General features: G+C 67.1%; 102 protein-coding genes and 1 tRNA gene. 48 read left to right on the top strand and 55 right to left on the bottom strand.

All coding sequences use genetic code 11. The features are described from left to right. Positions 1-35: 35 nt before the first annotated feature. Positions 36-2,180, bottom strand: a complete 2,145-nt coding sequence (locus tag OXS31_RS05045; protein ID WP_044341444.1) for a polysaccharide biosynthesis tyrosine autokinase — start codon at positions 2,178-2,180, stop codon at positions 36-38. A 580-nt stretch (positions 2,181-2,760) separates the two neighbouring features. Between OXS31_RS05045 and OXS31_RS05040 the strand changes: the two genes are divergently transcribed. Beyond that, a complete protein-coding gene (locus tag OXS31_RS05040; protein ID WP_267398203.1) occupies positions 2,761-4,338 on the top strand; it encodes a hypothetical protein in 1,578 nt (525 codons plus the stop codon). A gap of 37 nt (positions 4,339-4,375) precedes the next feature. Then, positions 4,376-5,647 (top strand): hypothetical protein, encoded by a 1,272-nt coding sequence (locus tag OXS31_RS05035; RefSeq protein WP_027597144.1) that lies wholly within the window; start codon positions 4,376-4,378, stop codon positions 5,645-5,647. Here OXS31_RS05035 and OXS31_RS05030 read toward each other — a convergent pair. Then, the gene (locus tag OXS31_RS05030) at positions 5,644-6,777 is read right to left on the bottom strand and encodes a YeeE/YedE family protein (protein ID WP_267398229.1); all 1,134 of its coding nucleotides are present in this window, start codon (positions 6,775-6,777) and stop codon (positions 5,644-5,646) included. The genes OXS31_RS05035 and OXS31_RS05030 overlap by 4 nt on opposite strands. A 308-nt stretch (positions 6,778-7,085) precedes the next feature. Here OXS31_RS05030 and OXS31_RS05025 point away from each other — a divergent pair, with 308 nt between their 5' ends. Beyond that, entirely contained in the window at positions 7,086-8,180 is a 1,095-nt protein-coding gene (locus OXS31_RS05025) for a DUF1615 domain-containing protein (protein ID WP_145249771.1), read from the top strand. A 140-nt stretch (positions 8,181-8,320) separates the two neighbouring features. After that, positions 8,321-8,674 (top strand): hypothetical protein, encoded by a 354-nt coding sequence (locus tag OXS31_RS05020; RefSeq protein ID WP_007159597.1) that lies wholly within the window; start codon positions 8,321-8,323, stop codon positions 8,672-8,674. Positions 8,675-8,677: 3 nt separating this feature from the next. On the opposite strand, the gene OXS31_RS05015 is transcribed toward OXS31_RS05020, so the two are convergent. The 4 genes from OXS31_RS05015 to OXS31_RS05000 all read right to left on the bottom strand — a co-directional run bounded on the left by OXS31_RS05015 (position 8,678) and on the right by OXS31_RS05000 (position 14,338). Next, positions 8,678-9,757 carry an SMP-30/gluconolactonase/LRE family protein gene (locus tag OXS31_RS05015; RefSeq protein WP_267398200.1) on the bottom strand — a complete coding sequence of 360 codons (1,080 nt, stop codon included), beginning with the start codon at positions 9,755-9,757 and terminating at the stop codon, positions 8,678-8,680. A 117-nt stretch (positions 9,758-9,874) separates the two neighbouring features. Further along, positions 9,875-11,122 (bottom strand): diguanylate cyclase, encoded by a 1,248-nt coding sequence (locus OXS31_RS05010; protein ID WP_027602525.1) that lies wholly within the window; start codon positions 11,120-11,122, stop codon positions 9,875-9,877. 121 nt (positions 11,123-11,243) lie between these two features. Then, the gene (locus tag OXS31_RS05005; RefSeq protein ID WP_027602526.1) at positions 11,244-12,497 is read right to left on the bottom strand and encodes an EAL domain-containing protein; all 1,254 of its coding nucleotides are present in this window, start codon (positions 12,495-12,497) and stop codon (positions 11,244-11,246) included. An 83-nt stretch (positions 12,498-12,580) separates the two neighbouring features. Next, the gene (locus tag OXS31_RS05000) at positions 12,581-14,338 is read right to left on the bottom strand and encodes an EAL domain-containing protein (RefSeq protein WP_267398198.1); all 1,758 of its coding nucleotides are present in this window, start codon (positions 14,336-14,338) and stop codon (positions 12,581-12,583) included. A gap of 234 nt (positions 14,339-14,572) precedes the next feature. On the opposite strand from OXS31_RS05000, the gene OXS31_RS04995 reads away from it, so the two are divergent. Continuing rightward, positions 14,573-15,250 carry a haloacid dehalogenase type II gene (locus tag OXS31_RS04995; RefSeq protein ID WP_267398197.1) on the top strand — a complete coding sequence of 226 codons (678 nt, stop codon included), beginning with the start codon at positions 14,573-14,575 and terminating at the stop codon, positions 15,248-15,250. A gap of 74 nt (positions 15,251-15,324) precedes the next feature. After that, entirely contained in the window at positions 15,325-16,629 is a 1,305-nt protein-coding gene (locus OXS31_RS04990; RefSeq protein WP_074583820.1) for a leucine-rich repeat-containing protein kinase family protein, read from the top strand. Here the strand turns inward: OXS31_RS04990 and OXS31_RS04985 are convergent. The 3 genes from OXS31_RS04985 to OXS31_RS04975 form a co-directional block, all read right to left on the bottom strand. After that, entirely contained in the window at positions 16,626-17,330 is a 705-nt protein-coding gene (locus OXS31_RS04985; RefSeq protein ID WP_267398195.1) for an aspartate/glutamate racemase family protein, read from the bottom strand. The two genes, OXS31_RS04990 and OXS31_RS04985, sit on opposite strands and share 4 nt — an antisense overlap. Before the next feature lie 233 nt (positions 17,331-17,563). Beyond that, the gene (locus tag OXS31_RS04980) at positions 17,564-17,836 is read right to left on the bottom strand and encodes a BrnA antitoxin family protein (protein WP_027597134.1); all 273 of its coding nucleotides are present in this window, start codon (positions 17,834-17,836) and stop codon (positions 17,564-17,566) included. After that, positions 17,814-18,089, bottom strand: coding sequence for a BrnT family toxin (locus OXS31_RS04975; RefSeq protein WP_267398194.1), 276 nt, complete (start codon positions 18,087-18,089; stop codon positions 17,814-17,816). Before OXS31_RS04975 ends, OXS31_RS04980 begins: the two co-directional genes overlap by 23 nt. Before the next feature lie 252 nt (positions 18,090-18,341). Between OXS31_RS04975 and OXS31_RS04970 the strand changes: the two genes are divergently transcribed. Further along, positions 18,342-18,533: a hypothetical protein gene (locus tag OXS31_RS04970; RefSeq protein ID WP_007159587.1), complete on the top strand. Its 192-nt coding sequence runs from the start codon at positions 18,342-18,344 to the stop codon at positions 18,531-18,533. Between the two features lie 56 nt (positions 18,534-18,589). Here OXS31_RS04970 and OXS31_RS04965 read toward each other — a convergent pair whose 3' ends face one another. Next, positions 18,590-19,399, bottom strand: coding sequence for an SDR family NAD(P)-dependent oxidoreductase (locus tag OXS31_RS04965; protein WP_007159586.1), 810 nt, complete (start codon positions 19,397-19,399; stop codon positions 18,590-18,592). A gap of 122 nt (positions 19,400-19,521) precedes the next feature. Here OXS31_RS04965 and OXS31_RS04960 point away from each other — a divergent pair, with 122 nt between their 5' ends. Continuing rightward, positions 19,522-19,734: a DUF3820 family protein gene (locus OXS31_RS04960; protein ID WP_042136137.1), complete on the top strand. Its 213-nt coding sequence runs from the start codon at positions 19,522-19,524 to the stop codon at positions 19,732-19,734. Here OXS31_RS04960 and OXS31_RS04955 read toward each other — a convergent pair. Both OXS31_RS04955 and OXS31_RS04950 read right to left on the bottom strand, forming a co-directional pair. Then, the gene (locus OXS31_RS04955; protein WP_267398189.1) at positions 19,731-20,183 is read right to left on the bottom strand and encodes a GNAT family N-acetyltransferase; all 453 of its coding nucleotides are present in this window, start codon (positions 20,181-20,183) and stop codon (positions 19,731-19,733) included. The two genes, OXS31_RS04960 and OXS31_RS04955, sit on opposite strands and share 4 nt — an antisense overlap. A gap of 2 nt (positions 20,184-20,185) precedes the next feature. Next, a complete protein-coding gene (locus OXS31_RS04950; protein WP_007159583.1) occupies positions 20,186-20,410 on the bottom strand; it encodes a hypothetical protein in 225 nt (74 codons plus the stop codon). A gap of 125 nt (positions 20,411-20,535) precedes the next feature. Between OXS31_RS04950 and OXS31_RS04945 the strand changes: the two genes are divergently transcribed. Beyond that, complete coding sequence (locus OXS31_RS04945) at positions 20,536-20,949, top strand: VOC family protein (RefSeq protein WP_027597131.1); 414 nt, start codon at positions 20,536-20,538, stop codon at positions 20,947-20,949. A 22-nt stretch (positions 20,950-20,971) separates the two neighbouring features. Here the strand turns inward: OXS31_RS04945 and OXS31_RS04940 are convergent, their stop codons facing one another. Next, complete coding sequence (locus OXS31_RS04940) at positions 20,972-21,322, bottom strand: 4a-hydroxytetrahydrobiopterin dehydratase (RefSeq protein WP_007159581.1); 351 nt, start codon at positions 21,320-21,322, stop codon at positions 20,972-20,974. 162 nt (positions 21,323-21,484) lie between these two features. Here OXS31_RS04940 and acs point away from each other — a divergent pair, with 162 nt between their 5' ends. Beyond that, positions 21,485-23,443: an acetate--CoA ligase gene (gene acs, locus OXS31_RS04935; RefSeq protein ID WP_027602536.1), complete on the top strand. Its 1,959-nt coding sequence runs from the start codon at positions 21,485-21,487 to the stop codon at positions 23,441-23,443. A 283-nt stretch (positions 23,444-23,726) separates the two neighbouring features. Then, positions 23,727-24,689, top strand: coding sequence for a GlxA family transcriptional regulator (locus OXS31_RS04930; RefSeq protein ID WP_007159579.1), 963 nt, complete (start codon positions 23,727-23,729; stop codon positions 24,687-24,689). A gap of 17 nt (positions 24,690-24,706) precedes the next feature. Here the strand turns inward: OXS31_RS04930 and OXS31_RS04925 are convergent, their stop codons facing one another. The 3 genes from OXS31_RS04925 to OXS31_RS04915 all read right to left on the bottom strand — a co-directional run bounded on the left by OXS31_RS04925 (position 24,707) and on the right by OXS31_RS04915 (position 28,787). Next, complete coding sequence (locus OXS31_RS04925) at positions 24,707-27,187, bottom strand: EAL domain-containing protein (RefSeq protein ID WP_081347933.1); 2,481 nt, start codon at positions 27,185-27,187, stop codon at positions 24,707-24,709. A 260-nt stretch (positions 27,188-27,447) separates the two neighbouring features. After that, complete coding sequence (locus tag OXS31_RS04920) at positions 27,448-28,128, bottom strand: lipoprotein (RefSeq protein WP_007159577.1); 681 nt, start codon at positions 28,126-28,128, stop codon at positions 27,448-27,450. Between the two features lie 59 nt (positions 28,129-28,187). After that, positions 28,188-28,787 carry a short chain dehydrogenase gene (locus OXS31_RS04915; RefSeq protein ID WP_267398183.1) on the bottom strand — a complete coding sequence of 200 codons (600 nt, stop codon included), beginning with the start codon at positions 28,785-28,787 and terminating at the stop codon, positions 28,188-28,190. Between the two features lie 99 nt (positions 28,788-28,886). On the opposite strand from OXS31_RS04915, the gene OXS31_RS04910 reads away from it, so the two are divergent. After that, positions 28,887-29,798 (top strand): LysR family transcriptional regulator, encoded by a 912-nt coding sequence (locus OXS31_RS04910; RefSeq protein WP_267398182.1) that lies wholly within the window; start codon positions 28,887-28,889, stop codon positions 29,796-29,798. Positions 29,799-30,556: 758 nt separating this feature from the next. Here the strand turns inward: OXS31_RS04910 and OXS31_RS04905 are convergent. The 5 genes from OXS31_RS04905 to OXS31_RS04885 all read right to left on the bottom strand — a co-directional run bounded on the left by OXS31_RS04905 (position 30,557) and on the right by OXS31_RS04885 (position 35,446). Then, entirely contained in the window at positions 30,557-31,258 is a 702-nt protein-coding gene (locus OXS31_RS04905; RefSeq protein WP_007159574.1) for an ATP-binding cassette domain-containing protein, read from the bottom strand. An 11-nt stretch (positions 31,259-31,269) separates the two neighbouring features. Beyond that, positions 31,270-32,037 carry a high-affinity branched-chain amino acid ABC transporter ATP-binding protein LivG gene (livG, locus tag OXS31_RS04900; protein WP_007159573.1) on the bottom strand — a complete coding sequence of 256 codons (768 nt, stop codon included), beginning with the start codon at positions 32,035-32,037 and terminating at the stop codon, positions 31,270-31,272. After that, complete coding sequence (locus OXS31_RS04895; protein ID WP_007159572.1) at positions 32,034-33,290, bottom strand: high-affinity branched-chain amino acid ABC transporter permease LivM; 1,257 nt, start codon at positions 33,288-33,290, stop codon at positions 32,034-32,036. The genes livG and OXS31_RS04895 overlap by 4 nt, the downstream gene beginning before the upstream one ends. Next, complete coding sequence (gene livH / locus OXS31_RS04890; protein WP_007159571.1) at positions 33,287-34,210, bottom strand: high-affinity branched-chain amino acid ABC transporter permease LivH; 924 nt, start codon at positions 34,208-34,210, stop codon at positions 33,287-33,289. The genes OXS31_RS04895 and livH overlap by 4 nt, the downstream gene beginning before the upstream one ends. Positions 34,211-34,324: 114 nt before the next feature. Continuing rightward, a complete protein-coding gene (locus OXS31_RS04885; protein ID WP_007159570.1) occupies positions 34,325-35,446 on the bottom strand; it encodes a branched-chain amino acid ABC transporter substrate-binding protein in 1,122 nt (373 codons plus the stop codon). Positions 35,447-35,660: 214 nt separating this feature from the next. Between OXS31_RS04885 and OXS31_RS04880 the strand changes: the two genes are divergently transcribed. Further along, positions 35,661-35,969: a DUF2288 domain-containing protein gene (locus tag OXS31_RS04880; protein ID WP_044341462.1), complete on the top strand. Its 309-nt coding sequence runs from the start codon at positions 35,661-35,663 to the stop codon at positions 35,967-35,969. Positions 35,970-36,014: 45 nt separating this feature from the next. Here the strand turns inward: OXS31_RS04880 and OXS31_RS04875 are convergent, their stop codons facing one another. Beyond that, entirely contained in the window at positions 36,015-37,001 is a 987-nt protein-coding gene (locus OXS31_RS04875; protein WP_077171844.1) for an aldo/keto reductase, read from the bottom strand. 110 nt (positions 37,002-37,111) lie between these two features. Between OXS31_RS04875 and OXS31_RS04870 the strand changes: the two genes are divergently transcribed. The 3 genes from OXS31_RS04870 (at position 37,112) to OXS31_RS04860 (ending at position 40,107) form a co-directional block, all read left to right on the top strand. After that, positions 37,112-37,999: a LysR family transcriptional regulator gene (locus OXS31_RS04870; RefSeq protein ID WP_267398175.1), complete on the top strand. Its 888-nt coding sequence runs from the start codon at positions 37,112-37,114 to the stop codon at positions 37,997-37,999. Positions 38,000-38,088: 89 nt separating this feature from the next. Further along, the gene (gene selB, locus OXS31_RS04865) at positions 38,089-40,002 is read left to right on the top strand and encodes a selenocysteine-specific translation elongation factor (RefSeq protein ID WP_267398172.1); all 1,914 of its coding nucleotides are present in this window, start codon (positions 38,089-38,091) and stop codon (positions 40,000-40,002) included. A 9-nt stretch (positions 40,003-40,011) separates the two neighbouring features. After that, a tRNA-Sec gene (locus OXS31_RS04860) sits at positions 40,012-40,107 on the top strand. Positions 40,108-40,117: 10 nt separating this feature from the next. Here the strand turns inward: OXS31_RS04860 and OXS31_RS04855 are convergent. Further along, positions 40,118-41,128, bottom strand: a complete 1,011-nt coding sequence (locus tag OXS31_RS04855; protein WP_267398171.1) for a hypothetical protein — start codon at positions 41,126-41,128, stop codon at positions 40,118-40,120. Between the two features lie 145 nt (positions 41,129-41,273). On the opposite strand from OXS31_RS04855, the gene OXS31_RS04850 reads away from it, so the two are divergent. Further along, the gene (locus OXS31_RS04850) at positions 41,274-41,882 is read left to right on the top strand and encodes a TetR/AcrR family transcriptional regulator (protein WP_267398170.1); all 609 of its coding nucleotides are present in this window, start codon (positions 41,274-41,276) and stop codon (positions 41,880-41,882) included. 9 nt (positions 41,883-41,891) lie between these two features. Here the strand turns inward: OXS31_RS04850 and OXS31_RS04845 are convergent, their stop codons facing one another. Further along, positions 41,892-45,923 carry a bifunctional nitrate reductase/sulfite reductase flavoprotein subunit alpha gene (locus OXS31_RS04845; protein WP_267398169.1) on the bottom strand — a complete coding sequence of 1,344 codons (4,032 nt, stop codon included), beginning with the start codon at positions 45,921-45,923 and terminating at the stop codon, positions 41,892-41,894. A 581-nt stretch (positions 45,924-46,504) separates the two neighbouring features. On the opposite strand from OXS31_RS04845, the gene nirB reads away from it, so the two are divergent. From nirB to OXS31_RS04830, 3 genes are all read left to right on the top strand, one after another. Beyond that, positions 46,505-49,054 (top strand): nitrite reductase large subunit NirB, encoded by a 2,550-nt coding sequence (gene nirB / locus OXS31_RS04840; protein ID WP_267398168.1) that lies wholly within the window; start codon positions 46,505-46,507, stop codon positions 49,052-49,054. A 2-nt stretch (positions 49,055-49,056) separates the two neighbouring features. Then, the gene (nirD, locus tag OXS31_RS04835) at positions 49,057-49,413 is read left to right on the top strand and encodes a nitrite reductase small subunit NirD (protein ID WP_027602546.1); all 357 of its coding nucleotides are present in this window, start codon (positions 49,057-49,059) and stop codon (positions 49,411-49,413) included. Between the two features lie 619 nt (positions 49,414-50,032). Then, positions 50,033-50,242: a hypothetical protein gene (locus OXS31_RS04830; RefSeq protein WP_007159560.1), complete on the top strand. Its 210-nt coding sequence runs from the start codon at positions 50,033-50,035 to the stop codon at positions 50,240-50,242. A 4-nt stretch (positions 50,243-50,246) separates the two neighbouring features. Here OXS31_RS04830 and OXS31_RS04825 read toward each other — a convergent pair whose 3' ends face one another. From OXS31_RS04825 to OXS31_RS04805, 5 genes are all read right to left on the bottom strand, one after another. Then, a complete protein-coding gene (locus OXS31_RS04825) occupies positions 50,247-52,787 on the bottom strand; it encodes an EAL domain-containing protein (protein ID WP_267398162.1) in 2,541 nt (846 codons plus the stop codon). Positions 52,788-52,947: 160 nt separating this feature from the next. Further along, positions 52,948-53,532 (bottom strand): DUF4136 domain-containing protein, encoded by a 585-nt coding sequence (locus OXS31_RS04820; protein WP_007159558.1) that lies wholly within the window; start codon positions 53,530-53,532, stop codon positions 52,948-52,950. Positions 53,533-53,593: 61 nt separating this feature from the next. Continuing rightward, positions 53,594-54,205 (bottom strand): DUF4136 domain-containing protein, encoded by a 612-nt coding sequence (locus OXS31_RS04815; protein ID WP_267398160.1) that lies wholly within the window; start codon positions 54,203-54,205, stop codon positions 53,594-53,596. A 47-nt stretch (positions 54,206-54,252) separates the two neighbouring features. After that, positions 54,253-55,008, bottom strand: a complete 756-nt coding sequence (locus OXS31_RS04810; protein ID WP_108581268.1) for a methyltransferase domain-containing protein — start codon at positions 55,006-55,008, stop codon at positions 54,253-54,255. Then, positions 55,005-55,310, bottom strand: a complete 306-nt coding sequence (locus tag OXS31_RS04805; RefSeq protein ID WP_007159555.1) for a nucleotide pyrophosphohydrolase — start codon at positions 55,308-55,310, stop codon at positions 55,005-55,007. The genes OXS31_RS04810 and OXS31_RS04805 overlap by 4 nt, the downstream gene beginning before the upstream one ends. Positions 55,311-55,452: 142 nt before the next feature. Here OXS31_RS04805 and OXS31_RS04800 point away from each other — a divergent pair, with 142 nt between their 5' ends. After that, complete coding sequence (locus OXS31_RS04800; RefSeq protein ID WP_042136104.1) at positions 55,453-56,571, top strand: hypothetical protein; 1,119 nt, start codon at positions 55,453-55,455, stop codon at positions 56,569-56,571. 187 nt (positions 56,572-56,758) lie between these two features. Here the strand turns inward: OXS31_RS04800 and OXS31_RS04795 are convergent, their stop codons facing one another. The 11 genes from OXS31_RS04795 to OXS31_RS04745 all read right to left on the bottom strand — a co-directional run bounded on the left by OXS31_RS04795 (position 56,759) and on the right by OXS31_RS04745 (position 69,973). Then, positions 56,759-57,229: a helix-turn-helix domain-containing protein gene (locus OXS31_RS04795; RefSeq protein WP_027597112.1), complete on the bottom strand. Its 471-nt coding sequence runs from the start codon at positions 57,227-57,229 to the stop codon at positions 56,759-56,761. 345 nt (positions 57,230-57,574) lie between these two features. Further along, positions 57,575-57,994, bottom strand: a complete 420-nt coding sequence (locus tag OXS31_RS04790; protein ID WP_267398149.1) for a GNAT family acetyltransferase — start codon at positions 57,992-57,994, stop codon at positions 57,575-57,577. Positions 57,995-58,208: 214 nt separating this feature from the next. Beyond that, positions 58,209-59,234, bottom strand: a complete 1,026-nt coding sequence (locus OXS31_RS04785; RefSeq protein WP_037007201.1) for a peptide ABC transporter ATP-binding protein — start codon at positions 59,232-59,234, stop codon at positions 58,209-58,211. Next, on the bottom strand, positions 59,221-60,252 hold the full coding sequence (locus tag OXS31_RS04780; protein WP_007159551.1) for an ABC transporter ATP-binding protein: 1,032 nt from the start codon (positions 60,250-60,252) through the stop codon (positions 59,221-59,223). The genes OXS31_RS04785 and OXS31_RS04780 overlap by 14 nt, the downstream gene beginning before the upstream one ends. After that, positions 60,249-61,160, bottom strand: coding sequence for an ABC transporter permease subunit (locus OXS31_RS04775; protein ID WP_027602553.1), 912 nt, complete (start codon positions 61,158-61,160; stop codon positions 60,249-60,251). Before OXS31_RS04775 ends, OXS31_RS04780 begins: the two co-directional genes overlap by 4 nt. A 22-nt stretch (positions 61,161-61,182) precedes the next feature. Then, positions 61,183-62,193 carry an ABC transporter permease subunit gene (locus tag OXS31_RS04770; protein ID WP_007159549.1) on the bottom strand — a complete coding sequence of 337 codons (1,011 nt, stop codon included), beginning with the start codon at positions 62,191-62,193 and terminating at the stop codon, positions 61,183-61,185. A 360-nt stretch (positions 62,194-62,553) separates the two neighbouring features. Further along, complete coding sequence (locus tag OXS31_RS04765; protein ID WP_267398139.1) at positions 62,554-63,972, bottom strand: OprD family outer membrane porin; 1,419 nt, start codon at positions 63,970-63,972, stop codon at positions 62,554-62,556. Positions 63,973-64,116: 144 nt separating this feature from the next. Then, on the bottom strand, positions 64,117-65,709 hold the full coding sequence (locus OXS31_RS04760; protein WP_267398138.1) for an ABC transporter substrate-binding protein: 1,593 nt from the start codon (positions 65,707-65,709) through the stop codon (positions 64,117-64,119). A 42-nt stretch (positions 65,710-65,751) separates the two neighbouring features. Beyond that, positions 65,752-67,350, bottom strand: coding sequence for an ABC transporter substrate-binding protein (locus OXS31_RS04755; protein WP_267398137.1), 1,599 nt, complete (start codon positions 67,348-67,350; stop codon positions 65,752-65,754). A gap of 70 nt (positions 67,351-67,420) precedes the next feature. Further along, complete coding sequence (locus OXS31_RS04750) at positions 67,421-69,019, bottom strand: ABC transporter substrate-binding protein (protein WP_007159545.1); 1,599 nt, start codon at positions 69,017-69,019, stop codon at positions 67,421-67,423. Positions 69,020-69,265: 246 nt separating this feature from the next. Then, positions 69,266-69,973: an SIMPL domain-containing protein gene (locus OXS31_RS04745; RefSeq protein ID WP_007159544.1), complete on the bottom strand. Its 708-nt coding sequence runs from the start codon at positions 69,971-69,973 to the stop codon at positions 69,266-69,268. Positions 69,974-70,149: 176 nt separating this feature from the next. Between OXS31_RS04745 and OXS31_RS04740 the strand changes: the two genes are divergently transcribed. The 6 genes from OXS31_RS04740 (at position 70,150) to OXS31_RS04715 (ending at position 76,968) form a co-directional block, all read left to right on the top strand. Then, the gene (locus tag OXS31_RS04740; protein WP_027602557.1) at positions 70,150-71,409 is read left to right on the top strand and encodes an ATP-binding protein; all 1,260 of its coding nucleotides are present in this window, start codon (positions 70,150-70,152) and stop codon (positions 71,407-71,409) included. Positions 71,410-71,425: 16 nt separating this feature from the next. Beyond that, the gene (locus tag OXS31_RS04735; RefSeq protein WP_007159542.1) at positions 71,426-71,986 is read left to right on the top strand and encodes a response regulator transcription factor; all 561 of its coding nucleotides are present in this window, start codon (positions 71,426-71,428) and stop codon (positions 71,984-71,986) included. 124 nt (positions 71,987-72,110) lie between these two features. Next, positions 72,111-73,844, top strand: a complete 1,734-nt coding sequence (locus OXS31_RS04730; RefSeq protein ID WP_267398129.1) for an ABC transporter ATP-binding protein/permease — start codon at positions 72,111-72,113, stop codon at positions 73,842-73,844. 83 nt (positions 73,845-73,927) lie between these two features. Further along, on the top strand, positions 73,928-74,680 hold the full coding sequence (locus OXS31_RS04725) for a FadR/GntR family transcriptional regulator (RefSeq protein ID WP_027597104.1): 753 nt from the start codon (positions 73,928-73,930) through the stop codon (positions 74,678-74,680). Between the two features lie 133 nt (positions 74,681-74,813). Continuing rightward, positions 74,814-75,725: a 5-dehydro-4-deoxyglucarate dehydratase gene (gene kdgD / locus OXS31_RS04720; protein ID WP_267398128.1), complete on the top strand. Its 912-nt coding sequence runs from the start codon at positions 74,814-74,816 to the stop codon at positions 75,723-75,725. A gap of 223 nt (positions 75,726-75,948) precedes the next feature. Then, a complete protein-coding gene (locus OXS31_RS04715) occupies positions 75,949-76,968 on the top strand; it encodes an alginate lyase family protein (protein WP_267398127.1) in 1,020 nt (339 codons plus the stop codon). Between the two features lie 8 nt (positions 76,969-76,976). On the opposite strand, the gene OXS31_RS04710 is transcribed toward OXS31_RS04715, so the two are convergent. The 4 genes from OXS31_RS04710 to gatC form a co-directional block, all read right to left on the bottom strand. Continuing rightward, on the bottom strand, positions 76,977-77,375 hold the full coding sequence (locus OXS31_RS04710; protein ID WP_115945906.1) for a septal ring lytic transglycosylase RlpA family protein: 399 nt from the start codon (positions 77,373-77,375) through the stop codon (positions 76,977-76,979). An 89-nt stretch (positions 77,376-77,464) separates the two neighbouring features. Continuing rightward, positions 77,465-78,913, bottom strand: a complete 1,449-nt coding sequence (gene gatB, locus OXS31_RS04705) for an Asp-tRNA(Asn)/Glu-tRNA(Gln) amidotransferase subunit GatB (protein ID WP_042136092.1) — start codon at positions 78,911-78,913, stop codon at positions 77,465-77,467. 14 nt (positions 78,914-78,927) lie between these two features. Continuing rightward, positions 78,928-80,379, bottom strand: coding sequence for an Asp-tRNA(Asn)/Glu-tRNA(Gln) amidotransferase subunit GatA (gene gatA, locus OXS31_RS04700; RefSeq protein WP_267398125.1), 1,452 nt, complete (start codon positions 80,377-80,379; stop codon positions 78,928-78,930). Between the two features lie 8 nt (positions 80,380-80,387). Then, positions 80,388-80,675, bottom strand: coding sequence for an Asp-tRNA(Asn)/Glu-tRNA(Gln) amidotransferase subunit GatC (gene gatC / locus OXS31_RS04695; protein WP_027597101.1), 288 nt, complete (start codon positions 80,673-80,675; stop codon positions 80,388-80,390). Between the two features lie 232 nt (positions 80,676-80,907). Here gatC and mreB point away from each other — a divergent pair, with 232 nt between their 5' ends. The 8 genes from mreB to tldD all read left to right on the top strand — a co-directional run bounded on the left by mreB (position 80,908) and on the right by tldD (position 92,214). After that, the gene (mreB, locus tag OXS31_RS04690) at positions 80,908-81,945 is read left to right on the top strand and encodes a rod shape-determining protein MreB (protein WP_007159533.1); all 1,038 of its coding nucleotides are present in this window, start codon (positions 80,908-80,910) and stop codon (positions 81,943-81,945) included. Between the two features lie 87 nt (positions 81,946-82,032). Next, positions 82,033-83,241 carry a rod shape-determining protein MreC gene (gene mreC / locus OXS31_RS04685; RefSeq protein ID WP_155951352.1) on the top strand — a complete coding sequence of 403 codons (1,209 nt, stop codon included), beginning with the start codon at positions 82,033-82,035 and terminating at the stop codon, positions 83,239-83,241. Beyond that, complete coding sequence (gene mreD / locus OXS31_RS04680; protein ID WP_007159531.1) at positions 83,241-83,729, top strand: rod shape-determining protein MreD; 489 nt, start codon at positions 83,241-83,243, stop codon at positions 83,727-83,729. The genes mreC and mreD overlap by 1 nt, the downstream gene beginning before the upstream one ends. Before the next feature lie 62 nt (positions 83,730-83,791). Next, positions 83,792-84,400 (top strand): nucleoside triphosphate pyrophosphatase, encoded by a 609-nt coding sequence (locus tag OXS31_RS04675; RefSeq protein ID WP_267398123.1) that lies wholly within the window; start codon positions 83,792-83,794, stop codon positions 84,398-84,400. Positions 84,401-84,455: 55 nt separating this feature from the next. Beyond that, a complete protein-coding gene (gene rng, locus OXS31_RS04670) occupies positions 84,456-85,910 on the top strand; it encodes a ribonuclease G (protein ID WP_007159529.1) in 1,455 nt (484 codons plus the stop codon). 12 nt (positions 85,911-85,922) lie between these two features. Continuing rightward, positions 85,923-89,759 (top strand): YhdP family protein, encoded by a 3,837-nt coding sequence (locus OXS31_RS04665; RefSeq protein ID WP_267398122.1) that lies wholly within the window; start codon positions 85,923-85,925, stop codon positions 89,757-89,759. 58 nt (positions 89,760-89,817) lie between these two features. Beyond that, positions 89,818-90,657 (top strand): carbon-nitrogen hydrolase family protein, encoded by an 840-nt coding sequence (locus OXS31_RS04660; protein ID WP_267398121.1) that lies wholly within the window; start codon positions 89,818-89,820, stop codon positions 90,655-90,657. A 111-nt stretch (positions 90,658-90,768) separates the two neighbouring features. Continuing rightward, positions 90,769-92,214, top strand: a complete 1,446-nt coding sequence (gene tldD / locus OXS31_RS04655; RefSeq protein WP_007159526.1) for a metalloprotease TldD — start codon at positions 90,769-90,771, stop codon at positions 92,212-92,214. Between the two features lie 35 nt (positions 92,215-92,249). Here the strand turns inward: tldD and yjgA are convergent, their stop codons facing one another. Further along, a complete protein-coding gene (yjgA, locus tag OXS31_RS04650; protein WP_007159525.1) occupies positions 92,250-92,774 on the bottom strand; it encodes a ribosome biogenesis factor YjgA in 525 nt (174 codons plus the stop codon). A 92-nt stretch (positions 92,775-92,866) separates the two neighbouring features. Here yjgA and pmbA point away from each other — a divergent pair, with 92 nt between their 5' ends. Continuing rightward, on the top strand, positions 92,867-94,216 hold the full coding sequence (pmbA, locus tag OXS31_RS04645; RefSeq protein WP_027597095.1) for a metalloprotease PmbA: 1,350 nt from the start codon (positions 92,867-92,869) through the stop codon (positions 94,214-94,216). A 222-nt stretch (positions 94,217-94,438) separates the two neighbouring features. Next, on the top strand, positions 94,439-95,053 hold the full coding sequence (locus OXS31_RS04640; protein WP_007159523.1) for a superoxide dismutase: 615 nt from the start codon (positions 94,439-94,441) through the stop codon (positions 95,051-95,053). A gap of 72 nt (positions 95,054-95,125) precedes the next feature. On the opposite strand, the gene OXS31_RS04635 is transcribed toward OXS31_RS04640, so the two are convergent. From OXS31_RS04635 to OXS31_RS04595, 9 genes are all read right to left on the bottom strand, one after another. Continuing rightward, on the bottom strand, positions 95,126-95,398 hold the full coding sequence (locus OXS31_RS04635) for an HPr family phosphocarrier protein (protein WP_007159522.1): 273 nt from the start codon (positions 95,396-95,398) through the stop codon (positions 95,126-95,128). A 31-nt stretch (positions 95,399-95,429) separates the two neighbouring features. Next, a complete protein-coding gene (rapZ, locus tag OXS31_RS04630) occupies positions 95,430-96,284 on the bottom strand; it encodes an RNase adapter RapZ (RefSeq protein ID WP_007159521.1) in 855 nt (284 codons plus the stop codon). Position 96,285: 1 nt separating this feature from the next. Further along, the gene (ptsN, locus tag OXS31_RS04625) at positions 96,286-96,750 is read right to left on the bottom strand and encodes a PTS IIA-like nitrogen regulatory protein PtsN (protein ID WP_007159520.1); all 465 of its coding nucleotides are present in this window, start codon (positions 96,748-96,750) and stop codon (positions 96,286-96,288) included. Between the two features lie 18 nt (positions 96,751-96,768). Continuing rightward, positions 96,769-97,077 carry a ribosome-associated translation inhibitor RaiA gene (raiA, locus tag OXS31_RS04620; RefSeq protein WP_007159519.1) on the bottom strand — a complete coding sequence of 103 codons (309 nt, stop codon included), beginning with the start codon at positions 97,075-97,077 and terminating at the stop codon, positions 96,769-96,771. 89 nt (positions 97,078-97,166) lie between these two features. Beyond that, complete coding sequence (locus OXS31_RS04615; RefSeq protein ID WP_027602565.1) at positions 97,167-98,666, bottom strand: RNA polymerase factor sigma-54; 1,500 nt, start codon at positions 98,664-98,666, stop codon at positions 97,167-97,169. Positions 98,667-98,768: 102 nt separating this feature from the next. Continuing rightward, on the bottom strand, positions 98,769-99,497 hold the full coding sequence (gene lptB / locus OXS31_RS04610; protein ID WP_027597094.1) for an LPS export ABC transporter ATP-binding protein: 729 nt from the start codon (positions 99,495-99,497) through the stop codon (positions 98,769-98,771). Then, positions 99,494-100,036, bottom strand: coding sequence for a lipopolysaccharide transport periplasmic protein LptA (gene lptA / locus OXS31_RS04605; RefSeq protein WP_007159516.1), 543 nt, complete (start codon positions 100,034-100,036; stop codon positions 99,494-99,496). Before lptA ends, lptB begins: the two co-directional genes overlap by 4 nt. Next, on the bottom strand, positions 100,023-100,595 hold the full coding sequence (gene lptC / locus OXS31_RS04600; protein ID WP_007159515.1) for an LPS export ABC transporter periplasmic protein LptC: 573 nt from the start codon (positions 100,593-100,595) through the stop codon (positions 100,023-100,025). Before lptC ends, lptA begins: the two co-directional genes overlap by 14 nt. A gap of 84 nt (positions 100,596-100,679) precedes the next feature. Further along, complete coding sequence (locus OXS31_RS04595) at positions 100,680-101,654, bottom strand: KpsF/GutQ family sugar-phosphate isomerase (protein WP_007159514.1); 975 nt, start codon at positions 101,652-101,654, stop codon at positions 100,680-100,682. Between the two features lie 204 nt (positions 101,655-101,858). Between OXS31_RS04595 and OXS31_RS04590 the strand changes: the two genes are divergently transcribed. From OXS31_RS04590 to hisC, 10 genes are all read left to right on the top strand, one after another. Further along, entirely contained in the window at positions 101,859-102,668 is an 810-nt protein-coding gene (locus tag OXS31_RS04590) for an ATP-binding cassette domain-containing protein (protein WP_027597091.1), read from the top strand. Continuing rightward, positions 102,668-103,462: a lipid asymmetry maintenance ABC transporter permease subunit MlaE gene (gene mlaE, locus OXS31_RS04585; protein WP_007159512.1), complete on the top strand. Its 795-nt coding sequence runs from the start codon at positions 102,668-102,670 to the stop codon at positions 103,460-103,462. Before OXS31_RS04590 ends, mlaE begins: the two co-directional genes overlap by 1 nt. After that, entirely contained in the window at positions 103,462-103,938 is a 477-nt protein-coding gene (gene mlaD, locus OXS31_RS04580; protein ID WP_007159511.1) for an outer membrane lipid asymmetry maintenance protein MlaD, read from the top strand. Before mlaE ends, mlaD begins: the two co-directional genes overlap by 1 nt. A gap of 14 nt (positions 103,939-103,952) precedes the next feature. Beyond that, positions 103,953-104,603, top strand: coding sequence for an ABC transporter substrate-binding protein (locus OXS31_RS04575; protein ID WP_007159510.1), 651 nt, complete (start codon positions 103,953-103,955; stop codon positions 104,601-104,603). Beyond that, positions 104,600-104,914, top strand: a complete 315-nt coding sequence (locus tag OXS31_RS04570) for an STAS domain-containing protein (protein WP_027597089.1) — start codon at positions 104,600-104,602, stop codon at positions 104,912-104,914. The genes OXS31_RS04575 and OXS31_RS04570 overlap by 4 nt, the downstream gene beginning before the upstream one ends. 73 nt (positions 104,915-104,987) lie before the next feature. Beyond that, a complete protein-coding gene (locus OXS31_RS04565) occupies positions 104,988-105,227 on the top strand; it encodes a BolA family protein (RefSeq protein WP_007159508.1) in 240 nt (79 codons plus the stop codon). Positions 105,228-105,249: 22 nt separating this feature from the next. Beyond that, positions 105,250-106,515, top strand: coding sequence for a UDP-N-acetylglucosamine 1-carboxyvinyltransferase (gene murA, locus OXS31_RS04560; RefSeq protein ID WP_007159507.1), 1,266 nt, complete (start codon positions 105,250-105,252; stop codon positions 106,513-106,515). 9 nt (positions 106,516-106,524) lie between these two features. Next, positions 106,525-107,157, top strand: a complete 633-nt coding sequence (hisG, locus tag OXS31_RS04555) for an ATP phosphoribosyltransferase (protein WP_007159506.1) — start codon at positions 106,525-106,527, stop codon at positions 107,155-107,157. A gap of 147 nt (positions 107,158-107,304) precedes the next feature. Next, positions 107,305-108,624 (top strand): histidinol dehydrogenase, encoded by a 1,320-nt coding sequence (gene hisD / locus OXS31_RS04550; protein ID WP_007159505.1) that lies wholly within the window; start codon positions 107,305-107,307, stop codon positions 108,622-108,624. Beyond that, positions 108,621-109,676, top strand: coding sequence for a histidinol-phosphate transaminase (gene hisC, locus OXS31_RS04545; RefSeq protein WP_077171861.1), 1,056 nt, complete (start codon positions 108,621-108,623; stop codon positions 109,674-109,676). Before hisD ends, hisC begins: the two co-directional genes overlap by 4 nt. 2 nt (positions 109,677-109,678) lie before the next feature. Here the strand turns inward: hisC and OXS31_RS04540 are convergent, their stop codons facing one another. Next, positions 109,679-110,800: a trypsin-like peptidase domain-containing protein gene (locus OXS31_RS04540; RefSeq protein WP_042136073.1), complete on the bottom strand. Its 1,122-nt coding sequence runs from the start codon at positions 110,798-110,800 to the stop codon at positions 109,679-109,681. 115 nt (positions 110,801-110,915) lie between these two features. Between OXS31_RS04540 and OXS31_RS04535 the strand changes: the two genes are divergently transcribed. Next, complete coding sequence (locus OXS31_RS04535; protein ID WP_027597085.1) at positions 110,916-111,671, top strand: Nif3-like dinuclear metal center hexameric protein; 756 nt, start codon at positions 110,916-110,918, stop codon at positions 111,669-111,671. The last annotated feature ends 34 nt before the right edge of the window (positions 111,672-111,705 follow it).

Here is a 111,705-nt window from a genome sequence, read left to right as displayed (position 1 = left end):
GCGCCAGCATAGTGCCGGGCCTGGCCAGGTGGGCGTCAGCCGGTCAGGACCCCCAGGGCGGCGCGGGTGAACGGCGGGGGCGGCACGGCGTTGAGCACCGCACCCTGGAGCACCAGACCGCTGTGGGCGAACTGGCGCTGGGTGGCCTCGATTTCCTTGGCGGTGTTGCAGCCATGGCGCGACACCAGCAGGCAGGTGCCGGCCTGGGCGGCGAGCAGCACGGCATCGGTTACCGCCAGCACCGGCGGGGTGTCGAGGATGACCAGTTCGTAGTCCTGCTGCAGGCCGCGCAGCAGCTCGGTACAGCGCGCACTCATCAGCAATTCGGCCGGATTGGGCGGGCGGACGCCGCCCACCAGGCAATCCAGGCCGGGGATCGCCGAGGGCTGGATCGCCTGCTCGGGCGTCGCCAGCCCCGCCAGCACCTCGGCCAGACCCGGGCGGCGGGCCAGTTGCAGGCGCCGGTGCAGGCGTCCGCGCCGCAGGTCGGCATCCACCAGCAGCACCCGCGTCCCGCCTTCGGCCAGCACCCGCGCCAGTTGCATGGCAACCGAGGACTTGCCGGCGCCGGGGCTGGCGCTGGTGATCAGCAGCAGGTCGTTGCGCGCCTCGGTGCGGGCGAAGGCCAGGCTGGTGCGCAGGATCCGCAGGGCCTCCTGGTAGCCGCTGTCGAGTGAGGTCTGCAGCGGGCCGCCGAGTTGGCGGCTCGGCGCCAGCGGCAATTGCGCCAGCACCGGCAGGCCCAGATTTTCCAGGCCCTCGGCGTCTTCGATGCCGCGCTCCAGGCTGGCGCGCAGATAGACCCAGGCCATCCCGGCCAGGCAGCCGAAGAGCAGAGCGCTAAGGATCAGCAGGGGCTTCTTGGGATAGACCGGGGCGATCTGGGTATAGGCGCTGTCGATGATGCGCACATCGCTCACCGTGCCGGCACGCACCACCGACAATTCCTGGATGCGCTTGCTCATCAGCGCATAGAGCTTGTCCGCCGCCTCGACGTCGCGCTGCAGGCGCAGGACCTCCTGCTGGGTCTGGGGCAGCTTGGCCAGGCGCTGCTGCACGGCCTGGCGCTCGCCGTTGAGCACCTGGCGGCGCGCCAGCAGGGTCTGGTACAGCGGGTGGGTGGTGGTGAAGCGCAGGGCCAGTCCGAGACGCTCCATCTCCAGGGCCGACAGCTGGCCATCGAGGTCCACCGCCTGGCGCAGCAGGCTGCGTCCCTCTTCGCCGATGGCGATGGAGCCCTGGCGGCGCTGATAGCGGTCCAGCGCCTGGCGGCCGTCGGCCAGGCGCTGATTCACCCGCGGCAACTCCTGGCGCAGGAAGGCCAGTTGCTGGGTGGATTCGTCGGCGTTGCGGGTCACGTCCTGGCGTACATAGGCCTCGGTGATGCCGCGCAGGATGCGTTGCGCCCGCTGCGGGTCGGTGTCCTGCAGCTGGATCGAGAGGATGCCCGAGCGCTTGCCGCGCTCGCTGACCATCAGCCGCTCCTGCAGCGCCTGGATGGCCACGCCGCGGCGTTGCTTGACGAGGATGAATTCGGTGCCCGGATAGGCGTGCAGCTGGGCGATGTCCAGCTGCAGCTCGCCGGCGCTGGCCGGCTGGCCCAGCCGACCTTCCAGCAGGCGCTTGCCCTGGGCATCGCTCAGCAGGAAGCGATCCGGGGCCTCGGCGGTGAGGGTCAGCGGCTGGCCATAGAGGGCGTCGGGCACGCTCAGCCTGGCGATGGTCAGCTGTTCGCCGCCCCAGGCGAAGCGCGCGAGGCCGAACAGCGGCGGGGCCACCCCGGTGCCCGCGCGTTCGTGGCGGCGCGCCAGCCAGTCGCCCAGCAGCGGCAGGCGCCGCGGGGTGACGCTCAGGTCCAGGCCCTCGGCGTCCACCACCTCGCCGACCACCCGCCGCGAGGTGAGCAGCTGCATCTCGGTGATGGCTTCCGGCGGCGGCAGCGGTCGGCCGTTGTCGGCTTCGTCCAGCCGCACGATGCCGCGCTGGTACTCGATCTGCACCGTCGCCACCGCCTGATAGCGCGGCGCGGCCAGTTGCGCATAGGCCACGCCCAACAGGGTGCAGAGGACGATGCAGACGAGCAGGCTGCGGCGATGGCGCCAGAGCGCGGCGCAGTAACGGGCGAAACCTATGTCCGCGGCCTGGGTGGCGGCGGGGAGCGTCTGATGCGACTTGTCCATGCAGGAGCGGGCCTTGGGGCAGGTACGAGAAAGGACAGCCGTCGCAGCCGCACGCTGGCGAGAGGGCAGCGCGCGGCGAACCGGGGGTCGAAATCGTCACACCAGGCAGGGCACAGCTGGGAACGCCAGGCGCTGGATCGGGGATCCGCGCCTTGTCGGCTGGAGTGCTGCGTCGACTCTAAGCGAAAGCAAAAGCCAAAAATGTGACACTCCGTGCAGAACGCGACGGATGCCCGCTTGGCAGCTTCAAGGTGCTAAGGCAGTCTTCTTCGCGACCTGTCGTGTCTCCGGACGACAAGCCATGGCCAGCGCCTGGTGTTCCGGAGTCGCTCGTGCCCGTGCCCTTGCTGGCGAAGGCACCCCAGGTAGCAAATGCAAACGCCGCGGCCCCCTGGCAACGGCGTGTTCCTGACGGCTTCTTGAATGTAGTCAGCGGTTGAAGCCCGGTTACCCGCCCACGCGCCTCTTGGCCTGCGTGGGCGGTCTTGCACCGGTTGTACCAGGCCTGCGGAGGAGGGCGCCTGGTTCTTCACTGCCCTGGACGGCGTTCTCGACTGCATGGCTGTCAGGAGACAGGACAATGAGCGTGGTATCTGACGTTACCCATCCCGGGGTCCGGGTGGGACGGTGGCCGTTCTGGCTGGGCGGTCTGGTGGTCGGTCTGCTGTTGCTGCTGGCGCTGCTCTGGCGCCTGCCGGATTTTCGCGACGGCACCGGGGCGCAGAATCTCGAAGCCAGCTATCACGTCCTGCTCAGTCTCAATGCCCTGGACGAATCCGGCGTGACCCGCCACTGGTGGCTGCCCACGGTGACCCTGGGCGGCAGTCACGACAAGCAGGTGTCCTGGGGCGCGACCATCCCCACCCACAGTGGCGACTACGTCTACACCAGCTTCAGCAGCTACGGCTTCCTTGCGCCCTATCTCGGCCTCAAGGCCGCGGGGCTGACGCCTTCGCTGCACAGCCTCGCGCTGTTCAACGCCGCCCTCGGCGCCCTCACGGCGTTGCTGCTGTTCCGCCTGCTCTACCTGGTGCTGCGCAGTCACGGCGCCAGCCGCGGCCTGGCCGCCACGAGCGCGGTGCTGGGCTGCCTGATCGCAGTGTTCAGCCGCGAGGCGCTGCTGTCCCAGGGCCTGCTCTACTGGGTGCAGAGTTTCTACCAGGTGCTGCTGCTGGCCAGTCTGCTGACGCTCTTCCACTACCTGCAGGCGCCTGCCGGCCAGCGCCAGCGGCTGGGCTGGCTGCTGGCCGGCCTGATCTGCTTCGGCGCCCTGACCGAATGGACCGGCTACGTCTTCGGCGGCGGGCTGGTCGCGCTGTTCTGGCTGCAGCGCCGGCAATTGCCGGAAGGCCAGCGGATGGCCTGGCGCCTGGCCTTCGCCACGGCTTTGGCCGGATTGCTGGTGCTGCTGCACTACAGCCTGGCGGCGGGCCTGTTGCCGACGCTCAAGGCCTTTGCCCGGCGCTTTCTCGCCCGCAGTCCGAACAATGCCCACCTGACCGACTTCTTCGCTGGCTACGGACTGTCCTTCGGCCTGTTCCTGGCCGCGGTGGCCATCGCCCTGGGGGTACTGGTCTGGAAGCGCAAGAGCCTGAACTGGCCGCGCAGCACCACGCTGCTGCTGGTCGCCGCCAGCGTGCCGCTGCTGGAAAATCTGCTGCTGCTGCAGCATGCCACCCAGTTTTCCTTCGATCGCCTCAAATTCATCTTTCCCGCCGCGCTGCTGCTCGGCCTGGCCTTTCTGGCCCTGAAGACCCCGGGGCGCGCCGTGCTCGCCGTGGTGCTGGTGGCCGCGGCCCTGCAGAACGGCCAGACCTATCGCCAGGACCTCGCCGGCTATGCCGGCTGGGGCGCCATCGACCGGCAGAACCAGGCCCTGGTCGGGCTGGTGAAAGGCCAGGTCGCCCTGGACTGCACCCTCATCTCCACCGACATGACGGTGCGCGGCTACGCCAACCTGCTGTTCCACCGCAGCATCCACGAATTGCAGCGCCAGCCGCTGGACTACCACGGCGAGCCGGGGGCCTGTGGCGGACTCTATCTGGAAGGCCGGGATTTCCGCGTCGACCTGCCCGAATACACCCGCGCCCGCCTGAGTCTGGCGGACGGTCGCCAACTGACCTACGCCAAGGTCGAGGGTGACTGGCGCCTGCAATGAACGCCCCATCCATGAACGTGCTGCGAGGAAACCGGGTATGCCGGGTACGCTGATCAATCGACTGAGTTTTCTGGCCCTGGGTGGCCTGATGGTCCTGCAGTTCGGCGTCTTCGAACAGAGCCCGACCAATCCGGTGGGCATCCGCTACGTGGGCGAGCTGTACCTGGCGATCTGCCTGGGTTTCTTCGCGCTCTTCACCCTGAGCACCTGGCATCGGCCGCAGCGCGACTATCGGCTGCTGATGGGCTTCTGCCTGTTTTCCACGGCGGTGTTCGTCGGCCTGCCGGCGGTGTTCGCCCAGCTGTTCTGGGGCCAGCCGCTGGTCTACGGCCTCATCGAGGAGCGGCGGGTGCTTTACTGCTTCAGCGCCTTCCTGGTGCTCTACCTGGCCAAGCGGCTGAATGCCGTGCAGTTCGAGAATCTGATCATCCTGGTCGGGCTGCTCTCGGCGCTGCTGTGCTGGCTGTCCTACTTCAAGATGCTGCCGGACCTGCGCGAGGAGGTGAAGGACCTCAGCCGTCCCGGACGGGCCTCCACGGGGGCGGGCGCCATCTTCTTCGGCTACTTCATCTGCATCTACTTCGCCGGTCGCGGGCGTTCCTTCATCGACGGCCAGTTGCGGCCCAAGCTGAGGCACGGTCTGCTGGCGCTGTTCTTTCTGGCGACCATCGTGGTGGTGTTGCAGACCCGCCAGCTGATCGTGGTCTGCCTGGTGTTCACCATCCTCGCCCTGCGCGCGCGCCTGGTCGGCCCGGCGCTGTTCGGCGCCATCATCATCGCACCGCTGATCCTCTATCCGCACCTCCTGGAAACCCTCGGCTTCAACCTGGATTTCTATGCGCGCTCGGTGCAGGAAGGCCCTACCGACAACGTCCGGGAAAACACCATTTCCCAGATCATCAACCACCTGCAGCTGTACAACGGCCTGCCCAGCGGCAGCCTCAGCCTGATGTGGAACGACGGCTTCAAGCCGATCTTCGGCGACTACTTCTTCCTTTCCGACGTCGGCATCTTCGGCACCGTGTTCCGCTTCGGCTTCCTGTCGATCCTGGTGATTCCCATCGGCCTGGCGGTCCACTATCTGGTGGCGCGCAAGCTGAGCCGCGACCTGGAATTCACCCTGGCGGTATTCCTCGCCTTCATGACCATCTGGCCGCTGCAGGGACTGTTCGAATACCAGGGCACCGCGGCCCTGCTCTTCGTCATGCAGGCGCTGAAGACCTACCACGGCGCGCCTCAGTACGGGGTGATCAGCCTGCCGGAGCGACCGGGAGCGCTGCCGCCCGGTCGCCAGGTCCTGCCGGTCTAGCAGCCGGTCAGGCGTTCGACGCGGCGTTCGCCGGGAAAGAAGAAGGGGCGCAGGCGCACGCCCAGGCTGTTGCCGAAGAAGGCGGCCACCAGCCACAGCCAGCCGTGCAGGCTGCCCGAGGCGATGCCGCTGAAGTAGGCGCCGATGTTGCAGCCATAGGCCAGCCGCGCGCCGTAGCCCAGCAGCAGGCCGCCAAGCACCGCCGCCACCAGCGACCGCGCGGGAATGCGCAGGCTGGGGGCGAAGCGTCCGGCGAGCCCCGCGGCGGCCAGGGCGCCCAGCATGATGCCGAGATTCATCACGCTGGTGACGTCGAACCAGAAGGGCTCGGCCAGCGCCCGGGCATTGGCCGGTTGCTGCCAGAAGGCCCAGCCGGAGACGTCCAGCCCGAGCAGACCGGCACCCTTGGCGCCCCAGAGGGCGAAGGCCGAGGTGACGCCCCAGGGGCGACCGGCCAGGGCCAGGGTGACGAAGTTCAGTATGGCCAGGGCGATGGCGCCCCAGACCAGCGGCCAGCTGCCGCGCAGCAGGCGCGCCGCGCCCTGGTGTTCACCGGGCACCGTGACTTCCAGCGAGCCGTGGCGACGGCGCTCCAGCACCACCGAGACCCCGGCGATCAGGGCGAAGGCCGCCAGGCTGACCAGGATGCCGGGCAGCACGCCCAGGCTGGTCACCAGGGAGGTGGGCGGCAGACCGGGCAGGGCGAACCACCAGCCCAGGTGCTGGGTGGCGATCAGCGAACCGATGACGAAGAACAGCAGGGTCACCAGCATCCGCGCATTGCCGCCGCCGGCGGTGAACAGGGTGCCGGAGGCGCAGCCACCGCCCAGTTGCATGCCGATGCCGAACAGGAAGGCGCCGACCACCACCGAGGTGGACAGCGGCGAGACGTTGCCGCGCACCGCCTCGCCGAACAGGCTGCCGGCGCCCAGGGCGGGAAAGAACAGCAGCACCGCCAGGGCCAGCATCACCATCTGGGCGCGCAGGCCGGCGCCGCGGCGGTCGAGGATGAACACCCGCCAGGCCGAGGTGAAGCCGAAGGCGGCGTGGTAGAGGGTCAGGCCGAGGGCGCCGCCGAGCAGCAGCAGGAGCGCCTGACGGCCGCCCACGGCCTGGCCGAGAAAGAGCATGCCCAGGGCGAGCAGGCAGGTCGCCCACAGGGCCGCCCAGGGCAGGCGAGGAGAGGAAAGGGTAGAGGTCTGCTGCATCATGGTTCCGGTAGCTTCGAACTAAAGTCCGACCATTTTAGTAGGACTTGCCCGGGAATCCCAGCCACCCGGCAGCTCTGGTTCAATGAAAGGGTTACATCGATATAGCCAGAAGTTATCTAGCATTCAGGGCAGCCGTTTGGCCGAGGGCGTGGTCAAAGCGGCCAAAGGAATCCCCTGGAGTCGCCGTGTCCGCTGCTGCCGTGCCGTCTGTTCCCGCCTTGCCCACCCTGTCGCGATTGCGCGGCTGGACCGCCCTGGCCGCTGCCCTGGTGCTGGCCGGTTGCAGCCTGACGCCCAGCTCCCAGGGTCCGACCCGTTCGCCGGCCGAGGTGCGCGCCGAGCTCCTGCGGCTGCTGCCGGCCAGCGTGGCGGATCGGCAGGGCTGGGCCAGCGATATCCAGACCGCCTTCAGCGCCCAGGGCCTCGAGCCCTCCACGGACAACCTCTGCGCCGTGCTGGCGGTGGCGGAGCAGGAATCCACCTACCAGGTCGATCCGCCGGTGCCGGGACTGGGGCGGATCGCCCGGGAAGAGATCGACAGGCGTGCGGCGCGGGCCTATGTGCCTCAACTGCTGGTGCGCACCGCGCTCAACCTCAGGTCGCCCACCGGCAAGACCTACGCCCAGCGCCTGGACAGTGCCCGAACCGAGCGCGAGCTGAGTCTGATCTTCGAGGACTTCATCGCCATGGTGCCCCTGGGAGGCCAGCTGTTCGGGCGCTTCAATCCGGTGCGCACCGGCGGCCCCATGCAGGTCAGCATCGACTTCGCCGAGGCTCATGCCCGCGGCTATCCCTATGAGCGCGAGGGTTCCATCCGCCATGAGGTGTTCAGCCGGCGGGGCGGTCTCTATTTCGGCACCGCGCACCTGCTGGGCTATCCCGCGGACTATGCCACGCCGCTGTATCGCTTCGCCGATTTCAACGCCGGCTGGTACGCCAGTCGCAATGCCGCCTTCCAGAGTGCGGTAAGCCGGGCCACGGGGATGAAGCTGGCGCTGGACGGCGATCTGGTGGTGCCCGGTTCGCGGACCCAGGGCGAGACCGAGCGGGTGGTCAATCGCCTGGCGCCGGCCCTGGGCATGAGCGACATCGCCATCCGCCACGACCTGGAGGCGGGGGAGTCCGAGGACTTCGCCAAGACCGATCTCTATGCCAAGGTCTATGCCCTGGCCGAGCGCAAGGCCGGTCGCAGCCTGCCGCGCGCCATCCTGCCGGGCATCACCCTGGAGAGTCCCAAGATCACCCGCACCCTCACCACCGCCTGGTTCGCCCAGCGGGTGGAGGAACGCTGGCAGCGCTGCCGGGGCCGCGCCGCGCGCTGAGGGGCGCAGGGGGCCGAACGGCGTTTTCCAGGTGACGAGGGTCGGGCCCGGGGATGGCAATTGGCCAGACTATTCGCCTAACATGAGGCGATGAAGCGGCCTCGCGCCGTACGGTTCTGGTGTAGTCCCTAGAGGTCCAGATGACCGATACCCCCGGCTCCCGGTTGACGCTGATCGTCGACCAGCCCACCCCCACGGCCCGCCATCGGCTGCCACCCCGCGAACAGGCCAAGGCCCTGCGACTGCTGCGCACCCTGGGCCTCGAAGCCGATACCCCGCCGGAACTGGTGCTGGCCTGGCTGGAACGCCGCGATGGCGGTTGTTCGCTGCCGGAAGCGGCGCGCCAGATCGGCCTGGGCAACTGGCTGGGGATCACCACCAGCCTGGCCGACCTCACCCAGAATCTGGCGCGCTTCGAAGCGGCCTATGCCCTGGACAGCGTGCTCGACTCCCTGACCGTCCTGGCCGAGCAGTCGCCGCCCGAGTCCCGCTAGCCGCTAGAGGCCGGCACCGCGGATGTTGACGTAGAGGCTGTACAGCGAGTGGGAACCGGCCATGAACAGGCGGTTGCCTTCCGGGCCGCCAAAGCAGAGGTTGGGGCAGCGTTCCGGCAGGTGGATGTGCCCCAGCGCTTTGCCGCTGGGATCGAAGACCCGCACGCCATCGAGCGCCTCGGGCTTGGCCGCCGGCGCGCCACTGCTACCCCAGCCGCACCAGAGATTGCCCGCCACGTCGCACTTGATGCCGTCCAGGGCGCCGTATTCCAGCGCCTCGATGTGCTTGCGGCGCTCGCCCAGGCTGCCGTCGTCCCTGACCGTATAGGCCCACACCAGGCGATTGGGCTTGGCGCGGCCCTCGACCACGTAGAGCAGCTTTTCGTCCGGCGAGAAGGCCAGGCCGTTGGGGCCGTTGAGATCACCGATCACCCGGGTCACCGCCAGGCTCTCGCCGTCGATGCGATAGACCCCATCGGGTTGCTCGGTCTTGACCCTATGACCCTCGTAGTCGCTGTTGGCCTGGAACGGCGGGTCGCTGAACCAGATGGAGCCGTCACGCTTGACCACCACGTCATTGGGCGAATTGAACGGCTTGCCGTCGAAGCTATCGGCCAGCACCGTGATACGCCCATCGTGCTCGGTGCGGGTGACCCGCCGCCCGAGGCCGTGAGTGGTGGAGCCTTCACAGGCGATCAGCCGACCCTGGCGATCACGGGTCAGGCCGTTGGCGAAATTCGACTGGGCGCGGTAGGTGTCCAGCCGGCCGCTGACCTCATCCCAGCGCACGATGCGGTTGTTTGGGATGTCGCTCATCAGCAGGTAGTTGCCATCGCCGATCCACACCGGGCCTTCGGCCCAGCGCAGGCCGGTGGCCAGGCGTTCGACACTGGCGTTGAACAGCCGCAACTCGAGGAAGCGGTCGTCGAGGATCTCGATCAGCGGATCGGGATAGCGTTGGCTCAGGGGTTCCCCGGCGCGGGCGAGACCGGGCAGGGCGAGGGCGGCGCCGCAGACCAGGCCGCTCTGGAGCAACTGGCGACGTGACAATAGCCGGGCGAGGCCCGGGAGGGAGTCATGCATGGTGCAGGTCCTTGATTGTTATTGTTCAGACGAGGCAATGCGGATCAACCTGCATCGGCAGGTTAATCGTATGACATCATATGTCTTGTGGCGAATGGCGCCAACCGGGGCACGGGCCTAGTCGGCCTCGAGCACCAGGCAGGTCCGACCGCGGCCCTGGCGTTTGGCCTGATAGAGGCGCCGGTCGGCTTCGTGGAGAAAGCCTTCGAGGTCGTCGGCGAGGCCGCTGAAGACGCCGGCGCTGAACGACAGCGGCGGGGCGCCGGGGGCATAGCTCTGGGCGTGGCAGTAGCGGCGCAGCAGGTCCAGCGCCTGCAGCAGCTGCTCCGGTGGCATCCGGCTGACCAAGGCGAATTCCTCGCCACCCAGGCGACCGGTGAGATCCTGGGGCAGGGTCCGCGCCAAGGCCTGGGCGAAGACCACCAGGGCACTGTCACCGCTGGCATGGCCGTGTTCGTCGTTGATGCGCTTGAAGTGATCCAGGTCGAGCATGGCCACGCTCAGGGCGTGGCCCTCGCGTTCGGCCTGGCGGAACAGCTCCTGGGCCTGATCCTGAAAGGCGCGCCTGTTGCGCAGCCCGGTGAGGGAATCGTACTGGGCGGCGTGGGTGAGGGCGCGCATGAGATCCCGCCGTTCCAGGGTCGAGACCACTCGGCAATTGAGCTCCTCGGGGCAGAAGGGCTTGCGCAGGAAGTCGTCGGCCCCCTGCTTGATGAACTTGGCGCTGAGCGAACCCTTTTCGTCGGCCGACAGGCCGATGATGCTGAGGTCGTGGCGGCGCAGCTTCTGCCGCAACATCTGCACCAGTTCGAAGCCGCTGAGGCCGGGCATGCTGTGGTCCACCACCAGCAGGTCGATGTCCGGCTGCTCCTGCAGCAGGCGCAGGGCCTCGTTGCCGTCGCAGGCGTCCAGCAGCTGGTAGCGGTGGGGCGTCAGCACATGGCGGATGTAGTTGCGGGTGGCGTCGGAGTCCTCGGCGATGAGGATCTTGACCGCGGTATTGCTGTCTAGCCGGCGCAGCAGCCGGAAGGCGAATTCGTAGGAGTACTGGCTTTCCTTGAGCACATAGTCGACCACGCCCTTGGTGAGCAGGTCGTCGCGCCGGCGCTCGTCGTAGGAACCGCTGAGGACGATGCAGGGCAGACGATAGCGCAGCACCAGATCGACGCTTTCGCCATTGGGCGCATCGGGCAGGTTGAGGTCCACCAGGGCGGCGAAGAACAGATTGGCCGAGGTTTCCAGCATCAGCTCGGCTTCGGCCAGGGTGGCGCAGAATACCGGCTCGAAGTCACGCTGCTGACGAAAGAGGTGCGCCAGAATCTTGAGGACCATGGGGCTGTCTTCGATGACCAGGATGGAGCGCACCGGTAACTCCTGCAGGGCAAAGATCGGCCGAGAATAGTTCTGGCGTCAGAGGAAGGGATCATTCGCCTCTGCGTATCGGCCAAAGGATCGACGACTTGAATGGCCGCCGATCCTTCCCGGTTCAGCGGTCCGCCTGGCCTTCCAGCTGGCGCTGCCGGGGCAGGCGCAGGGCGTCGTCGCGCGGCAGCGGGCGACTCAGCAGGTTGCCCTGCACCTTGTCCACCTGCAGCGCCTTGAGCGCTTCCAGCTCGGCGAGGGTTTCCACCCCCTCGGCGATCACCTCCTTGTGGGTCTCGCGGGCGAAGGCGATGATCGCCGAGGCCAGCGCCCGGCGTTCGGCGTCGCGATCGATGTCGCGCACCAGGCTCATGTCCAGCTTGATCATGTCCGGCCGCAGTCGAAGGATGTGCCTCAGACTCGAATAGCCGGCGCCGGCATCGTCGATGGCCAGGCGCACGCCCTGGGCCCGCAGCGGTTGCAGCTGGGCATGCAGGGCGTCGTAGTCGTCGACCTCGGCATGTTCGGTGATCTCCAGCACCAGGCGTCCGGGAGGATTGCCGGCCAGCAGCGCTGGCAGGCGCCCGCCCAGGATGGTCTGCGGCGAACAGTTCATGGTCAGGTAGCTGTCGTCGGGCAGACTCTGCAGTCCCTGTAGGGCGAAGCGCATGGCGCTTTCTTCCAGTTCGTCGCCGAGACCGACGGCGCTGGCTTCGGAAAACCACAGGTCCGGGCTGCGCTGCGGCGGGCAGTGGAAGCGCGACAGGGATTCCCAGCCGGCGATGCGCAGATCCGTCAGGTGATAGATCGGCTGGTAGACGATGCTCGGCTGGTGGGCGGCCACCGCGCCCTGGATGCGCTCGCGCATCTCCACCTGGCCGCGGCGACTGGAGACGTCCAGGCTGAGGCGATCGGCCACCAGTTCGGCAAAGGTCCGCACCAACTCCAGGTCACGAGGACTCAGGGTCGGATCGGGCTGGTACTTGAAGCAGCAGAAGGTGCCATAGAGTTCGCCATCGCTGAGCCGCACCGGCACGCTGACGTGAGCGCCGATGGGCACGCTGCGGGTTTCCGGGATCAGCCGGGTAGCGCCGACGGCGCGGGTGTCGGGGATGAGTTCGGGCAGGTGGCCGGTCACCACCTGCTGACAATAGCCCTGGCTGAGCGGCAGGGCATCGCCGGCTTTGAGCGGCGCATCGGGCGCCGCATCGACGTTGCGAAAGACCCGATCCTGCTGGCGAAATTCGGCAAGAAAGGCCACGTCCATGTCCAGGTGGATGCGCAGCGCGTGCAGCACCTTGTCGATGCAGCCCTGGCTGCTCAGGTTGCCGGTATCCAGGCCAACCACCTCCAACAACTCGGTACCTGATTCCCTCATGTCCTCACTCCCGGGAAACTACGACCTGAACCAGTGTAGAGCCTGGAATGAATTTGTCAGTCAAATGACCTCATCCATTCGGCTTAACCCCGTTCGGCGTACCAGGCCTCGAAAGCGGGCAGGGCCATGGGCCGGGCCAGCAGATAGCCCTGGACCTCGTCGCAGCCGGCTTCCAGCAGGAAGGCCAGCACCTCGGGCGTCTCTATGCCTTCGGCGACGCTGCGATAGCCGAGCTTGCCGATCAACGCCAGCAGCGCCCTGACCACCTCCTGTTTGCGTGGATCCTCGGGCAGGTCATGGATCAGCGAGCGGTCGAGCTTGACGCTGGTGACCGGCAATTCGTAGAGATAGGCGAAGTTGCTGTAGCCACTGCCGAAGTCGTCGATGGCAATCTCCAGACCCAGCTCGCGCAGGGCATGCAGCTGGGCGATGGCCTCGGGATTGCGTCTGAGCCATTCGCCTTCGGTGATCTCCACTTCCAGCCGCCGCGGATCGACACCCTGGCGCTGGCAGGTCTCGCGCAGCAACTCGACCAGATCGCCTTCGTCGAAATCCCGTGGCGACAGGTTGAGCGACAGTCGCCCCTGATAGCTAGTGTCCCAGTGCGCCAGCTGGCCGATGGCGGTACGGATCACCCAGCGGGTGACGCTGTGGATCAGCGCGGTCTTCTCGATCGCCGGAATGAAATCGCCCGGAGCGATGGGGCCGAGTTGCGGATGGGTCCAGCGCAACAGGGCTTCGGCGCTGCACAGTCGGCGCTCGGGCAGGGCCAGGCGCGGCTGGAAGGCCAGGCTGAAGTCGCCGCGTTCGAGGCCTTCGGGAATCTGCCGGACCAGCTGGAAGATCCGCTGGAAGGCCTCGTCCCGGGGGCGTTCGTAGACGACCCAGTGACGACTGCTCAGCGCCGCCTGATCGACCGCCACCATGGCCTTGCGCAGCAGGTCGCGGACTTCGCCCGCGTCGAGCAGGAAGGGCACCACACCGGCCTTGACCGGCGGATCGATGGGAATGCGGTCGGCCTGGACCGGCATCCGCAACTGGGCGATGAGCGCGTCGAGCAGCGGCGGATAATCGCAGTCCTCCGGCAGCAGGAAGGCGAATCTCTTGGTGTCCACGTGATAGACCTTGGCCCGCTCGCTCAGGGCGTCGCACAGGCGCAAGGCGAGGCTGCGCAGGAAGGTCTCGAAGGGCCACATGCCCTGGGCCAGAATCAGTTGCTCCTTCCAGTGGGTTTCCAGGGGATCCACCAGCACCAGCAGGCGCCCCTCATCGGGCTGGAGTTCGGCCAGCTGGGCGACATCGGCGTGGAACTGCTGGCGATTGGGCAGGCCGCTGACCGGATCACGGCGGCGCAGGTGCTGGCGCAGGCCTATGAGGCTCATCACCTGGGCGGCGAAATCGTCCAGGCGCTTGCGCTCCTCCGCCGTCAGTTCGCGCGGCTGGCTGTCGAGGATGCACAGACTGCCGATGGCATAGCCGCCCTCGGTGACCAGGGTCGAGCCGGCATAGAAGCGCACATGGGGGGCGCGTACCACCAGGGGGTTATGGCTGAAGCGGGTATCGCAGCAGGCATCGTTGATCTCCATCCGGCCATCCTCGGCCTGGATGGTGTGGGCGCAGAAGGCGTCCTCGATGGGCATCTGCGCCAGGTCGAAGCCGACGCGGGCCTTGAACCACTGGCGATCGCGATCCACCAGGCTGATCAGCGCGGTCGGCACATTGAAGCTGCTGGCGACCAGTTCGCAGAGGCGATCGAATTCCTCCGCCGGCGCCGAATCCAGCAACTCCAGGGCGTGCAGGGCGTTGAGGCGGTCATCTTCGTACTTCAGTGAATCGGCCATCAGGCTATCTCGGGAATATCGATGAGCCTTGCTTGAGCAACAAGCCCATCCTGGAAGAACTGCCGCGACCCGAGCCAGGCGAGTGCAGCAAACGAGAGGCAGGTCTGCGGAAGTATCGGCGAGAAATCATAAGACTTTAGCCGTTTCGTCTCGCCTGCCAGTCTGGAACCTTAGCGCGGCTGCACGTCAATCGCGAGCCCTGGTCGAAGGGATATCCCCTGCCGAGTAGCGACCATGACCCTGACCTGCCTGTTCGACATCAACGAGACCGTGCTGGACCTGTCCGCGCTGGATAGCCTGTTCACCGACCTGTTCGGTGACCCCCAGAGCCGCACGCTATGGTTCGCCCAGACCTTGCAGAACGCCATGAGCGCCGAGCTCTGTGGCCGGCACGCCCCCTTCGAGGCCCAGGGTCAGGCGGCGCTGGAGATGATCGGCGCACGGTTCGGGCGAACGCTCACCGCCGCCGACAAGCAGCGCGTCGCGGACGCCCTCAAGCGGCTGCCCGCCCATGCCGATGTCCGCGCGGGCCTCGATTTCGCCCGGGCACAGGGCGTGAGCTGCATGGCCTTTTCCAACAATGCACGCGCCGCGACCCGGGCGCAGCTGGAATACGCCGGCCTGAGCGACGCCTTCGCCGATATCCTCTCGGCCGAGGACGCCGGCGCCAGCAAGCCGGTTACGGCCACCTATCGCCAGGCCGCCAGCAGCCTGGGTCAACCCGCCGAAGACCTGTGGCTGATCGCCGTCCATGCCTGGGACATCGCCGGCGCCCAGGCCGCCGGGTTCAAGGGTGCCCTGCTGCAGCGGCGTCCCGACCAGGTGGCCAATCCCCTGGCGCCGCCCCAGGTGACCGCCGGCACGCTGCAAGAGGCAGTGGCGCGCATTCTGGCGCACGAGGGCCGCGGCTAGTTGCCCCGGCGTGCTAACGTCCGCGCCATCACCGGCGGGTGCCGGTTTTTCCAGACAGTGAGAGTCGCTTTCCCATGACGGATACCCTTGCCCGGCTGCGTGCCGGCGAACTGGCCGGGGCCACGCGCCTGACCCTGCGCGCCGACCTGACCGAATTCCCCGAAGAGATCTTTAGCCTGGCCGACAGCCTGGAAATCCTCGACCTGTCGGGCAATCGGCTGACCCGCTTGCCCGCCGACCTGGGTCGGCTGCACCAGCTGCGCATTCTCTTCTGCTCGGGCAATCCCTTCACCGAGCTGCCCGAGGTGCTGGGCACGCTGCCCAGGCTGGAGATGATCGGCTTCAAGGCCTGCCAGCTGGAGCGGGTAGGCGCCGCGGCCCTGCCGCCACGCCTGCGCTGGCTGATCCTTACCGACAACCGCATCGCCGAGGTGCCCGCCGCCCTGGGCGAGCGACCCGCCCTGCAAAAGCTGATGCTGGCCGGTAACCGCTTGCAGCATCTGCCGGCGTCCATGGCCGACCTGCACCAGCTGGAACTGCTGCGGCTGTCGGCGAATCGCTTCGCCGCGCTGCCGCCGGCCATCCTGGAGTTGCCACGGCTGACCTGGCTGGCCTATGGCGACAATCCCCTGGGCGCCGAGCGCGAGCGCGCGGTGCGAGCTCAGGCCGCCCGCCAGCAGCGCATCGCCTGGGGTGATCTGCAGCTTGGCGAGCGGCTGGGGGAGGGCGCCTCCGGCATCATCCATCAGGCGCGCTGGCAATCCCCCACCGGGTCGCGCGAGGTCGCCGTCAAGCTGTTCAAGGGCAGCATGACCAGCGATGGCACCCCGGAAAGCGAAAGCGCCGCCAGCCTCAGCGCCGGCACCCATCCCTGGCTGATCGGTGCTCTCGGTGACCTGGCCGAGCATCCCGAGCAGCGCAGCGGCCTGGTGCTGGAGCTGGTGGAGCCGGCCTTCGGCAACCTGGCCGGACCGCCCAGTTTCACCACCTGCAGCCGCGACGTCTATCCCGAGGACACCCGCTTCACCGCCAGCGCCGTGCGCCGCATGGCTGGCGGCATGGCCAGTGCCCTGGCGCACCTGCACGGGCACGGCCTGGTCCACGGTGATTTCTATGCCCATAACATCCTCTGGGACGGTGGCGCCCGCTGCCTGCTGGGGGACTTCGGCGGTGCCTCGCTGCTGCCCGAGGACGAGATTCAGGCGGCGCGCCTGCAACGCTTCGAGAGTCGCGCCTTCGGCATCCTGCTGGAGGAGTGGCTGGCGCGGTGCAGCGAGCCGGTCGATCCGGCACTGGCGGCCCTGGCCGCGGAGTGCCAGCAGCCCGCGCTCGATGCCCGTCCGCTGCTGGCCGAGGTGGCGCAGCGACTGCAGGATTAGTCCCGGGGCTCGTCCAGGGCCCAGTCCACGGCGGCCAGGGCGTGCAGTCGCGTGGTGTCGAACAGCGGCACTGCACTGTCGCTCTGGTCCACCAGCAGCATGATCTCGGTGCAGCCGAGCACGATGCCCTCGGCGCCTCGGGCGACCAGTTCGGCGATGATGGCGCGATAGGCGGCCCGCGATTCGGCGCGCACCTCGCCGCGCACCAGCTCTTCATAGATGATGCGGTGCACGGTCTGGCGCGCGGTCGCTTCAGGCACCAGCACCTCCAGGCCGAAGCGCGCCGTCAGCCGCTCGCGATAGAAGGCCTGCTCCATGGTGAAGGCGGTGCCCAGCAGGCCGACGGTCCGCAGGCCCTTCGCCTGGATCGCCGCACCGGTGGGATCGGCGATCTGCAACAGCGGCAGGGCCGTGGCCGCCTCGATCTCCGCCGCCAGGCAATGCATGGTGTTGGTACAGAGCACCAGCGCCTCGGCACCGCCGGCCGCCAGTTGTCGCGCATGCGCCTGCAGACGTAGACCCAGCGTCGCCCAGTCGCCGGCATGCTGCAGGGCAGCGATCTCGGCGAAGTCCACCGACAGCAGCAGGCAGGCCGCCGAATGACTGCCACCCAGTCGCCGCCGGATCTCTTCGTTGAGGATGCGATAGTAGTGAGCCGAACTCTCCCAGCTCATGCCGCCCAGCAGGCCCAGGGTGCGCATGGTCGTTCCCATGGTGATTGGCGAATGGGCATCTTGGCGCCTGTTCCCGCGGTGCGCGAGGATCAGTGAGGCAGAGATCGGGCGGTACAGTGAGCAGCCTGGTCGGCCGCAAGAACGTCGAGGGGAATCGGCGGATGCTGCCCTAGGCCTCTAGCGGCAGGTCTGGATAGCGCGACTCCTGATTTATCCAGCTTGGAGATGGACGCCCAGTGTCAGGGCAAGGCGGAGCACGATCAGGACGGCGAATGCGTTTTCAGCCAGTCCTTGAGCGCGGCATCCATGCGGGTTTGCCAGCCTGAACCCGTCGCGCGGAAGGCGTCGACAACGTCCGGGGAAAGCCGAATGGTGATGCGCTCCTTGGTGACGCTCGCTTGGGGTCGGCCGCGACGCAGCTTGGCTTGCAAGGTCACCGGCAACGCACCGATACGCACCGATTGCTCGACCTTCTCGTCGGTCCACTCAGGGTTTTCCGCGTCGATCAATTCAGGGTTGAGTGGCTTGCTCATAGCGTTTTACCTCGCGATTGTTTGCCTTGCGGAAGCTGATGACCCCAATGCCGGTAGCGGTTTCGGTGAACACCACGGCATGCACTCGGCCCGCAACCAGGCCCAGGGCCGAATACCGTACTTCCGGATAGATCCTGCGGTCGTCGACCCAGATCAGCGCCGTTTCGAAATCGAAGTTGGCAACCCCTTCGAAGCTCAATCCGCGAGCAGCGATGTTGAGGGCGTTCTTGGCCGGGTCGAAGGTGATGTCCATGGATTTATCGTATGTACATTAATTGGGGGCGGCAAGACTTTCTCGTCCATACGAGCCTGCGGAAGATGAGGCAGCCTGCGGATGACGTCAACGAGCGTTGGGGAGCGGCCTCGACACACATCGAGCAAGCCTCACGGTCTTCCCTCCAGTGCCTGGATACGAGCTTTTGTGTCGCTAGCTAGCGCCCGTGGCAGCGCCCTGGCATGCAAGCTACGCTTCGAGAGGCCACTCCCGGCCCTGGAGGTGATCGTCATGCTCAAAGCACTGTTCGCCGCGCTAGCCCTGACCCTTTTCGCATCCGCCAGCGTCCAGGCGGCGCCCTGCCGGGATGCCCACGGCAAGTTCGTCAAATGCGACACGACCAAGACCAAGGCGGTGCAATGCAAGGATGCCAAGGGCAAGTTCGCCAAGTGCGGCACGCCCGGGGCCACGCCGGTCAACTAGAGGCTGTCGGGCGGACGTCAGGCAGGGGCCTGACACCTCGCCTGGCGTAAGCGCAGCTAGTCCTTTTTTTCCGCCGATCCCGGCTCCGACCAGGCGCGGTGCCGTTCGGCCTTCTGAGCCTCGCTTTCCACCCGATTGAGCACCTCGCCCTCGTGCTGGACCTCGGGACCGCCGCCATAGACATGGTCGAGGCCCTGCATCAGGGCGGCATAACCCTGGGCGGCCACCTGCACCGGATCGTGCTTGGGCCCGGCGCCGACGCTGGTGTCGTCTTCGCCGGCGCGGTGGAAGAAGTTGGTGTCGGTCTGGCCGGGCATGAGCACCGTCAGGGTCACGCCGCTGTCCTTCAGCTCGTTGCGCAGGGCGAAGGCGAAGGAATTGATGAAGGCCTTGGAGGCGCCGTAGACGGCCTCGAAGGGAATCGGCGCGGTGGCCGAGATGGAGGAGGTGAAGAGCACCCGGCCGCGGCCGGCGGCGACCATCTCCGGCAACACCAGCTTGGCCAGGTGCACGGTGGCCATCACATTGAGCTGGATCAATGCCATCTCGTCTTCCAGGCGCGTCTGGCCGACGAAGGCGCCGCCCAGGCCGACGCCGGCGTTGAGCACCACGACGTCCAGCGGGCGGCCCTGGCGACGCAGGAATCTAAAGGTCTCTTCCACTCCCACGGCGGTGCGCAGGTCGGCCGCATGGCTCCAGACCTTGACCCCCAGGGCACGCAATTCGCGCTCGGCGGCGTCCAGCCCATCGCCGCGGGAGACCAGCAGCAGATCATGGCCGTGGCGGGCCAGCTGCTTGGCCAGTTCGAAGCCGATGCCGCTGGAGGCACCGGTGACGGCGGCCAGCGGCCGGGAAACGTTGCTCATGCTGAAATCCTCTGCAGACCTGGTGTAGCTGGGATCGTCGCGGACGGCTGGCGCTCCCCGCGGCCGACGGTTGGCCCCTGAGGGCATGGCATAATCGCCAGGCCGTGTAGAGGAGACAAGAGATGCAACCCGCGGATCTGGAAGCCCTGGTGACCTGGACCATGCCCTATGGCAAGTACGCCGGCCGCCTGCTGGCCGACCTGCCGGGCCACTACCTCAACTGGTTCGCCCGCAGCGGCTTTCCGCCTGGCGAGCTGGGCCGCTTGCTGGCGCTGATGCAGGAGATCGACCACAACGGCCTCAAGCCGCTGCTCGATCCGCTGCGCCGCCGTTAGTCGGCCAGGCGACGCATGTCGATATGGGCAATGCCGTCTTCGTCATAGACCGCTGAGCAGGGTGTGAAGCCATAGCGGCCATAGTAGGCCTGCAAATGGGCCTGGGCGGAGAGGAACAGCGGGCGCCCGGACCAGCGCTCGGCGCAGACGCGCAGGGCTTCCGCCAGCAGCAGATGCCCCAGGCCGCTGCCGCGGCCCTCGGGGGCGACGATCACCCGGCCGATCACCACTTCCTCGCGTACCGCGCCGAGCAGGCGCAGGTAGGCGTGCAACTGGTCGTCGCGCCAGCCGAACAGGTGCCAGACGTCTTCCGCCAGGTCCAGGCCATCGGCGTCGGGATAGATGCACTGCTGCTCCACCACGAAGACCCGGGCGCGCAGCACCAGGGCGGCATAAAGCTCGGCGGTGGTCAGCGCCGGTGCGGCGCGGCAGCTCCACTGGAGGGTCATGGTCAGTCCTTGCGCCGGCCGGACAGCATGCGGAAGCGATTGCGGTTGAGCAGCACGTAGCCGGTCAGCTGCAAGCCTGCCGCGAACAGCAGGCTGCGCATGGCGCCGGGTTCGGAGGGACGCGGACCCTGGTAGAGGCCATAGAGGGCGAAGGCCACGCCCAGCAGGCCGAGGATGAAGAAGACCAGACCGATCTTGGTCAGGCGGGGGAGGGTGCGCAGATTCATGGCTATGTCGTCACAGGCAAAGGCCGCCACGCTAACCGCCCGGACCGGGCTTGTCGAGCCGATAGGCAGCCGCAGCAGACTGGTCTAACGTGGCCTGATGGCCCCTGGCAAGCGGGAGAGAGCCCATGTTCAGCCATGTACAGGTAGGCGCGCGTGATCTGGAGCGCCTGATCGATTTTTACGACGGCGTGTTGCACGAGCTCGGCCTGGTGCGGATGCCGGCCGAAGACGATGGTGGCCCGCCCGGGTGTGGCTGGCAGCGCCCGGGGCGAGCGTGGCCGCAATTCTATGTACAGCTGCCCTTCAATGGCCTGCCGGCCTCCTGGGGCAATGGCGTCCAGGTGAGCTTCGCCGCGCCTTCGCCGGCGGCCGTCGAGGCGGCCTGGCACCGCGCCCTGCAACTGGGCGGCAATGACGAGGGCGCTCCCGGCATCCGGCCGGACTATGGCGCGGACTTCTACGCCGCCTACTGCCGGGATCCGGAAGGCAACAAGCTGTGCTTCGTGCATGCCGAGGGACTCGCCGCCGCCTGCGACTAGCGTGCGGCCGGCGGTCCGGCGCTCAGACGTTGGCCGCCAGGGCGACCGCATCGGTACGGGCGGCCATGATGAAGTCGTTGCGGTGCAGGCCGCCGATGTTGTGGGTCCACCAGCTCACCGTCACCGCGCCCCATTCGGTGAGCAGGGCCGGGTGGTGATCCTCATCCTGCGCCTCGCGGCCGACGCGGTTGGTGAAGTCCAGCGCTTCCAGAAAGTTGCCGAAGGCATAGCGGCGTTCCAGCCGTGGAATTCCTTCGCGCTCGACCAGCGTCCACCCCGGGACGGCCTTGAGTAATTCGTTGCTGGCGGCCTCGCTCAGGGCAGGCTCGCTGGAGCGGCAGGGGACGCAATGGGAGTGGGCGAGATCGGCCATGGGGCGCTCCTTGGGGAAAGAAAGTCACGAAAGGGCAGGGTAACAGACCCGCCGGTCAGCTCCCGGCGTCCCGTCCGACCATGGTCGAATGGTCCGAAACCGGTGCGCGCCGTACAACGGAACACAACAAGAACAACAGTTTCCCGCCGAGGAGATCGTCCCATGAGTGCCGCTTTCTACCCGGTCCGCGCGGAAGTCGCTTCCCAGACCCTGACCGATGAAGTCACCTATCGCCGGCTGTACCAGCAGTCCATCCTCAACCCCGATGGCTTCTGGCGCGAGCAGGCCCAGCGCCTGGACTGGATCAAGCCCTTCAGCCGGGTCAAGCAGACCTCTTTCGACGATCATCGCGTCGACATCCAGTGGTTCGCCGATGGCACCCTGAACGCCTCCTACAACTGCCTGGATCGCCACCTGGAAACCCGCGGCGACCAGACCGCCATCATCTGGGAAGGCGACGATCCGGCCGACAGCCGCCACATCACCTACCGCGAGCTGCATCGCGAGGTCTGCCAGCTGGCCAACGCCCTGCGCGGCCAGGACATCCACCGCGGCGACGTGGTGACCATCTACATGCCGATGATCCCCGAGGCCGTGGTGGCCATGCTGGCCTGCGCCCGTATCGGCGCGGTGCACTCGGTGGTGTTCGGCGGCTTCTCTCCCGAATCCCTGGCCGGCCGCATCAGCGACTGCCAGTCCAAGCTGGTGATCACCGCCGACGAAGGCGTGCGCGGCGGGCGCAAGATCCCGCTCAAGGCCAACGTCGACGAGGCCCTGACCAACCCGGCCACCTATTCGGTGCGCAAGGTGATCGTCTGCAAGCGCACCGGCGCCGACATCGCCTGGCACCGCCACCGCGACGTCTGGTACGAGGACATCACCTCGGTGGCTCCGGAACACTGCGAGCCCAAGGAGATGTCCGCCGAGGCGCCGCTGTTCATCCTCTATACCTCCGGTTCCACCGGCAAGCCCAAGGGCATCCTGCACACCACCGGTGGCTACCTGACCTATGCCGCCCTGACCCACGAGCGGGTCTTCGACTATCGCCCGGGCGAGGTCTACTGGTGCACCGCCGACGTCGGCTGGATCACCGGCCACAGCTACATCGTCTATGGCCCCCTGGCCAATGGCGCCACCACCCTGCTGTTCGAGGGCGTGCCCAACTACCCGGACGTCACCCGCATGGGCCAGGTGGTGGACAAGCACCAGGTCAACGTCCTCTACACCGCGCCCACCGCCATCCGCGCCATGATGGCCCAGGGCGACGCGGCCATGCGCGGCGTCGACGGCAGCAGCCTGCGCCTGCTCGGTTCGGTGGGCGAGCCGATCAACCCCGAGGCCTGGCACTGGTACTACAAGACCGTGGGCCAGGAGCGCTGCCCCATCGTCGACACCTGGTGGCAGACCGAGACCGGCGGCATCCTCATCAGCCCGCTGCCCGGCGCCATCGGCCAGAAACCCGGTTCGGCGACCCGTCCGTTCTTTGGCATCCAGCCGGCGCTGGTGGACAACGAAGGCAACCTGCTCGACGGCGCCGTGGAAGGCAACCTGGTGATCCTCGATTCCTGGCCGGGCCAGTCGCGCTCCATCTATGGCGACCACGACCGCTTCGTCGACACCTACTTCAAGACCTTCAAGGGCATGTACTTCACCGGTGACGGCGCCCGCCGCGACGAAGACGGCTACTACTGGATCACCGGGCGAGTCGACGACGTGCTCAACGTCTCCGGCCACCGCATGGGCACCGCCGAGATCGAGAGCGCCCTGGTGGCCCATCCCAAGGTGGCCGAGGCCGCGGTGGTGGGCATGCCCCATGACCTCAAGGGCCAGGGCATCTATGTCTACGTGACCCTCAACCAGGGCGAGGAGGGCAACGAAGCCCTGCGCCAGGAGCTCAAGCAGTGGGTGCGCAAGGAGATCGGCCCGATCGCCACGCCCGATGTCATCCAGTGGGCGCCGGGGCTGCCCAAGACCCGCTCCGGCAAGATCATGCGGCGGATCCTGCGCAAGATCGCCGTGGGTGAGTACGACGCCCTTGGCGACATCTCCACCCTGGCCGATCCGGGGGTGGTGCAGCATCTGGTCGGCACCCACCAGCAGATGAGCCAGGCCGTCGCCTGATTCGACGGCTTCGCCAACCGCCCGCTATCGTCCCGGTAGCGGGCGGTTTGTTTTTGGCGGTCCTGTAAGGAGTTGTCGCCAGGGTAAAAGCCCTGGCCGTTGCGCTGGCGCTAGAATCGCGCCAACCGGCGGACCGGAGGGCACACCGGTCCGCTACCCCGGGCAAAGGCCGGGACAGGGGCAGCGCTCCGGCGTACCATGCGTGCCACCCCACAAGGGTTTCATGGCGCGCGGGCCCCGGATCGGTCGCCCCCGCCGCTCTCGACAGGAAGCCAGACGTTAGATGACCATCCGCATCGCCTTTCTGCTGTGGCCCGACGTTCGTCCGCTGACCGTGGGCCTGGTCGAGGAAGCGCTGGAACTCGCCGCTCGCCATTCAAGCGATACGCCCTACGAGGTGCGCTTTCTGCAGGCCGGCAGCGAGTTGCAGCCGCGCCTGCCGGGTGGCCACTGGGAAGGGCAGCTGGAACGCCTGGATCGCCTCTTCGTGCTGGCCGACGAACCCTCGCCCGCGCTGCCGCCGCCCCTGGCCGCGGCCCTGCGCCAGACCGCCCGGGCCGGGGTGGTGATGGGAGGCTTTTCCGCCGGGGTGCACATCCTCGCCCAGCTCGGTCTGCTCGACGGGCATCGCGCCGCCGTGCACTGGCGCTGGCTGGAGGAATTCAGCGAGCAGTTTCCCAAGGTCATCGCCACCCACCACCTCTACGAGTGGGACCGCGATCGCCTGACCGCCTGTGGCGGCCTGGCCATCCTCGATCTGCTGCTGGCCATGATCGGCCGTGACCGCGACGCCGAACAGGCGGGCACCATCGCCGAGGAACTGATCGTCGAGCGGCTGCGCGAAGGCAGCGAGCGGCAGCGCATTCCGCTGAAGAATCGCCTGGGGTCGAGTCATCCCAAGCTGACCCAGGCGGTGATGCTGATGGAGGCCAATATCGAAGAGCCCCTCACCACCGACGAGATCGCCCAGCACGTCTGCGTCTCCCGCCGGCAACTGGAGCGGATCTTCAAGCAGTACCTGGCGCGGGTGCCCAGCCAGTACTACCTGGAGCTACGGCTGAATCGGGCGCGCAAGATGCTGACCCAGACCAGCAAGTCGATCATCCAGATCGGCCTGTCCTGCGGCTTCTCGTCGGGGCCGCACTTCTCCAGCGCCTATCGCAACTTCTTTGGCGTCACTCCTCGCGACGACCGCAACCAGCGACGCGGTGCGGCGGGCGAGGGCAGCATGGTGGCCGAGCGCTAGGCGCCCGGCGCACCCCTTCAGCTCAACGGCTCCGCCACCCCTTCGTCCAGCCAGGCGCCCAGCCGATCGGCCGGTAGCGGCGCGCCGCAGTGGAAGCCCTGGATCTCGTCCGCCGGCAGGTGCTGCAGCTGGCGCAGGTGCTCGGCGTCTTCCACGCCCTTGAGGGTCACCCTCAGCCCCAGCGAGCGGCCGAGATCGATCATGGCCCGCACCAGGGCGCTGTCTTCCGGCGCTTGCCGGTGCCGCGCGATCAAGCTGCGGTCGAGGCGGATGCCGTCCAGCGGATAGCGGCGCAGGTAGGCCAGGGAGCACAGGCCGGACCCGAAGTCGTCCAGGCACAGGCGCACGCCCAGGCCCTTGAGCGCGCCCAGGGTGTTGGCCACATCGGCGGCGGGATCCAGCAGGGTGCGCTCGGTGAGTTCCAGCTCCAGGCGCGAGGCCGCCAGGCCGCTCTGGTAGAGCGCCTCGGCCACGGTCTGCACCGGATCTTCGTTGGCGTGGAATTGCTGCGGCGACAGATTGACCGACACCGAGAGACGTTCCGGCCAGCCCTGAGCGTCGTGGCAGGCGGTCTCCAGCACCCAGCGCCCCAGGCGCTGCCCGAGGCCGGCGTCTTCGGCCAGGGCCAGGAAATCCAGCGGCTCCAGCAGGCCCTGGGTCGGGTGCTCCCAGCGCACCAGCGCCTCGAAGCCGCGCAGGCTGCCATCGGCCAGGCAACGGCGCGGCTGGTAGTAGAGACTGAGGCGATCATCGCGCAGGGCCTGGCGCAGATCCTGTTCCAGCTGCCGGCGCAGGAGCACCTGCTCGTTCATGGCCGGTTCGTGGAAGCGCCAGGTGCCGCGGCCAGCGGCCTTGGCCTGGTACAGGGCGATGTCGGCCAGACGCAGCAATTCCGCCGGGATGCCGGTATCCCGCGGCGCCAGGGCCACGCCCAGGCTGCTGCCGATGAAGACCCGCTGCTCGCCGAGGCGGAAGGGTTGGCGCAACTGCTCCACCAGGCGCCGACAGAGGTCGGCGATGGCAGCGGGGTCGCGATCGCCGCTGAGCACCACGCAGAATTCGTCGCCGCCCAGGCGCGCCACCAGGTCGGTGGCGGTCACGTTCTGCCGCAGGCGCTGCGCCGCTTCCTGCAGGACCTGATCGCCGGCCGCATGGCCGAGGGCGTCGTTGACCGTCTTGAATCTATCCAGGTCCAGGCTGATCAGCGCCAGGGGGCGGGGCTCCGGGCCTTCCAGATGGGTGGCGAGAAACTGGTGCAGGCGATGGCGGTTGGGCAGGCCGGTCAGGGGATCGTGCCAGGACAGGTGCTGGACCTGGGCCAGGGCCTCGATCTCGTCGGTGAGATCGGTGACGGTGCCGCGATAGCCGCCTTCGGGAATGGCCCGGGCGGCCACCCGGCAGGTGCGTTCGCGCCCGTTGCCGTCCAGGTAGTGGCAGACCAGCGGCTGTCGTGGCTTGCGGTCGTGGGCCTGGCCGGCGAGCCAGTGCGCCAGGGTGTCGGCATGGGGGGTGAGCAATTCGGCGAGCGGCCGGCCGAGCCAGCGCTCGGTGGCTTCCCCGGTGACCTCGGCGAAGCGATCCGAGACATAGACCAGGCGCAGCGTGGCGTCGACCTCCCACAGCCAGTCCGAGGTGGCCTCGGCGATGTCGCGGAAGCGCCGCTCGCCGATGGCCAGTTCGCTGCGGCTGGCCAGCAGGTCATCGTACTGGGCATCCAGCTGGCGCATCGAGATCAGCGCCTGGCGAAACAGCCAGATCAGCCCCAGCAGCAGGATCAGCACCCCGCCGCCGAACAGCGGCAGGGTCTGTTGCATCAGCCACAGCCCCGGACGCGGTGGGCGCCAGGTCAGCTGATAGCTGGAACCCGGCAGTTGCCAGCTGGCGCGGCTGCCGGCGCCGTTGGCGCTGATGCTCAGCGGCGGCAGGTTGTTGGCTTCGCTCAGGGCCGCCAGCCGCGCCGGACTGAGCACATTGACGAAGACCAGTACCGAGGCCGGCGCGTCCTGGGGGCGAACGCCGGCCTGGTCGCCCGGGGTGATGGCGGCGGCGGCCACCAGCGCCGGCATCCCGGCCACGGTCAGCACGCCGGACACGCTGCCGGCGCGGGCGTCGGCGCTGCGCGCCGCGGCCAGCAGGCCGGCGATGTCGCCCTGCAGCCAAGGGGCAGCGGGATCGGCGAGCTGGCCGTCGAGCAGGCGATAGCGGGGCCGATCCTGACCGTCGAACACCAGCACTCCCTCATAGCCATAGACCTGGAACAGGGATTCGCCCAGATTGCCCTGTTCGAAGGCCCAGTCGCTGTCCAGTGTCTGGTGCAGGCGGCGATAGGCTTCGTCCCATTTGCTGTAGTCGATCAGGTTGCGGGCGACCTCTTCGTCGAGGCGCGTGAAGGTGCGGCCAACGGCGCGCTCGGTATGCTGGGCGACGGTGGCATCCTGGCGCACGGCATTGTCGACCAGCAGATAGCAACCCAGGCCGATGAGACCCAGGAGCAGCACGCAGAGCGCGGGGAACAGCCGCAGGAGAACGGTATGGCCCCGTCGGCGCGGAGGCGCGCTACGAGACGCTGGGAATGTTGGCATGCCTGGACCCTGGCTGGATGAGCGTTCCTGTGCCTTCGCCTGGTGGAACCCGGAAGTGACCAAGCGAAGCGGATGAAACCTTGCCGTCGCTAGACTAGCCCCTTGGGGCGCGCGACGCTAAACGTAAAGCGGGAGATGCCAAGGGGATCGCGCTAAGCATCGCGCGAACGCCCGAGTTAGGTGGGATTGCCGGCTCCGCCATAGAAGGCGCAGCCCTGCCAGGTCTGGCCATTGATGCGCAGTTCGGCCTGCAGTGACTGCACGGTGCCGGTGCGACCGTCCACGCAGCGGCGCGGATTGATCCACAGCTCGACCTTCTCGCCATTGGCTTCGGTGGACAGGGCGCGCATGCCGCCCGGCAATTCTTCCTGCACGAAGGGCAGGGCGCGGCGCTGCTGGCCGGCGGTGCTGACCAGCATGCCCTGGTTGCTGACCTGGACGCTCCAGTCCGGTCCATGGCCACCGGCGTTCATGGCGGTGCGCTTGAAGTTGGGATCGCTGCAACCCGGTCCGCTGTATTGCACGCGGTAGACATCGGTGACGGCGAACACGCCCTGGGCACCATCGCGGCCGCCGGACTTGAGCTTGCCGCGCAGGTCGGCGAACAGCGAAGCGGCGCCGCTGTCGGCGGCCAGTTCGTGGGCATCGCGCAGGATGGCGGTGTTGTTGGCGTCGGTGACGTCGAAGAAACGCTGTTCCTGGCAGGGGCGGAACAGCAGCTGGTCACCGCTCCAGCGCAGATCGCCCTGCAGGCGCTCGCCGCCCGGTGCACGCGGGGTGTCGTCGCTCTGGAACAGGCTGCAGCCCCCGAGGAGGCCGAGCAGGGCTAGGGGAAAGATGGCACGCGGCGCTGGCATCGCAGGACTCCGACTGAGGTGGGCACACGTTACTCAGACAGCGCCGCGAGCTCAAGGACTTACCAGACGCGATACGTCTTGCCGGTTTCTCGTCCTTCCACACTGCGTTCGTAGGCCAGCGCGGCCTCGGCGCCGCTGACCGCCTTGAAACCGCGGAAGAAATCACCGTAGTGGCCCAGGGACTCCTGCAGCACCGTCGGGCTGACCGCGTTGAGGCGCTGACCGTGGGGCAACTCGATGGCCGCACCGCGCACGAAGCCTTCCAGCGCCGCGTTGACCATGGCCGCCGAGCTGCCCTGGGCGATGGGCTGTTCGCTGAGGATGCCGGTGGTCAGGGTAAAGGAGGCGCCCTCGGCGGCCTGCTGCTGGCCGAGCAGCACCAGATTGACCTGGCCCATGAGCTTGTCCTGCAGGCCTTTCTGGTACGCCTCGGGCGTCATCTCGGTGAAGGGGGCGAAGGTCACCGAACCCACCGCGCTGACCAGGGCGTCGAAACGACCCACCTGGGTGAAGAGGGCACGGATGGACTCGGGTTGGGTAATGTCGACCTGCAGGTCGCCGGATCGGCGGCCGACGCGGATCAGGTCATGGCGGCTGCCCAGGCGTTCGGCGATGGCGCTGCCCAGGGTCCCGCTGGCACCGACGAGGATGATTTTCATGGGGGTGGCTCCGTGAAGGGAAGGGAGTCCTCAGCCTAGAATGGCCCATTGCCCCGATAAATCACCTGAATGGCAATCCAGTGTTTCCAGGGGGAAACGATGCAGGACGACTTTGCCGATCTCGCCGCCTTCGCCATCCTCTGTGACAGCGGCAGCTTCACCCGTGCGGCCGAGCGCCTGGGATGCAGCAAGGGCCAGCTGTCCAAGCGCATCCGGTCGCTGGAGATGCGCCTGGAGACCCAGCTGCTGCACCGCACCACCCGACGCCTCGATCCCACCCCCGCTGGTCGTGCCCTGCTGCCGGAGGCCCAGGCCCTGGTGCGCCAGCGCGAGCGGGCCCTGCAGAGCGTGGCCCGGCTGCAGGAGCAAGCCGTCGGCCCGGTGCGCCTGACCGTGCCGGTGTCCCTGGGCTACACCTTTTTCGAGGTGCTACTGGCCTGTCGCGCCGCCCATCCCGCCATCCAGCTGGACCTGGTGCTGGACAACGGCTACCGCGACCTGGTGGCCGAGGGCTTCGACCTGGCGATCCGCGCCCGGCTGGAGCCGGACGAACGCCTGGTCGCCCGGCCGCTGTTCGCCATGCAGGAGGTGACCTGCGCGGCACCGGCCTATCTGGCCGGGGTCGAGGTTCCCCGGGTGCCCGAGGATCTGCTCGGCCATCGCTGCCTGGTGAACAGTCACTATGCCGAGGGCGACGTCTGGCTCTATCACCGTGAGCATCAGCTCAGCCGCGTCCAGGTGGAGCCCAGTCTTTCCTGCAACCACTACAGCCTGCTCAAGCAGGCTGCCCTGGCCGGGCAGGGCATCGCCCGGCTGCCGTCATTCATGGTGCACGAAGAGTTGGCCAGCGGCGCCCTGGTCTGGCTGCTCCGGGAATGGCGCACCCCCAGCCAGCCGCTGTTTCTGGTCCATCCCTACCAAGGTGGGTTGCCGAAGCGCACCAGAGTGGTGGCGGAAGCCCTGAGCGACTGGTTCGAGCGCAGTCGGCAGCGGTTGGAGGCGTTGGGGTAGCGAGGTTGATGGAGCTCAACGCCTGCGCGGAAAGCCCCCTCTCCCTGCGGGAGAGGGCTGGGGTGGGGGCGCGCTTCGCTGTGAAGCCCCAGTGGAAAAGGCTGCGCCGTTTTCCACGCTACGGTGCTATTGGGCTTCGACGATGGAGCCGTCTCAACCCAACCTACGCATTGAAAGCCCCCTCTCCCTGCGGGAGAGGACTGGGGTGAGGGCGCGCTTCGCTGTGAAGCCCCCAGTGGAAAAGGCTGCGTCGTTTTCCACGCTACGGCACCGTTGGGCTTCGACGGTGGAGCCGTCTCAACCCAACCTACGCGTTGAAAGCCCCCTCTCCCTGCGGGAGAGGACTGGGGTGAGGGCGCGCTTCGCCGCGAAACCCCAGTGGAAAAGGCTGCGCCGTTTTCCACGCTACGGTGCTGTTGGGCTTCGACGGTGGAGGCGTCTCAACCCAACCTACGCGCTGCTTGGATCGCCCCCTCTCCCTGCGGGAGAGGGCTGGGGTGAGAGCGCGCTTCGCCGCGAAACCCCAGTGGAAAAGGCTGCGCCGTTTTCCACGCTACGGTGCTATTGGGCTTCGACGATGGAGCCGTCTCAACCCAACCTACGCACTGAAAGCCCTCTCCCCCTGCGGGAGAGGGCTGGGGTGAGAGCACCCTTCACCGCGAAACCCCCGTTGGAAAAGGCTACGCCGTTTTCCACGCTACGGCATCGTTGGGCTTCGCCGCGCCGAGGTTGAAGCGTGTCGGGCAGCGACGGCATGCTCAACCGCCCAGATAGGCCTTGCGCACGTCCGGGTTGGCCAGCAATTCGGCGCCGCTGTCCTGCATGACGATGCGGCCGTTCTCCAGCACATAGCCGCGGTCGGCCAGCTTGAGCGCCTGGTTGGCGTTCTGCTCGACCAGGAACACCGTCACCCCATCCTGGCGCAGTTGCTCGATGATCTCGAAGATCTGCTGGATGATGATGGGCGCCAGGCCCAGGGAGGGCTCGTCGAGCAGCAGCAGGCGCGGCTCGCTCATCATCGCCCGGCCGATGGCGAGCATCTGCTGCTCGCCGCCGGACATGGTGCCGGCGCGCTGGGCATAGCGCTCCTTGAGGCGCGGGAAGAGGCCGAGGACCTTCTCCAGCTGGCGGTCATAGGCGTGCTTGTCGGTAAAGAAGCCGCCCATGGCCAGGTTCTCTTCCACGGTCAGGCGGGCGAACACCCGGCGGCCTTCCGGTACCACGGCGATGCCCTTGCGCATGATCTGCGCGGTTTCCTGGCCGACCAGTTCCTCGCCTTCGTAGCGGATGCTGCCGCCATGGGCGCGCGGGGTGCCGCAGAGGGTCATCAGCAGGGTGGACTTGCCGGCGCCATTGGCGCCGATCAGGGTGACGATCTCGCCCCGGTTCACCTGCACGCTGACGCCATGCAGCGCCTGGATCTTGCCGTAGAAGGTGGAGACGTTGTCGAACTGCAGCATGGAGGTCTCCATCAGGATTCGCCCAGGTAGGCCTTGATCACGTCGGGATTGTTGCGGATCTGCTCCGGCGTCCCGTCGGCCAGGGGGGTACCCTGGTTGATCACCACGATGTGGTCGGAAATGCTCATTACCAGGTGCATGTCGTGCTCGATCAAGAGCACGGTGACGCCGTGCTCGGCGCGCAGCAGGGCGATGAGCGCCTTGAGGTCCTCGGTCTCGCGCGGGTTGAGACCGGCGGCCGGCTCGTCGAGCATGAGGATCTGCGGGCGGGTCATCATGCAGCGGGCGATTTCCAGGCGGCGCTGCTGGCCGTAGGCGAGGTTGCCGGCGTTACGGTTGGCGAACTCGGTGAGGTTGACCTGCTCCAGCCAGAAGCGCGCGTAATCCATGGCCTCGGCTTCGCTCTTGCGAAAGGCCGGGGTCTTGAACAGCCCGGCCAGGAAGCCGGTGTTGAGGTGGCGATGCTGGGCCACCAGCAGGTTCTCCACCGCGGTCATTTCCTTGAACAGGCGGACGTTCTGGAAGGTACGCACCACGCCCTTGCGGGCGATCTTGTGCCCGGGCAGGCCCTGGATGGCCTCGCCGCGCAGGAGGATCTCGCCGCCACTGGGCCGGTAGAAGCCGGTCAGGCAGTTGAACACCGTGGTCTTGCCGGCGCCGTTGGGACCGATCAGCGAGACCACCTGGCCCTGTTCCACACGGATGTTGACGCCGTTGACGGCCAGCAGGCCGCCGAACCTCATGGACAGGCCGGAGACATCGAGAAGGGCTTGGCTCATTTGCGCAACTCCAGGTGCGGGCGTTGCATCGGGAGCAGGCCTTGCGGACGCCAGATCATCATCACGACCATCAGCAGGCCGAACATCAACATGCGGTATTCGCTGAATTCGCGCATCAGCTCCGGCAAGAGGATCATCACGATGGCCGCGAGGATCACGCCGAGCTGGGACCCCATGCCGCCCAGCACCACGATGGCCAGGATGATGGCCGATTCGATGAAGGTGAAGGATTCCGGCGACACCAGGCCCTGGCGGGCGGCGAAGAAGCTGCCGGCGAAACCGGCGAAGCAGGCGCCCAGGGTAAAGGCCGAGAGCTTGATCAGCGTGGGATTCAGCCCCAGGGCGCGGCAGGCGATCTCGTCTTCGCGCAGGGCTTCCCAGGCGCGACCGATGGGCATGCGCAGGAGGCGATTGATCACGAACAGGGTCAGCAGCACCAGCAGCAGGGCGATCAGGTAGAGGAAGATCACCTTGTATTCGGAGTTGTAAGGGATGCCGAAGTACTCGTGGAAGGGCGTCATGCCCTCGGGTGCGCGGCGTTCGAAGGTCAGGCCGAACAGGGTCGGCTTGTCGATGCCGCTGATGCCGTTGGGGCCGCCGGTCCATTCGGTGAGGTTGCGCAAGAGGATGCGGATGATCTCGCCGAAGCCCAGGGTGACGATGGCCAGGTAGTCGCCGCGCAGGCGCAGCACCGGGAAGCCGAGCAGGAAGCCGAACAGCGCCGCCATCAGCCCCGCCAGCGGCAGGCACACCCAGAAGCCCAGGCCATAGTAGTGGGAGAGCATGGCGTAGGTGTAGGCGCCGACGGCATAGAAGCCGACGTAGCCCAGGTCGAGCAGACCGGCCAGGCCCACCACGATGTTCAGGCCGAGGCCGAGCATCACGTAGATCAGGATCAGGGTGGCGATGTCCACCGCGCCGCGCGAGCCATAGAAGGGCCACACCAGGGCTACCAGCACCAGGCCGAGGATCACCCAGCGCTGGGTCTTGGGTTCGGTCAGCTTGGTGCCCAGGCCGGTGGCCGGCAACGGCAGGCCGCCGCTGCGGCGCCAGCCGGCGGTGACCTGGTCGCGCACCAGTTGCCAGACGAACATCAGCACCGCGGCCAGGGCCACGATCCAGAGGGTGCGCGGCGTGGCGCCGTGCACTTCGAGGTTGACGCCCACCGTCTCCAGCTTGAGGCCGAGGATGGGATAGGCGACGGCCAGCACCAGCAGGGCGCTGAAGAAGGCGGTTCGCAGACGGGCACTCATACCTTTTCCACCTCCGGACGACCGAGGATGCCGGTGGGGCGGAACAGCAGCACCAGCACCAGCAGGCTGAAGGCCACCACGTCCTTGTACTGGTCACCGAAGACGTCGGCGCCAAAGGCCTCGGCCACGCCCAGCACCAGGCCGCCGAGCATGGCGCCGGGGATGCTGCCGATGCCGCCGAGCACGGCGGCGGTAAAGGCCTTGATGCCGGCCAGGAAACCCAGGCTCGGGTTGATCACGCCGTACTGGATGCCCAGCAGCACCGCGGCCACGGCGGCCAGGGTGGCGCCGATGACGAAGGTCAGGGCGATGATGCCGTTGGTGTTGATGCCCAGCAGGTTGGCCATCTTGATGTCCTCGGCGCAGGCGCGGCAGGCGCGGCCCAGGCGGGAGCGGGAGATGAACCAGGTCAGGCCGAACATGGTGAGCAGGGTGACGATGAAGATCAGCACCTGCACATAGGAGATCACCACGCCGTTCATGGCGTCGGTGCCGATGATGAAGTTGCCCGGCAGCAGGTTGGGGATCGACTTGTCCTTGGAGTCCTGGGCCAGCAGCACCCAGTTCTGCAGGAAGATCGACATGCCGATCGCCGAGATCAGCGGGATCAGCCGGTTACCGCCGCGCAGGGGGCGATAGGCGATGCGTTCGATGCTGTAGCCGTAGGCACTGGCGATGATGATGCTGGCGCCGAAGGCGGCGAGCATGACGATGGGCAGGCTGTGGATGCCTAGCATGGCGAGGCCGGCGATGGCGATGAAAGCCACGTAGGAGCCGATCATGTACACCTCGCCATGGGCGAAGTTGATCATGCCGATGATGCCGTAGACCATGGTGTAGCCGATGGCGATCAGGGCATAGGTGCTGCCGACCGTGAGGCCGTTCACCAGCTGTTGCAGGTAGTGGTAGAACTCGGGCATGGGTGTCTCCAGGGGACCCAAGTGCACTTCTGGTGCAGGTCCCAGGCCTCGGATGGAGGCGGATAAACGAAGCCCACCGCCGTGGGCGGTGGGCTCCGGTGTTACAGGCAGGGCTTACTTGGCTTCAGTCTTGGTGCCGTCGGCGTGCCATTCGTAGACCACGAACTCGAAGTTCTTCAGGTCGCCTTTCTCGTCGAACGCCAGCTCGCCGGTGGGGGTGTTGAAGGTGTTGCTGCGCAGCGCCTTGGCCACATCCTCGGGCTTCTCGTCGCCCGCCTTGGCGATGCCTTCGGCGATGACCTGCACGGCGGCGTAGGAGGGGAACACGAAGGGACCGCTCGGATCCTGCTTCTTGTCCTTGAACGCCTGCACCAGGGCCTGGTTCTTGGGATCCTGGTCGAAGGAGCGCGGCAGGGTGACCAGCAGGCCTTCGGACGCCTTGCCGGCAATGGCGGAGATGGAGCTGTTGCCCACGCCTTCCGGACCCATGAACTTGGCGGTCAGGCCCTTCTCGGCCGCCTGACGCAGGATCAGGCCCAGCTCGGGGTGGTAGCCGCCGTAGTAGACGAAGTCGACGTTGGCCTGCTTGAGCTTGGCGATCAGCGAGGAGAAGTCCTTGTCGCCGGAGTTGATGCCCTCGAACACGGCGACCTTGACGCCGGCCTTGTCCAGGGTCTGCTTGACCGCGGTGGCGATGCCTTCGCCGTACTGCTGCTTGTCGTGGATGACCGCGACGATCTTCGGCTTGACGTGCTCGACGATGAACTTGCCGGCGGTCGGGCCCTGCATGTTGTCCAGGCCGATGGTGCGGAAGATCAGCTTGTAGCCACGGTTGGTGATGTCGGGGCTGGTGGCCGCCGGGGTCACCATCAGGATGCCTTCGTCCTCATAGATGTCGGAGGCCGGCTGGGTGGAGCTGGAGCAGAGGTGGCCGACGACGAACTTGACGCCATCGTTGACGATCTTGTTGGCAACCGCCACGGCCTGCTTGGGATCGCAGGCGTCGTCGTAGATCACGCCTTCGAGCTGCTTGCCCTTGACGCCGCCGGCCTTGTTGATCTGCTCGATGGCCATCTGGGCACCAATGAACTCCATGTCACCGTACTGGGCGACCGGACCGGTCTTGGGGCCGGCCAGACCGATCTTCAGGGTGTCGGCTGCCAGGGTGTGGCTGGCCATGCCGGCCAGGGCCAGGGCCGCGACCAAGCGGGAGAAACGCAGAGTTGCCTTTTTCATGAGTGCTCCACTCGGAATGCTTTTATTAATGAGGCAGTTGGAAGCGAAAATGTGCCGATTTTGTTCTTTATGACGCGCCGCGCAGTTTAATCACCGTCTGTTCGTCTTGGAAAGCTGGCGACGACAACTTGTCGGACTTGTCGACCGTGCGTCCGGGCGCTCGGCAAGCGGGGAGGGCAACGGTAGAATCCGCCCTTTTCGCGAGGCCCGCACCATGACCGATCACGCAACGCGCTACGCCACCCTGCTCGGGCAGACCGCCGCCATCGGCTGGGAAGAATTGCAACCGCATTTTGCGCGGGGCGTGCTGCTGGAAGTGGCCCCCGAGCTGGACCTGATCGAAGCGGCCATCGCCGTGACCCAGGACGATGCCGCCCGGGTGGGTCTGTGGCTGCAGCAGGGTCAGCTGGCCAAGGTCGACGAAGCGCGCGCGCGACGCCGGCTGGAGGCGCCCGAGGTGGCGCTGTGGGCGGTGGTGGTGGCGCCCTGGGTGCTGATGCAGGAGCGTCCGGCCGAGCGCTGAAACGCAAAGGCCCGCGCAAGGCGGGCCGTTGTTGCCGGGGGTGGTTCAGCGTTCGCTGTCGAGATCGCGCAGCTGGTGTTCGCCGTAGCGATCGCCGGCCACCGCGCCTGGCGGCAGCAGGCGTTCCAGTTCGGCGCGATCCGCATCGCTCAGCGTCACCTCCAGCGCACCGAGGGATTCGTCGAGCTGAGCGCGGCGGCGGGCTCCGATTAAAGGCACGATGTCCTCGCCCTGGGCGGCGACCCAGGCCACCGCCAGCCGGGCCGGGGTGGTGCCGCGGCGTTCAGCGAATTGCTTCAGGCCTTCTACCAGCGCCAGATTGCGCTCCACGTTACCCGGCTGGAAGCGCGGACTGAGGGCGCGGAAGTCGCCGCTGCCCGAGGGTTGGCGCCAGTGACCGCTGAGCAGACCGCGGGAGAGCACGCCATAGGCGGTGATGCCGATGCCCAGGTCGCGGCAGGTCGGCAGGATCTCGGCCTCGATGCCGCGCGAGACCAGCGAATACTCGATCTGCAGGTCGCAGACCGGGTGCACCGCGGCCGCTCGCCGCAGGGTCTGGGCGCCCACCTCCGAAAGGCCGATGTGGCGGATGTAGCCCGCCTGGACCAGCTCGGCGAGGGCGCCCATGGTGTCCTCGATGGGCACCTGGCGATCCAGCCGCGCCGGGCGATAGATGTCGATGTGGTCCACGCCCAGGCGCTTGAGGCTGTAGGCGACGAAATTCTTGATCGCCGCCGGCCGGGCGTCGTAGCCCAGCCACTCGCCACCCGGACCGCGCAGGGCGCCGAACTTGACGCTGATCAGGGCACTATCGCGGCGGCCGCGCAAGGCTTCGCCCAGGAGCAGTTCGTTGTGGCCCATGCCATAGAAGTCACCGGTGTCGAACAGGGTGACGCCGCGTTCGAGGGCGGCCTGGACGGTGGCGATGGCCTCGCCACGGTCGGCGGCGCCATAGAGATCGGACATGCCCATGCAGCCCAGACCGAGCGTGGATACCAAGGGGCCCTGCTGGCCCAAGCGACGCTGTTGCATGAGGGATTCCTCGTCAGATGGATGAGGCTTCACTCTAGTCGCCAGGGTGCCGTGCGATAATCCGGTCGTGACACAACGACCTGTTCGCCTAGCCGTACAATGGAGGCGCCTTGAATCTGGATGACCTGGCGGCCTTCGCCGCCGTGGCCGAGGCCCGCAGCTTTCGCGGCGCCGCCTATGTGCGTGGCGTGGCCGCCTCTTCGCTGAGCGATGCGGTGCGGCGGCTGGAGCGGGAACTGGATGTGCGGCTGCTGCATCGCACCACCCGCAGCGTGACCCCCACCTCGGCCGGCCAGCGCCTGCTGGAACGCCTGACCCCGGCCCTGCGCGAGGTGCGCGGCGCGCTGGACGCCATCAATGCCGAGGGCGAAAGTCCGGTGGGCAGCCTGAGACTCAATGTGCCCACCATCGTCGCCCGGGTGCTGCTGCCACCGCTGATCGGCCCCTTCCTGGCCCGGTATCCGGGCATTCGCCTGGAGGTGGTGGCCGAGGACCGGCTGATCGACGTGCTCGCCGCTGGTTTCGATGCCGGGGTGCGCTACGACGAGCACCTGGAAGCCGACATGATCAGCGTGCGGCTGGGCCCGGCCACCCAGAGATTCGCCGTGGCCGGAACCCCGGCCTACCTGGAACAGCATGGCGTACCGGCGCATCCCGCCGACCTGGTCCGGCATTCCTGCATCGGGCATCGCTTCGCCAGCGGCCTGGTGGCGCAATGGAGTTTCGAGCGCGGCAGCGAGGTCATCAACATCGCTCCGGGCAGTCGCCTGCTGGCTTCGGCACTCGACCTGGAACTGCAGGCCGCCCTCGACGGCGTCGGCCTCATCTATTCCTTCGCCGACTACCTGGCTGCGCCCCTGGCCGACGGCCGCCTGGTGGAAGTGCTGGCGGACTGGTCCCCGTCCTTTCCCGGTCCGCGGCTCTACTACGCGGATCGCCGCCAACTGCCAGCCCCGCTGCGCGCCTTCGTGGCCTTCCTGCGCGAGCATCACGGCTAGGCGGGCGCGCGGGGCGCCGCTACCCTGAGCGCCAGTCCGCCGCCTGGAGCCCCTATGACGCCCCTGTTCTCCCGCCTGGTATCGTCCCCATGATCATCGGCACCGCCGGCCACATCGACCATGGCAAGACGGCGCTGATCCAGGCCCTCACCGGAGTCGCCGGTGACCGCCGCCGTGAAGAGCAGGCGCGTGGCATCACCATCGACCTGGGCTATGTCTATGCCGATCTGGGCGACGGCGGCCTCACCGGCTTCATCGACGTGCCCGGCCACGAGCGCTTCGTGCACAACATGCTGGCCGGTGCCAGCGGTCTGGATCTGGCCCTGCTGGTGGTGGCGGCCGACGATGGCGTCATGCCCCAGACCCGCGAGCACCTGGCGATCCTCGAATTGCTCGGCATTCCCCGGCTGCTGGTGGCCCTGACCAAAGCCGATCGGGTGGACGCCGAGCGGCTGGCGCAGGTTGGTCAGGAGGTCAGTGCGCTGCTGGCTGCCGGGCCCTTCGCCGGGGCGCCGCTGTATCCGGTGGCCAGCCCCAGCGGCGCCGGTATCCCCGCGTTGCGCGCCGCCTTGCTCGCGGCCCTGGACCAGGTGCGCCAGCGCAACGTCCGCGGTGGCTTTCGCCTGGCGGTGGACCGGGTGTTCAGCGTCGCCGGGGCCGGGGTGGTGGTCACCGGCACCGCCTTCGCCGGCCAGGTGGCCGTTGGCGACGAGCTCATCCTCACCCCGCGCGGCCAGCGCCTGCGGGTGCGGGGGCTGCATGCGCAGAATCGCGCGGCAGAAACCGCTCAGGCCGGTCAGCGCGTATCGCTCAATCTGGCGGGCGAGCGCCTGAGCACCGACAGCCTCGCCCGCGGCGACTGGCTGGTGGCCGAGGCGCTGCACGCGCCCACCACCCGCATCGATGTCGAACTGCGCCTGCTGCCCGGCGAGGCGCGCAACCTGACGCACTGGACGCCAGTGCACGTGCACCTCGGCGCCCAGGATCTCACCGGGCGCGTCGCCCTGCTGGAAGGTGACAGCCTCGCCCCGGGTGCCACGGCCCTGGCGCAACTGGTGCTCAATGCGCCTTTGCACGGGGTGCACGGTGATCGCCTGGTGCTGCGCGACCAGTCCGCCCAGCGCACCCTGGGCGGTGCGCGGCTGCTCGATCCCTTCGCCCCGGCCCGCCATCGCCGCACCCCGCAGCGTCTGGCGCAACTCCAGGCGCTGCGGCAGGGCGGCCTGGAGGAAGCCCTGCCCGAACTCCTGGCCCAGGCCGCAGGCGGTCTCGATCCGCGACTGCTGGCCCGGCAATTCAACCGCCCCGAAGGCGATTGGCAATTGCCCGCCGACACCCTGAGGGTGGACACGCGGGTCGGTCCGCGGCTGTTCGCGGCGGCTCTGTGGCAGGCGGCACTCGAGCGCCTGGGCGCAGTGCTGGCCACCTTTCACCAGGAGCAACCCGACGAACTGGGACCGGATCGGGATCGCCTGCGCCGCATCGCCGCGCCGGAACTGGAGCGGCCCGTCTATCTGGCGCTGCTGGAGACGGCCCTGGCCGAGGGGCGCTTGCAGAGCAGTGGTCCCTGGCTGCACCTGCCCGATCACCAGGTACGCCTCACCGAGGCGGAGGAGGGGCTCAAGGCCCGGCTCTGGCCGCTGCTGGAGGCCCAGCGCTTCGATCCGCCCTGGACCCGCGATCTCGCCAAGAGCCTGGGTCAGCCCGAGGCCGAGGTGCGCCTGTTGCTGCGCAAACTGGCCCGGTTGGGGGAACTGACCCAGGTGGTCAAGGATCTCTTCTATCCCCAGGCGAGTCTGGAAGCCGCGGCCAGTGAGGCATTGCGCCTGGAGCGCGAAGCAGGGATCATTCGCGCCGCGGCCTTTCGCGATGCCCTCGGCATCGGTCGCAAGCGCAGCATCCAGATCCTCGAATGCCTGGATCGCATCGGTTTCACCCGGCGCTTCGGCGACGAGCGCCGGGTCCGCCCGGACAGCGCCTGGGCCCGCGCCGCCGAGGGCTAGCGCAACAGAGGAAGGCAATCACGCCCGGTGGCGTGGCCGGGCTTCAAACCCGGTTGGGGACGGCAGCCGTTCCCGGGTGGGTTCGACTCCCACTGCCTTCCGCCATTTCCTGAGCTCAGTACCCGTCCACCGGGTGATGGAGCACCGCGCCCTCCCGCTGCAACTCCTGCAGAAACCAGTCGGCCGCCCAGAGCTGTTCGGGCATATAGAGACCTGCCGGCAGCGGTCTACCGCCCACCAGGCCCAGCGCCCGCTCCAGCGACAGCACCAGCCCGAGGGCAGTCAGCGAGGCCTGCCCCTGGCTGAATTCCAGCACGGACCGTGCGGTGGTGGTCTGGCCGTCCCTTTCGCCGGTCACCTTGACCGCGATCTCGGCCGCCGTTTCCGCGCCCCGCCGCCGGCTGGAGGACTCGCCCATGGCGATGTCGAAGCGGAGCTCCGGCGCGGCGGTGGTGGCCCAGAGGCTCAACAGATCGATGGAGCCAAAGGCCGTGGCGGCCAGCGTGCGACCGTCCAGCGCCGTGACGCTGCCCTGCAGGTCGGCACCGCTCAGCCAGTGGCGGCGCCCGTGCCGGAACGCCAGGGCCGCGGGCGCCGCGCTGTGCACCCGCGCCATATCCTCCCATGCCAGGGGACCGGCCGGATCTTTTTCGTCCAGCAAGACCTCCACCCCGATGGCCGCGACCCGGGTGAAGCGGCGGGCGAGATCGAGCGCCAGCGCCAGGGCGGCGCCCGAAGCCCAGTGGCTGGACAGCACCAGGGCATGGGCGCCGGGGTGGTGCATGAACTGGGCGACTTCCGGCCCCAGTTCGGTGACGCCGGTGTTGGCATTGAGATAGGGGATGCCCAGGCGCTGGGCGAGGCTCAGGCCGTGCAGGGCCTGATCCGGTGCTAGCATGATGATGGCTGCCGGGGTGAGGGCGGGATCCAGTCCCAGCCCCGGCTGGTCGAGATCCAGGCCCACTGCCCGGGCCTGGCCGGCGGCCTGGGCGACGTCCTCGGCCGTGGCGAGGTTGCGGCCCCCCACCAGCAGCGGCCAGTCAGGCTGGCGCTGGCGGAACCAGTGGACGGCCTGGCGGCCTACCGTGCCCGAACCGCCGGCAAAGAGTATGGGTTGCAGTGGCATGATGCTGTCCTCGTGGTTGCAGTGCTGAGATCGAGGAGACCGTACCGCCAGCTGGCCAGCAGCTGCTCCCCGCGTTAACCTACCAAGAGTAGGTTCTAAATCAGGATTAACCTACCTTTAGTAGGTTTGCAAGAAGACGTGACCAATGGCAGAGCGATCCATCCCTGAAAAACCGATCTCCGATGGTGCCGCGCGGCGTCTTTCTAAGGCGGCGCGGCGTCAGCAATTGCTGGAAACAGCGCGGCTCATCGTCCGGGAAGAGGGTGCGGATCGCCTGACCCTGGGCTATCTGGCCGTACAGGCAGGCGTTTCCAAGCCGGTCGTCTACGAGCATTTCGGTACCCGCTCGGGACTGCTCATCGAACTCTATCGCTGGCTCGATCTGGCGCAGATGGATGCCTTTCGCCAGGCCATGACGGCCCGGCAGCAGAGCGCCGAAGAGGCCACCGCGGCGCTGGCCGAGGGCTACATCCGTTGCGTGACCGACATGCAGGGCGAGGTCGGCGTGCTGGCGGCGGCCCTGGCAGGGAGTGAGGAAAAGACCGCGGTGTATCAGGAGTTGCTGGAGCACGGCACCCGGATGGTGGCGGCGGTGCTCACGCCGCACAGCACGAGGTCCGCCGCGGAGTTGCAGGTGTCCTGCATCGGCCTGGTCGGCGCCGGCGAGGCCCTGGCCGCGGCCGTGGTGCGCGGGGCGCTGGGCGAGCGTGAGGCCATCGAGGCCTTTACCCGCCTGGTGCGCGCGGTGCTATAGCGACTGACGCTAGTAGACGTCCTTCAGATAGCGCTTCTGCTCGCTCATGCCGCGCACATAGTCGGCGGCGGCCTCGTCGCTGAGGTGGCCATGGGTCGCCACCACCTGGCGCAGGGCCTGGTCGACGTCCCTGGCCATGCGGCTGGCATCGCCGCAGACATAGACGCGGGCGCCGTCCTGCAGCCAGCGCCAGACCTCGGCGCCGCGTTCGCGCAGGCGATCCTGCACATAGATCTTCTCGGCCTGGTCGCGAGAAAAGGCCAGGCTCAGTTCGCTCAGCAGGCCATCGCGCTGGAAGGCTTCCAGCTCGTCGCGGTAGTAGAAGTCATGGGCAGCGTGCTGTTCGCCAAAGAACAGCCAGTTGCGGCCCTGGTCGCCCCGGGCGCGGCGCTCATGGAGAAAGCCGCGGAAGGGCGCGATGCCGGTGCCGGGGCCGATCATGATCAGCGGGACGTCGCCCTGGTCCGGCAGGCGGAAGTGACGTGAAGGCTGGACATGCACCTCGGTGGTGGCGTCCTGCAGACGGTCGGCGAGAAAGGTGGAGGCCACGCCCTTGCGCTGACCGTAGCGCACCGCCGAGACCGTGAGGTGCACCTGGCCGGCATGGGCCAGGGGGCTGGAGGCAATGGAGTAGAGCCGCGGCTGCAGGCGCTTGAGGCTGCCGAGCAACTCGCTGGCATCGTGGCGGGCGGGAAAGTGCGCCAGCACATCGGCCAGTTGCCGGCCCCAGAGCCAGGTCTTGAGTCTGTCCCGGTCGCTCAGCAGGGCGCGGCACTCGGCAGCGCCACTGCGCTCGGCGATCAGCGCCAGGGTCTCGGGATTGGGACGGGCGATCTCAAAGTGTTCGCTCAGCGCCTGGCGCAGCGACAGCTCGCCGACCTTGGCCACCGCGACCGCTTGTTCGCCGTCCAGGCCGGCGAGGGCGAGCACCTCCTCGACCAGTTCCGGGCAGTTGCGCGCCTTCACGCTCAAGGCGTCGCCGGCCTGGTAGGTCAGGGGCTGCGCGGATTCGAAAGCGAACAGCCGCACCTCCTTGTTCGATCCGGCACCGTTGAGTCTTTGGTTGATGACCAGCCGCGCGGGCACCGCCGTCGGGCGACCGCTCGTGGTCGGAGGGGCGACGGGCACCTGGGCGGCCTGGGGCGCCAGCTGCCCTTGCAGGGCGGTCAGCCAGGCGTCGGCGGCGTCGAGGCCATCGGCGTCGCAGTCAAGGCGCGGGCAGAGGCGGCGGGCGCCGAGTTCGGCCAGGCGGGCGTCGAGGCGCTGGCCGTGGCCGCAGAATTGCTCGTAGGTGGAATCGCCCAGGGCCAGCACGGCGTAGTCCAGCTCGGCGAGGGAGGCATCGAGGCGACCGAGGCCCTGCCAGAAGGCCTGGCCATTGTCCGGGGCCTCGCCGTCGCCAAAGGTGCTGCTCACCAGCAGGACGCGGCGGGCACCGCGCAGGCGTTCCACGGCATAGGCGGCCATGTCGTGCAATTCGACGGTGAGACCGGCCTGGCACAGGCGGGCGACGCAGCGCTCGGCCAGGGCTTCGGCGTTGCCGGTCTGGGACGCCCAGAGCACCACCAGATCGGCCGGCGCGGTAGCGGCCTGGGGCAGGCTGGCGCTCTGGCTTTGCGGCAGGCGGCTGAACAGCCCGGCGAGCAGGCCATCGAGCCAGAGGCGGGCGTCGGCGGCCAGCGGCGCCTGGGCCGGCAGGCAGGGCACGCCCTGGGCGCCACCGTCGCGCAGGCCGTCCATGAAGCCGGCCAGGTAGGTGCGCTCGGCCGCGCTGAGCTGGGGCCGTACCGCGGTGGCGACCCCGGTGAGATCGGCCAGCCGCGCCAGGGCGGGTTGCTGGACGCTCTCGGTGACCGGCTCATCGGCCGGCAACTGGCGATGGGGAATGGTGGCGACCCGGGTCAGGCGCACCGCGCAGACCTTGAGTTCCGGTTGCAGGGACAGCGGATCGACGGCATCGCTGGTGACGGCATTGATGGCCAGGTCGCTGCCCTGAACGTCGGCCCAGTGGAAGGGGGCGAAGCAGTTGCCGGGCTGGACCCGGTCGCTGATCGTCACCGGCAGCACCGCGCGACCGCGCCGCGAGGTGATTTCCAGGCGATCGCCCGCGCTGAACCCCAGCGCCTGGGCGTCCTGGGGATGTACCTCGACGAAGGGCGCCGGATTGAGGCGATTCAGCGCGGCGATCTTGCCGGTCTTGGTCAGGGTGTGCCACTGGTGCTGCAAACGCCCGGTGTTGAGCACGAAGGGGTAGTCGGCATCGGGCAATTCCGCCGGGTCCAGGTGCGGGCGAGCGAAGAATTGCGCCTTGCCGCTGGGGGTGGCGAAGTTGAGCGCGCTGGGTTCGCCGGTCTCGTCCAGGCGCAGGGTCTGGCTGCGGCCGTCGTTGCGATAGCGGATCGGCTGGCGCGGATCGCTCTCTGCGCTGGGGCAGGGCCATTGCAGCGGCGTCTCGCGCAGCCGGGCATGGCTGGCGCCACGGATGTCGTAGCCGGTCTGGGGGTTGTGGAACTGCCTGATCTCGTCGAACACCTCGGCGGCCGAGGCGTAGGTGAAGTGTTCGCCATAGCCCAGGGCGCAGGCCACGTCGGCGATGATTTGCCAGTCGGCGCGGGCCGCGCCGGGCGGGTTGACGGCCTGGGGGGCCAGGGTCAGGTTGCGCTCGGAATTGATCATCACTCCGTCGGCCTCGGCCCAGAGCGCGCCGGGCAGGAGGATGTCGGCGTATCTGTTGGTCTCGGTGTCGAGAAAGGCGTCCTGGGTGATCACCAGTTCGGCGGCCTGCAGCCCGCGGATGACCGTGTCGCGATTGGCCACGCTGGCCACCGGATTGGTGCAGATGATCCAGCAGGCCTTCACGGTGCCGGCGGCCAGGTCCTCGAACAGGGCGACGGTGCCCTGGCCCAGGCGGGTGTGCAGGGTGCCTTCCGGAATCTTCCAGGCACGCTCGACGAAGGCGCGGTCGGCGGCGGACAGCAGGCTGCGCTGGCCGGGCAGGCCAGGCCCCATGTAGCCCATCTCGCGTCCGCCCATGGCATTGGGCTGGCCGGTCAGGGAGAAGGGGCCGCTGCCGGGACGGCAGATCTTGCCGGTGGCCAGGTGCAGGTTGCACAGGGCGTTGGTGCTCCAGGTGCCGTGGGTACTCTGGTTCAGGCCCATGGTCCAGAGACTGGTCCATTCACCGGCCTCGCCGATCCAGCGCGCCGCGGTGCGGATGTCCGCCTCGGCCAGCCCCGTCCCGGCGGCCACGCGCGCCGGGCTGTAGTCGGCGAGAAAGGCCGGCATGGCCGCCCAGCCCTCGGTATGGGCGGCGATGAAGGCGTCGTCCAGATAGCCCTCGGCGTGCAGCAGATGCAAGAGGCCATTGAGCAGCAGCAGATCGGTGCCCGGACGCAGTTGCAGGAAGAGATCGGCCTTCTCGGCGGTGGCGGTGCGCCGGGGATCGACGACGATCAGCCGGGCGCCGCGCTTGACCCGGTCCAGCAGCCGCAGGAAGAGGATGGGGTGGCAGTCGGCCATGTTGGCGCCGCTGACCAGGAAGAGGTCGGCGCGGTCGAGGTCGTCATAGGAACCGGGCGGACCGTCGGCGCCGAGGGACAGCTTGTAGCCGGTGCCGGCACTGGCCATGCACAGGCGGGAATTGGATTCGAGCTGGTTGGTGCCGATGAAGCCCCGCGCCAGCTTGCTCGCCAGGTACTGGGCCTCCAGTGACATCTGCCCGGACACATAGAAGGCGATGGCGTCGGGTCCGTCGCGGTCGAGGATGGCGCGCAGGCGCTCGGCGGTGACGGCGACGGCCTGCTCCAGCCCGGTCTGCACCGGTTCGTGGGAGCGGTCGTGGCGGACATAGGCCTGCTCCATGCGTCCGCTGTCCACCAGCGCCTGGTGGCTGGTGCTGCCCTTGGTGCAGAGGCGGCCGCGGTTGGCGGGGTGGTCGCGATCGCCGCTGACCTTGGTGACCCGACCGTCTTCCACCTGCATGACGATCCCGCAGCCGACGCCGCAGTAGGGGCAGACGCTCTTGAGGTGGGTAGTGGTCATGGCAAGGATCCTTCGAAAACCAGAAAGCGAAAAGGCGCCGGTCGCGCTCCCCGGAGGGAGGCGAACACGGCGCCTTTGTCGTGAAGGGGGCGATCGACGTTGACCGCTCCATGCCAGGGATTTAGCAAGGCTCGCGCCAGCTTGGTCCGGTGCACGCGGGGAGCGCATGACTGTTGGCCTGGCGGGGCGGCGGTGGCGCCTGGCGGGGTCGCTGCCCTGGCGGTCGAGATGCGCCGGGACAGGGCAGGCCGACCCTGCCTTGCACCGTTGTGGTTCCAGTCGGCAGCCGTCCGGACAGGCGCCGGCAAGCTGCTTGGCGGGCTGCAGCCCGCGCCAGTGGCCGATCTGCGGGCCAGCCGACGAAACTGGCACAACCGATGCAAAAGCTCTGGCAGACCCGCCCATTCGGGTCGCCCGGTCGATCAACGGCGATCGACAGCCACTGCAGGCGACGGGCACGGAGCAGAGCCAAGGGCTCCTCCCTACTAGAACAGGCAAAGGCGCCTGAGACCGCAAGGTTTCAGGCGCCTTTTTATTTGCCGCGAATCAACCTGATTGGCCTCGGCCGGGGGATAGCCTCCATGAACAGCATCGTGACCCGCAAAGAACGCCTGATCGTCGTCGGCAACGGCATGGTCGGCCATCACCTCGTCGAGCAGCTGCTGGCGGCCGGCGCCCTGGACCACTACGAGATCCATGTCTTCGGCGAAGAGCGCCAGCGCGCCTATGACCGGGTCCATCTCTCCGAGTACTTCGCCGGTCGCGATGCCGAATCCCTGGCCATGAGCGAAGCCGGCCTCTATGCCGTGCCCGGCCTGGTGCTGCACCTGGGCTGCGCGGTGACCGCCATCGACCGCGAACAGCGCGAGGTGCTGACCCCCGAGGGCGCCTTTGGCTACGACCGCCTGGTGCTGGCCACCGGTTCCTATCCCTTCGTGCCGCCCATCGAGGGTGCCGAAGGGGATTCGCGCCTGGTCTATCGCACCCTGGACGACCTGGACACCATCCGCCTGGCCGCCGCCCGCGCGCGCCGCGGCGTGGTGGTGGGCGGTGGCCTGCTCGGCCTGGAAGCGGCCAATGCGCTGAAATCCCTGGGCCTGGAAGCCCACGTGGTGGAGTTCGCCCCGCGGCTGATGCCGGTACAGCTGGACGATCTGGGCGGCGCCGCGCTCAGGCAGCGCATCGAGGACCTGGGCGTAGGCGTGCACCTGTCCAAGGCCACCCAGAACATCACCGCCGGCAGCGAGTATCGCTACCGCATGAACTTCGCCGGCGAGGATTTCCTCGAGACCGACCTGATCCTGTTTTCCGCCGGCATCCGTCCCCAGGACGCCCTGGCCCGCGGCTGCGGCCTGGAACTCGGCGCCCGCGGCGGGGTGGCCGTGGACAACGGCTGCCTGACCAGCGACCCCTTCATCCATGCCATCGGCGAGTGCGCCGCCTGGAACGGCAGCATCTTCGGCCTGGTCGCCCCGGGCTACCAGATGGCGCGCCTGGTGGCCGCCACCCTCTGCCATGGCCAGGCCACGCCCTTCACCGGCGCCGACATGTCCACCAAGCTCAAGCTGCTGGGCGTGGACGTGGGCTCCATCGGCGATGCCCACGGCGCCACCCCCGGCGCGCGCAGCTATCGCTACATCGACGAAGCCAGCGCCAGCTACCGCCGCCTGGTGGTGTCCGCCGATGGCAAGCACGTCCTCGGCGCCGTGCTGGTGGGCGACAACAGCTACTACGACACCCTGCTGCAATACGCCCAGAATGGCATCCCGCTGCCCCAGGATCCGGCCAGCCTGATCATGCCGGTGGGCGAGGGCGCCCCGACCCTGGGCGCCGATGCCTTGCCGGCCACCGCCACCCTCTGCTCCTGCCACAACGTCACCAAGGCCGCGGTCTGCGCCGCCATCGACGCCGGTTGCACGGACCTGGCCGGCATCAAGAGCTGCACCAAGGCCGGCACCGGTTGCGGCGGCTGCGCGGCGCTGGTCAAGCAGGTCTTCGAGCACGAGCTGATCGCCCGGGGCGTCGAGGTCGACAAGAGTCTCTGCGAGCACTTCGCCCATACCCGCCAGGAGCTCTATCACCTGGTGCGGGTGGAGGGTATCGAGAGCTTCGAAGAGCTCCTGGCGCGGCATGGGCGCGGGCACCATGGCTGCGACATCTGCAAGCCGGCGGTGGGCTCCATCCTGGCGTCCTGCTGGAACGGCTCCATCACCGATCCGCACCTGGTGCCGCTGCAGGACACCAACGACACCTTCATGGCCAACATGCAGAAGAACGGCACCTACTCGGTGGTGCCGCGCATTCCGGGCGGCGAGATCAGCCCGGAAGGCCTGATCGCCATCGGCCAGGTGGCGAAGAAATACGACCTCTACACCAAGATCACCGGCGGCCAGCGCATCGACCTGTTCGGAGCCCAGCTGCACGAATTGCCGGATATCTGGGGCGAGCTGATCGCCGCCGGCTTCGAGACCGGCCATGCCTACGGCAAGTCGACCCGCACGGTGAAGAGCTGCGTCGGCAGTACCTGGTGCCGCTACGGGGTGCAGGACAGCGTCAAGATGGCGCTGGACATCGAGCACCGCTACAAGGGCCTGCGCGCCCCGCACAAGCTCAAGTTCGCGGTCAGCGGCTGCACCCGCGAGTGCGCCGAGGCGCAGAGCAAGGACATCGGCGTGATCGCCACCGAGAACGGCTGGAACCTCTATGTCTGCGGCAATGGCGGCATGCGCCCGCGCCACGCCGAGCTGTTCGCCACCGACCTCGACGACGAGACCCTGATCCGCTACATCGACCGCCTGCTGATGTTCTACATCCGCACCGCCGACCGCCTGCAGCGTACCTCGGTGTGGCGCGAGTCGCTGGAAGGCGGACTGGATTACCTCAAGCAGGTGATCATCGAGGACAGCCTGGGCCTGGGCGCCGAGCTGGAAGCCCAGATGCAGCTGGTGGTGGATCGCTACGAATGCGAATGGGCCAACGCCCTGAACGACCCGGACAAGCTCAAGCGCTTCCGTACCTTCGTCAACCAGCGCGGCAGCGACCCGGACATCCATTTCGTCAAGGAGCGTGGCCAGCGTCGGCCGGCGCGCCACGGCGAACTGCACCTGATCAACCTGACCGAGGAGGCCTGACCATGACCCAGACCACTACCGCGCGTGCCCTGGAACCCCGCTGGCAACCCCTGTGCAGCCTGGCCGACCTGGTGCCCCAGTCCGGCGTGGTGGCCCTGCACGAGGGCGAGCAGGTGGCGCTGTTCTACCTGCCCAACACCGAGCAGAAGGTCTTCGCCGTGGGCAACCGCGACCCCAAGTCCGGCGCCAACGTCATCGGCCGCGGCATCGTCGGCCAGCTGGGCCCGGATCTGGTGATCGCCTCGCCGCTGTACAAGCAGCACTTCCGCCTGGCGGACGGTGGCTGCCTGGAGTACCCCGAGCAGGCCCTGCCCACCTGGGCGGTGCGGCTGAACGGCGAGCAGGTGGAGATCGCCTGACGCGGCTCGACCCTCACCCCAACCCTCTCCCGGCGGGAGAGGGGCGGTCCAGAGCGGGGCGGGGCTTTGTGCGTAGCCTGGACAAAGGCGCAGCCTTGTCCGGAAATGGCCAAGGCGAAACCAGGTGGCCCTCACCCCAACCCTCTCCCGGCGGGAGAGGGGGCGGTCCAGAGTGGGGCGGGGCTTCGTGCGTAGCCTGGACAACGGCGCAGCCTTGTCCGGAAATGGCCAAGGCGATGCTGGGTGACCCTCACCCCAACCCTCTCCCGGCGGGAGAGGGGGCGGTCCGGAGTGGGGCGGGGCTTCACGCGTAGCCTGGACAAAGGCGCGGCCTTGTCCGGAAATGGCCAAGGCGATGCTGGGTGACCCTCACCCCAACCCTCTCCCGGCGGGAGAGGGGGCGGTCTAGAGTGGGGCGGGGCTTGGCGCGTAGCCTGGACAACGGCGCAGCCTTGTCCGGGATCTCCACCCTTCGCCCTAACCCACTGTTGCACCCACCGCAGTGCAGCTTTGCGCAATCGGGAGCTGCGCGGGGCGGCGAAATGACTTCCAAGGGTCGATACTCAAGGAGCGGGGATGCTGTCTGCCGATCCTGGCAATCGCCTCGCGGGAGGTCACCATGCGCCTGACAAGAACAATTCGCTCCGCGCTGTTCATCGCCCTGCTTCTGGCCCTGGCCGCCATCGCCCTGCTGGAGGGCTGGCGCGCGCAACCCGTGGGCGAACCCACGCTGCGCGCCGATCCGGTCTGTACCCATGGCTATGCGCCCTATGGTTGCTATCCGGTACCGGCCCGCGGGGGCGATCTGGGGTGGCTGGAGCGCCTCTAGGTCGTCATCCCGGCCGCCGTTCGGTAGCCAGCAGCACCGCCAGGTCGTTGCCCGCCAGGACCGGGCCGAACAGCGGGCCCTGGACCTCGTCGCAGTGCTGCGCCCGCAGCCAGTCCAGCTGGCCCGGCGTCTCCACGCCCGTCGCCGCCACCCGCAGGCCCAGGGTCCGTCCGAGGCCGATCAGGGCCTGGGCGATGGCGGCATCGGCAGGCTGAGTTTCCAGGCGAGCGACAAGACGGCTATCCAGGCTGATGCCATCCAGCACGGACTGGCGCAGCGCCTCGAGGGCGCCTGAGCCGCTGCCGAAGTCGGCCAGACTCAGGCGCACGCCCAGGGCCTTGAGCGCCTGCAGCTGAGTGAGAGAGACGCCTTCCGCCTGCAACAAGACCTCGGGCACTTGCAGCTCCAGGCGTCCCGCTGCCAGACCACTCGTCTGCAGGGCGCTGGCGACCGCCTCCACCAGGGCCTCGGCATCGGCGCACTGGCGCGCCGATAGGCTGATGACCAGCCGCAGCGGCACGGGCCAGGCCGCGGCGGCGCGACAGGCGCCGTCCAGCAGCCACGGCCCCAGGGCAACGCTGAGTCCGGTCTCTTCGGCCAGCGGCAGGAAGGCGGCGGGCGGCAGCAGACCGCGCAGCGGATGGGCCCAGTGCAGCTGGACCTCGACGCCGCTCAGGTCACCCGTGGAGATGCCTCGGCGCGGTAGGTAGCCCAGGCGCAATTGGTCGAGCGCCAGCGCCTGGCGCAATTCCTGCTCCAGATCGCGCCGCTGGCTGAGCTGGGCGTCCATCGCCGGCGCATGAAAGCACCAGCCGTTGCGACCCGCGGCCTTGGCCTGGTAGAGCGCGATATCCGCCAGACGCAGCAGGTCCTCGACCTGGGTGGCCTGGTCCGGGGCCTGGGCGATGCCAATGCTGGTGCCGACGCTGACCGACTGCTCCTCCAGCAGAATCGGCCGGCCGATGGCGTTTACCAGGCGGGCACAGATCTGGTCGACCGTCGCCACGTCCAGGTGACCGAGCAACACCACGATGAATTCGTCGCCACCCAGGCGCGCCACCAGGCCGCCGGGCCTAAGACTGGCCTGCAGGCGCCGGGCGATTTCCTGCAGCACCCGATCGCCGGCGGCATGGCCGAGGCTGTCGTTGACCGGCTTGAAGCGATCCAGGTCCAGGCTGAGCAGCGTCAGCGGCGTTCTGGATTGCGCCAGTTTGCGTGCCAGGTAGTGCTGTAATTGCAGCCGATTGGCCAGGCCGGTCAGGCTGTCGTGTTGCGACAGGTGTTCGATTTCCGCCTGGGCATTGACCGCGGCGGTGATGTCGCTGGCGGTACCGCGAAAGCCGGCGCCCTCGGGCAGCGGCCGGGCGGTGATCTCGCAGACCCGGGCGTGACCCTGGCGGTCGCGGTAGTGGCAGCGCAGCACCTGACGCTCGTCGCGCTGATGAACGTTGTCCTGGAGCCAGTTGGCCAGGCGGGTGGTCTCGCTGCTGAACAGCTCCGTGAGCGGCCGGCCGAGCCAGCTGCCGGGCGCATGGCCGGTGATGCGGGCGAAGCGTTCGGACAGATAGGTGATACGGCCTGCGGCGTCGCTTTCCCAGAGCCAGTCGGAGGCGGCCTCGGCGAGTTCGCGAAAGCGGCTTTCGCTGCGGCTCAGTTCGGCCTGGCTGGCGACCAGGGCATCGAATTGCCGGTCGAGCTGGCGGGCCGAATTCAGCGCATGACGGATCAGCAGGGCCAGCACCAGCCCGAGCAGCAGCACCCCGGCCAGAAAGATCGGCAGGGTGCGGCGCAGGAGCTGGGCACCGGGTTGCGGCGGTTGCCAGTTGAGCAGCAGCGGCGAATCCAGAAACTGCAGGTATTGGTGATCGGCGAGGGGCGCCCGCGACGCCTCGAGTCGCGGCAGGCCATAGGTGTCGCTGAGATGGGCCAGGGTGTCCGGATCGAGCACGTTGACGAACAGCATCACCGAGGGCGCGCCGGGGCCAGGGGCCACGCTGTAGCTCGCGCCCGGCGTGATGGTGGCCGCGGCGACCAGCGCCGGGACGCCGCCCACGCTCAGCACTCGGACCAGGCTTTCGGTCTCGCCGGGGCGCTGGCGGGTCTCTGCCAGCAGACCGGCCAGATCGCCTTCGAGCCATTGCGCCGCCGCGCGCTCGGTCGGCCGACCATCGATCACCGCGTAGACGGTCCGGTCCTGCGGATCCAGTACGAAGACCCCGTTGTAGCCGTAGAGCTCATAGGGGATGTCGCCGACGTTGCGCTCGTCGTTGGCCCAGAACAGATCGACCGTCAGGTGCAGGTGCTTGTAGGCCTCGCCCCACTTGGCGTAGTTGATGATGTTGTGGCCGATTTCGTTTTCCACCTGCACCAGGGTGCGCTCGATATAGGTGCGGGCGCGTTGCTGGACGTCGGCGTCCTGGCTGGTGGCGGTCCTGATCAGCAGGTAGCAGCCGAGGCCGAGCAGGATCGGCAGGGCGCAGATGACCGGAAAGAGGCGCAGCAGCAGATTGTGGCTGCGGCGGGTGGCGATGGGCGTGGACGTCATGATCAACCTGGGCGGCGCTGGAGACAGTCAGGTTCCCCGCAAGCGGGCCACAGACGACGCGCGGGGTACCTGGCCAGAGGCCATTATCCGTTACCGCCCAGCGGCCGTCTGCTCAGCGTCGGACCGGGGGCAGCCAAGAGCCGCCCGGACGGTCAACCGCTCAAGGCCGCGGCGGATAGCTGACGAGCAGGTCGCCGATCAGCCGGCTGAAGGCGGCGCTGCGCTGGGCCGGGGTGGCGTTCTGGTCGTCCAGCAGGCGCTCTTCGCTGGCGCGCCAGACCAGCTTGCCGTCACGGCCATCGAGCATGTCGAGTTGCACCGTCATCACCGGGTAGGTGACGGTCTGGGTGCGCACATAGCTCGGCCCCCAGGGACCGGGACCCCAGGCGGAGCCCCAGGGGCCACCCCAGCCCGGGCCCCAGTAGGGATCGGCATAGCTGAAGCTCTGCTGGCGCTGATCGAGGATCACATAGAGCTTGATCTTCAGGTCCGGGCGCGCGCCGGTCGGTGCGGGACGCAGCCCGCGCTGGTCGAGCCCGCTGCTGACCGAATCGCGCAGGCGCTGTTCGGTGAGATCGCTACGTACCCGCGGATCGTTGGGGCGGTACTCGATGGCGGGATCGGCCCAACCCCAGCTGCGATAGGCGGCGAAGTCGCGGCTGGCGTCATAGTCCAGGTTGCGCGGGCCGCGCTCGGCGCAGGCCGCCAGCAAGAGGACCGCAAGCAGCAGGAGGCAACGTTTCATGGGCGATCCTCTGGGTCAGGGGACTAGTCTGCTTGGACTGGCTTAAGGGCGACTTATCGCGTCAGTTGGGCGGATAGTTGGCCAGCAGGCGGCGGGTGGTATCCCTCAGGGTACGCGCGCGTTCGCCGCTATTGCCGCCGCTGGCCTGTTCGGCGGCCGAATGCCAGAGCACGCGGCCGGTGGCGGGATCGAGCAATTCCACCTCCAGCACGTCGACCAGAAAGGTCCGGGTGCGGGTCCGCGCCTGGCCGACGCTGGCGCCATAGCCCGGGCCGTAGCCATAGGGCCCGTAGCCGCCGTAGCCATAGCCCGTGTCGTAGTAGTCGGTGTACTGCTCGCTGCGCTGCTGCTGGGTAAGGCGGGCCCGCACCTGCAGATCGCCGCGGGCACCGCCAAGGGCCGGTCGCAGCCCACGCTGGTCAAGACCGTCGGCCACCGCCTGCTGCACGGTCTGGCCATCCAGGCCGCCGCTGACCACGGCGGCGCCGGGGGCCCAGCTCCAGGTGCGATAGCGACTCCAGTCACGCGGTGCCGGCGGATAGGCCGCTGGATCCTGCTGCGGCAGCACCGGCACCGAGGCTTCGGGCAGGCTGCTGGCGACATAGGGATTGGGCGTCTGGCAACCGGCCAGGGCGAGCAGCGCGAGCGACAGGCAGAGCAGGGGGCGACGCATGACCGGTTCCTCGAAGGAATGCTGGCCAGAGCATACCGCGCCCGAGGTCATCCTGCCTTAGCTTGGCAGAGCCAATGCAGATAGCGGCCGAGACGGGCGAAGGCCGGGTGCCGTCGATGGGCCAGTTCCATGGCCACCAGCTCCTCGCCCGCGGCGCGCGCCTGGAATTCCGGCGGCATGTAGTCATGGAAGACCCGTACGCCACTGCGCGCCTGGATCCGCCAGTCCGGCGCCAGCCAGGCCTCGACCTCGCGCGGGTCCAGCGGTTGTTGCGGCGTGAGGCCGCGTTGGCCCGCGCCGGCGTATTCACCCTGCCGGAGTTTGCGAAAGTGCCCCTTGAGCAGGTTGCGATAGATCAGGGCATCGCGGTTGTAGAAGGCCAGCGACAGCCAGCCGTCCGGCGCCAGGCAGCGTTGCAGGGTCGGCAGGATCGCCGTGGGCGTCTCCAGCCATTCCAGCACCGCGTGGCAGAGCACCAGATCGAAGGGTTCGGCGAAGAAGGGCAGCTCCTGCCAGGGCAGCGCCAGCCAGGCGGCGTCGAGGCCGGCGGCGGCGAAGGCCTCCTGGGCCCCCGCCAGCATGGGCGCCGAGGGTTCGGCCAGGGTCACGGCATGGCCCTGTTGCGCCAGCCAGAGACTCATGTGGCCGAGCCCGGCGCCGATGTCCAGCACCCGCAGCGGGCGTTGCGGCAGCACCTCGGTCAGATCCGCCTGCAATACGGCCAGGCGGATGGCGCCCTTGGTGCCGCCATAGATGTTGGCGGCGAAGCGGGTGGCGCGGTCGTCGAAGAAGGTATCGCTCACGGCAGGAAGCGCCTCTCGTTATCGGCCAGCTTGGCCAGCACCGCCTGTTCCACATCCAGCTCCAGTTCGCTGCCCAGTTGCAGCAGATAGAGCAGCACATCGGCGATTTCCTGGCCGGCGTGTTCGCGCTCGGCGGCGCTCAGGGCGCGGGCTTCGACATCGCTCTTCCACTGGAAGATCTCCACCAGTTCGGCCATCTCGACGCTGGCGGCCATCGCCAGATTCTTGGGGTTGTGATAGCGCCGCCAGGCGTTGGCATCGCGGATCGCGTGCAGGCGGGTGAGCAGGGCGGGGAGATCCATGGGCGTCCGGGGGTCGAAAAAACGCCATTCTCCCATGGCTGAACGCGCAGGCGGCAGTGGCTCGTCCGCCGACCCGCAAGACAGTCTGGCGCCGCTGCTCTACCCTGGGCGCAACACCGATTCGCTGGCTGCGGGAGCCCTGATGAAAGCTTGTCTGTCCGGACTGGGGTTGGCCCTGCTGCTGACCACCGGCGTCGCCCATGCCGAAAAGCTGCTGCTGGAAGGCACCCTGGGCCAGGCCCGGGTGGTGGTGGAGCTCGATCCCACCGCCAATGACGAAGCCTATGGGCGCTATTTCTACGACCGCTATCGCCGCGACCTGCGCCTGAGCGGTCCGGCCCAGCCGGGCGACCGGCTGGAGCTGGAGGAGGGCGCGCCCTGGCAGGAGGGCGCCAAGGCCAGCTGGTCGCTGACGCGCGGCACCGACGGTCGCTGGACCGGCAGCTGGAGCGGGGCCGGCAAGACCCTGCCCCTCGCCCTGGCGCCGCTGCACCTGGCGCAGCCCGCCGCGGACGATCGCTATCGGCAGCAACTGCGCCGGGACGATCCCTACGAATATCGCCGCCTGCAGGGACTCCAGCTGGAACCGGGCGAGCGCCAGACCTTCATGGGGCGTGAGCTGCGCGGGTGGCGCGAGCCGGTCTCGGGCATGCAGCTGTTTACCGTGGAGGGCGCCAGCGAGGCGGCCAATGCCGTGCTGCGCGACCGCCTCTGGGCGGAGGTGGACGCTCATCTGAGCTGCATCGGTCCTGACGGCGAGCACAGCCTGCAGGTGACCCCGCAGTTGCTCACCGAGCGGGTGCTCAGCGTCAATCTGTTCAGCCAGTACAGCTGCAGCGGCGCGGCCCACCCGGATTTCGGCAGCGCGCCCCTGACCCTGGATCTCCAGACCGGCCAGGAGCTGGCGCTGGAAGACGTTCTCTGGCTGGGTCACGGCCAGCCGATCCGCCCGCAGCCGGAGGATCGTTATTCCCAGGCCCTGGCGGACTATCGGGAACAGACCCTGGCGCCCTGGGTGATCGGGCTGTTCACCCGCCTGTATCCAGAGCTGATGCAGGCGCCGGCCGATGGCGACGGCTGCGATTATCGCAGCGCCGACGTCTGGCAATTCGCACCCTGGTACCTGACGCCCAAGGGTCTCTACCTCGGTCCGACCTTCTTCCGCGCCGCCCGCAACTGCGACGAGCCCGGCGGCACCCTGGTGCCCTACGCGGAGGTCCGCAAGCATCCGGGGCCGTTGGTGGGGCTGCTGCCACGCTAAACGCAGGTTGGGTTGAGCCCAGCGAAGCCCAACAGCAAGGAAAAGGTCTGGGATGTTGGGCTTCGACGATGAAGCCGTCTCAGCCCAACCTACGGCAGCGGGTGGCACGCTCGTGGGTTGGCGCTGAGCCTGTTGAAGTCCAGGATCGCCACCTGGCTCCCACAGTGAGGCCGATTGGTGGCCTTCCTTACTTGCGTAGCAGCTTCTGCAGCCGGGCGTGCTGCCAGAGGGCGATTCGGTCGCGCAGGAAGAAGGTCTGGATGCCGCGGCCCAGCAGCAGAACTCCCCAGATGGCGGCGACCCACCAGGACCAGTGGCTGTCGGGCGAGGTCTCCCGATTGAGCACATAGAGAAAGATGCAGATGACCAGGCCTCGCAGCACCTGCCAATAGAAGCCGATCTCGGCGGCCACCTGTTCACGAGCATTGGCGATCCGCTCGTCTGCGGCGGATCCTGCTTCCTGGGAGGTTTGCTCGGTCAGATCGCTCACCCTGATCTCCAGGACGGCGGCCAGGGCGCTCAGCGTCTCCAGACTGGCCTGCTCGCCATTTTCGAGGCGTTGCACCGTACGGGTGCTGATGCCCGCGAGTTCGGCCAGCTGCTCTTGCGACCAGGCTCGCGCCAGGCGGTGTTCCTTGATCCTGTTGGGCAGTTGCATCTCGATTTCTCCAGCGATGAGGGACGAGGGAAAGCCTAGCCGCAGACCCCTCTGTCCGACACGACGGCAACCCGACAGCAGCCTGACAGGGAGACGACAGGGACCTGACGGCCTCGCCGGCAGGGGGATTCGGAAGCCCGTCTCCTCAGAGGATCCGTCCACTCTACACCGGCTATACCTGGTGGAAACCGTCCAGGGTTTCCACAACAGGTTCGGCTGCGCGTGGGTAAGGCTGCGCCGTTACCCACCCTGCAGTCAGCTGTCAGTCCGTAGCGTGGAAAGCCGCGAAGCGTTTTCCACTGGCATTGAGTATCGGCAGCGGACAGGGCTTCGCCTTCTTCCACTCTAGTCGTCGGCGATCAGCCGCTTGCCCAGGGTGACGACCTCGGCCTCCACATAACCCAAGGTCGCATAGAAGCCGAGGATCGCCGCATTGTCCCGGCGCACCATCAGCTGCAGCTTGGGACAGCCGCGCTCGGTAAGCAGCTGTTCGGCGGTCGCCACCAGTCGCCGGGCATGGCCGCAGCGCTGGTGGGCCGGGGCCACCGCCAGGTAGTAGAGCCAACCGCGATGGCCATCGGTGCCGACCATGGCGCTGGCCATGAGCACGCCGTCCGCTTCGCCCACCAGGAACAATTCGGGTTGCTCGGCGAGCTTGCGCTGGATGTCGCGGTAGGGATCGTTCCAGGGACGGGTCAGACCGCAAGCCTGCCAGAGGCTGACCACGGCCTCGGTGTCGGCGGGCTGGAAGGGGCGGATGTACATTGGGAGTCTGGCAGCGGGATGAAGCCCAAAGATAACAGGTGCGTTCGAGGATGCTGCTGGCTTTAACGGCTCTATCGCGGCCATGGGCCGCTCCTACGGGTTCTGATCACCATGTAGGAGCGGCCCATGGCCGCGATAAGAGAGTTGCTGCTACGTACCAGCGTCAGTGAGTAGGTTGGATTGATCGCCAGCGAAGCCCAACGGCGCCGTTGGCCTACAGAAAGTTCTCCGCATAGTGGCAGGCCACCTGGCGGGCTTCCACGTTGCGCAGCGCCGGGACCTCGGTCTTGCACTTTTCCGTCGCATAGGGGCAGCGACGGTGGAAGACGCAACCGGGTGGCGGATCCAGCGGATTGGGCAGTTCGCCCTGGATGCGGATGCGCGGCTTGCTCGGATCCGGGTGCAGACTCGGGGTGGCCGACAGCAGCATCTGGGTATAGGGATGCAGGGGCCGCTCGAACAGCAGGTCGCGACTGGTCTTTTCGACGATGCAGCCCAGGTACATCACCATCACCTCGTCGGCGATGTGGCGCACCACCGAGAGATTGTGGGAGATGAACACATAGGCCGTGCGGTACTGCTGCTGCAGATCCATGAACAGGTTGAGCACCTGCGCCTGGATGGACACGTCCAGCGCCGAGGTCGGCTCGTCCGCCACCAGCACCTTGGGCTGCAGCATCATGGCGCGGGCCACGGCGATGCGCTGGCGCTGGCCGCCGGAGAACATGTGCGGATAGCGCTGGTAGTGCTCGGGCCGCAAGCCCACCTGCTGCATCATCGCCTGCACCTTCTCGCGCCTTTCGGTGCGCGACAGGCTGGTGTTGATCTGCAGCGGCTCGGCCAGCTGGTCGCCGATCTTGCGCCGCGGATTGAGCGAGGCGTAGGGATTCTGGAACACCATCTGCACCTCGCGGCGCAGTTCCTTGCGGCGGGCGGCGTCGGCCTGGGCCACGTCCTGGCCGCCGATGACCAGGCTGCCGGCGGTGGGCTGCTCGATCAGGGTCAGGGCGCGGGCCAGGGTGGACTTGCCACAGCCCGACTCACCCACCACGGCCAGGGTGCGCCCGGCCTGGAGGTCGAAGGAGACGCCGTTGAGCGCCTTGACCGTGGCGCTGTCCTTGAACAGCCCGCGGGAGATTTGATAGTGCTGGGTCAGGCCCTTGGCTTCGAGCACGAGGTGCTCGGGCGCCTGCTCCGGGGTGGTGGAGCGGGCGAGGACGGTGGCTTCAGACGGCGCCATGGCGATCCTCCGGCAACTGGCTGGGACGTTGATGTTCGGGCAGCACCTCGGGGGCTTCGCCCGGGGCGACGTTGCGCGGGAAGAAGCAGCGCACCGCACCGCGGTCATAGGGCTCCAGCGCCGGGCGCTCCTGGCAGCGCGGCTGCACATAGGGGCAGCGCGGACTGAGCAGGCAGCCGGCCGGCCGGTCATAGCGACCGGGGACGATACCGGGCAGGGTGTGCAGGCGATCCGTCTGGCTGTGCTCGGGAATGGCCGCCAGCAGGGCTTCGGTATAGGGGTGGGCGGGGGCGTCGAACAGCGTCGGCACCACGCCTTTCTCCACCGCCTGGCCAGCGTACATCACCACCACGCGCTGGGCGGTCTCGGCCACCACAGCGAGGTCGTGGGTGATGAGGATCAGGCCCATGCCCTCGTCGCGCTGCAGATTGACCAAGAGCTCCATGATCTGCGCCTGGATGGTCACGTCCAGGGCGGTGGTGGGTTCGTCGGCGATCAGCAGACGCGGCTCGGCGGCGATGGCCATGGCGATGGCGACGCGCTGGCTCATGCCCCCGGACAGCTGGTGCGGATAGGCGCCGAGACGGCTGGCCGCGGCCGGGATCTCGACCTTTTCCAGCAATTCCAGGGCGCGCTGGCGAGCGGCGCGACCCTTGAGGCCCAGATGCTGGCGGATCACCTCTTCCAGCTGGAAGCCCACGGTGTAGCTGGGGTTGAGCGCCGTCATCGGGTCCTGGAAGACCATCGACAGCTCCTTGCCGATCAGGTGGCGCCGGCGGCGACCCTTGAGGCTGAGCAGGTCCTGGCCGTCGAAGGCCAGGCGGTCGGCGGTGATGCGGCCGGGGTGATCGATCAGGCCCATCACGGCCATCATGGTCACCGACTTGCCGGAGCCGGATTCGCCGACGATGGCGACGATTTCGCCCTGATCCACCGTGAGATCGAGGCCTTCCACCACCGGCGGGGCGTCGGCGCCGCCGAAGCGCACCGAGAGGTTCTGGATTTCGAGGAGGCTCATGACTGCACCTTCAGACGCGGATCGAGGGCATCGCGCAGGCCGTCGCCCATCAGGTTGATGGCCAGCACGGTGAAGAGTATGGCGAGACCCGGCAGGGTCACCACCCACCAGGCGCGCTCGATGTAGTCACGGGCCGAGGCCAGCATGGTGCCCCACTCGGGAGTGGGCGGCTGCACGCCGAGGCCGAGGAAGCCCAGGGCGGCGGCATCGAGGATCGCCGAGGAAAAGCTCAGGGTGGCCTGGACGATCAGCGGCGCCATGCAGTTGGGCAGCACGCTGACGAACATCAGCCGCAGGGTGCCGGCGCCGGCCAGCCGCGAGGCGGTGACGTAGTCGCGGTGCAGTTCGCCCATCACCGCGGCGCGGGTCAGGCGCACATAGGACGGCAGCGAGACGATGGCGATGGCCACCACGGTGTTGATCAGGCCTGGGCCGAGGATGGCGACGATGGCCACGGCCAGCAGCAGCGAGGGCAGCGCCAGCATGATGTCCATCAGGCGCATGATCACCGGACCGGCGCGATTGGGCGAGAAGCCGGCGACCAGGCCGAGCAGGATGCCGGGGATCAGCGAGAAGACCACCGAGGCCAGGCCGATCAGCAGCGACAGCCGGGCGCCGTGGATCAGTCGGCTGAGCAGGTCACGCCCCAGCTCGTCGGTGCCCAGCGGGAACTGGCTGTTGCCGCCATCCAGCCATAGTGGCGGGGTGAGCATGAAGTCGCGGAATTGCTCGCTGGGCGCATGGGGGGCGACCCAGGGCGCGAAGAGCGCGCAGAACACCACGATGACCATGAAGATCAGCCCGCCGAGGGCGCCCTTGTTGCGGGCGAAGGCGTGCCAGAACTCCTTGAAGGGGGAGGGGTAGAGGGCGCTCGGGTCTTGAGCGGCCGGGGTATTTACCGTTGTCATAGGCTCTGTCCGTATGGGCGCATCAACGCTGGTGGCGGATGCGCGGATTGACCAGGCCGTAGAGGATGTCCACGACGAAATTGACCAGGATGACCAGGGTGGCGATCAGCAGGATGCCGTTCTGCACCACCGGGTAGTCCCGGGCGCCGATGGCCTCGATCAGCCACTTGCCGATGCCGGGCCAGGAAAAGATGGTCTCGGTGAGCACCGCGCCGGAGAGCAGGCTACCGACCTGCAGGCCGAGCACGGTCAGCACCGGGATCAGGGCGTTGCGCAGGGCGTGGACGAAGACCACCCGCTTGGGCGACAGGCCCTTGGCGCGAGCGGTGCGCACATAGTCTTCGCGCAGCACTTCGAGCATGGCCGAGCGGGTCATGCGCGCGATCACCGCCAGGGGAATGGTGCCCACCACGATGGCCGGCAGGATCAGGTGCTTGAGGGCATCGACGAAGGCGCCGGGCTCGTCGGAGAGCAGGGTGTCGATGAGCATGAAGCCGGTGCGCGGCGGGATGTCGTAGAGCAGGTCCAGGCGACCGGAGACCGGGGTCCAGCCGAGCTGCACCGAGAACAGCATGATCAGCAGCAGGCCCCACCAGAAGATCGGCATGGAGTAGCCGGTCAGGGCCACGCCCATCACCCCGTGGTCCACCGTGGAGCCGCGCCTGAGGGCGGCGATGATGCCGGCCAGCACGCCGAACACCGTGGCGAACAGCATGGCCGCCACCGAGAGTTCCAGGGTGGCCGGGAACAGGGTCAGGAATTCGTCCCAGACCCCGACGCGGCTGCGCAGGGATTCGCCGAGGTTGCCCTGGGCGAGATTGCCGATGTAGTCGAAATACTGCTGGTACAGGGGCTTGTCGAGGCCCAGGCGGTGCATGGCTTCGGCGTGCATCTGCGGATCGACGCGGCGTTCGCCCATCATGACTTCCACCGGATCGCCGGGGATGAGGCGGATCAGGGCGAAGGTCAGCAGGGTGACGCCAAAGAACGTCGGTATCAGCAGCCCGAAGCGACGGGCGATGAAGGCGAGCATCGGAGGGGGTATCTCCTCTTGAGGCTGATCAAGACGGCGCGAGTACGTGCCCGGCCGCGTTTTTAAGTGAAAGCCCGCTCAAAAGCCCGCAGGCTTTTGATCTGACTCTCAGACCTTGTGGGTCCGGATTCATCCCTGCGCGGACCGTCCTGGTCCGCGACGAACGAGACCTGCCAGCGGCAGGCTCGTTCGGTCCTACGAATAGGTTCGAAGAGCGCTCTGGGCCAGCGCTCCAAACCCGGCAGACTACCACGTTGCCACGGCCGTCGATATCCTCGACATGGCCAGGGCTTCGCCGGTGTTCGCGACGCGATCCCGGCGAGATGCCGGGCGCTGCACGAAATCCGCCGGGTTTCGTCATCACAGCAGGTTGAACGGCAGGGTGGAGACCAGGCGCAGCTCCTTGACGTTGCCGTCGACCTGGTTCTGGCTGGCGCGGTGATCGGTCAGCAGCAGGCGGAAGCGACTGTCCTTGAGCGTGCCCTGCTGCACCTTGTAGGTGGTGACCAGGCCGATCTCGTGGTGCTTCTCGCCATCCTGCTGCAGGACCTCGGCATAGTTGGCGTACTTGCCGGCGCCGGCGTCGTAGTGGGTGCCGTCGATGTCCCAACCCTTGGCGTACCAGACGCCGGTGCTCAGGCCAGGCACGCCGAAGTAGCTCCAGTCGGTTTCGTAGCGGATCTGCAGCGACTTCTCGTTGGGGCCGTTGTAGTCCGAGACCAGGGAGTTGGCCAGGTAGATGGCCGCGGTCTCGTGGGCGTAGTCGAAGTACTCGTTGCCGTCGATCTGCTGGTAGGCCAGGGTCAGGCTGTGGGCCTGGTGGCTGCCGGTGAACGCCAGGCTCCAGGCGGTGTTGTCGATGTCGCCGGCCTTGGCGCTGCCGGCGTCGACGGTGCGATAGGCGTTGGCCACCGCCTTCCAGGCAAAGGTGTCGAGCGAGCCGCCGGCCTGGGTCACGCTCAGGAAGTACTGGTTCCAGACGTCTTCGAAGTTGGCGCCGTAGACGCTGACTTCCCAGCCCTGGGGCAGCTTGTAGTTGCCACCGAGAAAGCTCAGGCGGTCGGCGGTGACCTCGCGGGTGCCGTACTCGGTGGTCCACTTCTCGTCGCCGGCACCGGTCCGCGGACTGACCCGGGTGAAGCTGCCACCCTGCAGCGAGAGGTTGTCCCATTCATCGCTGGTCAGGGCGAAGCCGTCGAAGCCGGAGGGGAAGGGCCGGTTGTCGTTGTAGCTGATCACCGGGGTGTCGAGCATGAAACGACCGATCTTGAGTTCGGTGTTGGAGACGCGGAAGCGCGCGTCGGCGATGCCCAGCTTGGACCACTCGGCATGGCCCTCGCCCTCGGCGTTGGCCAGGGTGCGGTTGCCGCCGCCACCGATCTGCCCCTTGCCCCGCTCCAGGTTGGTGGCCTGATAGCCGGCCACGTCGATGCCGAAACCCACCGGGCCCTGGGTGTAGCCGGAGCTGTACTTGAGCGCCGTGGCCTGGACCCAGGTATTGCGCGAGTGGGTGCGCACCCGGGTGCCGTTCTTGGTGTAGCTGAAGATCGGATCGGAGCTGGTCTCGCGGGCGAAGAAGTTGCGCGTGGTCAGGGTCAGGCTGTCGTCGGCGAAGAAGCCCTTGGCGCCTTCCTGGCCCTTCACCGGCTTCTGCACGTTGGGCAGGGTCTGGACCTCGTTGGCGTAGCTGGGATCTTCCGGCGCCGGGGACTGGGCGTGGGCGGTCAGGGCCAGGGTGAGTAGCGAGAGGGCGAGGCCTCCACGGTGGATGTTGGTCATCAACTGTGCTCCAAAGCGGTCGTTTTTCTGTTTTTTTGGGCGTTTCCGGCACGACCGAACCCGTCGCGCCGAAACACGGCGCGAGGTGGGATAGGTCGAGGGGCGGGCCGCCCGGGCCCGGTCGCTTACGGCATCAGGTGCCGATCAGTCGAGGGTCACCGTGGAGAAGTCGTAGACCCCCAGCGGACTCTGCACATAGCCCTGCACCTTGGGTTGCAGGACGTCGGTGAACAGCGGATGCGCCAGCGGAATCCAGGGCATCTGCTGGTGGAAGATCTGCTGGGCCTGTTCGTAGAGGGCGGTACGCTGAGCCGGGTCGTTGATGCGCTTGGCCTTTTCGATGGCGTCGTTGAAGGCCTTGTCGCACCAGAAGGCGCGGTTCTCGCCGCCCTGCACCGCGGCGCAGCTCAGGTTGTTGGTGAGGAAGTTGTCCGGGTCCCCGTTGTCGCCGGTCCAGCTCATCATCATCAGGTCGTGCTCGCCGGCCTTGGTGCGCTTGACGAATTCGCCCCACTCGAACTGGGTGATCTCGGCCTTGATGCCGATCTTGGCGAGGTCGCCCTGGATCAGCTGGGCCACCAGCGCCGGACTGCCGCCCGGGCCGGTGCCGGTGCTGATGTAGTACTTGAGGGTGAAGCCATCGGGATAGCCGGCTTCCTTGAGCAGCGCCTTGGCCTTCTCCACGTCATGGGGCCAGGGCTTGATGTCCTTGGCGTAGCCCAGCAGCGAAGAGGGATAGGGATTGATCGCCGCCTTGGCGCCGCCTTCGCCGAACACCGTCTTCAGGTAGTTCTGCTGATCGAAGGCCATGGCGATGGCCTGGCGCACCCGCACGTCGCTCAGCGCCTTGTGCTTGGTGTTCATCGCCAGGTAGGAGGTGGTCTGGCTTTCCACCTGGGCCAGCTTGAGGCTCTTGTCATGCTTGAGCATCGGCACGTCCTGCGGCTTGACCGTCAGGCCGATCTGGCACTCGTTGTTGCGCACCCGCTGGATGCGCACATTGGGATCCAGGGTCACCGCCAGCACCAGGCCGTCCATCTGCGGCTTCTTGCCGAAGTAGTCCGGATTGACCTTGTAGCGGGTGTTGGAATCCTTGGCATAACGCTGGAAGACGAAGGGACCGGTGCCGATGGGCTTCTGGTTGATGTCGTCGGTCTTCTTGCTGGCCAGCAGGCTGTCGGCGTATTCCTTGGACAGGATCGAGCCGAAGGCCATGGCCAGGTCGGCGAGGAAGGGCGCCTCGGGCTGGTTGAGGGTGAAGCGCACGTGGCTGTCGTCCACCTTGTCGATGGACTTGATCAGGGTGCCCATCTCCATGGCGGCGGCATAGGGATAGCCGCTCGGGGAGAGGTTGTACCAGGGATTGTTCTTGTCGAGCATGCGCTCGAAGCTGAACACCACGTCGTCGGCGTTGAAATCGCGCGTGGGCTTGAAGTAGTCGGTGGTGTGGAATTTCACCCCCTGGCGCAGGGTGAAGGTGTACTGCAGGCCATCCGGGGAGACCTCCCAGCTTTCGGCCAGGCCCGGCTCCAGCTCGGCGGTACCCTGCTTGAATTCCACCAGGCGGTTGTACAGCGGGGTGGCCGAGGCGTTGAAGGTATAGCCGGAGGTGTAGCGACCCGGATCGAAGCCTTCCGGATTGGCCTCGGTGCAGACCACCAGGGGGCGTGCCAGGGCGGCATTGGCCGTCAGGCAGAGGAGGGCGGCGAGAGACAGCGAGAATAGCGGTTTGGACACGGAAGGCTCCTCGTGAAGGCCCGCGAGGCGGGCCGGACAGGGTCAGCGGTCGAGGCTTACGCCATAGAAACCGGTGACGCCGAAGGGGTTGATCTTGAAGCCCTGCACTTCTTTGCGCATGGGCTGGGACACCACCGAGTGGGCCATGGGGCTCACCGGCATCTGCTGGCGAATGAGCTGTTGCGCCTGCTCGTAGAGACGGGTGCGTTCGGCGCGATCGTTGCTGGTCTTGGCCTTCTGGATGAGGGCGTCGTAGCTCTTGTCGCACCAGCGTGCATAGTTGCTGCCGCCGATGGCGCTGCAGCCATAGAGCACGCCCAGCCAGTTGTCGGGATCGCCGTTGTCGCCGGTCCAGCCATAGGTCAGCACATCGTGTTCGCCGGCCTTGGCTCTCTTGATGTACTCACCCCATTCGTAGCTGACGATCTTGGCCTTGATGCCGACCTTGGCCCAATCCTGCTGGATCATCTGCGCCGACTGGCGGGCGTTGGGGTTGGAGGCGCGCTGCACCGTCATGGCCCAGAGCGCGATCTCGGTGCCGTCCTTGATCCCCGCCTGCTTGAGCAGGGCCTTGGCCTTTTCCGGATCGTAGGGCGCGCCCTTGATGTTCTTGTCGTAGGACCACTGATTCGGCGGGATCACGTTCTGCGCGACCTGGCCGGCGCCCTGGAACACGGTGTCGACGATGGCCTGCTTGTTGATGGCCATGTCCAGGGCACGCCGCACCTCGGGCTTGTCCAGCGGCGGATGCTGGACGTTGTAGGCGAGGAAGCCGACGTTGAAGCCCGGCTGCTGCAGCACCTTGAGCTGCGGATCCTGCTTCATCTCCACCAGGTCCGCCGGACGCGCATAGCCGCTCACCTGGCATTCGTTGGCCTTGAGCTTCTGCAGGCGGGTGGCGGCGTCGGGGGTGATGGCGAAGATCAGGTTGTCGAGCTTGACGTCCTCGGGCTTCCAGTAGTCCGGATTGCCCTTGAAGCGGATCACCGCATCCTTCTGGTAGCGGCTGAAGACGAAGGGGCCGGTGCCGATGGGCTGCTGGTTGAGCAGCTCGGGCTTGCCCGCCTTGAGCAACTGCGCGGCGTACTCCGCCGACTGGATGGAGGCGAAGCTCATGGCCAGGTCGGCGGCAAAGGCGGCGTCGACCTTGTTCAGGGTAAAGACCACGGTGTGGTCGTCGACCTTTTCCACCTTGGCGATGTTCTGGTCCAGCCCCATATCGGTGAAGTAGGGGAATTCCGTGGGATAGGCCTTACGGAACGGCTGCTCCTTGTCGAGCATGCGCTGGAAGGTGAAGACCACGTCGTCGGCAGTGAAGTCGCGCGTGGGCTTGAAGTAGTCGGTGGTATGGAATTTCACGCCCTGGCGCAGGTGGAAGGTATAGGTCTTGCCATCCGCGCTCACGTCCCATTGGGTCGCCAGGCCCGGCTCGAGGGTGGTGCCGCCACGCTGGAACTGCACCAGGCGGTTGAAGACCGTTTCGGCCGAGGCATCGAATTCGGTGCCCGAGGTGTATTGCGCCGGATCGAAACCGGCCGGGCTGGCTTCCGAGCAATAGACGAGGTTGCTCGCCGCCTGGGCGAGCGGAGCACAGGCGAGCAGGCTCGCCGCCAGCAACGAGTAGGCGTAGGGAAGGCGCATGGGTCTCACTCCATCAGTCAAATGAACGGCCAGGGTCGGGAGTCTAGCTCCCGACCCTGGCCAAGAGGCTTCACTTGCTGACGCTGACGCCGTAGAACTCGTTCAACCCGAAGGGGCTGATCTTGTAGTCCTGGACTTCCTTGCGCATCGGCATGTAGACCGTGGAGTGCGCGATGGGCGTCATGGGTACCTGCTGCTTGAGCACCTGCTGGGCCTGTTCGTAGAGCTTGGTGCGCTCGCCCTGGTCGGTCACGCGCTTGGCCTTGACCACCAGGTCCTCGAACGGCTGGTAGCACCAGCGGGAGAAGTTGTTGCCACCGATGGCCTTGCAGCCGAAGAGGGTCGCCAGCCAGTTGTCCGGGTCGCCGTTGTCGCCGCTCCAGCCGATCAGCATGATGTCCTGCTCGCCGCTCTTGGAACGCTTGATGTACTCGCCCCATTCGTAGCTGACGATCTTGGTCTTGACGCCGATCTTGGCCCAATCCTGCTGCAGCATCTCCGCCATCAAGCGCGCATTGGGGTTGTAGGGACGCTGCACCGGCATGGCCCAGAGGGTGAGCTCGGTGCCTTCCTTGAAGCCGGCTTCCTTGAGCAGGGCCTTGGCCTTTTCCGGATCGTAGGGCGCGTCCTTGATGGATTTGTCATAGGACCACTGGGTCGGCGGCATGCTGTTGACGGCTACCTGGCCGGCGCCCTGGTAGACGGCGTTGATGATGGCTTCCTTGTTGACCGCCATGTCCATCGCCTGGCGTACCTTGAGCTTGGCCAGCTCGCCGTGCTCGACGTTGTAGGAGATGTAGCCCAGGTTGAAGCCCGGCTGCGACGGCAGCTTGAGATTCGGGTCCTTCTTCAGCCCGTCCAGGTCCGCCGGACGCGGATAGACGGTGATCTGGCACTCGCCGGCCTTGAGCTTCTGCATCCGCACCGAAGGATCGGTGTTGATGGAGAAGATCAGGTTGTCCACCTTGGGTCCATCGACCTTGTCCCAGTAGTCCGGGTTGGCCTTGTAACGGATCACAGCATCCTTCTGGTAGCGGCTGAAGACGAAGGGACCGGTGCCGATCGGCTTCTGGTTGATCTCGGCCGCTTTGCCGGCCTTGAGCAGCTTGTCGGCGTATTCGGCCGACTGGATCGACGGGAAGGGCATCGCCAGATTCTGCAGGAAGGCGGCGTCCACTTCGTTGAGGGTCATGCGCACCGTGTAGTCGTCGACCTTTTCCACCTTGGCGATGTTCTGGTCGAGGCCCATGTCGGTGAAGTAGGGGAATTCGGTGGGGTAGGCCTTACGGAACGGATTGTTCTTGTCCAGCATGCGCTGGAAGGTGAACAGGACGTCATCGGCATTGAATTCGCGGGTCGGCTTGAAGTAGTCCGTGGTGTGGAATTTCACGCCCTTGCGCAGGTGGAAGGTGTAGACCTTGCCGTCTTCGCTGATGTCCCAGCTTTCCGCCAGACCCGGCTTGACCTGGGTACCGCCGCGCTCGAACTGGGTCAGCTTGTTGAAGATGGTTTCCGCCGACGCATCGAAGTCGGTGCCGGTGGTGTATTGCGCCGGATCGAAGCCGGCCGGGCTGCCTTCGGAGCAGAACACCAGGTTGGTCGCCTGGGCCAGGGGTGCGCCGGCCAGCAGACCGGAAGCGAAGAGGGCAGCGAGTACGTTCTTGTGCATGGAGACCTCATGTCGGGGACGGCGCAACACGATGTGGCGTTGCGAAACAGAATGCCGATGTCTTGTGGACAGATGAGCCCACATGCACAGCCTGTGCCCATGTCCATAGCTCAGGCGAGCTATTGACCACAGGCGACCCAAACACAAAACAGATGTCGCAAAGATGTAAGACAAGGTGTCGCGGCAGGAAGTCGGTGCGCACCAAAAGTGCGCACCGAAACAGCGTTGTTACTTTTCTGCACTAGATCAGGGCATCTGTACTTCGATGGTACCGCCCGCGGTCACTTCGACGGTGGTGGTGCCGGGGGCGACATCCGGGGTCACGGCATCGCTGGCGGCCTTCATCGCCGACATGCGCAGCATCGGCAGCGGCTGGGGTACGCCGCTGGTACCCAGGTCCAGGCTGACGATGCGATAGCCCGAGCCACCCAGGGCTTCGGTGGCCAGCTGGGCGCGCGCCTTGAAGGCGGCCACGGCGTCCTTGAACAGGGCATCCTCCTGCTGCTTGCGGGTGCCATCGGCGATGGTGAATTGCAGGTTGCCCATCTTCAGGCTGCCCAGCAGTTCGCCGGTCAACTTGGACAGGGCGGCGAAGTCGGCGCTTTCCAGGCGCAGTTCACCGCGCTCGCGCCAGGCGTTGATGGCGCGGCCCTGGTCTTCATAGACCGGATAGGTGTTGCGATTGCCCAGGGAAACGTCCACCCCCTTGACCTTGCGCGCCTGCTCCAGGGCGGCGTTGAGGGTCTTGGTGGTGTCGCTGGCCAGGGCCGCCGGATCCTGGCCCTGGCTTTCGGTGTAGAGCATGACCTGCATGCGGTCGCGCGGGACCTCGCGGCTGACCTCGGCCCTCAGGCTGATCTGGTTGTAGCGCGGCTCATCGGCCTGGACGCCGGTGGCGAGCAGGGTGCTGAACAGCGCGGCGCCCAGCACGAGCGGGCGTAGGGGAAAGGTCATGGTGTTCTCCTGATTGGCAGTCCGAAAGCGGTGTGACCGCGGACCTGGCGGATGGTGCGTCGCTTTGCCGCGTCGGCGGCTGCGGGCGGATACCCATCGCTATAATGCCAAGTCTGCTCTGACCGGCAGCCCCGCGGGGCTGTCGTCTCGATCGTTTCTTGCGCCTGGAACCTCGCATGTTCTCCTTGCCTGTTCAATGGTTGTCCGCCAATCGCCAGAATCTCGGGCGCCTGGTCATCATCCGCGTGCTGGTGCTGGCCGCGCAGGCCGGCTCGGTGGGCATCGCCCGGCTGTCGGGCATCGTCCAGCTGCCCTGGACGGCCCTGGCCATCACCCTGGGCGTCTCGGCCGTACTCTGCCTGTTCGCCGCCCTGCGGCTGACCCGCCCCTGGCCGGTCACCGAGCAGGAATACGCCGCCCACCTGGGCTGCGACCTGGCCATCCACAGTGCCCTGCTGTATTTCGCCGGCGGTCCGACCAACCCCTTCGCCTCCTATTACCTGGTGCCCCTGACCATCGCCGCGGCCACGCTGCCCTGGCTCTATACCCTGGTCCTGGCGGCCCTGACCCTGGCGGTCTTCTCGCTGATGCTGCTGTCCTACGAGCCGTTGCACCTGCTGGTGGCCAACGACGGCGCGGTGCTCAGCTACGGCATGTGGCTGAGCTTCGCCCTGTCCGCCGCGGTCATCACCCTGTTCGTCGCGCGCATGGCCACCGCCCTGCGCGAGCAGGAGAGCCTGCAGGCCCAGCGCCGCGAACAGGCCATGCGCGATCAGCAGTTGCTGGCCGTGGCCACCCAGGCCGCCGGTGCTGCCCACGAGCTGAGCACGCCGCTGTCCACCATGAGCGTGCTGCTCAAGGAGCTGCAGCAGGAGCACGCCGGTCAGCCGACCCTGAGCGAGGACCTGGCGCTGTTGCAGGCCCAGGTCGGCCAGTGCAAGCAGACCCTGCAGCAACTGGTGCGCGCGGCCGAAGCGGACCGCCGCCAGACGGTGCAGGAGCAGACCGCCGTGGAGTGGCTGGAGGCGACCATGGATCGCTGGCACCTGATGCGACCGGAAGCCACCTACAGCTTCGAGGTGGTCAGTCTGGGCACGCCACCGCGCCTGACGCCGCCGGTCGAACTTACCCAGGCACTGCTGAATCTACTCAACAATGCCGCCGATGCCTGCCCGGAAAACCTGGCCATCCGTCTGCACTGGGATGCGCGCGAGCTGTGCCTGTCGATCCGCGATCACGGTGCCGGCGTACCCCTGGCCATCGCCGAACAGCTCGGCAAGCCCTTCTTCACCACCAAGGGCAAGGGCTTCGGACTGGGCCTGTTTCTCAGCCAGGCCAGCGTCACCCGCGCCGGCGGCACGGTGAAGCTCTACAATCACGAAGAAGGCGGCACCCTGACCGAATTGCGCCTGCCGCGGCACTACGCCCTGGCGTGAATGCCTGGAGAATTCTATGACTGACGACCTCAACAGCGGTTTCGACGACCAGCCCCACATCCTGCTGGTCGACGACGATCCCACCTTTACCCGGGTGATGGCCCGCGCCATGGATCGCCGCGGCCTGCGCGTGTCCATCGCCGACAGCGCCGAGGAAGGCCTGCAACTGGCCAAGGAAGACCTGCCCGACTACGCCGTGCTCGACCTCAAGATGGAAGGGGACTCGGGGCTGGTCCTGCTGCCCCAGTTGCTGGAGCTGCACCCGGAGATGCGCGTGGTGATCCTCACCGGCTATTCCAGCATCGCCACCGCGGTGGAGGCCATCAAGCGCGGCGCCACCAACTACCTGTGCAAGCCGGCGGATGCCGATGACGTCCTGGCCGGCCTGCTCGCCCAGCACGCCGATCTCGACACCCTGGTGCCGGACAATCCCATGTCGGTGGATCGCCTGCAGTGGGAGCACATCCAGCGGGTACTGTCCGAGCACGAAGGCAACATCTCGGCGACCGCGCGGGCGCTGGGCATGCACCGCCGTACCCTGCAGCGCAAGCTGCAGAAGCGCCCGGTGCGCCGCTGAGGGCTGGCATCGCCCACGATCGCCGTGGGCGACAAACTGTTACATTGTTTCAGTCAGAATTTGTTCAGGCTTTCCGGCATAGGCTGTGCAGGCGTCTCGTTGAGCAGTCCTTGAGAGTCCGAGCATGTCCGAATCCGCCGTACCCGTGCCCTCCGTCTACGGGGCTTCCCGTGGGCATTTCCTGGCCCGCGTCTGGGCTTTGATCACTCCCTACTGGCGCAGTGAAGAGAAAGGCAAGGCCTGGCTCCTGCTGTCCGTGGTCATCGCCCTGTCGCTGGCCGGGGTCGGCCTGTCGGTGGCCCTGAACACCTGGTATCGCTACTTCTACGACGCCCTGCAGAATCGCGATCTGGCCGCCTTCATCCGGCTGATGCTGTACTTCTGCGGGCTGGCCGCCACCGCCATCCTGCTGGCCGTGTACCGGCTTTACCTCACTCAGGCGCTGACCATCAACTGGCGGCGCTGGCTGACCGAAAAGCACTTCGGCCTCTGGCTGTCCGACCGCAACTACTACCAGCTGGAACGCGAAGGCGGCGCCGACAACCCCGACCAGCGCCTCACCGAAGACATCCGCGACTTCGCCGAAACCACCCTGAGCCTCGGGCTGGGCTTCATCCGCACCGTGGTCAGCCTGGTGTCCTTCAGCGTCATCCTGTTCGGCATCTCCGGCGACATCACCCTGTTCGGCATCACCATCCCGGCCTACATGTTCTGGGCGGCCCTGATCTACGCCACCGTCGGCACCTGGCTGACCCATCTGATCGGCCGTCGGCTGATCGGTCTCTACAACCAGCAGCAACGCTATGAAGCCGACCTGCGCTTCGGCCTGATCCGCGTCCGCGAGAAGGCCGAGAGCGTGGCGCTGTTCCGCGGTGAGGCCAACGAGCACCGCCGTCTGCTGGATCGCTTCGGCTACGTCTGGGGCAACTACCACCTGGTGATGAACTACACCAAGCGGCTGACCTTCTTTACCGCTGGCTACAGCCAGATCGCCATCATCGCCGGCTTCGTCCTGGCGGCGCCGCGCTATTTCTCCGGCAAGATCCAGCTGGGCGATCTGATGCAGATCAACTCGGCCTTCGGCAATGTCCAGGAAAGTCTCAGCTGGTTCGTCGACGCCTACGTCAGCCTGGCCGGCTGGCGCGCCGTGTCCGATCGTCTGCTGACCTTTCGCGAGACCATGGCCGAATTCAGCCAGGAGACCGACATCCTGGTGCCCCATGCCAGTAGCAGCGACCTGGTCCTGGAAGGTCTTTCCCTGGGTGCCGCCGGCCGGTTGCTGCTGCATCCCACCGATCTGCGTATCGCCCGTGGCGAACACCTGCTGATCGAAGGCGCCTCGGGCAGTGGCAAGAGCACCCTGCTGCGGGCCCTGGCCGGACTCTGGCGGCAAGGGCAGGGCGGGATCGGCGTCCCGCCGGGGCGTCAGCTGTTCCTACCGCAACAACCCTATCTGCCCATCGGCACCCTGCGCGAAGCCCTGGCCTATCCGCAGCCGGCGGATGCCTATTCCAACGAGCGGCTGGCCGAGGTGCTGCAGCAGTGCCGTCTCGATCACCTGCGCGAGCACCTGGATGAAGCCCGCCACTGGGAACGCACCCTGTCGCCCGGCGAGCAGCAGCGGGTAGCCCTGGCGCGGGCGCTGCTCTACGCCCCCGACTGGCTGTTTCTCGACGAAGCCAGCTCGGCGCTCAGCGAAGCGGACGAGCGTGCGCTCTATGAGCGTCTGCTGGCGGAAAATCCGGGTCTCACCCTGGTCAGTGTCGGCCATCGTCCGAGCCTGCGCGCCTACCATCGCCGCCACCTGCTGCTGGAGGGCCAAGAACTGCGTCCTAGAGCGGTTGGCGAGGGTCTCTGATATGGACTAAGCGGTCTAAATCGGGCGTTTTCGGGAAGGGGGGTGCTATGATTCCAGAGTCCCTTCAATCGGTACGAGAATCCATGTCAGCAGCTACCGTATCCCGCCCCCGAAAAAGACCCCGCAGCCTGGCAGAAGAGGTCGTCGGAGTGCTTATTCAGCAGATCGGCGACGGCCAATTCCAGCCTGGCGACAAGCTCCCCACCGAGTCGGCCATCATGCAGGCCCAGGGCGTGAGTCGCACCGTGGTGCGCGAGGCCATTTCCCGGCTGCAGGCCGGGGGTTACGTGGAAACGCGCCACGGCATCGGCACCTTCGTGCTGGAGCGGCGCCCCGAGTCGCCATTGCCGATCGATCCGGCCACCATCACCACCCTCAAGGACGTCCTGGCGATGCTCGAATTGCGCATCAGCCTGGAAGTCGAGGCCGCCGGCCTGGCCGCCCAGCGCCGCTCGGCCGAGCAACTGCAGGCCATGTGGGCGCTGCTGGAAGCCATGCGCACCGGCGTCGAGCAGCCCGATCGCGCGGTGAGCGCGGATCTGGAATTGCACCTGCTGATCGCCAGTTCCACCGGCAATCGCTATTTCAGCGACATCATGAGCTACCTGGGCACGGTGCTGATTCCGCGCACCCGGCTCAATTCCGCCTATCTCGCCCACGACGACCAGCAGCTCTATCAGAAGCGGCTGGATGCCGAGCACGAAGCCATTGTCCAGGCCATCGAAGACGGCAACCTCGAGGCGGCTCGTTCGGCCATGCGCCTGCACCTGAGCAACAGTCGCGAGCGGCTCAGACGCGCCCATGAAGAAATGGAACGCCAGGCGGAAGAGGTCTGAAGCAGGGCTTTGACGTCGCGATAGGCATTTTTCTGGTTGGGGCTTGCCCCTTCCACAAAGGAGGTTGTACGATGACTTACAACGGGTAGCGGACCTGCCGCACCCCCGTCCAACCTATGCCGAGGCACTCAAGATGACTCCACAAGAACTCAAACACGTCCTCTCTTCCGGTCTGCTGTCCTTTCCGCTGACCGACTTCGATGCCAACGGCGACTTCCGCCCCGACACCTATGCCAAGCGCCTGGAGTGGCTGGCCCCCTACGGTGCGACCGCACTGTTCGCCGCTGGCGGCACCGGTGAATTCTTCTCGCTGGAAGCCAGCGAATACAGCGGCATCATCAAGACCGCGGTGGACACCTGCCAGGGCAGTGTGCCGATTCTCGCCGGTGTCGGTGGCTCCACCCGCCAGGCCATCGCCTATGCCCAGGAGGCCGAGCGGCTGGGCGCCATGGGTCTGCTGCTGCTGCCGCACTACCTGACCGAAGCCAGCCAGGACGGCGTGGCCGCCCATGTCGAAGCCGTCTGCAAGTCGGTCAAGATCGGCGTGGTGGTCTACAACCGCAACGTCTGCCGCCTGCAGCCCCATCACCTGGAGCAACTGGCCGAGCGCTGCCCGAACCTGATCGGCTACAAGGACGGCCTGGGTGACATCGAACTCATGGTCGCCATTCGCCGCCGCCTGGGCGATCGCTTCAGCTACCTGGGTGGCCTGCCCACCGCGGAAGTCTATGCCGCCGCCTACAAGGCGCTGGGCGTGCCGGTCTATTCCTCGGCCGTGTTCAACTTCATTCCCAAGACCGCCGTGCAGTTCTACGAAGCTATCGCCCGTGACGATCACCAGGCGGTCGGCAAGCTGATCGACGACTTCTTCCTGCCGTACCTGGAAATCCGCAACCGTTGCGCCGGCTACGCCGTCAGCATCGTCAAGGCGGGCGCCCGCATCGCCGGCTACGACGCCGGTCCCGTGCGCACCCCGCTGACGGATCTCAAGCAGGACGAGTACGAAAAGCTCGCTGCCCTGATGGACAAGCTCGGTCCCCAGTAAGATCCGCTTTTCGAGAGGGGCTCCGGCGCCTCTCCCCCCGTTGCACAACCCGCGGCCAGTCGCTTGGTCGCGGGCTTTTTTTTGGCCGGTTTTCCTGGCGGCTGGCAGGACGCCAGCGTCAGAGGCTACCCTGGGCGCCTGACTTAAGGCGTTGCTAAGGCGCGGGTGCCAGGCTGGGGGATACCAGCCCAGTCGTGCTACCGCCAGCCAGGGGATTCCCGCCATGAGCGCTGCCTTGCTGTATCTCGCCCTGGCCGCAGCACCCGGGCATTCGACCTGCCTGGCCGCGACGCCACCCTCGGCCGCGGCGCTGGCACTGGCGGTCAGCCGGCCTCCGGCGCCGGAGCCCCAGGCGCTGCCGGTGATCCATACCGCGGGGACCCTGCCGCACACCGGCATCCACGATCAATCCGCCGCGGCGGTGCGCGACTTCGGCTACATGCTCGATCTGGCGCTGGCCTGGCGGGACAGTCGCGATGCCGCGGCCCTGGCACGTCTGGCCCGCTATCTCGATGCCTGGCTGCCAGGGTATCGGCCCAGCTTCCAGCCCATCGACGAAACCAACCTGGGCGGTCTCATCCTCGCTTATCGGCTGACCGCGGCGGACCTGCCCCTGGCCACGGCCCAGCGCACCCGCGCGTTCATCGAGACCCTGGCCGAGGGCTATCTGCAGCAGATGGAGGCGCATCGTGGGGATGCCCGTGGCGTCTGGAGCAACAACTGGCAGAGTCACAGGATCAAGCTGGCGACCCTGGCGGCGGGTGCCCTGGATGACCCGGCGCTGTTCGCCCGGGCGCGGGCGGCCTTCGTGGCGCAGCTGTCGGTCAATCTCAAGCCCGATGGCGAGGTGCTGGACTTCGGCGAGCGCGATGCCCTGCACTATGTCGTCTACGACCTCGAACCCCTGGTGCTGGCGGCGGCGGTGGCCCAGGAGCGCGGCGAGGACTGGCTGCACTTGCGGGGTCGAGACGGTCAGACCCTGGCCAGGGCGCTCGACTGGCTGCTGCCCTATGCGCAAGGCCAGCGCAGTCATGAGGAATTCCGCAAGACGACAGTACATTTCGATGTGCAACGCGCCGAGGCCGGTCTGCCCGGCTATGCGGGGCGCTGGGATCCGCAGAACGCCAGAAACCTGTACTGGTCGGCCAGTCTGCTCGATCCGCGCTATGCCTCCATCGCCCGACAGCTCGCCGCGGCGCCGCCACGGCTGCTGTGGGCCTTTGCCCCGGCCTGTCAGGGCTAGCGCCCCTATCAGTCGAGGCTGCGGATGCTGACCCGGGAGGTCCCGTCGGCCACCATGTCGAGACGATCGGCCGCACTGCGCGACAGGTCGATCAGCCGGCGGCGGACCGTCGGCCCTCGATCGTTGATGCGCACCACCACGCTGCGACCATTGGCCAGGTTGGTGACCTGGACCCGGGTGCCGAAGGGCAGGGTGCGATGGGCCGCGGTCAGGGCCCCGGGATCGTATTTCTCGCCACTGGCGGTGCGGCGCCCGGCGTGCCACTTGGAGTAGAAGGACGCCATGCCGGTGTCCTGATAGTCATGGGCAGCACTGGAGGACAGCGTGGGCGGGAAGCTTTCATGACTGGCGCAACCGGCGAACAGCAGGACCAGCGACAGCAGTCCGGCACGGTGGATCCGATGCATCTCGATGCCTCCTGGCAAAACGACCGGCAGCAGCTTAAGGGGTCGGAGCGGGACTGTCAGCCCCGCTCCGTTACCCCGTGCGACCGCCGTCAGCCTTCCAGTTTCTGCTTGAGCAGCTGGTTGACCTGGCCGGGGTTGGCCTTGCCCTTGGAGGCCTTCATGGCCTGGCCGACGAAGAAGCCGAACATCTTGCCGCGCTTGGCTTCGTCGCTGGCGCGGTATTGCTCGACCTGGGCGGCGTTGGCCGCCAGGACCTCGTCCAGCATGGCCTCGATGGCGCCGCTGTCGGTAACCTGCTTGAGGCCCTTGGCTTCGATGATGGCGTCGGCACTCGCGCCTTCGCCGGCGGCCAGCGCCTCGAACACCATCTTGGCGATCTTGCCGGAGATGGTGTCGTCCTTGATGCGCAGAATCAGGCCGCCCAGCTGGGCCGCGCTCACCGGCGCCTGGGCGATGTCCAGGTCCTGCTTGTTGAGCAGGCTCGACAATTCGCCCATCACCCAGTTGGCGGCCAGCTTGGCGTCGCCGCTCACCCGCTGGACTTCCTCGAAGTAGTCGGCCAGTTCGCGGCTGGCGGACAGCACGCTGGCGTCGTAGACCGACAGCCCGTACTCGCTCTGGAAGCGATCGCGCTTCTCGGTCGGCAGCTCGGGCAGCTGGCTGCGCACCTCGGCCAGGAAGGCCGGCTCGATCACCACCGGCAAGAGGTCGGGGCAGGGGAAGTAACGGTAGTCGTTGGCTTCTTCCTTGCTCCGCATGGAGCGGGTCTCGTCCTTGTTGGGATCGTACAGGCGGGTTTCCTGCACCACGGTGCCGCCGTCCTCGATCAATTCGATCTGGCGCTGGACCTCGTGGTTGATGGCCTTCTCGATGAAGCGGAAGGAGTTGACGTTCTTGATCTCGGCGCGGGTGCCGAAGGCTTCCTGGCCCTTGGGGCGTACCGAGACGTTGCAGTCGCAACGCAGCGAACCCTCGGCCATGTTGCCGTCGCAGATGCCCAGGTAGCGCACCAGGGCATGGATGGCCTTCACATAGGCCACGGCTTCCTTGGCGCTGCGGATGTCCGGCTCGGAGACGATCTCCAGCAGCGGCGTGCCGGCGCGGTTCAGGTCGATGCCGCTCATGCCGTGGAAGTCTTCGTGCAGGCTCTTGCCGGCGTCTTCTTCCAGGTGCGCGCGGGTGATGCCGATGCGCTTGACGGTGCCGTCTTCCAGGGTGATGTCCAGGTGGCCCTTGCCGACGATGGGATGATCCATCTGGCTGGTCTGGTAGCCTTTGGGCAGGTCCGGGTAGAAGTAGTTCTTGCGCGCGAAGACGTTGCGTTCGGCGATCTCGGCGTCGATGGCCAGACCGAACTTGCAGGCCATGCGCACCGCTTCGGCGTTGAGCACCGGCAGGGTGCCGGGCATGCCCAGGTCGACCAGGCTGGCGTGGGCATTGGGCTCGGCGCCGAAACTGGTGGCGCTTCCGGAGAAAATCTTCGATTGGGTGCTGAGCTGAGCGTGAATCTCAAGCCCGATCACGGTTTCCCATTGCATGTCTCTATCCTTCCTCAGAAGCCGCTCGGCGCCTGGCGATGCCAGTCGCTGACCTGCTGGTACTGGTGGGCGACGTTGAGTAGCCGGCCTTCCTGGAAATAGTTGCCGAGCAGCTGCACGCCCACCGGCAGGCCGTCGACGAAGCCGGCCGGCATCGACAGGCCGGGGATGCCGGCGAGGTTGGCGGCGATGGTGTAGAGGTCTTCGAGATAGGCGGAGACCGGATCGTTGCTCTTCTCGCCGAGTTTCCAGGCCAGGTTCGGCGTGGTCGGGCCGAGAATGACGTCGACCTCGGCGAAGGCCGCGACGAAGTCGTTCTTGATCAGCCGGCGGATGCGCTGGGCCTTGAGGTAGTAGGCGTCGTAGTAGCCGGCCGACAGGGCATAGGTGCCGACCATGATGCGGCGCTTCACTTCCGCACCGAAGCCTTCGCCACGGGATCTCTTGTAGAGATCTTCCAGGTTGACCGGATTCTCGCAGCGATAGCCGAAGCGCACGCCGTCGAAGCGCGACAGGTTGGAGCTGGCCTCGGCCGGGGCGATGACGTAATAGGCCGGAATCGCGTGCTGCAGGGTGGGCAGCGAGATGTCCTTGACGGTGGCGCCGAGCTTCTTCAGCTCCTCGACCACGGCCAGTACCTTGTCACCGATGCGGGCGTCCAGGCCGGCACCGAAGTATTCCCGCGGCAGGCCGATGCGCAGGCCGCTCAGCGGCTGCTGCAGGGCAGCCTGGTAGTCGTCCACCGGCTGGTCGACGCTGGTGGAGTCCTTGGGGTCGAAACCGGCCATGGCCTGCAGCAGCAGGGCGCAGTCTTCGGCGGTGCGCGCCAGGGGACCGCCCTGGTCGAGGCTGGAAGCGTAGGCGATCATGCCCCAGCGCGAGACGCGGCCGTAGGTGGGCTTGATGCCGGTGAGGTTGGTCAGGGCCGCCGGCTGGCGGATTGAGCCGCCGGTGTCGGTGCCGGTGGCGGCCGGCAGCAGGCGCGCGGCCACGGCCGCGGCGGAACCACCGGAGGAACCGCCCGGGACCCGGGTCAGGTCCCAGGGATTCTTCACCGGGCCGTAGTGGCTGGACTCGTTGGCCGAACCCATGGCGAATTCGTCCATGTTCAGCTTGCCCAAGGAGACGGTACCGGCCGCGGCCAGGCGCTCCACCACGGTGGCGTCATAGGGTGCCTTGAAGCCGGTGAGGATCTTCGAACCGCAGCTGGTGAGCACCCCCTGGGTGCAGAACAGATCCTTGTGGGCGAGGGGCGCACCGAGCAGGGCGCCATGTTCGCCAGCGGCGCGTCGGGCGTCGGCGGCCCGCGCCTGGGCCAGGGCCGCGTCGGCGGTCACGGTGATGAAGCTGTTGAGCTGGGGGTCGAGCTGCTCGACCCGCTGTAGCAGGCCGCGGGTCAGTTCCTCGGCGGAAAAATCCTTCGCGGCCAGGGCGGCGGCGATTTCGGTCAGGGTCAGCTGATGCATGTCGTGTCTCACTCGATCACCTTGGGGACCAGGTACAGGCCGGCTTCCACGGCCGGGGCGATGGCCTGGTAGGCCTCGCGCCGGTCGCCTTCGGTGGCCTGGTCGGGGCGCAGACGCTGGGTGGCTTCCAGCGGGTGGGCGAGGGGATCGATACCCGTGGTGTCCACGGCCTGCATCTGGTCGACGAGGCCGAGGATGTCGTTGAGGGTGGCGGTGGTAGCGGCGAGATCCGCTTCATCGAGACCCAGGCGGGCCAGGTGAGCGATCTTTTCGACGTCGGTGCGTTCGAGCGCCATCGGCTTCTCCAAGCAGGAAGGCGGCGTGACCCGGTCGGTGGCCGCGTATGCTGGAGACGGGCTGGGCGGGTCGGGCGCCGCGTTGAACAGGGGCTTAACGGCCCGGAAAAGCTCTCAATCTAGCATATCGGCGCCTTGCCCTAAATCCCTGCGATTGATAGAGTCTGCCGCACTTTTTTACCCGCACGTTTGTCCTGTCGCGTGCCTGCTTGTCACCGCCTAGGGTCACCTCATGTTCAAGAAATTGCGTGGCATGTTCTCCAGCGATCTGTCGATCGACCTGGGAACCGCCAACACCCTTATTTATGTCCGCGAGCGTGGCATCGTGCTCAACGAGCCGTCGGTCGTCGCCATCCGTACCCACGGCAACCAGAAGAGCGTCGTCGCCGTCGGTACCGACGCCAAGCGCATGCTCGGCCGGACGCCGGGCAACATCTCCGCCATTCGCCCGATGAAGGACGGCGTCATCGCCGACTTCAGCGTCTGTGAAAAGATGTTGCAATACTTCATCAACAAGGTGCACGAGAACAGCTTCCTGCAGCCCAGTCCGCGGGTGCTGATCTGCGTGCCCTGCAAGTCGACCCAGGTCGAGCGTCGCGCCATTCGCGAATCCGCGCTGGGCGCGGGTGCCCGTGAGGTGTTCCTGATCGAGGAGCCGATGGCCGCGGCCATCGGCGCCGGTCTGCCGGTCGAGGAAGCCCATGGCTCCATGGTCGTCGACATCGGTGGCGGCACCACCGAGATCGCCCTGATCTCGCTGAATGGCGTGGTCTATGCCGAATCCGTCCGCGTCGGCGGCGATCGCTTCGACGAAGCCATCGTCACCTATGTGCGCCGCAACTACGGCAGCCTGATCGGCGAATCCACCGCCGAGCGCATCAAGCAGGAAATCGGCACCGCCTACCCGGGCGGCGAGGTCCGCGAGATCGACGTCCGTGGCCGCAACCTGGCCGAAGGCGTACCGCGCAGCTTCACCCTCAATTCCAACGAGGTGCTCGAAGCCATGCAGGAATCCCTGGCGACCATCGTCCAGGCGGTCAAGAGCTGCCTGGAGCAGTCGCCGCCGGAGCTGGCCTCCGACATCGCCGAGCGCGGCCTGGTGCTGACCGGTGGTGGCGCCCTGCTGCGCGATCTGGACAAGCTGCTGTCGCTGGAAACCGGGCTGCCGGTGATCGTCGCCGAAGACCCGCTGACCTGCGTGGCCCGTGGCGGCGGCAAGGCGCTGGACATGATGGATCGCCACGCCATGGACCTGCTGTCCACCGAATAAGGCAGTTCCAGGCTACAGGCCCCGCTCCGGCTGCCCCTGGCGGCCGGAGCGCCGGGCGCGTTCTGCGAGGAACTCACCATCAAGCCGATTTTCAGCAAAAGCCCGGCGCTGGGCATTCGTCTGCTGATCCTGGCCGCCCTTTCGGTGGGTGTCATGGTCACCGACGCGCGCTTCGACTACCTGAAACCGGTACGCAGCGAACTGGCGCTGGTCCTCTCGCCCCTCTATGAGGTGGCGGGCTTTCCCCTGCGCGCCTGGGAAGGCGTCAGCGATCAGTTTTCCAGCCGCACCGAGCTGATGGCGGAAAACGAGCGACTCAAGGCCGAGCAGCTGCTGCTGCAGCGCCGTCTGCAGAAACTCGCCGCCCTCACCGAACAGAACGTGCGCCTGCGCGAGCTGCTCAATTCCGCCGCCCTGGTGGACGACAAGGTGCTGGTCGGCGAGCTGATCGGCGTCGACCCCAATCCCTATACCCATCGCATCATCATCGACAAGGGCGCGAAGGACGGCGTCTTCGTCGGCCAGCCGGTGCTCGACGCCAGCGGCCTGATGGGGCAGGTGGTGGAGGTGATGCCCTATTCGGCGCGGGTGCTGCTGCTCACCGACGTGACCCACAGCATTCCGGTGCAGGTCAATCGCAACGGACTGCGCGCCATCGCCGTGGGCACCGGCAATCCCGAGCGCCTGGAATTGCGCTATGTGGCCGACACCGCCGACATCAAGGAAGGCGACCTGCTGGTGAGCTCCGGCCTGGGGCAGCGCTTCCCGGCCGGCTACCCGGTGGCGACCGTGTCCAAGGTGATCCACGACTCGGGGCAACCCTTCGCCGTGGTGCGCGCCATTCCCACCGCCAAGCTCAATCGCAGTCGCTACATGCTGCTGGTGTTCAGCGACACCCGCACGCCCGAACAGCGCGCCAATGACGCCGCCGAGGCCCAGGAAGCCGCCGATCGCCACGCGGCCCAGCGCCCTGCTGCCCCGGCGAATCCGCCGCCGGCCGGCGCCTCGGCCGCTCAACCTGCGGCCGCCAACGCCACCCCGGCGCCCGCGGCCAGCAGCGGCAGTCGCAGCGCGACCCCGACCAAGCCACCGGCGGGGCAGGGCGGCAGTTCGGCTCATCCCGCCACGCCGACCAAGCCGCCCGCCAACGGCAGTGCGGCGCATCCGGCGACGCCGGCCAGGCCGGCGGCCCAGGGCGCGACCGCCACGCCCGCTCAGCCAGCGCCAGGCGCTAGCCAGTCGCAGCGCCGGCTCCAGCAACCCGCGCCGGAATTGCCCGACGAGGGTGATCGTTGATGGCGCTGCGCATCGGCCACAACGGGTGGGTGATCTGGCTCACCCTGTTGGTCGGGTTGCTGCTGTCCGTGGTGCCCATGCCCGAGTTCATGGAGATCGGCCGGCCGCTGTGGCTGGCCATGCTGCTGACCTTCTGGACCCTGACCCTGCCGCACCGCGTCGGCCTGCTCACCGCCTGGGTGATGGGCATCGCCGAAGACGTGCTCTACGGCAGTCTGCTCGGCCAGACCGCCCTGGTGCTGAGCCTGGTGGTCTTTCTCGTGCGTTCCCTGGCGCAGCGGCTGCGGGCCTTTCCGATCTGGCAGCAGAGCTTCGTGCTGCTGGTGGTCTATGGCATCGCCCAGCTGCTGGCGCTGTGGCTCAACGCCCTGGCCGGCAGCCGGCCGCCGACCCTGGTGTTTCTCACGCCCTCGCTGGTCAGCGCGCTGCTCTGGCCGTGGATCTATCTGCTGCTCCGCGGGCTGCGCCTCAGATTCGGCGTCAACTAGGCTGGTTTCACCTGCGACAGGCTGGCATTCTCCCGTCATCCCCTGTCGTCTGGTTGTTGTCGATGCCTCAGCTCTACCTTGCCTCCGCTTCGCCCCGCCGCGCCGAACTGCTCGAACAGATCGGCGTGGGCTTCCAGAAGGTCGCCGCAACCGTGGACGAAACCCCGCATCCAGGGGAAGCCGCAGACGCCTATGTCGAGCGCCTGGCGCGGGCCAAGGCGGCGATGGGCTGGCAGGTGCTGGCCGGTGCCTCCAGTGGCTGCGTGCTGGGCGCCGACACCTGCGTGGTGCTCGATGACCGGCTGCTCGGCAAGCCCCGGGATCGCGCCGACGCCCTGGCCATGCTCGCGGCGCTCAGCGGGCGCCGACATCGGGTGGTGACCGGCGTCGCCGTCGCCGATGGCGAGCGCTGCCTGAGTCGCGTGGTGCCCGCCGAGGTGGAATTCCGCCCCCTGGCGCCCGGCGAGGCCGAGCGCTACTGGGACACCGGCGAGCCGGCGGACAAGGCCGGCAGCTACGCCATCCAGGGCGCCGGCGCAGTCTTCGTGCGCAGCCTGCACGGCAGCTACAGCGCCGTCGTAGGGCTGCCGCTGTGCGAGACCGCGGAACTGCTGAGCGCTTTCGCCATCCCTTGTTGGCGGTCTGTCGGACGGCCGACCGCCCAGTCCTGAGGCGCCCGGCGCCTCGGCCTCCCTTCCGCCCTTCCACGTCGTCCAAGAGTCCTCCATGAGCGAAGAGATCCTCATCAACATCACTCCCATGGAGTCCCGTGTCGCCGTCGTGGAAAACGGTGTGCTGCAGGAGGTGCACGTCGAGCGCACCCTCAGGCGCGGCATCGTCGGCAACATCTATCGCGGGCGGGTGGTGCGGGTGCTGCCGGGCATGCAGGCGGCCTTCGTCGACATCGGCCTGGCCCGCGCGGCCTTCATCCATGCCGCCGAGATCTCTCAGCGCGAAGGCGCGGCGGTGGAAAGCATCAACGCCCTGGTGCGCGAAGGCCAGACGCTGGTGGTCCAGGTCACCAAGGACCCCATAGGCACCAAGGGCGCTCGCCTCACCACACACCTGTCGATCCCCTCGCGCTACCTGGTCTATATGCCGCGCACCTCCCATGTCGGCATCTCGCTGAAGATCGAGGACGAAGCCGAGCGCGAGCGGCTCAAGGCGATCATGGCGCGCTGCGTGGAGAGCGAGGGCATCGAGCACGAGGGCGGCTTCATCCTGCGCACCGCTGCCGAGGCGGCGCGCGAAGAAGACATCCTCGCCGACATCCGCTACCTGCGGCGCCTCTGGCAGCAGATCTCCGGCAATCTCCAAGGGCCGACGCCGGTGCCCATCTACGAAGACCTGACCCTGGCCCTGCGCGCCCTGCGCGATCTGGTCGGGCCGCGCACGGAAAAGATCCGCGTCGACAGTCGCGAGAATTTCCAGCGCATCGGCCAGTTCGTCGAAGAGCTGATGCCCGAGGTGGCGGCGCGGCTGGAGCACTATCCAGGGGAGCGGCCGATCTTCGACCTCTATGGCGTGGAAGACGAGATCCAGAAGGCCCTGGAGCGCAAGGTGCTGCTCAAGTCCGGGGGCTATCTGGTGATCGATCCCACCGAGGCGATGACCACCATCGACGTCAACACCGGCGCCTTCGTCGGCCATCGCAATCTGGAAGAGACCATCTTCAAGACCAATCTGGAGGCGGCCACCGCCATCGCCCGCCAGCTGCGGCTGCGCAATCTCGGCGGCATCATCATCATCGACTTCATCGACATGGAAGACGAAGAGCACCAGCGCCAGGTGATCCGCACCCTGGAAAAGCAGCTCGAACGCGACCATGCCAAGACCAACATCATCGGCATCACCGAACTGGGCCTGCTGCAGATGACCCGCAAGCGCACCCGGGAGAGCCTGTCCCAGGTGCTCTGCGAGCCCTGCGCCAACTGCCAGGGCCGCGGCATCCTGCGCACCGCGGAAACCATCTGCTACGAGATCTTCCGCGAGATCCTGCGCGAGGCGCGGGCCTACCAGGCCAATTCCTATCTGGTGCTGGCCAACCAGAAAGTGGTGGATCGACTGCTGGACGAGGAGTCGGGCAACGTCGCCGACCTCGAAGCCTTCATCGGCCGCACCGTCAAATTCCAGGTGGAGACCATGTATTCCCAGGAGCAGTACGATGTCGTGCTGCTCTAGGTCCGCGTCTTGATGGCCTTGCTCAAACGCGGCGCGCTGGGTCTGGCGCTGCTGGCGCTCGTTCTGGTGACGCTCTACCTGGGCCTGGGTCGGCTGCTCATGCCCTGGGTCGGCGAATACCGCAACGAGGTCGAGGCGCGCGCCGCGGCGGCGCTCGGCGAACCGGTGCGCCTGGGCCGGCTCGAAGGGCGCTGGGCCCGCTGGAATCCGGTGCTGATCCTGCGCGACCTGTCCTTGGGTCGCGGCGAAGGCACGGTGCAGCTGGATCATCTCCAGGTGGTGCCGGATGTCTTCGGCAGCCTCTGGCACCGCCAGCTGCGACTCAAGTCCGTGCAGGTCGATGGCGTCCATCTGGTGTTGCAGGAAGACCCTCAGGGACACTGGCAACTGCGCGGCCTGCCGCCCCGGGCACCGGAGGCCAAGCCCTTCGATCCGGGGCCCCTGCTCGATGGCCTGGCGCGTCTGGGCCATGCCAGTCTGCTGGACAGCCAGCTCAGCCTGATTCCCCAGCAGGGTTCGCCGGTGACCCTGAGGTACGCCGAGGCCAGTCTGTCCCGGCAGCTCGGTGGCGCCCTGGAACTGGCGACCCGATTCCGGCTGCCCGATGGCGGCACGGTCGCGGCGCACTTCACCGCCACGCCGCGTCCCGAGGACTGGCGCGCCAGCACCCTCGAAGGCTATCTCAGCCTGCCCGCCAGCGACTGGTCCCGCTGGGTGCCGGCGGCCCTGACCCGGCAGTGGCAACTGCGGCGTGCCCAGGCGGAAGGCGAGCTGTGGTTCGCCTGGGGCGAAGGGCGGCTGCAGCGTTCCCACCTGCGGCTGAAGGCGGATGACCTGACGCTCGCCTATGCCGACCATCCTCCGGTGCGCCTGCAGGCCCTGACCCTGGACGCCGACCAGCAGGCCGGCGACGCCAGCCAGTACCAGGGGTCCCTGGCGCTCAAGGCCCAGCTCGATGGCAAGCCGCTGGAGGCCCGCTATGGCCTGGGCTATGACAGCGCCGCCCAGCACCTGCAGGTGCGCGGCGACCAGCTGGATCTCAGGCAGGCTGCCCGGCTGGCGCGGGATCTGGCGCCCCTGCCGGCGCCGGTCGCCCAGGCGCTCCAGGCCCTGGCGCCCCATGGCCAGTTGCGCAATCTCAACGCCGACTTCTATCCGCAGAAGCCGTTGCGCGAGCGCCTTTCCTATGCGGCCAACCTGGAGCGGGTGGGCTTTGCCGCCTACCACGGCGCGCCGGCCGCCGAGGGCGTCACCGGCAGCCTGAGCGGCAGCCTGGGCGGCGGTGAGCTGCGCCTGGACACCACCGATTTCATGCTGCACCTGAGCGATCTCTTTCCCGAACCCTGGCGCTATCGCACCGCCAAGGCACGGCTGAGCTGGAGTCTCGACGACCAGCGCTTCACCCTGGGCAGTGCCCTGATGCAGGTCACCGGGCCGGAAGGCGCCGCCAGTGGCGACATGCATATCCAGCTTGGCCTGCATCCGGAGGTGGACAGCTACATGGACCTGCGCGTCGGCCTCAAGGATGGCGACGCCAGCTACACCCGCAAGTACCTGCCAACCAAGCTGCCGGCCACGGATTTCAGTCCGGAGCTGGCCCAGTGGCTGACCACTGCCATCGTCGGTGGTCGCATCGACGAGGGGATCTACCAGTACCAGGGCTCGCTGCGCCACGGCTCGCCGGCGCATTCGCGCACCATGAGCCTGTTCTTCCGGGTGCACGACGCCCAACTGGCCTATCAGCCCGGCTGGCCCGCCCTGCGCGAGGCCCGCGGCGATGTCTTCATCGAAAGCGACGGGGTCAAGGTGCAGGTCCCCGAGGGACGCATCCTCGACACCCGGGTCCGGGACGTCGAGGCGCGCATCCCGCTGCTGCACGATGGCAGCGCGCCGCACCTGCGGCTCGGCGCGCGACTCGACAGCAGCGTGCGCGATGGCTTGAAGATCCTCCAGGAAACGCCGTTGCCGACCGCCAAGGTGTTCGCCGGCTGGAAGGGCGAGGGTGCGCTCGCCAACAGCAGCCTGAATCTGGACATCCCCCTGGCCAAGGGACAGCCACCGGTGGTGGTGGTCGAGCTGACACCGGACAAGGCGCGTCTGGAATTGGCCGATCCCCAGCTGACCCTCACCGACCTGCGCGGCAGTTTTCGCTACGACACCCGCAGCGGCCTCAGCGCCCCCGACATCCAGGCGCGGGTCTTCGACCAGCCCATCCGCGGCCAGGCGCTGGCCGAAGGCAAACCCGACGATCCCCGCACGCGGCTGGTGGTGGATGGCCGCGTCGACGTCGACCAGCTGGCACGCTGGCTGGGCAGCGAAGGCCGACCCATCCCGGCGCGCGGCCTGCTCGGCTATCGCCTCGGTCTGATCCTGGCCGAGCACAGTGAGCTGGCGGTCACCTCGGATCTGCGCGGAGTGACCGTCGACCTGCCGGCCCCCTTCGGCAAGAAGGCCGACGAGTCGCGCGAAGGCTTCTTCAGCCTGGCGCTCAACGACGGCGAGCGGCGGGTGGAGGCGACCTACAAGGGCCTCGCCGACGCCGTGCTGATGCTCGACCCCAAGGCCATCGCCAAGGGCCGCGGCGAGATCGTGCTGGGCGGCGGCACCGCCAATCTGCCCACGGCCGCCGGCTACGACCTGCGCGGCCAACTGGCGGAATTCGACCTGGCGGCCTGGCAGGACGTCTATCAGCGCTATGGCAAGGCCAGTGGCGGTGGCAGTGCTGGCGCAGGGCAGGGCGGTGGCAACACCCTGGACATCTCCAGCCTCGGGCGGGGCGATCTCGGCTTCGGTCGTTTCCTGGCGTTCGGTCAGCAGATCGACAACCTGCGCCTCACCTATGAACCCCAGGGCAATGCCTGGCAACTCGGCCTGGCCAGTCAGACCATCGCCGGCCAGGTACGCATTCCGCGCCAGACCGGCCAGCCGATCGACATCAACCTGCAGCACCTGCGCATTCCCCAGACGCCGGCGGATCCCTCGGTGGAAAGCGCTGCGCCGCGTCCCGATCCCCTGGCCGACGTCGATCCGCGCGCCCTGCCGGCGCTGAATCTGGCCATCGACCGTCTGGAGCTGGGCGGCAGGCTGGTCGGCGCCCAGCGCCTGCAGGTCAGGCCCTCGCCGTCAGGCGCCAATTTCAACGCCCTGGATCTCGACCTGCGCGGCCTCAGGGTGCAGGGCGCCCTGCGCTGGGAAGGGGCGCCGGGGACGACCCACAGCTACTACCAGGGGCGTCTCGCGGGCGGCAACATCGCCGATATCCTGCTGGGCTGGAATTTCGCCTCCAGCGTCACCAGTCGCGATTTCCGCCTGGATGCCCGGGTCGACTGGCCCGGCTCGCCGGCCTATGTCGCCCTGGCCCGCCTCAATGGCAGCCTCGATGCCCGCTTCAACGACGGCCAGTTGCGCCAGGTGGAGGGCACGGCTTCGGCGCTGCGCATCTTCGGCCTGCTCAACTTCGAATCCATCCGCCGCCGCCTGCGACTGGATTTCTCCGATCTGTTCGGCAAGGGCCTGAGCTACGACAGCATCACCGGCGTGCTCGACGCCCAGCAGGGCGCCTTCCGTACCCGCAAGCCCATCAGCCTCAGCGGGCCGGGTGCCGAGATGAGTCTGCAGGGCCTGCTGGACATGGCCAGCAACCGCGTCGACGCCAATCTCAAGGTCGGCTTGCCGGTCAGCAACTCCCTGCCGCTGGCCGCGCTGATCGCCGGGGCCCCGGCCATCGGTGGCGCGCTGTTCATCGTCGATCGGCTGATCGGTGATCGCATCACCCGCATGGCCAGCATCAACTATCACATCGAAGGCCCCTGGCAGAATCCGACCATGACCACGGGCAAGCGCGATTGAGCATTGCCCTGCGACCGCCCCGCTGCTTAGGATGGACGCTCCCTTCTGGAGTGCCTGCATGTCCATAGCCATCCTGCAGATGGTCAGCGGCCCCGCGGTGACGGCCAATCTGCGCGCCGCCGAGCGCCTGCTCGAACGCGCTGCCGGGGCGGGCGCGCGCCTGGTGGTGCTGCCGGAAAACTTCGTCGCCATCGGCCATCCGGCGCCCGCCGAGCTGGCGCGGGCCGAGGCGCTCGGTCAGGGCGAGATCCTGCCCTGGCTGTCCAGCCGGGCGCGCGAGCTGGGGCTCTGGGTGCTCGCCGGGACCCTGCCGCTGCTGCCTGACGGCGCCACCGAGGGCAAGCCCTGCGCCTGTTCGCTGCTGTATGACGACCAGGGCCGCCGCGTCGCCCGCTACGACAAGCTGCACCTCTTCGATGCCGACGTCAGCGACAGCCAGGGCAGCTATCGCGAATCCGACCACTATGCCGCCGGCGAGACCCTCACGGTGGTGGACACCCCGGTCGGCCGCCTGGGCCTGAGCGTCTGCTACGACCTGCGCTTTCCCGAACTCTACGGCGCCCTGCGCGCTGCCGGGGCGGAGCTGATCAGCGCGCCCTCGGCCTTTACCGTGCCCACCGGCCAGGCCCACTGGGAGCTGCTGCTGCGCGCCCGGGCGGTGGAGACCCAGAGTTATCTGCTGGGCGCCGCCCAGGGCGGGGTCCATGCCAATGGCCGCAGCACCTGGGGGCACGCCATGGCGGTGGATCCCTGGGGCGAGGTGCTCGCCGTCCAGGCCAGCGGCGAGGCGGTGCTGCTCATCGAGCGCGATGCCGAGCGCCAGGCGGCGTTGCGTCAGCGGATGCCGGTGACCCGGCACCGCCGCTTCCTGCCGGCGCGCCTGGCCGAACGGCAATGACCACCATTGGTCTTTTGCATCAGGGCACCGAGACTTCCGCGAGTAGGCTAGAGGCCAGGTCGCGACCCTTTCATCGTTCCGACGCCCACTGTGGCGTCGTCTGGAGTTTCCATGAGTGATTACCTGAATAGCGTCGGCTCGGCCCTGCTGGGTCCCGGCGGACTCGCGGTGGACGATCTGCAACCCGTGCTGCAGCGGCTGGCCGGTCCCGGCATCGACGCCGCCGACCTGTATTTCCAGAGCATCGTCTCCGAATCCTGGCTGCTGGAAGACGGCATCGTCAAGGAAGGCGGCTTCCACCTCGACCAGGGCGTTGGCGTGCGCGCCCTGTCCGGCGAGAAGACCGGCTTCGCCTACAGCAACGCCATCACCGGCGAGGCCCTGGATCTGGCGGCCCAGGCCGCGCGGTCCATTTCCCGCAGCGGCGCCGAGGGTCAGGTCCAGGCGTTTCGCGCGGTGGAGCCGGCGCAGCGTCTCTATGGCCAGGACAATCCGCTGGACGTGCTGGATCGCGCCACCAAGGTCGCCTTCCTGAAGCAGCTGGACGAGGCGACCCGCGCCCTGGATCCGCGTATCCAGCAGGTCACCATCAGCCTGGCCGGGGTCTGGGAGCGCACCCTGGTGGCCGCGGTCGACGGCACCCTGGCAGCCGATGTGCGCCCACTGGTGCGCCTGGGCGTCAGCGTCATCGTCGAGCAGAACGGCCGCCGCGAGCGCGGCAACAGCGGCGGCGGCGGTCGCTGCGACTATCGCTATTTCCAGCGTGATGACCGTGCCCTGGGCTACGCCCGCGAAGCGGTGCGCCAGGCGCTGGTCAATCTCGAAGCCACCGCGGCCCCGGCGGGCACCCTGCCGGTGGTGCTGGGCGCCGGCTGGTCCGGCGTGCTGCTGCACGAGGCGGTCGGCCATGGCCTGGAAGGCGATTTCAACCGCAAGGGCAGCTCCAACTACAGCGGCCAGCTCGGTCGCCAGGTGGCGTCCTCGCTGTGCACCATCGTCGACGACGGCACCCTGCCGGATCGCCGCGGCTCGCTATCCATCGACGACGAGGGCACGCCCAGCGGCTACAACGTGCTGATCGAGAACGGCATCCTCAAGGGCTACATGCAGGACAAGCTCAATGCTCGGCTGATGGGCGTGGCGCCCACCGGCAATGGCCGCCGTGAATCCTACGCCCACCTGCCGATGCCGCGCATGACCAACACCTACATGCTGGCCGGCCAGAGCGATCCGGCCGAGATCATCGCCTCGGTGGAGAAGGGCATCTATTGCGCCAGCCTGGGCGGCGGTCAGGTGGACATCACCAGCGGCAAGTTCGTCTTCACCACCAACGAGGCCTACCTCATCGAGAACGGCAAGCTCGGACGCCCGGTGAAGGGCGCCACCCTGATCGGCAACGGCCCCGAGGTCATGAACCGGGTGTCCATGGTCGGCAACGACCTGGCGCTGGATGCGGGGGTAGGGACCTGTGGCAAGGACGGCCAGTCACTACCGGTGGGTGTGGGGCAGCCGACGCTGAAGATCGATGCCATCACCGTGGGCGGCACCGGCGCCTGATGCGGGCGCCGGCCGTGGCCATCGCGGACGGAAACCTAGCGCAGACCGCGCTGGGTTTCGTCGAGGGTGCGGATGTACTTGAAGACCTTGCGCGCCGCCGCCGGCGGCTTGTTGTGCGCCGCTTCGTGCTGGGCATGCCGCACCAGGCCGCGCAGGTGCTGGCGGTCGGTCTCCGGGTAAAGCGCCACGAAGGCCTCCAACGCCTGGTCGCCTTCGGCGATCAGCCGGTCGCGCCAGCGCTCCAGGGCGTGAAAGCGCTCGTTGTACTGCCGTGTCGAGGTGTCCATCTGGTCGACCAGCACCAGGATGGCTTCCAGGTCCTGGTCGCGCATCAGCTTGCCCAGGTACTGGACATGCCTTTTGCGCGCGATGTGCGTCTTGTGCTTGGGCGCCTCGGCCAGGGCCTTGCGCAGCGGATCGGTCAGCGGCAGGCGGTCCAGCTGCTCGGCTGGCAGCCCGGCCAGGCGTTCGCCCAGATCCTGCAGCGCATGCAGCTCGCGCTTGACCTGTGTCTTGCTCTTTTCGCCCAGCGGCGCGTCGTCGTCGTAAGAATCAACCATGAACTATGGGGTCCAGCTAAGAATGGGCGCCATCATAACGAGTTGCCGCACGGTTGTCCGGCCTGGCCGGCGCCGTCCGTAAGGAGAACGTCATGAATCGCAACGCCGCCGTGGGTCCCGCTGCGCTCCCCGAATTGCGCGAACAGGTCGAGGCCATCCTGGCCGAGGCCCGGCGCCAGGGCGCCAGTGCCGGTGAAGTGGCCGTCTCGGTCGACCAGGGTCTGTCCACCTCGGTCCGCAAGGGCGAGGTGGAAACCGTCGAATTCAATCGCGACCAGGGCTTCGGCATCACCCTCTATGCCGGTCAGCGCAAGGGCTCGGCCAGTACCTCCGCCACCGGTCCCGAGGCGATCCGCGAAACCGTGGCCGCGGCCCTGGCCATCGCCAAGCACACCTCCGAGGATCCCTGCGCGGGTCTGGCCGACGCCGAACTGATGGCGCGCGGCGAACTGCCCGATCTCGACCTCTATCATCCCTGGGACATCACCCCCGAGCAGGCCATCGAGCAGGCGCTGGCCTGCGAAGCCGCGGCCTACGCCGCCGACAGCCGCATCGGCAATGCCGACGGCACCACCCTCAACACCCACCAGAGCTGCCGGGTGTACGGCAACAGCCACGGCTTCGTCGGCGGCTATGCCAGCACCCGGCACAGCCTGAGCTGCGTGATGATCGCCGGCAGCGGCGAGGCCATGCAGCGCGACTACTACTACGACGTCAATCGGATCGGTCACGAGCTGATGAGCGCCGAGGAGATCGGTCGCCGCGCCGCCGAGCGCGCCGTGAGTCGCCTGGGGGCCAGGCCGGTGCCCACCGCCAAGGTCCCGGTGCTGTTTTCGCCAGAGATGGCCGCCGGCCTGTTCGGTACCTTTCTCGCCGCCATTTCCGGCGGCAACCTCTATCGCAAGTCGTCCTTCCTCGAAGGCGCCCTGGGCCAGCAGGTGTTTCCCGACTGGCTGACCCTGGACGAGCGGCCGCACCTGCCACGCGCCTTGGGCAGCGCCGCCTTCGACGGCGAAGGCCTGGCCACCTACGCCAAGCCCTTCGTCGAGAACGGCCAACTGGTGTCCTATGTGCTCGGCAGCTATTCCGCGCGCAAGCTGGGCCTGCAAAGCACCGCCAATGCCGGCGGCGTGCACAACCTGCACGTCAGCCATGGCACGGCCGACCAGGCCGAGCTGATCCGGCAGATGGGCACGGGCTTTTTGGTCACGGAAATGATGGGGCAGGGCACCAATCTGGTCACCGGTGACTATTCCCGGGGCGCCGGCGGCTTCTGGATCGAGAATGGCGAGATCCAGTTTCCGGTCCAGGAGGTCACCATCGCCGGGCGGCTGGGTGACATGTTCCGCCAGATCCTGGCGGTGGGCAGCGATGTGGAACGTCGCGGCAGTCTGCGCACCGGTTCGGTCCTGATCGATGGCATGACCCTGGCGGGCAGCTAGAAGGGCGGTGGAAGCCGTCGCGATGAGGAAAATCCTGTCGAACGGGAGACAGCCCACCCCGTTACTCGTTAGTATCCTAGCAATGCACTAGGACATAGCCGTGCGGTCGAATCCACTGACCGGACGGCCAAGGCTTCAGACGGTGCGCCGTGGCGCACCAGCCGTACACCCCAACGCCCAAGGGCGTGGGTCCATACCAAAGCCACCATGGAGACAATCCGCATGCCGCATACTCTGCCTCAGCTGCCCTACGCCTACGACGCGCTGGAACCGCACGTCGATGCCCAGACCATGGAAATCCACCATACCAAGCACCACCAGACCTACATCAACAACCTGAACGCGGCGCTGGAAGGCACCGAGTTCGCCAACCTGTCGGCCGAAGACGTGGTTCGCCAGCTGGACAAGCTGCCCCAGGACAAGCGCGGCGCCGTGCAGAACAACGGTGGCGGCCATGCCAACCACAGCCTGTTCTGGACCGTGATGGCCCCCAATGCCGGCGGCAAGCCCGAAGGCGCCCTGGCCGAAGCCATCGAGTCCCAGCTGGGCGGCTTCGACGCTTTCAAGGAAGCCTTCACCAAGGCTGCCCTGACCCGCTTCGGCAGCGGCTGGGCCTGGCTGAGCGTCACCCCCGAGAAGAAGCTGGTGGTCGAGAGCACCGGCAACCAGGACAGCCCGCTGATGACCGGCAACACCCCGATCCTCGGCCTGGACGTCTGGGAGCACGCCTACTACCTGCGCTACCAGAACCGTCGTCCCGAGTACATCGGCGCCTTCTTCAACGTCATCAACTGGCCGGAAGTGTCCCGTCGCTACGAAGCGGCGCTGAACGCCTGAGTCGACGCCCAATGAAAAAGCCGCCCTCGGGCGGCTTTTTTTATCGGAGCTGCGACTGGCGCGGGGGGCCTGTCACTCGCCCTCGTCGAAGTAGTTGTTGATCAGCTCGACCAGGGCGCGCATGGCCTCGTCGCTCTGCTCACCCTCGGTTTCCAGCTGCAGGACCGTGCCCTTGCCGGCGGCCAGCATCATGACCGCCATGATGCTCTTGCCATCGACCGGCGATTCGCCACTGCGGCCGACGCGGACGCTGGCGGGATAGCGGCCGGCCACGCCGACGAACTTGGCCGCCGCACGGGCGTGCAGGCCCAGCTTGTTGATGATGGTGATCTGTTGGGCAGGCATTGAGTCTGTCCTTGTCGAAACAAAACGGGCGTCAGAGATCGCGGTGACGGATCTGGACGTTCTTGAGCAGGTTCTTGAGTTCGCGACCCAGGCGATCGGCCAGATAGACCGAGCGGTGATGACCACCGGTACAACCAATGGCCACGGTCACATAGGACCTGTTGTTGGCGGCAAAACGCGGCAACCACTTCACCAGGTAATCGCGGATGTCATTGTACAGGGTCTCTACCTCGGGCTGTTGCTCGAGATAGTCCCGCACCGGGGCATCCAGTCCGGAAAAGTCGCGCAGGTCCGGTTTCCAGTAGGGATTGGGCAGAAAGCGCACGTCGAACACCATGTCCGCGTCCACCGGCAGGCCCCGCTTGAAGCCGAAGGATTCCACCAGATAGGCGGTGCCGGGCTCTGGGGCGTTCAGCAGGCGCAACTTGAGGATGTCGCGCAGCTGATAGAGATTCAGGTGAGTGGTGTCGATCTTCAGGTCGGAGAGGTCGGCGATGGGCGACAGCAGCACCTGCTCGTCGTGAATGGCCTCGGCCAGGGATCTTTCCTGGTTGGACAGCGGATGCCGGCGACGCGTCTCGGAAAAGCGCTTGAGCAGCGTCTGGTCATCGGCGTCCAGATAGAGGATGTCGCAGCGGATGTTGCGGCTGCGTACCTGTTCGAGCAATTCGGGAAAGCGTTGCAACTGGCTGGGCAGATTGCGGGCATCGATGGACAGGGCGACCTTGGGCTGGGGCCGCTCCATGTCGGTCAGGGCATGCTGGGCCAGATCGGGCAGCAGACTGGCCGGCAGGTTGTCGATGCAATAGAAGCCATTGTCCTCAAGCACGTTGAGCGCCGTACTCTTGCCCGACCCGGAACGTCCGCTCACGATGATGAGGTGCATGTCAGTGTCCGCTCTGGGCCTCGACGACGATCTGATAGAGCGCCTGGCTATCCTTGGCCTTGCGCAGCCGCTCGCGGATGTCGGCGCGATCCAGGATGCCGGCGATCTGGCGCAGCAGGGTGAGGTGCTGTTCGGTGGCGGCTTCCGGGACCAGCAGGACGAACACCAGGTCTACCGGCGCGCCGTCGAGGGAATCGAAGTCCACTGGTTGCTGCAGGTGGAAGAGCACGCACAGCGGTTGCTGCAGACCCGCCAGGCGGCAGTGGGGAATGGCGATGCCATTGCCGAAACCGGTGGAGCCCAAACGCTCGCGCGCCATCAGGCATTCGTGGATGTGCGCGGCGTCGTGGCCGGGCAGTTCCTGCGCGGCCAGCTCGGCGATGCGTTCCAGTACAGCGGCTTTGCTGCCGCCCGGCGCACCCGTCTGGGTGCGGCCGGGGGTCAGGATGTTTTCGAGTCTGATCATAAAGCGGCGATCGAAACCTCAGCGGACGCCGACGCCCTGCTGGCGTTCGATCGATTTTTCCTTGTGTTTAATCAGTTGGCGGTCGAGCTTGTCGGCCAGGAGATCGATGGCGGCATACATGTCGTCGTGCTCGGCATTGGCGACCACTGCGGCGCCGGCGACGTGCAGGGTGGCTTCGGCTTTCTGCTTGAGCTTGTCCACTTCCAGGATCACCTGGACGTTGGTAATACGGTCGAAGTGCCGTTCGAGGCGGGCGAGTTTCTCGCCGATGTAGTCACGCAGGGCTTCTGTCACTTCAAGCTGATGGCCACTGATGTTGACTTGCATACCGCTTCTCCTTATTGCCGGGCTACGATCGGCGAAGCTGCTCGCCGACATGACAAGGGTCGATCGAGGCACGGTCACATCAGGACGCGTCAGATGAGACGCTTGCGTTCGCTGGACGGAGCGATACCCAGGGATTCCCGATACTTAGCCACCGTGCGACGAGCGACTTGTATACCTTGCGATTCCAGTAAACCAGCGATCTTGCTGTCACTCAACGGCTTTTTCGCGTTTTCCGCCGCCACCAATTTCTTGATGATCGCGCGGATCGCGGTGGAGGAACATTCGCCCCCCTCGGCGGTGCTGACGTGGCTGGAGAAGAAGTACTTGAGTTCGTAGATGCCACGCGGGGTGTGCATGAACTTCTGGGTGGTCACCCGGGAGATGGTCGATTCGTGCATGCCCACCGCCTCGGCGATGTCGTGCAGGACGAGCGGCTTCATGGCCTCTTCACCGTATTCGAGAAAGCCCCGCTGGTGCTCGACGATCTGGGTCGCCACCTTCATCAGGGTCTCGTTGCGACTCTGCAGGCTCTTGATGAACCAGCGCGCTTCCTGCAGCTGGTTGCGCATGTAGGTGTTGTCGGCGCTGCTGTCGGCGCGCTTGACGAAGCCGGCGTACTGGGGATTGACCCGTAGGCGCGGGACGGCTTCCTGGTTGAGCTCCACCAGCCAGCGCTCGTTGTGCTTGCGCACGATGACGTCCGGTACCACGTATTCGGCCTCGCCGGACTCGATCTGCGAGCCGGGGCGCGGGTGCAGGGTCTGGATCAGTTCGATGACGGGCTTGAGTTCGTCTTCCTTGATCTTCATGCGGCGCATCAACTGCGCATAGTCGCGACTGCCGAGCAGATCCAGGTAGTCGCCCACCAGGCGCTTGGCCTCGCCGAGCAGGGGGAGGCTGGCCGGCAGCTGGGCCAGCTGGATCAGCAGGCACTCGCGCAGATTGCGCGCGGCGACGCCGGCCGGCTCGAATTGCTGGACGCGTCGAAGCACCACCTCGACTTCGTCGAGATCGACTTCCAGTTCGGGATCGAGAGAGGCATGGATGTCTTCCAGGCTTTCCTGCAGATAGCCATCGGTGTCGATGCCGTCGATGATCGCCAGGGCGATCAGGCGGTCGAGATCCGACATGGGCGCCAGGTTGAGCTGCCAGAGCAGGTGGGTCTGCAGGCTTTCGCCGGCCGAGGTGCGGGTGGTGAAGTCCCACTCGTCGTCGTCGTTGCTGGGCAGGCTGCTGGCGCTGGTCTGGTAGATGTCTTCCCAGGCGGTATCCACCGGCAGCTCACTGTCGCTGGGGATGCGTTCGCTCCACTCGGACTCGTCGGCCATCTCGTTGGTGGCGACCGAGGTTTCCTTGAAGTTGATTTCGGTACCGCCGGGATTCGCCAGCTCGTCGCCTTCGCCCGAGGCGTCGCTCTGGTCGAAGTCTTCACCTTCTTCCTGGCGTTCCAGCATCGGATTGGATTCCAGGGCTTCCTGGATCTCCTGCTGCAGGTCGAGCGTCGAGAGCTGGAGCAGACGTATGGCTTGTTGCAGCTGCGGCGTCATCGTCAGCTGCTGGCCCATCTTGAGGACTAGCGATGGTTTCATGGCTGCGGAAATACACCTTGTCTACCGACGCGAACAGCGCCACCGAACCTCGCGAACCCTGCGAGCGTTAGCAAATTATATGCCTTGTTTCCCCGGGTTTGCCTAGAGGCGGAATTCGTGGCCCAGATAGACTTCCTTCACCAGCTCGTTGGCGAGGACTTCCTCGGCGGTACCCTCGGCGATGAGCTGGCCATCGTTGACGATATAGGCCGTCTCGCAGATGGTCAGGGTTTCCCGGACATTGTGGTCGGTGATGAGGACACCGATGCCCTTGGCCTTGAGGTGACGAATGATCTGCTTGATGTCGCCCACGGAGATGGGGTCCACGCCGGCGAAGGGTTCGTCCAGCAGGATGAACTTGGGCGCGGTGGCCAGGGCGCGGGCGATCTCGACACGGCGCCGCTCGCCACCCGACAGGCTCATGCCGCGGTTGTCGCGAATGTGGGTGATGTGGAATTCCTGCAGCAGGCTCTCCAGTTCGCGTAGGCGGCCGGCCTTGTCCAGGTCCTTGCGGGTTTCCAGGATGCCGAGGATGTTGTCGGCCACGGTCAGCTTGCGAAAGATCGAGGCTTCCTGGGGCAGGTAGCCGATCCCGGCACGGGCACGGCCATGCATGGGCAGGGCGGTGACGTCCTGGTCGTCGATCAGCACGCGACCCTGATCGGCCTTGACCAGGCCGACGATCATGTAGAAGCAGGTGGTCTTGCCGGCGCCGTTCGGACCGAGCAGGCCGACGATCTGCCCGCTGTCGATGCTGACGCTGACGTCGCGAACGACCTGACGACCCTTGTAGCTCTTGGCCAGATGCTGGGCTTTGAGCGTAACCGTCATTGTCCCTGCCCCGACTGCTGCTGATCCTTGGGCTGGATGACCATGTCGATCCGCGGCCGCGGCGTGGTGACCTTGCTGCCGTTGGCGCGCCCGGCGTTGACGATCTGGCGCTGGGTGTCGTAGACGATCTTCTCGCCTTCGAAGGTGTTGCCCTGTTGGACCACCTTGGCCTGATCGATCAGGATGATGCGATTTTCCTGGGCGAAATACTGGATCGTCAGACCATAGGCCTTGACGATGTCCTTGTCCGCCGAGGGCTTCTGCTCGTAGTAGGCCGGTTTGCCCACTGCGGTGGCGACCTTGATGTTGCCCTGGTTGTCCTGGGTCAGGGTCACCGTGTTGCCGGTGATCTTCATGCTGCCCTGGGTGATGACCACGTCTCCGCGGTACACGGCCACGCCCTGCTTGTCATCGAGCTCGGCGCTATCGGCCTGCACGCGGATCGGCTGGGTGCGATCGGTCGGCAGGGCCCAAGCCGCGGCACTGCCAAAGGTGGCGCCGAGGGTGAACAGGAAGGGGAGGGTTTTAACGAACCTCATGCTGGCCTCTTACGTTGGACAGCAGGAGCATTCTGCCGTCTTCTAGATACGCTTTCATGCCATTGGCCGTGGTCACCCCATTGGCGGCCTCGATTCTAACGGCTTGCTCGGTTTGCGCATATTGTTTGTCAGGAAAGACGGTCATGCGGGTGGTGGTCAACACCACCGGGCGGCCTTTCTCATCGGTACGCTCGACGCGCACGTCATCGATCAGCTCCGCCTGACTGCCACCGGGGGCGACCTCGGCGCGGGCACTGCGAATGTGCCAGGGATAGTCGGTACCGCGAAAGGCCAGCATGTCGGGGCGGGTCACCAGGGTGACGTCGGTCGCCTTGACGTGTTCGCTGCGCTCGGCCTTGAGTTCGTACTGGATCTTGCCGTCCAGGCGATACTGAATCGTCCGGGTATTGAGGGCATAGCCGTCGATGGCGCTGTCTTGCGGGGTCGACGAGGCCGGGGCATCGACGAAGCGCTGCGGCAGGATGTTCCAGTAGCCGATCGCGATGAGCGCGGCGGCGATCAGGACCAACAGCACGGGGCGGCGCAAGCTGCGAAACATGAGGGTACCTGTGGTGGGCCGCACCAGGGGGCGGCGGGTTGAACACGAGATGTCGGCGCATTTAGTCGAGCAGTATAACCCGGCCTACAGCACCCCGGCGCGTAGCAGGTCACCCATGTTGAGGGCGCCGATCGGGCGGCGCTCGTCATCGATCACCACCAGGGCGTTGATCTTGTGCTCCTCCATGATCTTCAGCGCCTCGGCGGCGAGCATCTGCGCCCTGGCGGTTCGACCGCCGCGGGTCATCACGGTTGCGATCGCCGTGGTGCGCACGTCGATGCCGCGATCCAGGGCGCGACGCAGGTCGCCGTCGGTGAAGATGCCGGCGAGACGGCCATCGGCGGCCAGCACGCTGGTCATGCCCAGGCCCTTGCGCGACATCTCCAGCAGGGCGTCGGAGACCAGGGTGTCCTCGCCGACCTGCGGCAGGTCGGCGCCGGCATGCATGACGTTCTCCACCTTGAGCAGCAGGCGCCGGCCGAGGGCGCCACCCGGGTGGGAAAAGGCGAAATCCTCGGCGGTGAAGCCGCGCGCCTCGAGCAGCGCGATGGCCAGGGCATCGCCCAGTACCAGGGCGACGGTGGTGGAGGAAGTGGGCGCCAGATTGAGCGGGCAGGCCTCGGTGGCGACACTGGTGTCCAGATTGACGTCCGCGGCCTTGGCTAGGGGCGAGGCGGGATTGCCGGCAAAGCTGATCAGCGGGACGCCCAGGCGCTTGATCAGCGGCAGCAGGGTCAGGATCTCGCTGGAGGTGCCCGATTGGGAGATGGCGATGATGACGTCATCGCGGGTGATCATGCCCATGTCGCCATGGCTGGCTTCCGCCGGGTGCACGAAGAAGGCCGGGCTGCCGGTGCTGGCCAGGGTCGCGGCGATCTTGTTGCCGACATGCCCGGATTTGCCCATGCCCAGGACCACGATGCGCCCGCGGCAGGCCAGCAGCCGGCGACAGGCGGCGGCGAAGCTGTCGTCGATGCGTTCGCCCAGGGCGGCCACTGCCGCTCGCTCTACATCTATGGTGCGCTTGGCGGAGGCGATGAAATCTATTGAGTCGGACATGGGTCAGAAGGCAGGTGACGGGACAATCGGAAATTATATGCGCAAAGCCGCGACACTCAGCAACGCCGCCCGTGGCTCAGGAGTCTCATCGGCAACGAATGCTATAGTGCCGCCCTTTTGCTGGGGCCGCCGAACGCGAGTGTCGCGTGCCCTGAAGCGGCGGAGCGGCGTCTCCCTGCACAGAGTTGAACCTTAGGAGTCCTGATGACCGTCGATAGCCCGTACGCCGTGGAGCTGAAGGGCGTTTCCTTCAAGCGCGGCACGCGTCTGATCTACGACCGGGTCGATATCCGCATCCCGCGGGGCAAGGTCACCGGGATCATGGGACCGTCCGGCAGTGGCAAGACCACCCTGTTGCGCCTCATCGCCGCCCAGTTGCGACCGAGCAGTGGCGAGATCTGGGTCAATGGCGCCAACCTGCCGCAGCTGTCCCGCGGCGAGCTGTTCGAGATGCGCCGGCAGATGGGCGTGCTGTTCCAGAGCGGCGCGCTGTTCACCGATCTCGATGTCTTCGAGAACGTGGCCTTTCCCTTGCGTGTGCACACCAAGCTGCCCGAGGAAATGATCCGCGACATCGTCCTGCTCAAGCTGCAGGCAGTGGGACTGCGCGGCGCCATCGAACTGATGCCGGATGAACTGTCGGGTGGGATGAAGCGCCGGGTCGCTCTGGCGCGGGCCATCGCCCTGGATCCGCAGATCCTCATGTACGACGAGCCCTTCGTCGGCCAGGACCCCATCGCCATGGGCGTGCTGGTGCGCCTCATCCGCCTGCTCAACCAGGCGCTGGGACTGACCAGCATCGTGGTTTCCCACGACCTGGCCGAGACCGCCAGCATCGCCGACTACCTCTATGTGGTGGGCGATACCAAGGTGCTGGGGCAGGGCACGCCGAAGGAATTGCGCGAATCGCCGGATCCGCGGGTTCGCCAGTTCATGCAGGGCATCCCCGATGGCCCGGTACCCTTCCACTTCGCCGCGCCGGATCTGCGCGATGCCTTGCTGGGGAAACACTGATGCGTAAGGTCTCCGCCGTGGAGCGGATTCGTCGACTGGGCCGCGCCGGGCTGGATGTCGTGGCGGCCATCGGCCGCTCGGTCATCGTCCTGCTGCTGGCGGTGTTCGGTCGCGGTGGCGTGGGCAGCGGTCTGCAGCTGCTGGGCAAGCAACTCTATTCGGTAGGGGTGATGTCGCTGCCGATCATCGTGGTGTCGGGCTTCTTCATCGGCATGGTGATCGCCCTGCAGGGCTACAACATCCTGGTCAAGTACGGCTCCGAGCAGGCGGTGGGGCAGATGGTCGCCCTCACCTTGCTGCGTGAACTCGGCCCGGTGGTGACGGCCCTGCTGTTCGCCGGCCGGGCAGGCTCCGCCCTGACCGCCGAGATCGGCAACATGAAATCCACCGAGCAGCTGTCCAGTCTGGAAATGATCGGCGTGGACCCGCTCAAGTACATCGTCGCGCCGCGTTTCTGGGCCGGCTTCATTTCCATGCCGCTGCTGGCCGCCATGTTCAACGTGGTGGGCATCTGGGGCGCGGCCATGGTCGCCATCGACTGGCTCGGCGTCTATGACGGTTCCTTCTGGGCCACCATGCAGAACAGCGTGATGCTCAGCGACGTGCTCAACGGTGTGATCAAGAGCCTGGTGTTCGCCTTCGTGGTGACCTGGGTCGCCGTCTTCCAGGGGTATGACTGCGAGCCCACCTCCGAAGGCATCGGCCGCGCCACTACCCGTACCGTCGTCTATGCGTCGCTTGCCGTGCTCGGCCTCGACTTCATTCTTACCGCCCTGATGTTTGGAGATCTCTGATGCAAACCCGCACCCAGGAAATCGGTGTCGGACTCTTCCTGCTGGCCGGCGTGCTCGCACTGCTGCTGCTGGCGCTGCGGGTAAGCGGTCTGACGATGAGCGACCATCACGATACCTACAAGGTCTACGCCTACTTCGACAACATCGCCGGTCTCACCGTGAGATCGCGGGTGACCATGTCGGGCGTGACCATCGGCAAGGTCACCGCCATCGATCTCGACCGCAACAGCTACCGCGGCCGGGTCACCATGCAGATCGACAAGCAGGTGGACAACCTGCCGACCGACTCCATCGCCTCGATCCTGACTGCCGGCCTGCTCGGCGAGAAGTACATCGGCATCAGCGTGGGCGGTGACGAGCAGGTGCTCAAGGAAGGCTCGACCATTCGAGATACACAATCCTCGCTGGTTCTCGAAGACCTGATTGGCAAATTCCTGCTCAATTCGGTCAATAAAGACTCTTCCGCCAATAAATGATGAGAGGCTTTTCCATGCTCAAGCTACTTCGTCACGGAGTGATCGCGATCCTGGCCCTGCTGCCCCTGGTGTCCCAGGCGGCGCCCTCGGCCCACGACGTGATCCAGCAGACCACCACCACCCTGCTCAGCGACCTCGAGGCCAACCGCGACAAGTATCGCAGCAGCCCGGAAGCCTTCTACGAGTCGCTCAACAACATCCTCGGCCCGGTGGTGGATGCCGAAGGCATCTCGCGCAGTATCATGACCGTGCGCTACAGCCGCAGCGCCTCGCCCGAGCAGATGGCGCGCTTCCAGGAAAACTTCAAGCGCAGCCTGATGCAGTTCTATGGCAATGCGCTGCTGGAGTACAACAACCAGGGCATCCGGGTGCTGCCCGAAGGGCCGTCCGACGGTCCCGACCGCACCAGCGTGGGCATGGAGGTCAAGGGCAACAACGGCGCCGTGTACCCCGTGCAGTACAGCATGGTCAAGCAGGGCAACGAGTGGAAGGTGCGCAACGTCATCATCAATGGCCTGAACCTCGGCAAGCTGTTCCGTGACCAGTTCGCCCAGGCGATGCAGGAAAACGGCAACGACCTGGACAAGACCATCAACAACTGGGCGGGCACCGTGGCCAAGGCCAAGGATTCTCCCGAGGCCCAGAAGGCCAAGGTCGGTTCGTGAGTCGCGCCGCCATCACCGGCGAAGGCGCCCGACTGCAACTGTCGGGCGTGCTCGATCACGCCAATGTGCCCACCCTGCGCGAGCAGGGCAGGGCGCTGATCGGCCAGGGCAGTGGTCCGCTGGTGCTCGATTGCGCCGGTGTCGAACGCTCCAACAGCGCCGGCCTCGCGCTGTTGCTGGCCTGGTTGCGCGATGCCCAGGCCGCGGGGCGCACGCTGACCATCGCCAGCCTGCCTTCCGAGTTGCGGCAGATCGCCGACGTCTCGGATGCCCTCGCCCTGCTGCCCCTGGCGGAAGACGCGCACGGGTAGCGGTCATCGCAGTCGCCGTACAGCCGGTTTTTTTGTATGATCGCCGGCTGTACTAGATTGCCGAGGTGCCGCCATGCAGGCCCAAGAAGTCAAAAGCCTCCTGGAGGCAAAACTGGCCGATACCCAGGTCGAAGTGGAAGGCGAGGGCTGCAACTTCCAGCTCTACCTGATCAGCGACGAGCTCCAGGCACTCAGCCCGGTCAAGCGTCAGCAGCAGGTCTACTCCCATCTCCAGCCGCAGATCGCCGATGGCAGCATCCATGCTGTCACCATGAAATTCTTCACCCGTGCTGCCTGGGCCGAACGCGCCTGATTCGCAGCGCCGAGAACTCGCTATGGACAAACTGATCATTACCGGCGGCAACAGCCTGAACGGTGAAATTCGCATTTCCGGGGCCAAGAACTCCGCCCTGCCGATCCTGGCCGCGACCCTGCTCGCCGACACCCCGGTGACCATCGCCAACCTGCCGCACCTGCACGACATCACCACCATGATCGAGCTGTTCGGTCGCATGGGCGTCCAGCCGGTGATCGGTGAAAAGCTCAACGTCGAGGTCGATGCCTCCAGCATCAAGACCCTGGTCGCGCCCTATGAGCTGGTCAAGACCATGCGCGCCTCGATCCTGGTGCTGGGCCCGATGGTCGCCCGCTTCGGCGAAGCGGAAGTCGCCCTGCCCGGCGGTTGCGCCATCGGTTCGCGGCCGGTCGATCTGCACCTGCGCGGCCTGGAAGCCATGGGCGCCAAGATCACCGTCGAAGGCGGCTACATCAAGGCCAAGGCGCCGGCCGGCGGCCTGCGCGGCGCCCACTACTATTTCGACACCGTCAGCGTGACCGGTACCGAGAACGTGCTGATGGCCGCCACCCTGGCCAAGGGTCGCAGCGTCATCCAGAACGCTGCCCGCGAGCCCGAGGTCGTCGACCTGGCCAACTGCCTGATCGCCATGGGTGCCAACATCCAGGGCGCCGGTACCGACACCATCACCGTGGAAGGCGTCGAGCGCCTGGGTGGCGCCACCTATTCGGTGCTGCCGGACCGCATCGAAACCGGCAGCTACCTGGTCGCCGCCGCCGCCACCCGCGGTCGCGTCAAGCTCAAGGACACCGATCCGACCATCCTCGAGGCCGTGCTGGCCAAGCTGGAAGAGGCCGGTGCCCACATCGCTACCGGTAGCAACTGGATCGAGCTGGACATGAAGGGCAATCGCCCCCGCGCGGTCAACATCCGCACGGCGCCCTACCCGGCGTTCCCCACCGACATGCAGGCCCAGTTCATCTCCATGAACGCCGTCGCCGAAGGCACCGGTACCGTGGTCGAGACCATCTTCGAGAACCGCTTCATGCACGTTCACGAGATGGTGCGCATGGGCGCCAACATCGCCATCGAAGGCAATGCCGCCATCGTCACCGGCGTGCCCAGCCTCAAGGCCGCGCCGGTCATGGCGACCGACCTGCGCGCCTCGGCGAGCTTGGTCATCGCCGCCCTGGTGGCCGAAGGCGATACCCTGATCGATCGCATCTACCACATCGACCGCGGCTACGAATGCATCGAGGAGAAGTTCCAGCTGCTCGGCGCCAAGATCCGTCGCACGCCCAAGTAAGGACCTCCGATGCTGACCATCGCCCTGTCCAAGGGCCGTATCCTCGACGACACCCTGCCGCTGCTGGCGGCGGCGGGGATCGCTCCGACCGAGAATCCGGACAAGAGCCGCAAGCTCATCATCCCGACCACCCAGGACGATGTACGGCTGCTCATCGTCCGCGCCACCGATGTGCCCACCTATGTGGAACATGGCGCCGCGGACCTGGGCGTGGCCGGCAAGGACGTGCTGATGGAATACGGCGGCGACGGTCTCTATGAGCCGCTGGACCTGCGCATCGCCCGCTGCAAGCTGATGACCGCGGGCGCCGTGGGCGCTCCGGCGCCGCGTGGCCGGCTGCGGGTGGCGACCAAGTTCGTCAATGTCGCCAAGCGCTACTATGCCGAGCAGGGTCGTCAGGTCGACATCATCAAGCTGTACGGCTCCATGGAGCTGGCACCGCTCGTAGGCCTGGCCGACAAGATCATCGACGTGGTCGACACCGGCAATACCCTCAAGGCCAACGGACTCGAACCCCAGGAGCTGATCGCCCATATCAGCTCGCGCTTGATCGTCAACAAGGCCTCGATGAAGATGCAGCATGGCCGCATTCAGGCCCTCATCGAGACTTTGCGCCACGCCGTCGAGGCGCGCGGCGCCTGAGTCCTGGCCGGCATGCCGAATGCCGGCTCAGACTGCTTCCATCCCTCCAGCTTCGCCTATCCGTGCCATAGCCAAATTGTCGGGCGCCCACACGGAACCGGCTGTTACTCTCGGGCGCCCCTTTCGCTCTCCTGAAGAGGATCCGCCATGACCGCTCCGCTCGCCATCCGCCGACTCGCCGCCGCCGCTCCGGATTTCGCCGAGCATCTGGATCATCTGCTGAGCTGGGAAGGGGTGTCGGATGCCGACATCAACCAGCGGGTCCTGGCGATCATCGCCGACGTGCGCCACCAGGGCGACGCCGCGCTGCTGGAATACACACGGCGCTTCGATGCCGTAGAGGCGACCGCCATGAGCGATCTCATCCTGCCGCGGGCGCGTCTGGAAGAAGCCCTGACCCGCATCACGCCGGAGCAGCGCACCGCGCTGGAAGCCGCTGCCGAGCGAGTCCGTCGTTATCACGAAAAGCAACGCCAGGATTCCTGGCAGTACCAGGAGGCTGACGGCACCGTGCTCGGCCAGCAGGTCACCCCGCTGGATCGTGCCGGGCTCTATGTGCCGGGGGGCAAGGCCTCCTATCCCTCCTCGGTGCTGATGAACGCCATCCCCGCCAAGGTCGCCGGCGTAAAAGAAGTGGTCATGGTGGTGCCCACGCCCCGCGGCGAGGTCAACGAACTGGTGCTGGCCGCCGCAGCCCTGGCCGGTGTCGATCGCGTCTTCACCATCGGCGGCGCCCAGGCCGTGGCCGCCCTGGCCTATGGCACCGAAAGCGTACCGCCGGTGGACAAGATCGTCGGCCCCGGCAACATCTATGTCGCCACCGCCAAGCGCCACGTATTCGGCAAGGTCGGCATCGACATGATCGCCGGTCCGTCGGAGATCCTGGTGGTCTGCGACGGCCAGACCGATCCCGACTGGATCGCCATGGACCTGTTCTCCCAGGCCGAGCACGACGAAGACGCCCAGGCCATCCTGGTCAGTCCCGACGCCGCCTTCCTCGACGCCGTGGCGGAAAGCATCGCCCGCCTGCTGCCGGAGATGGAGCGTGCCGAGATCATCCGCGCCTCCCTGGAAGGCCGCGGCGCCCTGATCCAGGTCGCCGACATGGCCCAGGCCATCGAGGTGGCCAACCGCATCGCCCCCGAACACCTGGAATTGTCGGTCGCCGAACCCGAGCAGTGGTTGCCCAGCATCCGCCACGCCGGCGCCATCTTCATGGGTCGCTATACCGCCGAGGCCCTGGGCGACTACTGCGCCGGTCCCAACCATGTGCTGCCGACCTCGGGCACCGCGCGCTTCTCCTCGCCGCTGGGCGTGTACGACTTCCAGAAGCGTTCCTCGATCATCCACTGCTCGGCTACGGGCGCTTCCGCGCTGGGCCGGGTCGCCTCGGTGCTGGCGCGTGGCGAGTCCCTGACCGCCCACGCCCGCAGCGCCGAATACCGTATTCAGGAGGAGCAGGCATGAGCGAGCTCTGGAGTCCCTTCGTCAAGAACCTGGTGCCCTATGTGCCGGGTGAGCAGCCCAAGCTGACCAACCTGGTCAAGCTCAATACCAACGAGAATCCCTACGGTCCGTCACCGCGGGCGCTGGACGCCATTCGCGCCGCGGCCACCGACGACCTGCGCCTCTATCCCGACCCCAACGGTCAGGCGCTGAAGGACGCCGTCGCCCGCTACTACGGCCTCCAGAGCGACCAGGTGTTTGTCGGCAACGGCTCGGACGAGGTGCTGGCGCACATCTTCCTGGGCCTATTCGGCCATGGCCGCCCGATCCTGTTTCCAGACATCAGCTACAGCTTCTATCCGGTCTATTGCGGCCTCTACGACATCGCCTTCGAGACGCCGGCGCTGGACGAGGATTTCCAGATCGTCCCCGAGGACTATCTGCGCCCCAATGGCGGGATCATCTTCCCCAACCCCAATGCGCCGACCGGCAGCGCCCTGGCGCTGGACGCCATCGAGCGTATCGTCGCCGGCAATCCGACCTCGGTGGTGGTGGTGGACGAGGCCTATGTCGACTTCGGGGCGGAGTCGGCGGTCGCCCTGATCGAGCGCCATCCCAACCTGGTGGTGACCCAGACGCTGTCCAAGTCCCGTTCGCTGGCCGGTCTGCGGGTAGGGCTGGCCCTGGGGCAGGCGCCGCTGATGGAAGCCCTGGAGCGGATCAAGAACAGCTTCAACTCCTATCCACTGGATCGCCTGGCCCTGGCCGGCGCGACCGCGGCCTTCGAGGATCGCGCCTATTTCGACGAGACCTGTCGGCAGGTGATCGAGAGTCGCGAAGCGCTGGTGGGCCAGTTGCTGGAGCGCGGCTTCGAGGTCCTGCCCTCCGCCGCCAACTTCATCTTCGCCCGTCATGTGCAGAAGGGCGGCGCGGCGCTGGCCGCGGGCTTGCGCGAGCACGGCGTCATCGTGCGCCACTTCAGCCGCCCCGAGCGCATTGCCGACTTCCTGCGCATCACCATCGGCACGCCGACGCAGAATCAGGCGCTGATCACGGCCCTCGACACCCTCTGAGCCTAGCGCGCCTTCTCCATCAGGGGGCGCATCCCGACGGTCACCTTGACCTGCACGGTCTTGTCCTGGCGCAGCACCTCGATGGGGATGCTGTCGCCAGGCTGCTTGCGGGCGATCTGGTTCATCGCCAGCCGGCCGTCCCTGATCGGTTGGCCAGCCAGCTTGACCAGCACGTCGCCCGCGCGCAGACCGCCCTTGTGCGCGGGTCCATCGGGATCGATGTCGGTCACCACGATGCCCTGGTCGACCTTGAGGCCATAGGTCTTGACCAGCTCCGGGGTGATCACCTCCACCGCCACGCCCAGCCAACCACGGATGACCTGGCCGTGCTGGATGATCGAGCGCATGACCTCCATGGCCAGCTTGATCGGGATGGCGAAGCCGATGCCCTGGGAGCCGCCGGAGAGGATGGCGGTGTTGATGCCGATCAGATTGCCGCTGGCATCCACCAGCGCCCCGCCGGAATTGCCCAGGTTGATCGCCGCATCGGTCTGGATGAAGTCCTCGTAGGTATTGAGACCCAGCTGGTTGCGACCGGTGGCGCTGATGATGCCCATAGTCACCGTCTGGCCGACGCCAAAGGGGTTGCCGATGGCCAGCACCACGTCGCCGATGCGGATGGCGGTCGAATCGCCCACCGAGATGGCCGGCAGGTTGGGCAGGTCGATCTTGAGCACGGCCAGGTCCGTGGCCGGATCGTTGCCGATGAGCTTGGCCAGGGTCTGGCGCCCGTCGGCGAGGGCCACCACGATGGATTCGGCGTCCAGGGTCACGTGGTTGTTGGTCAGCAGATAGCCGTCATGGCTCATCAGCACGGCGGAACCCAGGCTGAGTTCTTCCACCGGCTTGGTCGCGCCCTTGCGGTCGCTGGCCGTATCCCCGGCCTTGCCCGGCTTGGCGGCCTTGGTCGAGCGCAACGACACCACCGCGGGCGCGGCGCGACTGGCCGCGTCGGCATAGGAAACCGGTCCCTCCTGGCGCGAATTGGCGGGCGCTTGGGCGGCCTCGAACAGCGGCGGCTGGGCGGGCAGGCCGAGCCACTGGGGATAGCGCTGCATGATCAGGGCTGCAACGAGCAGACCGCACAGCACGGGCCAGCCGAGATAACGCAAAGCCTTGTACATCGATCACATCCTTGAATTTGTCCACCCGGGGTGCGCCGGATAAGCTGGCGGCCATTATAAGGAGCGGCGCCAGCCGAAGACACGCTGGCGCCGCCAACGAGGAGGTAAGCCGCACGTGACCCTGTCCCTTGAGCAACTGGTAGAGACCGCCGACCGCTACCTGGAATCGGCCCGGATCCAGGATTACTGCCCCAACGGCCTGCAGGTCCAGGGCCGTGAGCAGGTGCGCCTGCTGGTCAGTGGCGTCACGGCTTCCCAGCAGCTGCTGGACGCCGCCGTCGCCGCCGGTGCCGATGCCATCCTGGTGCACCATGGCTATTTCTGGAAGAACGAGGATGCCCGCCTCATCGGCATGAAGCACCGGCGGATCAAGACGCTGCTGAGCCATGACATCAGCCTGCTGGCCTACCACCTGCCCCTGGATGTCCATCCCGAGGTGGGCAACAACGTCCAGCTGGGACGCCGCCTGGGGCTGCAGGATATCCGGCCGCTGCCAGGCGATGCCAAGGGGCTGATCTGGCAGGGGGAGTTGCCGCAGGCGCAATCCGCCGCGGACTTCGGTCGGCAGGTGGCGGACGTGCTGCAGCGCGAGCCGCTGGTGGTCGACGGCGGGCGCTCGATCCGACGCCTGGCCTGGTGCACCGGTGGCGCCCAGGGCTATATCGACCAGGCCATCGCCGGCGGAGTGGATGCCTACCTGACCGGAGAGGTGTCCGAGCAGACGGTGCACAGCGCTCGCGAGAACGGCGTGAGTTTCTTCGCCGCCGGCCATCATGCCACCGAGCGCTACGGGGTGCAGGCGCTGGGCGACCATCTGGCCGCGCAGTTGGGGATCCAGCACCTCTTCATCGACTGCGACAATCCCGCCTGAGCGTCATAAGCATAGAACTTCTGGTTCTAAATAG

Source organism: Pseudomonas sp. GM_Psu_1 (assembly GCF_026544185.1).
GTDB classification, from domain to species: domain Bacteria; phylum Pseudomonadota; class Gammaproteobacteria; order Pseudomonadales; family Pseudomonadaceae; genus Chryseomonas; species Chryseomonas oryzihabitans.
This window is presented reverse-complemented; position numbering and strand designations above follow the sequence as displayed.

What these genes read in the sequence shown, in the direction of transcription:
- OXS31_RS05045 (WP_044341444.1), bottom strand. Translation starts at nt 2,180, where the DNA reads ATGGACAAGTCGCATCAGACGCTCCCCGCCGCCACCCAGGCCGCGGAC.
- OXS31_RS05040 (WP_267398203.1), top strand. Translation starts at nt 2,761, where the DNA reads ATGAGCGTGGTATCTGACGTTACCCATCCCGGGGTCCGGGTGGGACGG.
- OXS31_RS05035 (WP_027597144.1), top strand. Translation starts at nt 4,376, where the DNA reads ATGCCGGGTACGCTGATCAATCGACTGAGTTTTCTGGCCCTGGGTGGC.
- OXS31_RS05030 (WP_267398229.1), bottom strand. Translation starts at nt 6,777, where the DNA reads ATGCTCTTTCTCGGCCAGGCCGTGGGCGGCCGTCAGGCGCTCCTGCTG.
- OXS31_RS05020 (WP_007159597.1), top strand. Translation starts at nt 8,321, where the DNA reads ATGACCGATACCCCCGGCTCCCGGTTGACGCTGATCGTCGACCAGCCC.
- OXS31_RS05015 (WP_267398200.1), bottom strand. Translation starts at nt 9,757, where the DNA reads ATGCATGACTCCCTCCCGGGCCTCGCCCGGCTATTGTCACGTCGCCAG.
- OXS31_RS05005 (WP_027602526.1), bottom strand. Translation starts at nt 12,497, where the DNA reads ATGAGGGAATCAGGTACCGAGTTGTTGGAGGTGGTTGGCCTGGATACC.
- OXS31_RS05000 (WP_267398198.1), bottom strand. Translation starts at nt 14,338, where the DNA reads ATGGCCGATTCACTGAAGTACGAAGATGACCGCCTCAACGCCCTGCAC.
- OXS31_RS04995 (WP_267398197.1), top strand. Translation starts at nt 14,573, where the DNA reads ATGACCCTGACCTGCCTGTTCGACATCAACGAGACCGTGCTGGACCTG.
- OXS31_RS04990 (WP_074583820.1), top strand. Translation starts at nt 15,325, where the DNA reads ATGACGGATACCCTTGCCCGGCTGCGTGCCGGCGAACTGGCCGGGGCC.
- OXS31_RS04985 (WP_267398195.1), bottom strand. Translation starts at nt 17,330, where the DNA reads ATGCGCACCCTGGGCCTGCTGGGCGGCATGAGCTGGGAGAGTTCGGCT.
- OXS31_RS04980 (WP_027597134.1), bottom strand. Translation starts at nt 17,836, where the DNA reads ATGAGCAAGCCACTCAACCCTGAATTGATCGACGCGGAAAACCCTGAG.
- OXS31_RS04975 (WP_267398194.1), bottom strand. Translation starts at nt 18,089, where the DNA reads ATGGACATCACCTTCGACCCGGCCAAGAACGCCCTCAACATCGCTGCT.
- OXS31_RS04970 (WP_007159587.1), top strand. Translation starts at nt 18,342, where the DNA reads ATGCTCAAAGCACTGTTCGCCGCGCTAGCCCTGACCCTTTTCGCATCC.
- OXS31_RS04965 (WP_007159586.1), bottom strand. Translation starts at nt 19,399, where the DNA reads ATGAGCAACGTTTCCCGGCCGCTGGCCGCCGTCACCGGTGCCTCCAGC.
- OXS31_RS04960 (WP_042136137.1), top strand. Translation starts at nt 19,522, where the DNA reads ATGCAACCCGCGGATCTGGAAGCCCTGGTGACCTGGACCATGCCCTAT.
- OXS31_RS04955 (WP_267398189.1), bottom strand. Translation starts at nt 20,183, where the DNA reads ATGACCCTCCAGTGGAGCTGCCGCGCCGCACCGGCGCTGACCACCGCC.
- OXS31_RS04950 (WP_007159583.1), bottom strand. Translation starts at nt 20,410, where the DNA reads ATGAATCTGCGCACCCTCCCCCGCCTGACCAAGATCGGTCTGGTCTTC.
- OXS31_RS04945 (WP_027597131.1), top strand. Translation starts at nt 20,536, where the DNA reads ATGTTCAGCCATGTACAGGTAGGCGCGCGTGATCTGGAGCGCCTGATC.
- OXS31_RS04940 (WP_007159581.1), bottom strand. Translation starts at nt 21,322, where the DNA reads ATGGCCGATCTCGCCCACTCCCATTGCGTCCCCTGCCGCTCCAGCGAG.
- acs (WP_027602536.1), top strand. Translation starts at nt 21,485, where the DNA reads ATGAGTGCCGCTTTCTACCCGGTCCGCGCGGAAGTCGCTTCCCAGACC.
- OXS31_RS04930 (WP_007159579.1), top strand. Translation starts at nt 23,727, where the DNA reads ATGACCATCCGCATCGCCTTTCTGCTGTGGCCCGACGTTCGTCCGCTG.
- OXS31_RS04920 (WP_007159577.1), bottom strand. Translation starts at nt 28,128, where the DNA reads ATGCCAGCGCCGCGTGCCATCTTTCCCCTAGCCCTGCTCGGCCTCCTC.
- OXS31_RS04915 (WP_267398183.1), bottom strand. Translation starts at nt 28,787, where the DNA reads ATGAAAATCATCCTCGTCGGTGCCAGCGGGACCCTGGGCAGCGCCATC.
- OXS31_RS04910 (WP_267398182.1), top strand. Translation starts at nt 28,887, where the DNA reads ATGCAGGACGACTTTGCCGATCTCGCCGCCTTCGCCATCCTCTGTGAC.
- OXS31_RS04905 (WP_007159574.1), bottom strand. Translation starts at nt 31,258, where the DNA reads ATGCTGCAGTTCGACAACGTCTCCACCTTCTACGGCAAGATCCAGGCG.
- livG (WP_007159573.1), bottom strand. Translation starts at nt 32,037, where the DNA reads ATGAGCCAAGCCCTTCTCGATGTCTCCGGCCTGTCCATGAGGTTCGGC.
- OXS31_RS04895 (WP_007159572.1), bottom strand. Translation starts at nt 33,290, where the DNA reads ATGAGTGCCCGTCTGCGAACCGCCTTCTTCAGCGCCCTGCTGGTGCTG.
- livH (WP_007159571.1), bottom strand. Translation starts at nt 34,210, where the DNA reads ATGCCCGAGTTCTACCACTACCTGCAACAGCTGGTGAACGGCCTCACG.
- OXS31_RS04885 (WP_007159570.1), bottom strand. Translation starts at nt 35,446, where the DNA reads ATGAAAAAGGCAACTCTGCGTTTCTCCCGCTTGGTCGCGGCCCTGGCC.
- OXS31_RS04880 (WP_044341462.1), top strand. Translation starts at nt 35,661, where the DNA reads ATGACCGATCACGCAACGCGCTACGCCACCCTGCTCGGGCAGACCGCC.
- OXS31_RS04875 (WP_077171844.1), bottom strand. Translation starts at nt 37,001, where the DNA reads ATGCAACAGCGTCGCTTGGGCCAGCAGGGCCCCTTGGTATCCACGCTC.
- selB (WP_267398172.1), top strand. Translation starts at nt 38,089, where the DNA reads ATGATCATCGGCACCGCCGGCCACATCGACCATGGCAAGACGGCGCTG.
- OXS31_RS04855 (WP_267398171.1), bottom strand. Translation starts at nt 41,128, where the DNA reads ATGCCACTGCAACCCATACTCTTTGCCGGCGGTTCGGGCACGGTAGGC.
- OXS31_RS04850 (WP_267398170.1), top strand. Translation starts at nt 41,274, where the DNA reads ATGGCAGAGCGATCCATCCCTGAAAAACCGATCTCCGATGGTGCCGCG.
- OXS31_RS04845 (WP_267398169.1), bottom strand. Translation starts at nt 45,923, where the DNA reads ATGACCACTACCCACCTCAAGAGCGTCTGCCCCTACTGCGGCGTCGGC.
- nirB (WP_267398168.1), top strand. Translation starts at nt 46,505, where the DNA reads ATGAACAGCATCGTGACCCGCAAAGAACGCCTGATCGTCGTCGGCAAC.
- nirD (WP_027602546.1), top strand. Translation starts at nt 49,057, where the DNA reads ATGACCCAGACCACTACCGCGCGTGCCCTGGAACCCCGCTGGCAACCC.
- OXS31_RS04830 (WP_007159560.1), top strand. Translation starts at nt 50,033, where the DNA reads ATGCGCCTGACAAGAACAATTCGCTCCGCGCTGTTCATCGCCCTGCTT.
- OXS31_RS04825 (WP_267398162.1), bottom strand. Translation starts at nt 52,787, where the DNA reads ATGACGTCCACGCCCATCGCCACCCGCCGCAGCCACAATCTGCTGCTG.
- OXS31_RS04820 (WP_007159558.1), bottom strand. Translation starts at nt 53,532, where the DNA reads ATGAAACGTTGCCTCCTGCTGCTTGCGGTCCTCTTGCTGGCGGCCTGC.
- OXS31_RS04815 (WP_267398160.1), bottom strand. Translation starts at nt 54,205, where the DNA reads ATGCGTCGCCCCCTGCTCTGCCTGTCGCTCGCGCTGCTCGCCCTGGCC.
- OXS31_RS04805 (WP_007159555.1), bottom strand. Translation starts at nt 55,310, where the DNA reads ATGGATCTCCCCGCCCTGCTCACCCGCCTGCACGCGATCCGCGATGCC.
- OXS31_RS04800 (WP_042136104.1), top strand. Translation starts at nt 55,453, where the DNA reads ATGAAAGCTTGTCTGTCCGGACTGGGGTTGGCCCTGCTGCTGACCACC.
- OXS31_RS04795 (WP_027597112.1), bottom strand. Translation starts at nt 57,229, where the DNA reads ATGCAACTGCCCAACAGGATCAAGGAACACCGCCTGGCGCGAGCCTGG.
- OXS31_RS04790 (WP_267398149.1), bottom strand. Translation starts at nt 57,994, where the DNA reads ATGTACATCCGCCCCTTCCAGCCCGCCGACACCGAGGCCGTGGTCAGC.
- OXS31_RS04785 (WP_037007201.1), bottom strand. Translation starts at nt 59,234, where the DNA reads ATGGCGCCGTCTGAAGCCACCGTCCTCGCCCGCTCCACCACCCCGGAG.
- OXS31_RS04780 (WP_007159551.1), bottom strand. Translation starts at nt 60,252, where the DNA reads ATGAGCCTCCTCGAAATCCAGAACCTCTCGGTGCGCTTCGGCGGCGCC.
- OXS31_RS04775 (WP_027602553.1), bottom strand. Translation starts at nt 61,160, where the DNA reads ATGACAACGGTAAATACCCCGGCCGCTCAAGACCCGAGCGCCCTCTAC.
- OXS31_RS04770 (WP_007159549.1), bottom strand. Translation starts at nt 62,193, where the DNA reads ATGCTCGCCTTCATCGCCCGTCGCTTCGGGCTGCTGATACCGACGTTC.
- OXS31_RS04765 (WP_267398139.1), bottom strand. Translation starts at nt 63,972, where the DNA reads ATGACCAACATCCACCGTGGAGGCCTCGCCCTCTCGCTACTCACCCTG.
- OXS31_RS04755 (WP_267398137.1), bottom strand. Translation starts at nt 67,350, where the DNA reads ATGCGCCTTCCCTACGCCTACTCGTTGCTGGCGGCGAGCCTGCTCGCC.
- OXS31_RS04750 (WP_007159545.1), bottom strand. Translation starts at nt 69,019, where the DNA reads ATGCACAAGAACGTACTCGCTGCCCTCTTCGCTTCCGGTCTGCTGGCC.
- OXS31_RS04745 (WP_007159544.1), bottom strand. Translation starts at nt 69,973, where the DNA reads ATGACCTTTCCCCTACGCCCGCTCGTGCTGGGCGCCGCGCTGTTCAGC.
- OXS31_RS04740 (WP_027602557.1), top strand. Translation starts at nt 70,150, where the DNA reads ATGTTCTCCTTGCCTGTTCAATGGTTGTCCGCCAATCGCCAGAATCTC.
- OXS31_RS04735 (WP_007159542.1), top strand. Translation starts at nt 71,426, where the DNA reads ATGACTGACGACCTCAACAGCGGTTTCGACGACCAGCCCCACATCCTG.
- OXS31_RS04730 (WP_267398129.1), top strand. Translation starts at nt 72,111, where the DNA reads ATGTCCGAATCCGCCGTACCCGTGCCCTCCGTCTACGGGGCTTCCCGT.
- OXS31_RS04725 (WP_027597104.1), top strand. Translation starts at nt 73,928, where the DNA reads ATGTCAGCAGCTACCGTATCCCGCCCCCGAAAAAGACCCCGCAGCCTG.
- kdgD (WP_267398128.1), top strand. Translation starts at nt 74,814, where the DNA reads ATGACTCCACAAGAACTCAAACACGTCCTCTCTTCCGGTCTGCTGTCC.
- OXS31_RS04715 (WP_267398127.1), top strand. Translation starts at nt 75,949, where the DNA reads ATGAGCGCTGCCTTGCTGTATCTCGCCCTGGCCGCAGCACCCGGGCAT.
- OXS31_RS04710 (WP_115945906.1), bottom strand. Translation starts at nt 77,375, where the DNA reads ATGCATCGGATCCACCGTGCCGGACTGCTGTCGCTGGTCCTGCTGTTC.
- gatB (WP_042136092.1), bottom strand. Translation starts at nt 78,913, where the DNA reads ATGCAATGGGAAACCGTGATCGGGCTTGAGATTCACGCTCAGCTCAGC.
- gatA (WP_267398125.1), bottom strand. Translation starts at nt 80,379, where the DNA reads ATGCATCAGCTGACCCTGACCGAAATCGCCGCCGCCCTGGCCGCGAAG.
- gatC (WP_027597101.1), bottom strand. Translation starts at nt 80,675, where the DNA reads ATGGCGCTCGAACGCACCGACGTCGAAAAGATCGCTCACCTGGCCCGC.
- mreB (WP_007159533.1), top strand. Translation starts at nt 80,908, where the DNA reads ATGTTCAAGAAATTGCGTGGCATGTTCTCCAGCGATCTGTCGATCGAC.
- mreD (WP_007159531.1), top strand. Translation starts at nt 83,241, where the DNA reads ATGGCGCTGCGCATCGGCCACAACGGGTGGGTGATCTGGCTCACCCTG.
- OXS31_RS04675 (WP_267398123.1), top strand. Translation starts at nt 83,792, where the DNA reads ATGCCTCAGCTCTACCTTGCCTCCGCTTCGCCCCGCCGCGCCGAACTG.
- rng (WP_007159529.1), top strand. Translation starts at nt 84,456, where the DNA reads ATGAGCGAAGAGATCCTCATCAACATCACTCCCATGGAGTCCCGTGTC.
- OXS31_RS04665 (WP_267398122.1), top strand. Translation starts at nt 85,923, where the DNA reads ATGGCCTTGCTCAAACGCGGCGCGCTGGGTCTGGCGCTGCTGGCGCTC.
- OXS31_RS04660 (WP_267398121.1), top strand. Translation starts at nt 89,818, where the DNA reads ATGTCCATAGCCATCCTGCAGATGGTCAGCGGCCCCGCGGTGACGGCC.
- tldD (WP_007159526.1), top strand. Translation starts at nt 90,769, where the DNA reads ATGAGTGATTACCTGAATAGCGTCGGCTCGGCCCTGCTGGGTCCCGGC.
- yjgA (WP_007159525.1), bottom strand. Translation starts at nt 92,774, where the DNA reads ATGGTTGATTCTTACGACGACGACGCGCCGCTGGGCGAAAAGAGCAAG.
- pmbA (WP_027597095.1), top strand. Translation starts at nt 92,867, where the DNA reads ATGAATCGCAACGCCGCCGTGGGTCCCGCTGCGCTCCCCGAATTGCGC.
- OXS31_RS04640 (WP_007159523.1), top strand. Translation starts at nt 94,439, where the DNA reads ATGCCGCATACTCTGCCTCAGCTGCCCTACGCCTACGACGCGCTGGAA.
- OXS31_RS04635 (WP_007159522.1), bottom strand. Translation starts at nt 95,398, where the DNA reads ATGCCTGCCCAACAGATCACCATCATCAACAAGCTGGGCCTGCACGCC.
- rapZ (WP_007159521.1), bottom strand. Translation starts at nt 96,284, where the DNA reads ATGCACCTCATCATCGTGAGCGGACGTTCCGGGTCGGGCAAGAGTACG.
- ptsN (WP_007159520.1), bottom strand. Translation starts at nt 96,750, where the DNA reads ATGATCAGACTCGAAAACATCCTGACCCCCGGCCGCACCCAGACGGGT.
- raiA (WP_007159519.1), bottom strand. Translation starts at nt 97,077, where the DNA reads ATGCAAGTCAACATCAGTGGCCATCAGCTTGAAGTGACAGAAGCCCTG.
- OXS31_RS04615 (WP_027602565.1), bottom strand. Translation starts at nt 98,666, where the DNA reads ATGAAACCATCGCTAGTCCTCAAGATGGGCCAGCAGCTGACGATGACG.
- lptB (WP_027597094.1), bottom strand. Translation starts at nt 99,497, where the DNA reads ATGACGGTTACGCTCAAAGCCCAGCATCTGGCCAAGAGCTACAAGGGT.
- lptA (WP_007159516.1), bottom strand. Translation starts at nt 100,036, where the DNA reads ATGAGGTTCGTTAAAACCCTCCCCTTCCTGTTCACCCTCGGCGCCACC.
- lptC (WP_007159515.1), bottom strand. Translation starts at nt 100,595, where the DNA reads ATGTTTCGCAGCTTGCGCCGCCCCGTGCTGTTGGTCCTGATCGCCGCC.
- OXS31_RS04595 (WP_007159514.1), bottom strand. Translation starts at nt 101,654, where the DNA reads ATGTCCGACTCAATAGATTTCATCGCCTCCGCCAAGCGCACCATAGAT.
- OXS31_RS04590 (WP_027597091.1), top strand. Translation starts at nt 101,859, where the DNA reads ATGACCGTCGATAGCCCGTACGCCGTGGAGCTGAAGGGCGTTTCCTTC.
- mlaE (WP_007159512.1), top strand. Translation starts at nt 102,668, where the DNA reads ATGCGTAAGGTCTCCGCCGTGGAGCGGATTCGTCGACTGGGCCGCGCC.
- mlaD (WP_007159511.1), top strand. Translation starts at nt 103,462, where the DNA reads ATGCAAACCCGCACCCAGGAAATCGGTGTCGGACTCTTCCTGCTGGCC.
- OXS31_RS04575 (WP_007159510.1), top strand. Translation starts at nt 103,953, where the DNA reads ATGCTCAAGCTACTTCGTCACGGAGTGATCGCGATCCTGGCCCTGCTG.
- OXS31_RS04565 (WP_007159508.1), top strand. Translation starts at nt 104,988, where the DNA reads ATGCAGGCCCAAGAAGTCAAAAGCCTCCTGGAGGCAAAACTGGCCGAT.
- murA (WP_007159507.1), top strand. Translation starts at nt 105,250, where the DNA reads ATGGACAAACTGATCATTACCGGCGGCAACAGCCTGAACGGTGAAATT.
- hisG (WP_007159506.1), top strand. Translation starts at nt 106,525, where the DNA reads ATGCTGACCATCGCCCTGTCCAAGGGCCGTATCCTCGACGACACCCTG.
- hisD (WP_007159505.1), top strand. Translation starts at nt 107,305, where the DNA reads ATGACCGCTCCGCTCGCCATCCGCCGACTCGCCGCCGCCGCTCCGGAT.
- hisC (WP_077171861.1), top strand. Translation starts at nt 108,621, where the DNA reads ATGAGCGAGCTCTGGAGTCCCTTCGTCAAGAACCTGGTGCCCTATGTG.
- OXS31_RS04540 (WP_042136073.1), bottom strand. Translation starts at nt 110,800, where the DNA reads ATGTACAAGGCTTTGCGTTATCTCGGCTGGCCCGTGCTGTGCGGTCTG.